Raw genomic sequence first — 115343 nt, 5'->3', positions numbered from 1 at the left:
TTGACCTTGCAGTGGGCGACCTATCGCGATGCCGCTGACCAGTGCAGCTTGTCGCGCATTTGGGGTGGTATTCACCCCCCCATGGATGACATGCCAGGGCGGCTGATGGGAGAGGTGATTGGGGTACGCGCGGTGGATGTTGCCGAGCGTTTTTTTGTGGGTAGTGCGGACTAAGCCTGATTTTGTAGCTTCCAAAAACAACAAACCCGCCAGCTGGCGGGTTTGTTGCAAAGGGCAAAACTGAATAATTAGTTCAGTGGGTTGCCAAAGCGTTTCAGGGTCAAACTATCCTCTTCTACGGTGACTGACAGCGTGTTGCCATCCAGTGAGGCAGTCACATCGCCATCCAGTGTGCAGGTTGTCTCCGGGAAGTCATCGGTAAAGTCCTGGGCTACGGTGGTGCTGAGCAGACCGGTTTCCGTATTCCAGGTGAAACTGCCGTTAGCCCAGCCGGTTTGACAGTTGGGATCGTCATTTTCAATTTTGGCATGGATAAAGGTGTTATCGCCGGTGAAGGTGAACCAGTCGCCTGCCTCACTCACCGCCCAAGCACCTGCCAGCGGCGCTGATTCAGAGGCGGTGATCTTGGTCAGTTCAAAAGTATCTTCACCTTCGGTCAGGGTCATGGTGGTGCCTGTAATAGTCAGGGTTTCAATTCCCGCCACACTACAGCTGTCTTGTGGATCAACGGCCGTAGTGTCCTCATCGATTTCGACAGAGAAAGCACCGCTGGTTGGGTTCCAGCTGTATTGGCCATAGGCAAAACCAACTTGGCAGTTAGGGTCTTCGTTACTGGTTTTCACTTGAGCGAAGGTGCCGTCCTTACGGAACATCACATAGTCGCCACCAATGACCCAGGCGCCGGCGATGGCGGGTTGGTAGTTAAATGCGGCCAACAGGTTGTCTTTGGCAACTCCATTGATCAGCAGTTCGCTGGTTTCCAGTACATCACCGGCGTTGGTTTTGTCGCCACGGCGGACAAAACCGTCATGTACTGCAAACAGTGCATAGCGTTCGTCCTCGTCAAAATCACCCTCAGCGCGCACGCTAGCGGGAATTTCAAAACCAATGGCATTGGCGGCATCGCCTTCCAGATTAGGTAGGGTCAACTGCGCCCAGGTGCCTGTGCCCAACAGGGTCTGGGTGTTATCGAACCAATTGTGCAAGTAGAACCTGGCGGTTTTGTTGGCATCATTCACTAATTGCACACCAATCACCTCGCCACTAGGCCAGTCGATGGCAATCAGTTTGGCGCCTGCGGTACCGGGAGCGAGGTCAGGTGAAGTAAGGCTGGCAATGGTTGTCAGTTCAGCACTGGATTGCGCAAATCCTTCCGCATTCCAGCCAATACTATTGACGGTTTCGCAGTTGCCGCCGTAGGCGGTGGGGGAATCATTCAGCTGGCCATCGCCATTTTTATCCCAGAGGCAAACAACACCGTTGCCAAAGTCATAGCCGGTGTTGTACCAAAGGCTATAGAGATCATTGATGCTCTGGATAGTGACGCGGTAACCCAGCGCCCCTTCAGCAAAGGTACTGGCTGGATTGATTTGCGAGACCAAGCCGCGAGTATCACCGTAGGCACCGAAGAAGGTCGATATAGTGCGGCCAGACAGGTCGATTACCTGGGTCGCCTTGGCGTTTGCACTGTTGGTGGGGGCATCGGCGGCACCGAAGTTGACTGAGCCGTCTTGGTTAAGGGCGGTGACCTGGAAAATGTCATCGGAGATGACCCAGCCAGTTGCGGTTAACACCACTTCACCGTCAAGTTCATATTCGGGTAGCGGTTGGAATTGATCGCCATCGTAATACCGCTCTTGTTCTGGTGTGTTGAGTGCGGAGAAACCGCCGTAATAAATCTCGCTGGGTTCGAAGGCTTCAAACCAGTAGACGCCGCCAGCTTGCATACCCGCTGCCAGGGTATTGGTTGCCGGATCTACCTGATCTTGAACATTGCTGGCTTCCACCTGAACAATATCGGTGACCTGTTGCTCTACTTGCGCAAGGGCTGCGGCAATGCTGGTTGCCCCTACAAAAACCTGGTCCTCCAATACATCGCTAATGGTTTGAATCAGGTTCTGCAGCACAGTCAACTGGGTGGGATCAGTCACGTCCAGGCCCAGGCTTTCAAAAGTGCCTTCACCGCCTAATGCATCCAGTTGTTCTACAAAGCTTTGATAAGCGGCGGTAGAGGCAAGGCTTACCTCCAGGTCTTCTCCAGTTGTCGGAGCAAACAATAGATCACTGTTAAATACATTGGCGCCTGGCTCAAATACGGTGATTGGACCATCGAGGTTGGCGATCACAATACAGTCCAGCTGCGGGTAGCCCGGTACTCTAATCGACCATGAGCCGTCGGGATTTTGGGTAGAGTTGGTTTCATCGAGCGGGATAGTGCGCACGACATTACCGGCCAGATCGACAACAACAACGGCCAGTTGGTTGAGGGGCAATGATTCTTCTTCGGCTTTATTAGCCGCAGCGGTACGGCCTGATTTAACCACGGTGCCGCCATCGAGCTGTGGCGGAGTGATGCGTACGGTAAAGGTGGTTTCCACCGCTGGAGCCGATGAGCTGCTATTCGAGGAGCTGGTGGCTACCAGGCTGCTTGTTGCGACGGAGCTAGCCTCGCTGGATGAGGCCGGGGTTGAACTGGGTGTTACGGAAGACGCTGGCGTAGAGCTGGCATCCATAGAGGAGCTGGTTTCGGTCGAGCTGGATGAGGACATAGCCACTGAGCTCGCGGCTACTGAACTGGGCGCCACGCTGCTGGCGGGAGCCGACGATTTATTACCGCCTCCACTTCCACCGCCACCGCAGGCAACGAGGCTGATAACCATGGCGGACAAAAGTCCTTGCTGAAAGCATTTATTCATAGATGCACCTTATCGTTAATTGAGAGGCATTTTTATACAGATTTATACAGATAATTTACGCGACACGATTCAGCAGAATAGCTCAAAAATACGGAGATTCAAGCGCCAGAACGACGCTGGCAAATGCAGATTTAGTGACCAGAAAGTGCTACCAACCCTCAAGTTGAGGGTTGGTAGAGGTGAGTTAGTGTTCGCTTGGCGGGAAAGGGGGGGAAGTAGCGCGATAGAAAGTGCAATGCGGTCAGTTACTTGCGTAAATCCTTCTGGAACAGGCGCTGTTTATCGCGCGCCCAGTCGCGCTCTTTTTCGGTTTCGCGTTTGTCGTGTTGTTGTTTGCCCTTGGCGATGGCAATTTCCAGTTTGATCAGATGGTCTTTCCAATAAAGTGCTGTAGGCACTACGGTATAGCCTTTTTGCTCCACGGCTTCCTGCAAACGGCTAATTTCGCGGCGATTGAGTAGCAGTTTACGGGTGCGGAAGGGGTCGGTCACAAAGTGGGTGGAGGCGGTTTGCAGGGGCTGGATTTGTGCCGCCAGCAGCCAGGCTTCGTCATTTTTGAAAATCACATAGCAGTCGGTAATGTTGCCTTTGCCGGCGCGCAGGCTTTTGACTTCCCAACCGGTGAGCGCGATACCCGCTTCAAAACGGTCGTGCAGTTCGTAGTCGAACTTGGCTTTTTTGTTGAGGGCAATGGTATTGCCTTGATTCTTTTGTGCTTTTTTGGCCATGACTGGACGCTACTTGAGTGAAGCAAAAACGGGCGGGCATTATGCCCTGCGGGGGAATCTGGGTACAATCACTTATCCGAGCGTTAATAATGACAATACTCCTGGGGGCGAGCCGGTGAAGCGACTCAAACAGCATGTGATTTGGGGCCAGCGCGGCAGTTTTATTCTGGCGGCGACCGGTTCGGCCGTGGGGTTGGGCAATATCTGGAAGTTCCCCTATATCACTGGCGAGAACGGTGGTGGCGCGTTTGTACTCATGTACCTCTGCTGTATTTTGCTGATTGGCGTGCCGATCATGATGGCGGAAATCCTCATGGGGCGCCGCGCTCGCGCCAACCCCATTCTCGCTACCGCCGAACTCTGCGAAACCGCCGGGGTGAGTAAGGGCTGGACGGTGATTGGTTGGATGGGCGCCCTGGCTGGCTTGGTAATCCTGTCGTTTTACACGGTAATTGCCGGTTGGACGCTGGAGTATTTAAGTCAGGCGCTCGATGGCCGCTTTGCCGGTTTAACGGGCGAGAGTTCCCAGCAGCTGTTTGACACTTTGCTCGCCAATAACGACCAGATGCTGTTGTGGCACACAGTGTTTACCGCCATGACGGTGGTGATTTTGGCGCTGGGGGTGTCGCGCGGGCTGGAATCCTCGGTGCGGCTGATGATGCCGCTGCTATTTGTATTGCTGCTGTGCCTGTTGGTCTACGCCATGAGGGAAGGTGAGTTTGCCACCTCGCTACGCTTTATGTTCAGTTTTAATCCGCAGGATATCTCCTGGGAGTCAGCCCTTATCGCCATGGGCCATTCGTTTTTTACCCTGAGTTTGGGCATGGGCGCGATAATGGCCTACGGCGCCTATATGCCCAGCAACCAATCCGTCGGCCAGACGGTGCTGGTGGTGGCACTGTTGGATACCCTGATCGCCCTGATTGCCGGGGTGGCCATTTTTGCGTTTGTATTTGCCACGCCGGGCATTTCGGCGGGCAGTGGGCCGGGGTTGATGTTTGTGACTCTGCCGGTGGCCTTCGGCAATATGAGTGCGGGGCTGGTGATAGGCTCGGTCTTTTTTGCGATGGTAATGCTCGCCGCCTGGACCTCCACTATCTCGCTATTGGAGCCGGGTGTGGCCTATCTGAATGAACGCTTTGGCCTGCATCGGGTGTTTGCCAGCTTGCTCCTGGGTTTCATTGCCTGGGCGCTGGGTTTGGGGTCGCTGTTGTCGTTTAACGATTGGGCCGACAAACCCTTCCTCTGGGGTAAAACCTGGTTCGACAGCATGGACTTTATCGCCACCAACATTATGCTGCCGCTCGGTGGTTTGCTGATCGCACTGTTTGTGGGCTGGAAACTGCGCGATGAACACCTGTTGCATGAATTGAAATACGAATCCAGCTGGCTATTGCGCTGGTGGCGGCCGATCTTGCGTTACATCTCGCCACTGGCAGTATTGATTGTGCTTATTAACGGCATCTTCCCGGTGCTGCGCGGCGTATTAGTGGAATAGGCTTTTTAGATGGGCAAGCATAAAAATAGGTAAACGCCGTGGTGCATAAAGTAGAGCGAAGCGCGCTGGTGAATTATTCGGCGCAACAGATGTTTGACCTGATCAACGATATCGAAGCCTATCCGCAGTTTATGGATGGCTGTGTGGGTGCCAAAATTCTCGCCCGCGGCGATGACTGGCTGGAGGCGCGGTTGGAGTTAAGCAAGGCTGGCGTCAGCCAGAGTTTTGTGACCCGCAACCAATTGCAGCCACCGCTGTGCATGACGCTCTCGCTGGTGGATGGCCCGTTTAAATTCCTCACCGGCGCCTGGCGCTTTACCCCCTTGGGGGATAAGGCTTGCAAGGTGTCGCTCAGTTTGGAGTTTGAGCTGGGCAACCGCTTGCTGGGGCTGGCGGCGGGCAAATTATTTGAGGCCGTGAGCAATAGACAGGTGGATTCCTTGTGTGCGCGCGCCAAACATATCTATCAATAAACCCATAGCAACAGTGGACTGAGTAACCATGGCCGATTTTGACCTTATCACTGTGGAAGTGGCTTACGCGCTGCCCCACAAACAGAAAATTATTGCCCTGCTGGTCGAGCCGGGCACCACCGCGCTGGAGGCCGTGCAGCGCTCTAAAATCATCGACCACTTTCCCGAGCTGGATCTCGCCAGTGCCAAACTGGGCATTTTTGGCCAGTCGCTCGGCACCAAGGGGCTGGATACTGCCGACAAGCACATATTGCATGCCGGCGACCGGGTGGAAATTTATCGCCCACTGGCGTCTGACCCGAAAGAGGCGCGCCGCAAACGTGCGGAAAAGACGGCAGCGGCGAGTGATGAAAGCGCCGCGGCGGTGGATGAATAAACCCCCCGCCAGCCCGCTCGGGCTGGCGTTATACAACCCTTCGCGTTAAACCTGCTTCACAAAAAATTTGCACTACACTGGGGTAATGCGCTGTCCGCACATTTTTATCCCAGAGACTCTTCATGCCCTTGATTCGCAAAGGTTGGTATTCATGGCTACCCTGGCTTGCTGCCTTGGGGTTGGCTTTGGCCTTTGGCGGATTTATGCGTGCCGACCTGCACCACCATGAACAGGTTTGGCAAGAGCGGATCCAGCTGTGGACCCAGCGCCATCAGGATCGGGTGGATAGCCATAGCCGCGACATGACCCAGCAGGCCATGCTGCTTGCCCAGCTTATTGTGCGCGACACCTCGGTGCTCAATTTACTGCGCGACGCCCAGCAACAGTTTGTCGCCGGACAAGGGCGTATGGCGGCGCCACAGACCCGCGCCGCGCAAGTTCGCTTGCGTCAACAGCTGGATGATTACTGGCAGGGTATGCGCGATTTGGGCGTGCAGCGACTATCCATCTATGTGGCGCCAGGCGCCGTCAGTTTTTTGCGTATGCATTTGCCCGAGCGCGCCGGCGACAGCGTCAGTGCGGTGCGCCCGCTTATCATCCAGGCGTTCAGCTCCGGCCTGCCGGTGTGGGGCACCGAAATTTCCCGCAGTGGCAGCGGCCCGAGTGCTGCCATTCCCATCATGGCCAACAGCGATCAAAGCGGCGAGGTGATTGCCGTGGTGGAAGTGGGTATGGCACCACTGGCGGCTGCCGACAATCGCCCCGGTGGCATCCAAATGGCCAGCTTCCTGCAAAAAGATGCGGTTGAACAACTGCTGTGGGATAGCGCCCGGCAGAGCCTGCACAAAACCAACCCGACGGCGGTGGACAACTGGCGGCTGGAAAGTACCAACAATGCCCAACTGCACGACTGGTGGAATCGCGGCAAGGTAGCGATTAATCGCCAGGGGCACTTGCTGCACAGCGATGACCAGGTGTACCTCACCTCCTGGATTGCACTGGGCCAACCCAACATCCTGCGCGAAAACGCGCCCATGGCGGTGCTGGTATGGCATGAAATTACCGGTGAGTACGCGGCTTATCAGGCCAGTGTGCGGCAGGTAGTGGCCAAGTGGGCGGCGGCACTGCTGTGCGCGCTGCTGCTGATGGTTGGTTTTATCCGCCTGCAGCGCAGTTACCTGTGCGAGGTTATTGCCGCCCACGCCGAGCAGTTGCAGGCGGAGCACCAACAGACCGAACAGGCGCGTCAGCGCTTGGCACTGGCGCTGCGCTCCAGCGACTCGGGCTTTTGGGAGTGGGACATAGTCAACGACCGCGCCCGCTTTTCCCCCGAGTGGCGCCAGCTCTGCGGTTTGGGGCCGGAAACGGCCAATTCGCTCGATCTGGATGAGTGGATGAGCCGGGTGCATCCAGCAGATAAGCGAGCCAGCTACAGCGATATCATCCGCCACATCAAGGGCGAAACGCCCATGTATGAAAACGAATACCGGCTCAAAATTCACGATGGCAGCTACAAGTGGATTCTCACCCGCGGCAAGGTGGTGGAGTGGCAACCCAACGGCAAGGCCGCGCTGGTAGTGGGTGTCTACACCGATATTACCGAGCGCAAAAATACCGAATTGATCAGCATTCGCCAGCAGGCGGCGCTGCACTCCCTCAATGAAATCGCCTCGCTCTCCGGGGTTGACCCGGATGCCCAGTTACAGCGCGCCCTCGCCTTGGGCGCCCGCTACCTAGGGCTCAGTTGCGCAGTGATCAGCGCCATTAACGGCAGCAGTTATCGCGTGCGGGTAGCCTTTACCGCGCAGAGCCAGCGCGACCCATTGCCCTTCAGCAATCGCTTGGCAGACCAGTATTGCAGCCTCACAGTGGCAAACCGCGATGTCGTGGCTGAGGACGATATGCCCACCAGTCAGTATCGCCAGCACGCGGCCTATCGCCTGACTCAGGTGGAGTCCTACATCGGCGCGCCGCTGTGGATCAATGGTGAAATCTGCGGCACTCTGGCGTTTAGCTCGCGCAAAACCCGCCATCACCAATACGACGGGCTGGATAAGGACTTTGTGCGCTTGCTCGCGCGCTGGATCAGCTCGGTGGTAGAGCGCTGGCAGCAGGACATAGACAAAAAAGTCATTATCGAACGCTTCCATAAACTGAGCGAACGCCTGCCCGGCTTTTTGTACCAGTACCAAATGCGCCCCGACGGCACCTCTTTTTTCCCCTATGCCAGCGCGGGCATCAAAAATCTTTTTAACATCGAGCCGGAGGATGTGTCGGCGTCGGCGGAGCGAATATTTCCGCTCATTCACCCGGAGGATGTGGGCTGGGTAGGCGAGACGATTTCCTTCTCGGCCAGCAAGTTGACGCCCTGGGTGTCCACGGTGCGCATCAACCACCCGACACGCGGCCTGATCTGGGCGCATTTTGAGTCCCTGCCGGAAAAGCTGGAGGACGGCGGGGTGCTGTGGAATGGTTATGTATCCGATGTCACCTCGCTTAAAGAGACCGAACTGCAGTTAAAAGAGACCAATGCCCTGCGCAAGGCGATCCTGGATGCGGCCAATATTGCGATTATTTCTACCGATACCCAGGGCTTTATCAAAACCTTCAACCTGGGTGCCGAGTTAATGCTCGGCTACCGCGCGGAAGAGGTAATCGACCAGCAGACCCCCGCGCTGTTTCATCTGGAGGCCGAAAATATCGCCTACGCCGCGCAACTGACGGCTGAGCTGGGGTACGCCGTGAAACCCGGTTTTGATGCCTTTGTCGCTAAGGCGCGCGAAGGCTTTGGCGATGAACGGGAGTGGACCTACGTGCGCAAAGACGGGGTTCGTTTTCCGGTGTTGTTGGCGGTCTCCGCACTGCGCGATGGCGAGGGCGATGTCACCGGTTTTTTGGGCATAGGGCGCGATATCAGTGAGATCAAACGTATCGACCAGATGAAAACCGAATTTATCTCCACCGTTAGCCATGAACTGCGCACGCCGCTGACCGCCATCAGTGGCGCCTTGGGAATCGTCGCTAACGGCCTGGCGGGCACAGTCCCGGAGCAGGCGCAGCGCATGATCCACATCGCCCACAGCAACTCCCACCGGCTGATTTATCTGGTTAACGACCTGCTGGATATGGAGAAACTGGTGGCGGGTAAAATGAACTTTGACATGCGCCCCCACAGCTTGCGCGCGCTAATCCTGCAAAGCATCGAAGAGAACACCGCCTTTGCCGAACAATATTCGGTCAGCTATGAACTGGTGGGGCGCGGCGATGCGCAGGTGACCGTGGATCAGCAGCGGTTATTGCAAGTGCTCGCCAATTACCTGTCCAACGCGGCCAAATTTTCCCCCGCCAAGGATGTAGTGACTATCCAGCTGGAGGCCAAGTTCGGACGGGTCAGGGTGAGAGTGAGCGACAAGGGGCCGGGTGTGAGCGAGGAGTTCCGCCCGCGCCTGTTCCAGAAGTTCTCCCAGGCTGACTCTTCCGATACCCGCCAAAAAGGCGGCACCGGTCTGGGGCTGGCCATTTGCAAAGAGATCATCGAGCGCATGGGGGGCAGCTTGGGGGTCGAGCCGGATGCAGGCCAAGGTGCCTGTTTTTATTTTGAACTACCCTGCGAGGACGCCACTCAAAAAGTACCTGCCTCGCGCGTCGAGCCGGTAAAAAACAAGCCGCATTTGTTGATCGTGGAGGATGATCAAGCCACCGCGGAAATCCTCAGTGCGCTCCTGCCCGGCGAGCATTACGACATAGATTGTGCGGCAACTGGCCAAGCGGCGCTGGAATTGCTGCAACTGCGCGACTATGACCTGATGACCCTGGATTTGAACCTGCCGGATATGGATGGCATCAACATAGTGCACCATGTGCGCGAGGCCGGGTTGCGGCAAGCGGAGAGCAACAAACCGCTGCCCATTATTATTGTCAGTGGCGATCTTGAACCAGCCAAGGCGCTGCTCAATGGCACGGGTGTGACGGAGGAGCTGTTCTGGCAGCCCAAACCCTTGTCGTACATTGAATTTGATACCTTGTTAAACCGGGTACTGGCGCGCGCCGACCAGAAAACTCCGGAGGACTCCCTATGAAAGCCGCCCTGCCAGGCAATGAATTAACCCGCCTCGCCCATTTGCATGCGCTCAATATTCTCGACACCGGTCGGGAGCAGAGCTTTGATGACCTTGCCCAGTTGGCCGCGATGATCTGCGAGGTGCCGATTGCACTGGTTAGCCTGATAGACCACGAGCGCCAATGGTTCAAAAGCTGTATTGGTCTGGATGTGACCGAAACCCCGCGCGATCTCGCCTTTTGCGCCCATGCCATTTTGCAGCCGGGCGACCTGTTGGTTGTGGAGGATGCAATCCGCGACCCGCGGTTTAGCGACAATCCGCTGGTCTTGGGCGAGCCGCATATCCGGTTTTATGCCGGCGCGCCGCTGGTATCGGAAGAGGGTTATGCCTTTGGCACCCTCTGTGTGATTGATACCACACCGCGCCGGTTCGGCTCCTCCCAGGCGATGGCCCTGAAACTGCTCGCCGGGCAAGTGATCCAGCTGCTGGAGCTGCGCGAGGCCAATCAGGCGCTGCAAGCATCGCAGCTGCAACTGCAGGAGCGCAGTGAACAACTCAATACCATCCTCAGTAACTTTCCCGGCGCGGTTTACCGCTGCCTCAACGATGCCCGCTGGACCATGCTCTACCTGAGCGACAAGGTGGAACAACTGACCGGCTATCCCTCAACGCGTTTTATGGGCGATGGTGCGTTAAGCATCTCCGACATCACCCATCCCGAGGATGTGCCTATGGTGTACCAGCAGGTACAGGAGGCGCTGAGGCAGCAGCAGGCCTTTCAGATTATCTACCGCCTGCGCGATGGCAATGGCGACTGGTGCTGGATCGAAGAGCTTGGCTGCGGTGTGTTTGATGCCAGTGGCGCGCTGAAATACATTGATGGTTTTATCTGGGACATCAGCGAACGCAAGCGTGCGGAACAGATCAAAAATGATTTTGTGTCCGCCGTGAGCCATGAGTTGCGCACCCCGCTGACCGCAATTTCCGGTTCACTCGGGTTAATTGTGGGCGGGATGTTGGGCGCGCCGCCGGAAAAAATGCAAAACATGCTGGTGATTGCGCACAAAAACGCGCTGCGCCTGACCCAGTTGATCAATGACCTGCTGGATATGGAAAAACTCATCGCCGGTAAAATGGGGTTCGATCTGGAGCGCCAGCCGCTGGTGCCCATCATTGAACAGTCACTGGAAACCAATAAAGCCTACGCCGACAGCTTTAATGTCAGCTTGCACCTGAGTGTCTGCGCCAATGAACAGGATGTGCCGCTAATGGTCTCGCTGGACGCCCACCGCCTGCAGCAGGTCATGGCCAATTTTATCTCCAACGCCGTCAAGTACTCTCCTCCCCAAGGGCGGGTGGAAATCCAGTTAATCCAGCTGCAAGGCGAGGTAAAAATTGCCGTAGTGGATCACGGCCCGGGTATTAGCGAGGAGTTTCGCGAGCGCTTGTTCCAGAAATTTACCCAAGCTGACTCTTCGGCCTCGCGCCAGCGCGGTGGCACCGGGTTGGGTTTGGCCATTAGCAAAACCTTTGTGGAGCGCATGCATGGCCGCATAGGCTTTGATTCCATACCGGGGCAGGGCGCTACCTTTTACGCTATCTTCCCGCTCGCCAACCGCGCTACCGATCTTGTACCCCATCACTAACCGTCAATCAGGTTCGATTTATGACACAGGAACTCAGCCGTATTTTGTATGTAGAGGATGACCCGGATATTCAAGCCATCGCGATGATGGTACTGGAGACAATTCATGGTTTTGTGATGGAAGCCTGCAGCTCCGGGGCGGAAGCCCTGCAAAAAGCGGTGGCCTTCAAGCCGGATTTGATTCTGCTGGATGTGATGATGCCGGGTATGGACGGCCCCGAAACCCTGAAGCACCTGCGTGCATTTCCGGAAATGGTGGCCGTACCGGTGGTGTTTATGACCGCCAAAGTGCAGCCGCAGGAGGTGCAGGGGTACCTGAATTTGGGCGCGCTGGGGGTGATCGCCAAACCCTTTGACCCCATGACTCTGGCGCAGCAGCTGGTCAGTATTTGGGAGAAGCGCTAGCGCTATTGGTGTGGGGGCTAGCCCAGGCCCGACCAGAGCATATCCAGATTTTTAAAGCCCCAGTCGTCGGGTGATTCGCGGCCGATGATTTTGTCTTTGCCCTTGAGGGCTGCCAGATCCAGGGTTTCCTGAATAATCGGCATTTTGGTTTTGGCGGAAAAAAACACTTTTACTGTGGGGTTGAGCAGCGAGTGCTCATTCTGTTCCACCACTACCGCCAGGCGGCCGCTTTCCAGTCGTACCAATGAACCCGTGGGGTAAATACCCACGGTTTTGACAAAGGCCTGAAACACCGCCTCATCAAAATGCCCCTTGCTCCACTCCGCCATTTTGCGAATCGAGTCTGCGGGTGCCCAGCCTTTTTTATAGGGGCGATTGGAGGTGATGGCATCATAGACATCGCAGACCGCACCCATCTTGGCAAACAGGCTGATGGTGTCGCCCTTCAGGCCGTGAGGGTAGCCGGTGCCGTCCATCTTTTCATGGTGATGCAGGCATACGTCCAGCACCATGGGGCTCACGTCGTAGTTTTCCATCAAAATACGTGCGCCCACTTCAGGGTGGGATTTGACCACCGAAAATTCGGCGTCGGTGAGTTTCCCTGGTTTATTGAGTACCTTCATGGGGATGCCCACTTTGCCCAAATCGTGCAACAGACCGGCAAAACCGGCTTCGCGCACCATCTCTTCGTCAATATTCAACTGGCGCGCCAGCGCAATCATCAACGCACAGACGGCTACCGAGTGCATGTAGGTGTATTCATCGGCATTTTTAAGGCGCGCGAGGCTGATCAGGGCGTGAGGTTGGCGCAGTACCGAGTTGGAAATTTCCTCCACCAGCGCACGCGCCTGTTCCACCTGAATGGCGCGGCCCATGCGCGCATCGCTGAACATTTCAATCACCGCTTCTTTGGCTTTGGCGCACAGTTTGGCGGCAGTCTGGATTTCCTCGTCGAGCGATAGCTTTTCGCCTACGGCGGCTTTATCTGCGCCCAGCAACAGCGCTTCTGCTTCCTGTGCTACTTCGGCTTCGGTCTTGGCTGCGGCGGCATCGCTGGCATCTATGCCCTGGCTGACATCAATCCACAGCTCCTTGATCCCGCTCGCCTGAATCGCGTGCAGGTCTTTTTCATCGTCCAGTAAAAAACGCGTTTTCCAAAAGGGATGCTCCATCCATGAACCGCAAAATTCACAGATAAACATACCGAGTTTGATGTCTTTTACGGCGATTCTTTTTAGCATGAAGCCCTGCAGTGGCTGGCAAAATGGATTATTAGTTGGTCGGAAGTGGGTGGCGCTAAGGCTAGTATAGACGCGCTTTGCTGTGATGCAGTTCCGGCTACCCAGATATTAAATTCAGCGCCGTAAATATCCCATTGGCGGACATTGGCTATTCGTGCGCAACACTTCTATTATTTGACAACTGGCGCCTGTCGTTGCGGGGCGTATCCCTTTTGCTGTTACAGAATCAGACACCAATGCAAACCATCGGGTACAGTTTTTCTATGGACAAAAAAACCGAAATCGCCGCGCGCCTTGAGGCTCTGCGCGCCGATTATGCGGCGCGGCTGCCCGCTGAAATCGCGCGCTTGCGCGAACTGGTAGCCCTGGCATTAGTGCCGGAAAGCCAAGCCGCCGCCCTGCAGGAATTGGGGCAAAAATTGCACAAATTGGCCGGCTCAGCGGGCAGTTTTGGCTTCCCTGACTTGGGTAAACAAGCCAAAAAACTGGAGCTACAGGTGTTGGACTGGGTAGCCGCGGGCACCGTAGACACTGGCATGCTGCGGGTATTTTCAGTGGCGGTGACAGCGCTGGGGGGCGAACTTCAAATAGCGCCTGCTAACAGTGTCGCGCTGCCACCACCGGCAACACCATCGGGGGCGGTCAGCTCGCTCATTTATGTACTGGAAGATGATCTGGATGTGGCCAATGAACTCTGCATCACCCTGCGCCATTTCGGCCATCAGGTAGAGCACTTTGGCACCATCGCAGCTGCCGAGGGCGAGATTTTGCGCCGCCCGCCGGATTTTATGATCTGCGATGTCATGTTCATTGATGAGGGGCGCGAAACCCCGGAGGCGATTGCCCGGTTACAGCACCAATTACCCGCCTCGGTGCCGGTGATTTTTGTCTCCAGTCGCACTGATTTTGACGCCTACCATGCCGCCGTGCGTGCCGGTGCGGTGGGTTATTTTGTGAAGCCACTGGATATCATCCGGCTGGTAGACTGCTTTGAAAATTATCTGGATCGCCACCGCAGTACCCCCTATCGCGTATTGATTATTGATGATGATCTCGCCCTCGCAGAGCACTATAAACTGGTGCTTGGCGGTGCCGATATTCGCGCCGAAGTGAGCAATAGCCCACGCGATATTTTTGCCTTGCTCAATGACTTTCACCCCGAACTGATTTTGCTCGATATCAATATGCCGGTTTGCAGCGGCATAGAACTGGCGCAGGTCATTCGCTTGAATCAGGATTGGCTGCGGGTTCCCATTACTTATTTATCCTCCGAGCAGGACGAACAAAAACGCGCGTTAGCCATGGGGCGCGCGGGCGACGATTTCCTCAGCAAACCGCTCAGCGATCTGGAATTGGTAACGGCAGTTTCCGTGCGCGCTGCGCGCAGCCGCCAGTTAAGCGATGCACTGGATCGCGACAGTTTGACCGGCTTACTGAAGCATTCGCGCATTAAAGAGCAGGTGGATATAGAGCTGAGCCGCGCCCAGCGCACCGGTGAAGCACTGAGCCTGGTGATGCTGGATTTGGATCATTTCAAACAAATCAACGACAGCTACGGTCATCCGGCAGGTGACAAAGTCATTAAAGCCATCGCCCATTTATTGCGCCAACGGCTGCGTAAAATGGATGCAGTGGGGCGTTACGGCGGTGAAGAATTTGTGGCGGTATTGCCGCGCTGCACCCGCGCTGAAGCGCATTTATTAATGGAAGATATCCGCAAACGTTTTCGCGACCTTACCTTTACGGTCGATCAAAAAATCTTTCACGTCACCCTGAGCGCGGGAGTGGCATCTTTTGAATCGGGTATAGAGCGCGCTGAGCAATTATTGCAAGAGGCCGATGCGGCGCTCTATCGCGCGAAAAGCGAGGGACGTAATCGCGTGTGCAGTTTGCGCGGGGCTGATGTGGCGCCGGTGTGAAGCGTAAATATTTACCAGAGCAAGCCAGTCCTGCAAAAACAACCCTCTAAAAACCACTACCCAAAAACAACAACGCCCGGAGATCCGGGCGTTAGTTTTTTAGGCGGTTGTTTTTGGGTAGTTATTTTTTGCCAGATACTTAAGTGTATTTATTCCAACTCTTCGGGATCGGGCAAATCTGGCGGTGTACTATCTTCTGTTGGCACCGGGACATCGCGCTGCATATCATCCAAATAACGCTTGGATTTTTCACCGCTCATGGGTGCTTTACCAGGCAGGAAATCGCCCTCGGTTTTTACCAGCTTATCGTTTTCAAAATAAACGGTGTAAAGGTATTGGGTAATTTCACCCTGTGAACCGCGACGTACACTGTAAGGGTAATCCCAGCGGTCATCGTTAAAGGTATTCGGCAGTAAAGTATTGCCGAGTACAAAGCGTACCTGGCGTTTGTTCATGCCCAGTTTTAATTGATCGACCATTTCCTGGGTAATGATGTGGCCCTGCTGAATGCCAACTTTATACACACCAGGAAAGCGGAAGCTGGAGCAGGCGGTGAGGCCCGCAATAAACACAAGGGCCAGAAATACACGGCTGGCTAATTTCATACTAGGGCTTCCACTAACGAAAATGAACGCGGATAATACCCGAACCACAGGAACACTGAGAAGGGTTTGGGGGAAATAATGGCAGACGGTAACCACGAACTGCGCAAAGCGGGTCTTAAAGTGACCTTGCCTCGTGTGAAAATTTTGCAAATGCTGGAGTCCTCTGAACAGCATCACATGAGCGCGGAAGATGTATATAAAGCGCTAATGGAGCAGGGCGACGATGTCGGTTTGGCAACTGTCTATCGGGTATTAACCCAATTTGAATCTGCCGGTTTGGTAGTGCGGCACAATTTCGATGGCGGCCACTCGGTATTTGAAGTGGCGCGCGGCGAACATCATGATCACATGGTGGATATAGATGCCGGCACCATCATTGAGTTCCATAATGATGAAATTGAGGCATTGCAAAAACGTATAGTGGCGGAATACGGCTACGAACTCACCGATCACAGTCTGGTGCTCTACGTGAGAAAAAAACGCCCATCCTGATAGTGAATGTTGTTAGTTGATTGGGTGGTTGAATAAAAGGGCGCAGTGCATAGCGCCCTTTTTTATTTGCTCACAGTTTGCTGATCGCTGGTTAATACCCTTAAAAACTCAGCATTTCACGAGCATGGGCGATGGATTGATCGGTAATTTTCAAGCCGCCCAGCATGCGTGCAATTTCCTCCACTTTGCTATCGCCCGCTAATTCCACCAGGGTGGATTCCGCGCTTTTTTTGCTCGCGGTTTTCACTACCTGCAAATGCTGGTGGCCCTTGCTTGCCACCTGCGCCAAGTGGGTTACACAAATCACTTGCCCGCGCTCACCCAGCTGACGCAATAGTTGGCCCACGACATCACCGGTGGCACCGCCGATGCCGACATCGACTTCATCGAATACCAGTGTGGGCGTCGCGGAGGTTTTGGCGGTAATCACCTGAATGGCGAGGCTGATGCGCGAGAGTTCCCCGCCCGAGGCAATTTTTGCCAGCGGGCGCGGCGCTTGGCCGGGGTTGGTGCTGATTAAAAACTCCACCTCTTCCAAACCATTGGGACCGGGTTTGTCGGTCAGTGGTAATAAGCTGATGGTGAGCTTGGCATTTTCCATCGCCAGTAATTTGAGTTGTTCATTAACCTGTTTGGCCAGTGTTGCGCCGGCTTTGGTGCGTTTGGCTGATAGCTGCTCGGCCAGTTGGCGATAGGCCTTTTCCGCCTGCTCCACTTGCTGCGCCAATTGATCCAGCTTGGCATCGCCGCCTTGCAGTTGTTCCAGTTCGGCGCTGAGTTTATCGATAAATGACGGTAGTGCTTCCGGCTGGATGCGGTGCTTGCGCGCTATGTCGTAAATTGCTGAGAGGCGGTCTTCCACCACCGTCAAACGCGCAGGATCGAGGTTGAAGGTATCGATATGGCGCTCAATTTCGTGCTGCGCTTCTTCCACTTGAATCTGCGCGCTGGTGAGTAACTCTTCGGCCGCCTGCAGTGCGGCGGATTTTTCCGGCAGGCTGCGCAAAATATGCAGTGCGCGATGCAGGTTTACGCTCAAACCCTGTTCGTCATCGCCACAAAACGCGGCGAGTTGCTGGCTGCCGCGCAAAATTTCTTCGGCGTTGGACAGGCTGCGCTGCTCCGCTTCGAGCTTGGCGAGTTCACCTTGCTGTAAACCCAGCTGTTCCAGTTCGTTAAATTGATAGCTAAGCAATTGGAAGCGTGCGCTCACATCGGCGGCGTTATCGCGCAGGTTAATAAAATGCTCTAACCGGCTGTGCCACTCGCGAAAGGCGAGGCGCACCTGTTTGGCTAATTCGGTTTGGCCGGCAAATTCATCCACCAGGCGGCGATGGGTATCTTTTACCAACAGCGATTGATGCTCATGTTGGCTGTGAATATCAATCAGCATTTCACCCAGCGCACGCAGTTGCTGCAGCGTCGCCGGTTGACCGTTGATATAGGCTTTGGATTTGCCATCGGCATTGATTACCCGGCGCAGCAAACACTCGTGCGGATTGTCGCTCTGCTGCAAATCGTGGCTTTGTAGCCACTCCTGTGCTGCGGGGATTTGGCTGGTATCAAAACTGGCGCAGATATCGGCGCGGCTGGCACCCGTGCGCACGCGCTCGCCATCGGCTTTATCACCCAGCGCCTGCCCGAGGGCATCGAGCATGATGGATTTACCCGCCCCCGTTTCGCCGGTAATCACGGTCATACCGGGTTTGATGTCCAGATCCAGTTGATCGACCAGCGTAAAGTTTTGGATATTCAGGTGAGTCAGCATCAGCGCCTCGCAAATCCGGCAGCGGCGATGAAGTGCGCCACTAAAAAAGCCAGACATTATGGTGAATAATTGTCTGGCTATATATACAGTATTTGCGCAGGCGGCGGCAAGTGGGGGGGCGATAAGTCGTTCCGGAATGCTAGAGGCGGAAACCTTCCAATTGGCGGCTCAGTTCGTCGGAGGCGTCGCGAATTTGTTGGGACGCCAGCAGCGTACCGCGCGCAGCATCTTTGGTGCCCAGCGATGACTGCTCGACCTGGCTTACATACTCCAGAATCAAACTGCTCGCCTGTACATGTTCGATGAGTGAGTTGCCAATGTGCGCGACCATCTTGGCGACTTCATCAGTCTCCTGCCGCACGCTCTCCACAATTTCACCGCCCTGACGGGTTTGGCCTATGCCATCTTTTAACTGCACCACCATGTCATCCATATTTTGTTTGGCGATGCGGCTGGAGTTCTGCACAGCGGTAATGGTCTCGCCAATTTCGCTGGTGGCTTGGGTGGTGCGCTGCGCGAGCTGGCGCACTTCGTCGGCCACTACCGCAAAACCGCGCCCTGTTCACCCGCGCGCGCCGCTTCAATCGCGGCGTTCAGTGCGAGCAAATTGGTTTGGTTGGCGACTTCGCTAATCACCGAAATCACTGCAGAAATGCTGTTAATCCGCGCCGCGAGGTCATCAATACTGGTTTGGGTTTGGGTCACGCTGTTGTCGATTTCAACAAAACTTTTTACCGCACTGGAAATCAATTTTTGCCCCTGGTTGGCGGTTTTGGAGGCGTGATCGGTTTGGGTAGTGGCAATTTTTGCCTGCTGCATGGCGTCCTTGGTTTGCAGATTAAATTCTTCTGCAGAAGACGCGATTTTAATGGTATTGGCGCTTTGGTCTTCAGCCATTGCGGTACTGGTTTCAGCTTTATGGACTATGTCATCGCTAATCGCGTGCAGGCGCGCGACCATGTGCGAAATGCTGCCGATCATCTCGCGCAAGGCATGGCGCATTTTCACTACCGAACCATAAATACTGTCCTCTGCTGCGCGACGTACATTGCGCTCGGTCAGGTCGCCGTTGGCAACGGCGCGCACCAGCGCCAGCACTTCTTTTAATTCCGCGCCCAAACCGTTATCAAGCTTGCGCGCAAACAGCACCACGGGAACCACAATAATCAGCATCACCAGTAAACAAATGGTCAGTTGCCATTTGGCGGTTTCCCAAAAGCGCGCGTTGACTTCGTTAAAACCAATGCCAGTGCCTACCACCCAATTCCAGCGCGGTGAAAGTTTGGCAATAGACAATTTATTTTCGATGGAGCCATCGGCCTGACGTTGGGTCCATTTATAGCGGGCTGTTTGACCGCGGGCTTTTTCCACCGCTTTTTGCAGGATCTCACCCACACTGCGGCCATTGCCATCCTTAAATTCATGGAAGCTGGTGCCGTGAATTTGCGGGTCGAGCGGTGCGGCGACAAAATTCAATTTTTCATCGGCGACATACACATACTCGGACTTGTGATAGATGTTGTTGCGCAGCAAATCCGTCGCGATTTTTTTGGCTTGCTCATCGCTTAGTTCGCCGCGCGCGGCCAGCTGTTCCATCTGGATCACCGTCGCATAGGTGCTATTCAGTAGCTGCTCCACACGCGCTTCATTATCCTGATTATTGGAATAGCGCAGGGTAAATAGCCCAATCAACATTATCCCCAGCAGGCCGAGCAGGATTTGGGCGGAGACAATCCAGATTTTGACGCGTAATGACATGGGGCCTCCGAAGGCGGCTAAGTTGTGATCAGATGGATTGACAGTAGCTGCATGAGACAACGTTGTCAATGGTGGTCGCAAGGTATTTTCAGGTGGCTGTGTTTTTTGGTGGGCCTTGGTTATTAAGGCGATGAAAAGGCGTCAAAAACCACATAAAAGTGGGGATATGCACAGAATCTGGGCGTAATAGACGATGATCAAAACAATGATTTGTGCGCCATGATGGTGCTTTAAGGGTGGCGTCAATTCTGGAAATCCGTAGTTAGGTTCAATTGCCGCCAGCAGGGGTGTGGCAAAAACTTCGCCGCACTTTGCTTGAATCTGCCCACCTCAGCCCCATATAGCCTGCACTGGACACCAACGCCTTTGCTGTGGCCATTATTGCGGAGCCTGCTCCATTGCCGAGAACTCCGCCCAACTGATCATTGGAGAACACTGTGTCAACTCAAGATTATTCCGATATTCAACAAGCAACCGAGCAGCAAGCGCAGGAAACTGCCGAGGCTCAAGGTCAACCCGAGGCCAATGCCGAGCTGAGTATTGAAACCCTGCAAGCGCAACTCGCCACTTTGGCTACGGCTTATGAGTCAGCCAAAGAGCAATCCCTGCGCGCGCAGGCGGATGCGCAAAATGCGCGTCGTCGCGCCGAGCAAGATGTGGAAAAAGCGCATAAGTTTGGTTTGGAAAAAATGGTCAACGACCTGCTGCCCGTAGTGGATAACCTGGAGCGTGCATTGGCGAGTATCGATCCGGCCAATGAAGCTTTTGCTGCGTTTATTGAAGGTATTCAGCTCACCCATAAATCCTTTGTGGATGCACTGCTCCGTCATCAAGTGGCGGTAGTGAACCCTGAAGGTGAACCTTTTGATCCAAATTTACATCAAGCGGTTTCTGCAGTTCCCAACCCTGACGTAGAGCCCAATACTGTGCTCAACTGCTTCCAAAAAGGTTACACCCTGCATGGTCGTTTAGTGCGTCCGGCGATGGTAGTCGTGTCCAAGGCACCTTGATTTTTTTTGGATATCCGCAGGAAGTGTAAGGATTTTTTTGGCGCTGCACTTGAATTCATCGCGTTGGCGCCAATATAGGAAACAACTACCGGCAAAAGCATAAATCCACGGCGATTGGTGCTGATCCAGCCAGTAAATAACCGACTTTTAAGTTAACAATTCGGCGCAGGTCACGCACATACCAGCCAGTGATCACGCGCCCGGCAACACATAGATTTTTAGGAGCAACACCATGGGCAAAATTATCGGCATCGACTTGGGTACTACCAACTCTTGCGTATCTGTACTCGAAGGCGGCAAACCAAAAGTGATCGAAAACGCCGAAGGCGATCGCACTACGCCGTCGATCATTGCGTTCACCAACGACGATGAAATTCTGGTGGGTCAATCTGCCAAGCGTCAATCAGTCACTAACCCGCACAATACCTTGTACGCGGTAAAGCGTTTGATCGGCCGTAAATTCAAAGACGATGTGGTGCAAAAAGACATCTCCATGGTGCCGTATAAAATTGTTGCAGCCGACAACGGCGATGCATGGGTAGAAGTGAAAGGCGATAAAAAAGCACCGCCACAAATTTCTGCTGAAGTGCTGAAGAAAATGAAAAAAACCGCTGAAGATTATCTCGGCGAAGCAGTGACCGAAGCGGTCATTACTGTTCCGGCTTACTTCAACGATTCACAGCGTCAAGCCACCAAAGATGCCGGTCGCATCGCGGGCCTGGATGTAAAACGTATTATCAACGAACCTACTGCTGCAGCACTGGCTTACGGTTTGGATAAAGGCGTGGGCGATCGCACCATCGCGGTATACGATCTGGGTGGCGGTACTTTTGATATTTCCATTATCGAAATTGCAGACGTAGATGGCGAACACCAATTCGAAGTGCTTTCAACCAACGGCGATACTTTCCTCGGCGGTGAAGACTTTGATATGCGCTTGATTGAATTCCTCGCGGAAACTTTCAAGAAAGATACCGGTATCGATTTGCACAACGATCCACTGGCGCTGCAACGCTTAAAAGAAGCAGCAGAGAAAGCCAAAATTGAATTGTCATCCAGTCAGCAAACTGAAGTGAACCTGCCTTACATCACTGCTGATGCAACCGGTCCAAAACACTTGGTGGTCAAACTGACTCGCGCCAAGTTGGAATCGCTGGTGGAAGATTTGGTCACTCGCTCCATGGAGCCAGTAAAACAAGCGATTAAAGATTCCGGTAAATCGCTGAGCGAAATTGATGACGTGATTTTGGTAGGCGGTCAAACCCGTATGCCATTGGTACAAAAAGCCGTTGCGGATTTCTTTGGCAAAGAAGCACGTAAAGATGTAAACCCGGATGAAGCGGTAGCCATCGGTGCGGCAATTCAAGGTTCAGTATTGTCAGGCGATACCACCAACGTATTGTTGTTGGACGTGACCCCATTGACGCTCGGTATTGAAACCATGGGTGGTGTTGCGACTCCGTTGATCGACAAAAACACCACGATTCCTACCAAGAAATCGCAAATTTTCTCGACTGCGGATGACAACCAAACGGCTGTGACTATTCACGTAGTACAAGGTGAGCGTAAACAAGCGTCGCAAAATAAATCACTGGGTCGTTTTGACCTCAGCGATATTCCACCAGCGCAACGCGGTATGCCACAAATTGAAGTGACTTTCGATATCGACGCCAACGGTATTTTGAATGTAAGCGCGAAAGACAAGGCCACTGGTAAAGAGCAATCCATCGTGATCAAAGCCTCTTCCGGTTTGAGCGACGATGAAATCCAGAAAATGATTAAAGACGCAGAAGCCAACGCTGATGCTGACCGCAAGTTTGCCGAAGTAGTTGCAGCGCGTAACACCTTGGAAGGTTTGATTCACGCTACAGAAAAAACCTTGAAGGATGCTGGTGACAAAGCGACTGCTGATGAAAAATCTGCTATCGAAGCAGCACTGACTGAAGGTCGCGATGCGGCTAAGTCGGAAGATCTGGCGAAAATCGAAGCGGCAACTACCAAGTTGACCGAGGCTTCAGGTTCACTCGCGCAAAAGCTTTACGCCGAGCAGCAAGCTGCAGGTGCTAACGCTGGTGCCGGTGCGCAACAAGCAGGCGGCAACAAAGCGGCAGATGACGGTGTCGTAGATGCTGAATTCGAAGAAGTGAAAGAAGACAATAAATAAGTTTTCGATCACTGATCAGGAAGTAACAAAAACAAATGCGGGCTTGCCCGCATTTGTCATGTAAGAAGCAAATGAATTATTAACTGAAATGCAAAAGACATTTCTACTATCGGTGTAACCATGGCAAAACGCGATTACTACGAAGTGCTCGGCGTCAAAAAAGATGTAGACGCAGCAGAATTGAAAAAAGCTTACCGTCGTGTGGCGATGAAATTTCACCCGGACAGAAATCCGGATGACCCCTCTGCGGAAGAAAAATTCAAAGAAGCCAATGAGGCCTACGAAGTACTTTCCGATGACAATAAGCGCGCAGCCTATGACCGGTTTGGTCACGCTGGTGTGGATGGTCAGTCAGGCATGGGCGGCGGTGGCGGTGCTGGCTTTAACAATTTCAGCGATATTTTTGGCGATGTGTTCGGCGATATTTTTGGTGGCGGCGGGCGTGGTGGTCGCGGCGGCCCGGCGCGCGGCTCCGATTTACGCTACAACCTTGAACTGAGTTTGGAAGAAGCGGTAAAAGGCACCAGCGTACAAATTAAAGTGCCCACGCTCGTTAGCTGTAAAGTGTGTGACGGCTCCGGTGCAAAACCCGGCAGCAAACCTGTTACCTGTTCCACTTGTGGCGGCCATGGCCAGGTGCGTATGCAGCAGGGCTTTTTCTCAGTGCAACAAACCTGCCCCACCTGTCGTGGTCGCGGCACTATTATTTCTGATCCATGCAAGCCTTGCCACGGTCAGGGTCGTGTAGAAGAAACCAAAACCTTGTCGGTAAAAGTACCGCCGGGTGTTGATACGGGTGATCGTATTCGTTTGTCCGGTGAAGGCGAAGCCGGTGCCGATGGTGGACCCAGTGGCGACCTGTACGTGCAGGTAAATGTACGCGAGCACAATATATTTAAACGCGACGGCGCCGACCTGTACTGCGAGGTCCCCATCGATTTTGTCGATGCTGCATTGGGTGGTGAATTAGAAGTTCCAACACTGGATGGTCGCGTAAAATTAAAAGTTCCACCTGAAACCCAAACCGGCAAACTTTTCAAATTGCGCGGTAAAGGTGTAACGCCAGTGCGCGGTGGTGGAGTGGGTGACTTGCTCTGCCGTGTTGTAGTAGAAACACCGGTGAATCTCACAAGCAAACAAAAAGATTTACTCAAAGAATTCCAAACGACCATGAAAGGCGGGAAATACTCGCCCAAACAGTCGAGTTGGTTCGATGGGGTTAAGAAGTTTTTTAATGAATAAATAGATTATTAAAATGAAAAGCCGATTCGAGAGAATCGGCTTTTTTATTGTGAGCAAGAAGAAAATTATCGTGAATAAAAAAGAATTGATAGCGGGTGTCCTGCTCGCGCTTGTTGTTGCAGTTTTGGTTATTGTGGGTTGGATGCCTTGGGTCAATATGATTGGCCTGGCAGGTGTTGTTTGCCTTGCCATGTTTTTTCGGAAAGAGGCGTTAAATCGCTGGATAAAAGTTGGCGTCTTTATATTGTTGGTGCCACTGGTGTTTTTTGTGGCGACCTATCGCCCGGAAGGGTTTTCTTATCCACTATTATTGTCGCTCGCACATGAAGCCGGTTCTGAACCACGCTTTGAGATGTTTGTAAATTTTTCCAAGCTATTGGTTGGTCTGTGTTTGTTGTTTTTACTTTGGCCCAGATTGCGTAACTGCGAATTTGTGGCTTCACCATTATGGCAATTTTTAATTGCACTGCTTGCGCCAGCGCTGATTGTGGCGATTGCTATCCCGGTCTTGGATTTGCGTTTTCAGCCAAAAGCAATAGAACACATGGTGTTATTTGCGCTGGTCAATTTGTTTGTTATCGCTTTGGCAGAAGAGGCATTTATGCGCCTGTTACTACAGCAGTCGTTGTGCAATGCTGTGGCCGGTATGACGACTAACCGCTGGGTACAAGAATTATTACCTTTGTTGCTGGTAACAGTAATTTTTGTAGCAATACATGTGGGTTTGAGTGGTGCTGCTATTTGGATTTATGCGCTAGCGGGATTTTTATATGGGTTGAGTTATACCTTGAGTAAAAATATCCTTTACCCGATTACTATTCATTTTCTGGTAAACCAAATCCATTTTTCGCTATTGACCTATCCGCTATAGATAGTGATGGTCGCACAGGCCCAAATAGTTAAATGCTAAGAATCGTTTTCTGGGTTCAACTGTTGTAAATAGAAAAGCGCAACCGGATAAAGGGGCGCTTTTTTATTTAGTAATTTTAATCCCTATCCTTAATGTGTAGCTAGCGCGGCCTTAATCACTTGCAGTGGCTTCTCACTGCCGTCAAATTCGGTAATGCGGGCGATTTCATTGCCGTCTTTCAACACAATCACTGTGGGATAACCTGTGGCTTTAAAGCGGCGGAATTGTTCGTTGTTTTTGTCCACGCTGACATTATAAGGAAGTGAGAATTTTTTACTGTAATCATTCACATCCGTCTGCTCTGTCCATAAATGAGTGACATAGGCAGATAGTTGTAGCTTTGGTGTTGAACGATAAAGTTTATCAATAATTTTCAGGGCATTGATGCAATTGCTGCTCAGTTCAGGATGTATGTCTTTCATGTACCAATCACACCAGGTTGCCGAAAAATACATTACCGCAGCACCTTTAGGTAAGGATGTTTTGGCAACAGAGCTGATTTCTACTGTTGCATCTGCAGGTGTTGCTGCCGTTTTGGAGTTGCTTGCGAGCTTGGCTAATTGATCGGCGAGTTGTTCGTCGTCTGTGTAGGTAGTGTAAACCACGTCTCCTTGGTTATTAATCAATACATGAAAAGGTGTTCCTTTAAATTCAAAGTTTCCTGCAATGGTGCCATTGTTATCCATTAATATTGGGATAGTGAGTTTATTTTTTTGTTGCAGCGAACGAATTGTTTCATCGGTTTCGTTGATATTTAAATTCACGGCAAAGATGGCAATTTTATCGTTGTATTGTTGATAGGTTCTCTCAAGGCTTGGTAGCTCGCGGCGGCAATCCAGGCACCAGGTTGCCCAGAATTTCAGATAGATCGGTTTTTTCCCGATTAATGCCTGCAGTGAAACGGGTTGCTTCTCAAATGTTTGATATTCCGTTTCAAAATTCAGTGGTTTGGCCTGTACCCAGGGAGCAATTAATACAAATATTGTAACTAGCAGTGAACGGAATAACTGATTTGGTTGCATGTGATAAGTTCCATAGGGGGGGTATCTTTACTATGACTGTTTCCAGGTTCAATGAATTGTATTTTTGCGACATTTGATGCAGTCGCCTGACCTCTGCCCGTGATTGTATGGCGAATAGATTGTACTAAGGGATACGTTGCTGTTTCACGCTAATAAAGCTGATATTAGTTTAAGCATATTACACCCGCATCAAATTTGTGATCTGTATTCACTGCGTGTTAAGCGCCCAGTATTAATCTTGCCTATTTTCTGTCATAGAGATACCTGTCAATATCACACTAAAAATTAACCAAGGAGTTGTTATGTTTTCTCGTACACTGTCGCTGTTATCACACCCTGTTGTGCTTTCTTTTGCACTAATAAGCTCACCGTTGTATGCGAGTTACGATCAAGATCATCCGCTGTTTGCGGCTTATCCCAATGCGGATCTTGAGCAGGCAAAAATGTATGACTATGAAAAATACACCTTCCCGATTTCTATAGTGGATGTCAGCAAAGAACCGTACTCCTTTACCCGGTTGGATGTGGTGGGCGATTTGTATTTGCACAATTATGAAATTGAAAATGTTTCATCGCTCAAGGTGTATGAAAATTACATTGTTGCTGCCAAACAGGCGGGCTTTAAACCGCTGTTTTCTTGTGCGCTAGAGGCTTGTGGCGATGAAGATCAGGCGGCGGCACTAGGTACCGCGATTGCGGTAAGGGGCAGTGTCTACAACAATTACCACAACCCCTATTATTGGATTGGTGAAAAAGAATCACCGAAAGGCAAAGTTATAGCTGCTTGGTTTTTTGGCGCTTATGAAGATATGGTCAGTGTGCAGCAGGTGATACTTGAGACCGAGCCACTGGAAACAGGTTTGGTAAAAGTAGACGCTGCTTACGCCGGGCAGGCGGCAGCGCCAACCAGTACCGAGCCTTTGTCGGCAGATGAAAAGGCGAAAGATAATGAGATGTTGCCGCGCTATCCCGGCGCAAAAATTTCACAACATAAAAAAATGGATACGGAAGTTGTAACAATTCCTTATGCAATCAATGCAACAGAAAAAACGCCACTGCAATTAACCGGCGATTTAACCCGTCACACTTACACTATCGAAAATGTTTCGACCTTAAAGGTCTATGAAAATTATAAAAATGCCTTAACCAGCGCTGGTTTTGCGTTTATTTCGCAGTGCGAATTAACGCAGTGCGGCAACGAAAAACAAAGTAGTCAGCTGGGTGAGGCATTGGCCATCTCTGGGAGTGTTTACAATTGGTATCGCAACTCCTATTACTTATTGGCTAAAAAATCCTTGCCGACCGGCAATGTGTATATCGCTTTATTTATTGGTGCTTATGAATCACAAGTGGGTGTACAGCAAGTGATTGTGCAAGAAAAAGCGGTAGAAACAGGTTTAGTGAATGTAAATGCCGATAGTTTGAAGCAACAGCTTGATGCTGAAGGTAAAGCGCTGATTTATGGTATTTATTTTGATACCGGCAAGGCAGATATTAAAGCGGAATCCAAGCCCACTCTGGATGCGATTGCAGAACTGTTAAAGCGCAATCCGGATTTGCTGCTCTACGTCGTTGGCCATACCGATGACACGGGCGATGGTGCCTCCAATGTCACGCTCTCCGGGCAGCGCGCTAATGAGGTGGTTGCCAGGCTGGTAAAAGATTATCAAGTCGCTGCCGCGCGCCTGCAGGCACAGGGTGTTGGCCCTTATGCGCCCGCCAGTAGCAATACCAGTGATGCGGGGAAGCAAAAAAATCGCCGCGTTGAATTGGTTAAACGCTTGCGCTGATCAGCCTGTGCTTTCAGTGGGGTGCTACTGCTTAACCGGCTAGTTATGCAAAAAGTATCTTTTAAAAATATTTTTTTATAACGGTCGGTTCAGTTTTGAGTGGTTTTGTTAACCGCTGGTCTCATGGCGACACCTAAAATCAGTTCTTGTAAAAAAGTTCACTGTTATCGGCAAAGGTTCCAGTTAATATGAAGAGCCATTGGGCAAGCGCGTTGCATCGGCTAAAAGAAGTGGGTTGCTGCAGCGCGCGGCAGTTCTGATCTTGCCGTTGGTTGAGGTTCGTTATCGAGGGATTTTGGGAGACGTTTATGCGATTCATAACAATAGTGGGTTTGATAGTTGCGCTGGCTGCACCTTCTGCCATGGCTGGCTTGGTACGTTTGGATATAGATAACCTCACTTTTTACGATTGGGATACCGGTGAACCGGAGCCTGGTGGCAGCATTAGTTTTTTTATTGATGAGTCAGTTGCTGACTCCAATGCACTCCCGGAGCGCGGCCGCTATAACGGTGCGATTGCGGGTGGCCAATTCAATAATTACCGCACGGGTGAAACCTATTTGTTTGACCTGGATACCCAAAATTATCTCGATGTAGAATCCGTCGCGGATATGTATACCGGCATAGCGCTGCGTGGTTCGTTTAAAAATCAGTTAGGCCACAGTTTTTTATTTGATTTATGGATGGAAGCCAGTTTTAAACCGGATGATCATTTGCATACGCTCAAGTCAGCAGTCGATGTGTGGGAAAACTCAGTGGTATTCAGTTTGCTTGAGCCCGTGAATTATTTTGAGGGTTATGGCTCAACCAAGGTCAGCTTTACGCCAATAAATAATGTACCGGAGCCAAGTCTATGGGCATTGTTGTTGAGTAGCCTGTTTATACTCGGTTGGCGACGTTTTAAGTCGCCGATTTAGTGTGCCGCTTTAGGTTCATGGAAGAACTACAACATTACGGAATGTCTTTTTATGTCATCGTCTCATACTGTTCTGGAACAGTCGTTTAAACTTAACTCCTTTCGTCCCGGTCAACAGCAAGTGATTAGCGCGCTACTCGCGGGGCGATCTGCACTTGCAGTATTCCCGACAGGCGGAGGTAAGAGTCTCTGCTATCAATTGCCTGCATTAATGCTCGACGGCTTAACGCTGGTTGTCTCGCCGCTTATCGCGTTGATGAAAGATCAAGTAGATGCATTGCAGGCGCTGGGTATTGCGGCCGCGCGTTTGGATTCTTCTCTGTCCAAAGATGAGGTGCAGGCCATCTACGATGGCATTTATCAGCAGCAGATAAAATTATTGTATGTCTCGCCCGAGCGTTTAAAGAACGAGCGTTTTGTGCAGCGGCTTGCGCGCTGCAAAATCAGTTTGTTGGCGATAGATGAAGCGCATTGTATTTCTGAATGGGGGCATAATTTCCGCCCGGATTATTTAACCCTGGCTGATCTTGCCAAAACGTTGCGCGCTGAGCGTGTATTGGCTTTAACGGCAACGGCAACACCAGCAGTGGCCGCCGATATTTGCAAACAATTTGCTATCGCCCAGGCGGACCATATTCAAACCAGTTTTGCGCGCCCGAATTTACAATTGCGTGTCACACCCTGTAGTGCAGAGGAGCGAATGAATTTACTTCTGTCGCGCTTGCAAAAACATCCGCGCAACGCTGCGACTATTGTGTATGTGACTTTGCAAAAGACCGCAGAGGAAGTGGCGGCGGCAATTAATGCCGCGGGGTTAATGGCGGTGCATTATCACGCCGGGTTGCCGGATGACGAGCGCGAGCAGGTGCAAAATCAATTTATGCGCGGCGAGGTGCCGATAGTTGTCGCTACTATCGCCTTTGGTATGGGCATAGACAAAAGTAATATTCGCGCGGTGTACCATTTTAATTTGCCCAAATCGTTTGAAAACTACGTGCAGGAAATTGGGCGCGCCGGGCGCGATCGCGAGCCTTCATTATGTGAAATGTTTGCGGTGGCCGATGATATTCGCGTATTGGAAAATTTTACCTATGGCGATACGCCCACAGCAGAAAGTTTGCGGGCATTGGTGCAGCACTTGCTCACTTTTGACGATGTATTTGATATATCGACTTATGAATTATCCAATCAGTTTGATTTACGTCCGCTGGTATTGAATACCGCGCTCACTTATTTAGAGCTGCGCGGTGTGATCAGTGCCCAGAGTCCGTTTTATACCGAATACAAAATACATTTTTTGCGGGACCATACATTTATCCTTGCGCAGTTTGATGCTGACCGCGCTGGTTTTTTACAGCGTTTATTTGCTGCCGGGCGTATGGGCAGAAAATGGTTGTCGCTGGATATGTTGACGGTACCGGAACAATTGCAGGAATCCAAAGAGCGTATCAGTAACGCGCTGGATTATTTGGCAGAGCAGGGGTGGATTGAATTAACCGTCGCCAATTTGCGTCAGGGCTATAAAAATAATAAAACCATGCATAACGCCGATCAGCTGGCCGAACTCCATCATTACCTGGAACAATTATTTGCCGAGCGGGAGGCGCGGGATATTCAGCGCATTCATGCGGTGCTTGCGTTTGCCAATAATCCCGCCTGTTTGAGCCAGCAGCTAATGTACTATTTTGGTGAAGAGGGCGCGCCGCCCTGTGGTATCTGCAATCACTGTCGCCATGCGCAGCCAGCGCTTATGTCTTTGCCTCCTGTATTACCGCTCACGCCCGCGCAGCAAACGCTTGTTGCAGGTGTGAAGCGTGAGGCGCATGTAGCACTGCAGCAGCCGCGACAATTGGCGCGGTTTTTATGTGGACTGCCCAGTCCGGCGACTAGCCGTTCGCGCCTTAAATCCCACCCTGCGTTTGGGGCGTTGGCCGGTGTTTCTTTTTCCTTATTAATCGAAGCCGCCGCTGGTGTGTGAGTTATGTCCGGCTGATGCCTCCGGGCGTTGCCGGAAGTGTAAATAACTGTTTGCTCTGTCGCGCGTTTTGGCGACTTGGAATAAAGTCTTGCCTCCGTATGGCTTATTGTTATGATTACTTTAAGTCATCTTGTATATATGTACCGGCAATTTAAATAATGAAGCGGCTCGTTGCGACAGCGCCGCCTTGGTTTACGCCCCTGTTCTGTTGGAGATTCCCCCATGAAAACGCTGAAAGGCCCCGCGATTTTTCTCGCACAATTTTTAGGTGATACCGCTCCGTTTAACAGCCTGGATAGCATCGCGGGTTGGGTGGCGAGTTTAGGTTTTAAAGGCGTGCAAATTCCCACATGGGACAAGCGCGTTTTTGACTTGGAAAAAGCAGCAACCAGCACAGAATACTGTGCTGAGTTTCAAGCAACACTGGCTAAACACGGTTTGGTGGCGACTGAGCTATCCACCCATTTGCAAGGGCAGTTAGTGGCGGTGCACCCGGCTTACGATGAAATGTTTGACGGCTTTGCGCCAGAGTCAGTGCGCGGTAACCCCGTTGCGCGTCAGGCTTGGGCGGTTGAGCAATTGATGTTGGCGGCACAGGCAAGTAAAAACCTCGGTTTAACCGCTCATGCGACCTTCTCCGGTGCGCTGCTCTGGCCCTATTTGTACCCTTGGCCACAGCGTCCTGCCGGTTTGGTGGAGCAGGGTTTTGCCGAATTGGCCAAACGCTGGATGCCCATTCTGGATGCCTTTGATAAAGCGGGTGTGGATGTGTGTTACGAAATCCATCCGGGCGAAGACCTACATGATGGCGCTACCTTTGAACGCTTCCTTGCAGCGGTAAACAATCACCCGCGTGCGAATATTTTGTTCGACCCATCCCACTTTGTATTGCAACAGCTCGATTACCTCGCGTTTATCGACCGCTATCACGCGCGCATCAAAATGTTCCATGTAAAAGATGCGGAATTTAACCCCAGCGCCCAACAGGGTGTATATGGCGGTTATGAAAGCTGGGTGGATCGCGCCGGTCGCTTCCGTTCATTGGGTGATGGTCAGGTAGATTTCAAACAAATTTTCTCCAAGTTTGCCGCTTATGATTATGACGGTTGGGCTGTGCTGGAATGGGAATGTGCCTTGAAACACCCGGAAGTGGGTGCGGAAGAGGGCGCTAAATTTATCCAGCAGCACATCATTAAAGTCACCGAGCGCGCGTTTGACGATTTTGCCAAGAGCGGCATCGACGAAGCCAAAAATCGTAAAATTCTCGGTCTGTAAAAATTCAGGAATTCAACAATGACAACTCCAAGAATTCGTTATGCAATGGTCGGTGGTGGTCGCGGTGCGTTTATCGGTGCGGTGCATCGTATTGCGGCGCGTATGGATGACCGGTTTGAACTGGTCGCGGGTGCGCTGTCTTCTAATCCCGAAAATGCCCAGGCGTCTGCAGCTGATTTACACATCGCTGCCGATCGCGCTTACACCTCCTATGAAGAAATGCTGCGGGCAGAGAAAACCCGCGCCGATGGTATTCAGGCAGTGGTTATCGTAACGCCTAACCATATGCACTTTCCGGTTGCCAAAGCCTGTTTGGAAGCCGGTGTGGATGTGATCTGCGATAAACCGGTGACCCGCACTTTGGAAGAGGCGCTGGAGCTGGAGCAGATCGTGAAAAAAAGCGGCTGCTTTTTTGCGCTTACCCACAACTACAGTGCTTATCCCTTGGTGCGTTATGCCCGTGAAATTATCGAGCAGGGTAAACTCGGCAAACTGCGTGTTGTACAAGTGGAGTATCCACAAGAGTGGCTGACCGAAGCGGCGGCAGACGACAACAAACAAGCTTCATGGCGCACTGATCCCGCGCGCTCTGGGTTGGCAGGTTGTTTGGGCGATATCGGCACTCACGCCTTCCAGCTTGCGCAATTTATTACCCAGCAAAAAGTGAAAACCGTCAGTGCGGATTTGACCAGTTTTGTTGATGGTCGCCCGGTAGATGACAACGTACATGCTCTGCTGCGTTTTGATGGCGGCGCCAAAGGGATGCTCTGGTCAAGCCAGGTTGCACCCGGGTGTGAAAATGGTTTGCGTATTCGTGTGTATGGCGAAAAAGCCGGCATTGAGTGGGCGCAGGAAAATCCTAACGAGCTGTGGTTCTGCGAGTTGAATAAACCGCGTCAACGTATTACCCGTCGCAGTGATATAGGTAGCGATATTGCAGCGCGTGGTATGCGCACACCGGGTGGTCACCCGGAGGGCTATCTGGAGGGTTTTGCCAACCTCTATAAAGACATCGCCGATATTTTGATTGCGCGTCAGCAGGGCGAGCCCCACTTTTTGCAAAATTGGGTGCCGAATATAGACACAGGTGTGGAGGGCATGCGCTTTATTCAGGCTGTGCTAACCTCATCGCAACAGGATGGCGTTTGGACGCCACTGGTGTAGTGTCAATAACTGCCGGGTTTTGTGCCCGGCAGTTTGGTTTTGTCAAACAACAACTCACAACAACAATCAATAACAAACCAAGTAACAATAAAACCCTATAAAAAGGTATAAATCCTATGACCAGCTCCTCAGCAACTATTAATCCGCAGCGACTATTTACCGCCTGCTGCGTCGCACTGATTGTGACCGCAATGACCTTTGCGATTCGCGCCGGTATCCTCACGCAACTGAGTGCAGACTTTAACTTCAGCAACACCCAGTTGGGGTGGATTAACGGCATGGCCTTCCTCGGTTTTCCGGTGGCGATGATGTTTGGTGGTTTGATTTATAACCATGTCGGTGCACGCACCTTGATGTATCTGGCTTTTGCCTGCCACTTGATTGGTTTGATTTTGACAATTACCGCCAATGGTTTTGTCACTCTGTTGTTATCGAGCTTTTTCATCGGCTTTGCTAACGGTTCGGTTGAAGCCGCCTGTAACCCCTTGATCGCCGATATCTACCACACTCGCAAAACTGCCATGCTCAACAAGTTCCATGTTTGGTTCCCCGGTGGCATTGTGATCGGTGCTTTGGTGTCAAGCCTGATGACCAAGTTGGGTCTGGATTGGCAGTGGCAAATTGCGATCATGATCATTCCTACCATTATTTATGGCGTAATGATCTTCGGTCAGCCATTCCCAACCATGGCGAATTCCGAGACTTCTACCAAAACCAATATCAAAGCGTTGTTCTCGCCGCTGTTTATTTTCATGTTCTTCTGCATGACTGTGACCGCCGCGTCTGAATTTGGCACCCAGCAATGGGTTGACCGTATTTTTGGTGCGTCAGGTGCTCACCCCATGTTGGTATTGGCCTTGGTAACTGGTCTGATGGCATTGGGCCGCTTCTTTGCTGGCCCGATTGTAGAGGCTCTTAACCCGGTGGGTGTGTTGTTGATGTCTGCCGTGGTGACCACCATTGGTATCTTCCTGTTGAGCAATGCATCCGGCGGCATGATTTACATTGCAGCGATGGTGTTTGCATTGGGTGTTACCTACTTCTGGCCGACGATGATCGGGTTTATCAGTGAATACCAGCCGAAAACGGGTGCGCTGGGGATGTCCCTGTTAGGTGGTGCCGGTATGTTCTCCATGAGTATGTGGAATCCGGTAATTGGCGGTTGGTTGGATGATGCAAAAGCCGAAGCGATTGCCAGTGGTGTTCCGGCGGAAGCGGTAGAGTTGACTGCAGGCCAAGCGACATTGCAAAACCTCGCACTGTTCCCGCTGTTCCTGATCTTTGCGTTTGGTTTCCTGTTCTTGATTCGCAAACGTTTTGCACACAAGTAATTGAGTTCGGTATTAACCCCTCATTAAAAAAGCGCCTAAGGGCGCTTTTTTAATGGCTGTAAAACAAGGTTGTAACCAGGCGAAATGTAATCCGCTGTAATAAGTTGTTACATTTGGCGACAAATATGGGAACTGCATCACATAAGAGACTAGCGCTGTTGGTTTTAAAAAAGTACAAGCTGTATAAAAGCGCGGCATGACCATGAAATGAGTGAGTGGTTTAGTGAGGCTCAAAAGGACTTGAGTTTCCATGCATCTCTCTTCTGTAACTTCTCCCTTCTCTCCCGCTTTGCTCTGCTTTTTACGCCTCCCTGTTGTGCTCATGGCTAAACCCTGACGCGAACCGATTGCGCTTTTTCATTTACTGGCTGGCGGCTACGTAAAAAAGGCGATGTATTGCTACATCGCCAAAGGGCTGTAAAGGATGTTGCCTGAAAACGCCTTACTGCGAATTACAGGTGCTTTGGGAGATGCAACTACGGTTGTTTTCCCAGCCCCAGCCAGAACTGACGCTGGTGCAAATCGGGTAGCTGGTGCCATACCAGTTGCAGCTACTGCTAGTGGTACGCACCACACAGCTTTGATTGTTCTCCCAACCCCAACCATTACCGGTGGCTGAGCTGGCACTGCAGCAATAGGGGTAGCCATTGGGCGCGGTACCGCAGCTATTGCCACTGGAGCTGCTGCTGGATGATGCGCTACCACCAAAAATGCTGGCTAGTCTGGAAGTCGCTTTAATGCCATTGCTGCCATTGATGAGGGTATTGCCCCAGGTGGTTAGTGTGTTGGCGTTGAAGTTTTGGGCGATATCCAGCGAGGCCAAGCCAGAACCATTACCTGACCATGACCAACCAAAATAGCCATAGTTGTATTGTTTGGCGTAGCTCATGATCGAGCCTTCATCGACATTGCTACCAAAATGATCTGCCGCGAACTCGCCCACCACCAAAGCTAACCCATTGTTTTTAAAGCTGGCCATGTAGCTGTTGATACTGCTGGCACTGCCATAAACTTCATACATATGCACACTGAAAATCACGTTCTTTTGCGGATCGCTGGCCAATACGCTGGCGGCGTTGTCGCGCATGATGTTTTGCCAGTCCTGGCCCCAGTTAGCGGCATCGACCATCAGTGCGTGTTTGAAACCGGCGGCGCGCAGGCGGCTGATGGCATTTTTGTGGCCGTCGGTCCAGGCGCTGGCGGATTGGCCATTGCCAAAGGGCTCGTTGCCAATATTGATAATGACGTAGTCCTCTTGGCCGATCAGTGAGTTTTTAATGTTGATCCAGTAGTCCACCGCCTCATTAAGGGTGGCCGCCGTTTGTTCGCCGTAACCGGTGGTGTCGTGCACCTCCAGCACGGTAATCAGTTTGTTGGCTTTGGCCTGACTGATGATGCTAACCACTTGCGATTCCGGGGTGCGGCTCCAGAGTTTGCCGCTGGCGAGCACCACACGCACGCTGTTGGCGCCGGTTTTAGCTATATCGCTCAGGGAGTTGGCGGTTTTGTCGTTGTACCAGGCGTGGGCGACATTGACGCCGCGCATCACAAAGGGCGAACTGTTTTCATAGACGGTACTGCCGGACACATAAATGCCGGCGCTGCTGCTGATGGCGCTGAGCGCCAGCACTAGGGCGGCGAAGGGTTTGATAAGTTTTGTTACTTTCATGGGGTTGAACCTCGTTATGATTATTCTTGCGGGCGCCTCGTCCAAGGCGATGAACAACTCACTGTCAAAACGCTCTTCCTGACATCCAATCCTTGTTGTAAATGCGGGCGGCTTGTTATTTGCGTCCTTCTGTTAACCAATTGTTTGTAACCGGTTACTTGTTTTTTGTTAATAAAAGATAAAACCCCCTATTGTATCGGTAGGCAAACAAATGCTGGTTTTTGTGTATATCTTTGAATTAAAACAAAATTATTATTCTGTGGTGTCGAACAGCCGGAAGTTAATGGATAACTCTACTGCAATTATTTTGTAACCGATTACAAAGCTAGCCGAGAAAAAGGGGCTTGGCAAGCCCCTTTTTTATGCGCAAATAAGGGTGTTGGCGGGTGTTTAGTGGTGAGCACCCGTTGGATAAAGGTATTTGGCGTGATACTGCAGGTGATCGTCGATAAAGCTGGCAATAAAAAAGTAGCCATGGTCATAGCCGCTGCGGGTGCGATAAAGCAGCGGTTGGCCCGCTTTGGCGCAGGCGGCTTGCAGGGCGTCTGCGCCCAGTTGCGGTGCTAGAAACTCATCCGCATCACCCTGATCCACCAGCAGCTCTTGGCTTGATACACCGCTCCCAATCAATGCGCAGGCGTCGTACTGCTGCCAGGTGTTGCGATCTTCGCCCAAATAGCCGCTAAACGCTTTTTGACCCCAAGGGCAGTTACCAGGGTTGGCGATAGGTGCAAAGGCCGATACCGAGGCGTAGCGGCCCGGTTGGCGCAGCGCCAGCACCAGCGCACCATGGCCGCCCATGGAGTGACCGCTGATCGATTCGCGACCATTCACCGGAAAGTGCGCTTTGATCAGTTCCGGCAGCTCAAGGGTCAAATAGTCGTACATGCGGTAGTGTTTATCCCACGGCGCTTGGGTGGCATTCAGGTAGAAGCCCGCGCCGGAGCCGAAATCATAGGTGTCGTGCTCGCCGGGCAGGCTCAGGCCGCGCGGACTGGTGTCCGGGCAGATAATGGCAATACCCAGCTCTGCCGCCATGCGCTGGGCGCCGGCTTTTTGCATAAAGTTTTCATCGGTACAGGTCAGCCCCGACAGCCACCACAAGACTGGCACCGTATGGGTTTCGGCCTGCGGCGGTAAATAAATCGCAAACACCATGTCGCAGTTGAGGCTGGTGGAATGGTGTTTGTAACGCTTTATCCAGCCGCCAAAACTTTTGCTGCTGGCGATGTTGGTCAAAATACTGGTCATGTCGGTGCCCCTGTAGCGCTTAGAAGTGCAAAACGGTGCGGATACTTTTGCCTTCGTGCAGCAAGTCAAAGGCGTGGTTGATTTGGTCGAACGGCATATCGTGGGTGATAAATTCGTCGATTTTGATCTCGCCGCGCATATAGCGCTCCACATATCCAGGCAACTGGCTGCGGCCTTTAACCCCGCCAAACGCCGAACCTTTCCATACGCGACCGGTCACCAGTTGGAAGGGGCGGGTACTGATTTCCTGCCCGGCGCCAGCCACGCCGATAATGATCGATTCCCCCCAACCTTTATGGCAGCACTCCAGTGCCGAGCGCATCACGTTCACGTTGCCGATACATTCAAAGGAGTAGTCCACGCCGCCGTCGGTCATATCCACAATCACTTGTTGGATGGGCGCGCTGTGGTCTTTGGGGTTTACAAAATCGGTCGCGCCAAATTGGCGGGCGAGTTCAAATTTGTCGGGGTTTACGTCGATGGCGATGATGCGGCTGGCATTCATCATCTGCGCACCTTGAATTACCGCGAGGCCGATAGCGCCCAGGCCAAATACTGCGACGGTTGAGCCGGGGGTGACTTTGGCAGTATTGATGACGGCGCCGATACCGGTGGTGACGCCGCAGCCGAGTAGGCAGATTTTATCCAGCGGTGCATCTTTGGAAACCTTGGCGAGGGAAACCTCCGGCAATACGGTGTACTCGGAGAAAGTCGAGGTGCCCATATAGTGGAATAGGGGTTTACCTTCAAAGGAGAAGCGGGTGGTGCCGTCGGGCATTAGCCCCTTGCCTTGGGTGGCGCGCACTGAGCCGCACAGGTTGGTTTTGCCGGACAAGCAGAATTTGCATTTACCGCACTCGGCGGTGTAGAGCGGAATCACATGGTCGCCCACTTTCAGGCTGGTTACGCCTTCGCCTACCGCCTCCACAATGCCCGCGCCTTCATGGCCCAAGACTGCCGGAAATACCCCTTCGGGATCGCTGCCGGACAGGGTATAGGCATCGGTGTGGCAGACGCTGGTGGCTACAATGCGCACCAACACTTCGCCGGTGCGTGGGCCTTCAACATCGATCTCTACCAGTTCCAGTGGTTTGCCAGCGGCAAAAGCGACAGCGGCGCGTGATTTCATGGGTGACTCCTCAGCGTTAAAATTTCCGGGTGCAAAGTGTAGACTAGTGACTCAGTGGCAATAAGCTAGCTGAAAATCACTTAATTATTGCCGTGGAGCAACAATGCAACATTGGGAGCGGGTAGAGGCGTTTATCGCGGTAGTTCGATTTGGCAGCTTTGCCGCCGCAGCGCGGGAGCTGCAAGTATCTAACTCCCATGTGAGTCGGCTGGTGAGCCAGTTGGAGCAGCAGTTGGGCACGCAATTGCTCTATCGCACCACGCGCCAGATCCGCCTTACCGATGCGGGGCAACTCTATTACGACAGCTGTCGCCATTTGTTTGATGGGCTGCGCGAGGCGGAATCGCTGCTGCAGCATCATCAAGGCCAGCCTACGGGATTGCTGAAAATTACCGCAGCGACCACCTTTGGTGACCGTTATATCGCGCCCTTGGTGAACGACTTTCAGCTGCTTTACCCGCAACTCAAGGTACAGATGTACTTCAGCAACCGGCAGGTGGAGTTAATTGAAGAGGGGTTTGATCTGGCGATTCGCATGGGGGTCATGCGCGAATCCACCCTGATCGCCAAACGCCTGTGTGACCGACGAGAGTACATAGTCGGTTCGCCCACCTATTTGGCGCGCGTGTCGGCGCCACAAACCCTGACCGATTTGGAGCGCCACAACTGCCTGGTTGGCACGCGCGGTTATTGGCTATTAAGTGACGGCGGCCAGTGTAAGGATCTACAGGTGCGCGGTAACTGGCAGGCCAACTCCGGCCCGGCCCTGCTGGATGCAGCGCTGAAAGGTTTGGGGCTGGCGCAGTTGCCGGATTATTACGTGGATGAATTTCTTGCCGATGGCCGCTTGGTGAAGGTATTGGACGACTACCGTTTTAACGACGCCGGGGTCTGGGTGGTCTACCCCCAGCAGCGCCATTTGGCGCCCAAGGTACGGTTGTTTATCGATTTTCTGGCGGAGCGATTTGCGGGTGGGGTGGCGTCATTGGTTTGATTGGGCGCTAGTTAGCGAACTTTTTTGGTGGCGCCACGCAACATTGCATCGATTAATTCACGCGCGTCGAATTTGGTGAGCGCTTCGTCGGCACCGACCTGGCGGGCTTGGCTGACGCTGATGCTGCTGGACAGTGAGGTGTGCAGGATGATGTAGGCGCTGGCGAGTTGTTTGTTGTCGCGCACGGCAAAGGCCAGTTCGTAGCCATCCAATCCGGGCATTTCGATATCGCTGACCAGAATGTCGATGGGCTGCCCTTGATTGGCTGCTGCGCGCATGATCTCCAGCGCCTTTTGGCCGTCATCGGTCACCTGATAGCGCACATTGATGGCATCGAGGGAGTCGCTCAACTGTTTGCGCGCGGTGCGCGAGTCATCCACCAATAAAATACGCATGGGGCGCAGCTGCTCGCGTTCTACATCGGTAATGGTGGCGGTGGCTTTGGAGGCGTCGAGCGGGAAGAGGCGTGCCATGATCACTTCCACATCCAGCAGTTGTACCAGCTGGTTGTCGACCCGGGTGACGCCGGTGATGTAAATGCTATTGCCCAAAAATTTATCGGGCGCGCTGATATCGCGCCAGTTGGTATCGGCAATACGCTCGATCTGGCGCACCAGAAAACCCACTTTTTGGCGCTGTACATCGGTGACAATAATAAAACTACTGGCCAGTGCATCTTGCGGGGTGGCGCCTTTGCCCACCGCTGCCGCGAGGTCGACTATGGGCATGGTCTGGCCGCGAATGTTAAGCGCACCCAGAATACCCGGGTGCTGGTTGACCATGGGGGTCACGGCTTGATAAGGAACCAATTCCTGGATTTTAAGTGTGCCCAGGCCAAATATCTGTTGGTTGTGCAGGCGAAACAACAGCAGGCCTTGGGAGTGATCAGCTTTAGAGGATGACAAGGTGGCGCTCTCCTCGCGGGTTAATCAGGTTGACAGTCAGGCTGCTATGTAATGCTTGGCAGCCTCACTATCGAGTTTAGTGTGCTATGGATCTGGCGTCGCTTGTTGTTGCCTTCAGGCGCAAACTAATACGCTCGGCGATGGATTTGGCGTCCAGCCCCTGGCTTGCCAGCTGCTGTTTCTGGCTGGCGTGTTCAACAAATTCATCGCCAAAACCGAGCTGTAAGGTCGGGCAAATCAGGCCGATATGATTTAAATGTTCGGTCACGGCACTGCCTGCACCGCCAGCAATCGTATTCTCTTCCAGGGTCACCAGCAATTGATGTGAGCCCGCCAGCTGCTCCACTAATTGTGCATCCAGCGGTTTCACAAAACGCATATCCACCAGGGTGTAATTGTGCTGCTCGGCGACTTGTTGGGCGGTAGCCAGTAGCGGCCCAAAACAGAGCAGGGCGACTTGTTTACCCTCGCGTTTGATAACCCCTTTGCCGATGGGCAGGGCGGTCATGGTTTTTTCTATCGCTGTGCCCGGGCCTGTTCCGCGCGGGTAGCGCACAGCGGCGGGGCCTTGGTATTGGTAGGCGGTGTAAAGCAGCTGGCGGCACTCATTTTCGTCGCTCGGTGCGGCAATCACCATATTGGGAATACAGCGCAGGAAGCTGATATCAAAACTGCCGGCGTGGGTGGGGCCGTCTTCGCCGACCAAACCCGCGCGGTCGATGGCAAAGGTGACGTCCAGATTCTGCAGGGCGACGTCGTGTACCAACTGGTCGTAGGCGCGCTGCAAAAAGGTGGAGTAGATCGCCACTACCGGCTTCTGGCCTTCACAGGCCATGCCTGCTGCCAGTGTCACCGCGTGTTGCTCGGCGATGGCCACATCGTAAAAGCGCTCTGGGAAGTGGGCGGCAAATTCCACCATTCCCGACCCTTCACACATGGCGGGGGTGATGCCAATTAGCTTGTCATCCTGCGCCGCCATATCGCACAGCCAGCGGCCAAATACGTCCTGATATTTCACTTTTTTGGGTGCATCCACCGCGCCAAGTTCGGCTTTTTTGGGCTCGATTTTGTTGAGCGCGTGATAGCCCACCGGGTCCAGCTCCGCTGGCTCAAAACCTTTGCCTTTCTGGGTGATGATGTGCAGCAGTTTTGGGCCTTTGATCTCGCGCAGGTTGCTCAGGCAGCGCACTAAATCGCCCAGATCGTGGCCGTTGATGGGGCCGACATAGTTAAAACCCATCTCCTCAAATAGGGTGCCGGGCGACATAAAACCCTTGAAGTGCTCCTCGGTGCGGCGCGCAAACTCCCAGGCGGGTGGGATCTTGCCCAGCACCTGTTTGCTGCCTTCGCGCAATGAGTTGTAAAACTTGCTCGCCCAGATTTTGGACAGGTAAGTGGAAAAGCCGCCCACATTGGGGGAGATGGACATGTTGTTGTCATTGAGGACCACTAACATATCGGTCTCAGTGTGCGCGGCGTGGTTCAGCGCTTCAAATGCCATACCGGCGGTCATGGCGCCATCGCCGATAATCGCTGCCACTTTGCGTTCAATGCCTGCCATTTTGGCGCCAATCGCCATGCCTTGGGCGGCGCTGATGGAGGTGCTGGAGTGGCCGACCCCAAAGGTATCGAACTCGCTCTCTTCGCGCTTGGGGAAGCCGGACAGGCCGCTGCCCTGGCGAATAGTGCCCATTCGCTCGCGGCGCGAGGTCAGGATTTTGTGTGGATAGGTCTGGTGGCCCACATCCCACACTAGGCGGTCGTTCGGGGTTTGATAGACGTAATGCAGGGCGATAGTGAGTTCTACCACACCGAGGCCAGCGCCAAAGTGACCGCCGGTCTGGCCGACGCTGTAGAGCAAAAAGGCGCGCAGTTCTTCTGCCAATTGCGGCAGCTGCTTTTCGCTCAGGGCGCGCAGCTCAGTGGGGCTGTCGATGCTATCGAGCAGTGGCGTGAGCGGGCGGGAGGTGGGTATCTCGTTATGCATTCGCGGTCATCAGTCTGGTTATCAGGTGGCAGTCGGCCATTGTAGGCAGCTTGGCAGAGGCTTGGCTAGTTCGACCTTTCTACTATATAGCGCGCCAGTTGGCGCAAATGGACGGCGCTGTCACCAAAATCCAGCAGTGCGGCCTGCGCCTGCTGATGTAATTCAGCAGCTTTGGCTTTGGCACTATCCAATCCCAGTAGTGATACGTAAGTCGGCTTGTTGCGAGCTATATCGGCCCCTTGCTGTTTGCCCAGGGTGGCGGTGTCGGCAGTGACATCGAGAATATCGTCTTGCACCTGAAAGGCCAGGCCGATAGCGGCGGCGTAGTTATCGAGTGCGGCCAATTGTGCCGCGCTGGCGCCGGCGCTGAGTGCGCCCATCGCAACGGCGGCGCGGATCAGTGCGCCGGTTTTGTGATTGTGCATGGTTTCCAGCTGCGCGAGGCTGAGCTGGTGATCTACGGCGGCTAAATCAATCGCTTGGCCCAGCACCATGCCCTCAGCGCCCGAGCCTGCGGCCAGTTGGCGCACCAGCTGGATCTGGGTGTTAGCTGGTAACTCGGTTTGGGTGAGCAGGTCAAAAGCCAAGGTCTGCAGGCCGTCGCCCGCGAGAATGGCGCTGGCCTCGGTAAAGGCGATATGGCAGGTGGGTTTGCCGCGGCGCAGATCGTCATCGTCCATGGCGGGCAGGTCGTCGTGCACCAGGCTGTAGGAGTGCAGGCACTCCAGGGCACAGGCGACGGGATCGATCAGGGTCAGCTCGATACTGGGGTTGATCGCCAGTGCTGAGGCGTAGGCAAGGATCGGGCGCACCCGCTTGCCGCCATTAAACAGGCTGTAGCGCATGGCAGCGCGCAGTTGGGTTGGGTCGCTACCGGCAGGGAAATATTGGTCAAGGGCGCTATCAACCCGCAGGCGACAGGCGCTGGCAAAGCTATTGAAATCGGTGTCCATCAGGCCTCGCCTTCATCGCTATCAAAGGCTTCCAGGCGGATATTGCCCTGTTGTTCAATCAGTAAGGTGACCTGTTGTTCAGCGGCGGCGAGGCGGGTTTGGCACTCGCGGGTCAGGGCTATGCCGGTTTCAAACGCCTGCAGCGATTCTTCCAGCGTCATATCGCCCTGCTCCATACGCGCCACCAGGCTTTCGAGCGTGGCGAGCGATTGCTCAAAGTCGATGCTTTTTTTCTTGGGCGGCATGTGTGTCTCTCGCAGGTTATTGGCTGGCGGCGGCGGATTATAAACCTGCTGTCACAAAACTGCAGGCGTTTTGACTGGCAGGCGTGTGCGATATCTCTTACAAAACTTGCAGAGCTTAGCCACTATAAACTGACGCCTCATTCATCAATAATGACAGTCATTGGAGTTTGTCGCAGGATGCGACAGTCGCAAGGAGTTGAATGGAATAGAGCATCCCGTATTGCCAAGGTATGGCCTTCATCCTGTAAAAGCCCTGATTGCCCCCTTAAGCAGTCGGGGTTTTTCGTTTTCACCCTTCATTTTTGTGCCCTGTGTCGCATATTCTCGCTCGCCTGCAACTTCCTTTGTGATTCATTATCCAATTAAGGCCAAAAAGGCTTATCGCGCCATGTTTTACGGGCTTGTAGGACTATTTCGCTTTTGTAATATGGATGGAGTAGAATCCCGTGGCTTTGATAATCATAACGCACTAAGCTTTTGATACGACTGACAATTGCCATTCCCAACTCATTCCTGTCGTCAGCCAGCGTGAAGGACTCAGTCATACCCATGCAAGATAGATTGCAATCGAACAGAGCTGTTTTTGAGCAGCGCACTGCCCAGTTGGAAGTTCAGCTGCGCCGTTTCTTTGCGCTTTTAAACCGCATCCCCCTGCAGCGCTGGCAATGGCTGGTTATGCTGTTATTAGTCATTTGGTTAAGCCACAGCCTTGCGCGCTTGCTGTGGCTGGTAGTGCCAGCACCCGAAATTCCTCCTGCCAGTGTGTCCCTGCTTGCGATCCAGGCGGATTCAGGTTCTACGACCACCGAGGCAGTCAATATTACCCAATTAAAATCCCTTGCCCCTTTCGGTGATGTAGCCGCTGCACCGCCCGTAGAACAGGCGCCAGCAGTGGTGAGCGACATAGAAGCCAGCAGCGATACCCAGCTTAATCTGGTGTTGCGCGGGGTGATTGGCAGCAGTACCGAATCGGCGGCGCGTGCGATTATTGTGGCGGGCGATAAAGCCGATGTTTACGCCGTAGGTGATACCTTGCCCGTGGGTAACAAGGTCACCCTCGCCAAGGTGTTGGATGTGCGCGTGATTATCAACAACAACGGCAGCTTTGAATCGCTGTGGATGTTCAAAGATGATCCCAATGCCCCTAAATTAACCAGCAGTTATTCTGCGCCACCAGCGCAAGATAACAGTGCAGCCAACTTCCAGCCGCCGTCACTTACTGGTGATAAAAGCCCGGTATACGATTCGCCGTCGGCAGCGGCTGAGCCTTCAATGGCGCAGGTGACCAAAACCCTGGCGGATGTGGTGGCGATGAGTATTTACCGCGAGGGCGGTCAGGTGGTGGGTTATAAAATTCGCCCCGGACGCAATGCGGAGCTCTTTGATGCCTTGGGCTTGCAGGCTGACGATATAGTGACGGCTGTCAATGGGGTGCCGCTCAGCGCGCCCGGCAAGGTTATGGAAATATATAAAAGTATGGGTAGTGCCACCTCAGCGAATCTCGAAATCAGACGCGGTGGCAGTACAGTTAACCTAGACGTAATGCTCAAGTGAGGTTTTTGTGATCCGGTTTCATGGTCGTGACAATAACAAGATCATCTTTCGCAAAGCAGTGGGGCGCCTGCTGCTTGCGGCGTTGATCAGCGTGAGTGGCACCTCACTAGCCCAGGTACAGGCAGTTGAGGGTCAGGGTGAAATGCGCTGGTCGGTCAACTTTAACGATACCGATATTCAGGATGTGATCAAATCCATCGCGGGCTTGACCGGTAAAACCATCATCATTGACCCCAAGGTACGCGGTCCAATCAAGGTGATAAATACCCGTCCACTGAATGCCAAAGAGTTGTATGAGCTCTTCCTTGCCTCATTGGATGTGCATGGTTTTACCGCGGTGGAGAGTGGCAATATTGTGCGTGTCGTAATGAACCGCGATGCTCGCCAGTTTGCTATACCCACCGAAAATAGTATTAAAGATCGCGATGACCTGTATATCACCCAGGTGATTCCGCTGAAAAATACCAGCGCCGCCAAAATTCTCGCCGCATTGCGCCCGCTGGTGCCGCAATACGGTCACCTCACCACCTATGAACCGAGCAACGCGCTGATCATTACCGATACCCGTGCCAATGCGGCGCGGATCAGCGAGTTGGTTGTACAGCTCGATAAAATCGGCATTACCCACACTGATGTCATTCCGCTGCGCTACGCCAATGCGGCTGATGTGGTGGCGATGCTCACCCAGCTGGAAAAACCCGATCCCAACCGCGGTATGACTACCGCACCACCGGTAATTGTTGCCGATAAGCGCACCAATGCCGTTGTTGTGAGTGGTGATGACCTAACCCGTCAGCGCCTCAAGTTTTTGATCGATGATCTGGATCGTCCGCAATCTAAAAACAGTAATGTACGCGTTGTTTATTTGAAGTATGCAAAAGCTATGGAGGTCTCGAATGTGCTTTCGAGTCTGCTGCAAAGTATAGGGCCGGGTAAGCAAACTGAAGGTGTGCCTGCCAATGCTGCCCAACCTGCAGTTCAGGCCGATGAGGCAACCAATTCTGTATTGATCACGGCTGATGTCGACACAATGGACACTTTATTGTCCATTGTGGACAGCTTGGATATCCGCCGTGCCCAAGTATTAGTGGAGGCAATTATTGTCGAAATTACGGGTAGTAACGCTAAAGAAATTGGCGTTGAATGGATGTATCAGTCTGATGACTCTGGCTTTGGTGGATCCACCTCTGGTGGCGCGCTTGGCACAGTTGCAGCTCCTGCATTAAATATGCTTGAGAACCCTGATGATAATGCAGCACTCGCGGCTCTAGCGGGTGGCATAAACTCAGTGGGTGCTCCAGTATTTGGAATAGGGCGCTTGGGTGAAAATGTCAGTTTTCTCAGCGTGTTGAAGTTACTCCAAACGACAGAATCTACCAATATTCTTTCGACGCCCAGCTTGCTGACTACCGATAACAGTGAAGCATCTATTCTGGTTGGGCAGCAGGTTCCTTTTGTTACTGGTTCCTATACGAGTGCCAACACAGGAGGCAATAACGGCGTCAATTCTTTTTCCAGTCCATTCAATACGGTCAATCGTGAAGATGTAGGTATCAAGCTGAAAGTCACTCCGCATATCAATGAGGGGGACAGCATGGTGTTGGATATAGAGCAGGAGATATCCTCTGTAATTGGTAATACCCAGAACTCACCAAATGGGCCAACCACCAGTAAACGTGAAATTAAAACCCAAATTCTTGCTGGTGATGGTCAAACAGTTGTTTTAGGTGGGTTGATTGAGGATCAGATCAATAAGGGTGATCAACGTGTTCCTGTTTTGGGTAGCATTCCTGTGCTCGGGCATTTGTTTCGCTCTCAGAGTGCCACTAAACGAAAAACAAATCTTTTAATTTTCCTTAAATCTACGATTATTCGTGATGACCGTGTTTTGAGTGGCGCAACAGCAGAAAAATATCAGACAATTCGTGAGCAGCAAGTCGAAACGCGTCGCACAAAAGGAATATTGTTAAATAACAGCGACATTCCAGTCTTGCCCGAATGGGAAGAACAGATTGAACGCTATCGCCAATCACTACCTGCAGAAGCCGATTCCACTGAGGCTACAGGGGAGTGATGGTGAACGAGCACTTAGAACAAGCGCTGCCGCTGGATGAGCAGGCCATAGTTCCTGAGCCTGCCGTTTATGAGCGCCTACCTTTCGGTTATGCGTCTGCCCACGGCGTCATGCTTGATGAGACTGAGGCCGATGGTCTGCCGCGAGTCCTGCACAAACCGGGCTTGACCCTGGAAGTATTGCTGGAGCTGCAGCGCATTTTGGGGCCAGCCCTGCAATTTGAAGAATTGCCCGCCGAAGATTTCCAAAAGCGTTTGACCCGCGAATACCAAAGCGGAGATGGCGCCGCCCAGCGCGCCGCCGAGGACCTGGGTAATGAGTTTGATTTGTCATCCATGGCCGACGACTTGGCCGACCGCACTGACTTGCTCGCAGGCGATGATGACGCGCCAATTATCCGTCTAATCAACGCCATCCTCTCGCAAGCGGTGCGTGAAGGCGCTTCCGATATCCACCTTGAACCCTTTGAAGACCGGGTATCTGTGCGCTTTCGTATCGATGGGGTATTGACCGAAGTGCTCTCACCCAAAGCCGAATTGGCACCGGTGCTGGTCTCGCGTTTGAAGGTAATGGCGCGCCTCGATATCGCCGAAAAACGTCTGCCGCAGGATGGTCGTATCACCGTGCGCCTCGCCGGTCACGCGGTGGATATCCGGGTATCGACAATCCCTTCCGCTTTTGGTGAGCGCATCGTATTGCGTCTGCTCGATCAGGCCGCTGGCCAGTTGCGCCTGGAGCAGCTGCAAATGCCGCAACTGGTCTATGAGCGCCTCACCAAAAACCTGCTCAAGCCACACGGTATTATTTTGGTAACCGGCCCTACCGGTTCGGGGAAAACCACTACGCTCTATGCGGGCTTGAGCCACATCAATACCCGCAGTCGCAACATTTTGACGATTGAAGATCCGGTCGAATACCTGCTGCCCGGCATAGGTCAAACCCAGGTAAATACCAAAGTCGATATGACCTTTGCCCGCGGTCTGCGCGCTATATTGCGACAAGACCCGGACGTGGTGATGGTGGGTGAGATCCGCGACGGCGAAACCGCTGAAATTGCGATTCAAGCATCCTTAACCGGTCACTTGGTACTTTCGACGTTGCACACCAATACTGCCATTGGCGCGGTGTTGCGTTTAAAAGACATGGGCGTTGAGCCCTTCTTGCTCGCGTCGAGTCTGGAAGTGGTGATGGCGCAGCGTTTGGTGCGTGTGCTTTGCTCACACTGTAAAGAAACCTACCTACCGAGTGATGCGGAGCGCGATATGCTCAAGCTGCCGGCGGATACCTCTATTTGGCGTCCGGCGCCGAGTGGTTGTAAGCATTGCAATCATCAGGGGTATCGTGGACGGAAAGGTATTTATGAGCTGATTGAAATCAGCGAGCGCCTACGTCACCTGATTCACGAACAAGCTGGCGAGCAGGAACTATTGGCGGAGGCGCGTAAACACAGTCCATCCATGAGCGACGATGGCCGGCAATGTGTCCTTAATGGCATCACCAGCATTGAAGAAGTGCTGCGTGTGACGACACAACTGTAAGGACGCAAACATGGGTGCCTACAGTTACAAAGCGCTGAACGATGAGGGTAAAACCGTTAAGGGAATTCTCGAAGGGGATTCCGAACGGCATATCCGCACGCAATTGCGCGCTAAAAAGCTCAAACCCTTGGAAGTGCTCAGTGCGGGCAATGAGGCCCAAGCCACTGCCGGTGAGGGATTGGATGTTGCGGCCTGGTCGCGCCGTCGCGCCAGTCGCTTGAGTACACGCGAATTAAGTCTTATCACCCGCCAGTTGGCCTCATTGGTTAAGTCTGGTCTGCCGCTCGATGAAGCCCTGCATGCCACCGCCAAACAATCGCAAAAAGCCAATGTAAAACGGGTAGTGTTGCAGGTACGCACCAAAGTGTTGGAGGGGTTTAGCTTGGCGCAGGCTCTGGGCGATAACCCGGTGGCATTTAACGATATGTATCGCGCACTGGTGCGTGCCGGTGAAGGCTCAGGCTATTTAAGCCCGGTATTGGAGCGGTTGGCGGATTACACCCAAACCAGCCAGCAGCTGCAGCAGCGGATCAAAATGGCAATGATCTACCCGATTGTGATGCTGGTGGTCAGCCTCGCCGTGATCATCGCGCTGATGGTGCTGGTAGTACCCAAGCTGGTTAAAATTTTTGAGCAGGGCAAACGCGAGTTACCCGCCTTGACTGAGGGCCTTATCGCCACCAGTGAGTTTTTGCTGAACTACGGCGTTTATTTATTTGTCGCTTTGATCGGGCTCTATTTTTTCATTAAACACCTGATGCGCGACCCTAAACGCTTGCGTGCCTGGCACGTGGTGCAATTGAAGTTGCCGGTAATTGGTGAGTTGGTGAAGCAGATAAACTCGGCGCGTTTTGCCGCCACTTTGAGTTTGTTATCGGCCAGTGGCGTGCCGCTGTTGCAGGCACTCAATATTTCCGGCCAGGTGATGACCAATAAAATTCTGCAAGAGGCCTGTGACCAAGTTGCCGCCGCGGTGCGCGAGGGCATGAGTTTAAGCCGTGCACTGGAAAATACGGGCCATTTTCCACCCTTGCTGGTGCAGTTAGTGGCCAGTGGCGAAACCAACGGCACCTTACCGCAACAGCTGGACAACGCCTCCAAAGATCAGGAGCGCGAGCTGGAAATGATGCTGGGGGTCGCCATGGGCTTATTGGAACCGGCCACGATTATTTTTATGGGTGGGGCTGTGTGCGTCATTGTATTAGCGATCCTCACCCCGATTTTTGAAATGACCAAGCTGGGTTAATACCCGGTGATACTAACAACAAGCGATATTCCAGGAGTGTTATATGAATAAAGTAATGCAACCAATGGCCATGAAAAGTCGGATGCGCCAAGCGGGTTTTACGCTGGTGGAAATCATGGTGGTGGTAATTATTATCGGCTTGCTAGCCGGTATTGTGGTACCCAACGTGATGGACAACCTGGATAAGGCCAACGTACAGAAAGCCCGCGCCGATTTTAGTTCGCTGCAGACCGCGCTCAAGCTCTACCGCATCGACAACTTTAACTTCCCGACCACCGAGCAAGGGTTGGAAGCGCTGGTGACCAAGACGTCTATCGCCCCGGTGCCGCGCAACTTTAAGTCCAGTGGATATATCGATTCGCTGTCAAAAGACCCTTGGGGCAATGACTACCAATACATGAGTCCGGCAGATGGTCGCGAATACGACATTTATAGTTTGGGCGCAGACGGCGTGACGGGCGGTGAAGGCCAGAATGCCGACATTAGTGTATGGGATGAGCAGTAACCACCGCGCGCCCCGGACCTGACAGTTGTGAGCCGCCACGAGCAGGGTTTTACCCTTATCGAAATTATTTTTGTCGTCTTTATTATCGGCATGGCGGTAAGTGTGATTTCTATATCCGTGGGCGGAAATGCGCTGGCCGAGCGCAGTAAAAAAGAGGCGGAAACGTTTTTGCTGCAGGCCGGTTATGTCGCTGAGCAATCAGTGCTCAAAGGCGAAACACACGGCCTGTTTGTAGAGCTGCGTCCCCCACAGGATATTGATGCCCTGGCGCAGTGGTGTTATCAGTGGCAGCGGGTGCGCGATAGTCAGTGGCAGGCCGTACCCGAGTTGCCCCAGCACTGTCTTGATGAAGGTTTGGTGCTTGAGTTTTATATCGATGAAGAGCTGTGGGAATACGACCCCGAGCTTGAATATCAGGAACCGGTACTGGGTTTTTTTCCCAGTGGCGACGCCTCTGGTGTGGTTGAAATCAGTTTGTTTGTCGATCAACTGCAAGGCGATGGCGACGAAGAAACCCAGCGTTTTGAACTGGATATCAGCGGTGAATTGCGCTGGATCAATGAAGAAAAACGCCTGGAAGAGGAGTCTCGTGGGCGATGAAATCTTCTGTTGCGCGTATTTTTCGCACTCGTCAGGAGCGCGGGTTTACCCTGCTGGAGGCGATGATTGCGCTGATGATTGTGGCTATGGCGCTGCCGGCATTAATCACGCTGGTGATGACCCAGTTGGATGGCTCCGCCGCGATCCGCGATAAAACCTATGCCTATTGGGTGGCAGAAAATGAACTTGCCCGCGTGCGCCTGCTGCAACAGCAAAAAGCGAAAAAGGCACTAGCGAGTTACCAATTGCCCGAAAAAGATTCCGGTGTGGTTGATTTGGCTGGCCTGCGCTGGCAATGGCAGTTAACCACCCTCGCGCTGGATACCTTGCCCGTGCAGGGCTTTAAACGGGTTGAAATTGCGGTGCGTTTGATGGGGCCTGCCGATGGTGTTTCGCTCGGTTCTGCCATGGTGGATCAGGATCAACCAGCGCTGGCACGCTTGACGGGGTATATCAGTGATCCTGAAATTGTGCAGTAAACATCGCCCTTTGGCGCAGCGCGGTTTTACCCTGCTCGAAGTGATGATCGCACTGGTTATTTCGGCGCTGATTGCGGTAATGGCGTTTCAGTCGCTGGATGCGGCGGATAAAGGTGCCCAGCGCACCAATGAAGTATTGGATGAAATTAATCGTCTCGATCGCGCTTGGCAGATTATTGCTGCCGATTTGCGCCATGTGCAAATGCCGCTGGCCAATGATCAAAATGCGCTGTTTCAAGGCGAGAGTCTGCGCTCCTCCGGTGAAAATGCCGATCAGCCTGTGCTGTTTTTCAAGCGGCGCGGTTGGGTCAATTTTGCCAACTTGCCGCGCAGCGATTTACAGCTAATCAGTTACCGTGTGGTGGAGGGCAAGTTGTGGCGCGATTTTATGCCCGAATACAACCGCGCATTGGCAGATATCGAGATGGAAGACGATGCCTTTCATCAGTTGTTGCTGAATGACGTCGATGATCTGCAGCTGCGTTTTTTGCATCAGGGGATCATCACCTCCAAGGGCAAAAGTGCGCTCGAAGGGCGCGAATATGCGGACGATTGGCTACAGCAGTGGCCGGATAGCAGTTTACAAGGTGCCGGCGGCTTGCCGTTGGCGGTAGAAATTACTATCGATATCAAAGGAGTAGGGCCCAGTGTGCGTCTCTTTGCCCTGCCAGAACAATAATCGCGCCGCGTTGCACACGTTGATTGGTATGCGGCGCACTCTTGTTGATGGGCAGCGCGGCACCGTGTTGGTGCTGGTATTGTTGATTGTGGCGCTGGTGGCGGCGCTGAGTGTGAAATTTGCTGCCCAATACCAACTGGGTTTGGCGCGTGCCGAATCGCGTTGGCATGGTGCCCAGGCGCGGGCCTTTTTGGAGGGGACGGAAGAGGTCGCCAAGCTGATGTTCAGTGTCGCCGATAACGACCCCAATATTGATTTTCTCGGCGAAGACTGGAACGCTCAAGTACCGATTGAAGACGATGAGGTGAGTGGGGTTGCGCAGCTGGTGGATGCGAGCGCACAGTTCAATTTAAATGATTTGCTGACGCCGCTGGTGGCGGACAAACCCATCAGCGATGCCGAGCGCTACTCGGAACCACAGCGCCGTTTTATCCGCTTGCTGCAGACTTTTCCCGATCTGCCACTCAATCAGAATGAAGCCGAGTACCTGCTCGAAGCGGTGCTGGATTGGATTGATGGCGACGACATCGAAGCGGGCATGGGTGGTGCCGAGTCCAATTATTATCAAGGGTTGAAAAACGGTTATCTGCCTGCCAATGCACCCTTTAAGTCGGTCGATGAGTTGCGGCTGGTGCGCGGTTTTAACGAACTGCCGCAGCTGGTTATGCGTTTGCAGCCGTTTATCACCGCCCTGCCGGGTGACAAGGTGGGCATGAATGTGAACACCATCGAGGCGATCAGCCCGTTTGGGGATGGCATCAACAACTTGTTGTTGACGCTTAATGACGCCAATAATTTGGAGCCATTGAGCCCCTCAGAGGCGGAGCAATTTATTGCTGATCGCCCCGAAACCGGTTTTGCCGAGCCTGGGGTTATCAGTGAAAGCTGGAACAAGTTGTTTTCCGGTCGAAACTTGGTACTGGATGGGCTGACGGTAAAAACCGATTACTTTTGGCTCAATGCAACGGTGCAGTTGGTGGATCAGCGCCGCAGTATGCGCACCCTCATGCAGCGCGGTGAAAATAATAGCCTTAAGGCCATCCAGCGCGATGATGTGTTTGAGTTGCCCAGCTCGGTGCGCAATGAGCGGGACAAAAACAGTGACAAGACCGAGTTGGTCGATTAAGTCGCAATCCATAATCCGTTTTTGAATGCAGAGTTAGAGCAAATTATGTCCATGCAATTGGTGCTCTCCGTAAATACTTCCGACGACGGCAAAAGCCTCGCGGATAGCTTTCGTTGGTGTTGGCTTGAGGCCGACGGTACGCCAGCGAATGATTCTGTGGCCAGTGGCGATCGCGAGGCGCTGCGTGCAGCGGTTAGCAGTCAGGTAGTAAGCCCGCTCAGTACCTGGGTGATATTGCCCGGTAGTCGCGTCAATACCCGCCAACTTGAATACAGCGATAAAGAAAAGAAACATCTGCGCAACCTCCTACCGTTCCAACTGGAGGATTCGGTGGTGGGCGATGTGGAAGACTTGCACTTTGCGCTGGGCACACCTGCCGATGGCAAAGTGGTTGTCGCCTATGCCGATAAAACCTGGCTGCAAGCGGCCTTTGCCGAACTGGCGGCGCTGGGGATTGAGGTTACCCGTTGCTGGAGTGCACCGCTAACCCAACCGCTGGCATTAGATGCAATCACCCAGCCCGGCAATCATTGGACTCTGGGGTTGTTTGAAGGCCAACTGCATTTACGCTACCTGCCGACCATGGGGTTTAGTGTCGCCTATGCTCAGGGCCGCCTTGCATTACAGATGTTGCTTGCCGATCAGGTGCGCGGTGAGCAATTACCTGCGCTGCACTTGCGCGCGGCCAGTGAGCAGGATCTGGCCGCATTGGTGGAGATGATTCCCGCCGGTTTGCATGAGCAAATTGCCAGCCAAAGCCTTGCGGACCCCTGGGCATTGGATTTTAGTAATAGCTCTATCGACCTCTGCCAAGGGGATTTCTCCCAGCGTTTGCCCATTGAGCGCTGGTGGAAGTTGTGGCGCTCTATCGCTATTTTTGCCGGTGTTTGTGTGGCGGTTTACTTGGGCACCCTGCTGTATGAAATCCATAAATTGGGCGCCGAGAATTTGAAAATTCGTCAGCAAATCGAAGCTGCCGCGCGCATCGCTATTCCGCAAGGGCGGGTAGTGGATGCAGAAAAACAGTTGGCGACTATTTTGCGTCAAAGCCAGCCAGTGGGGCAGTCAACCAGTGTGATGGCGCTACTTGCGGTGGCTCTGCCGCAAATCGCCGAGGCTCCCACCGTCACTATCAAAGGGATTTCCTATGCGGGTGATACGGGTGAATTGAACATCAATATTCAGGCCGATACTTTTGGTGCCTTTGAAACCTTGAGCCAAAAAATTCGCGACCAAGGGCTTAATGCCGAAGTATTGAGTGCCAATGCCCAAGGCAATGTGCAATCGGCACGCCTCAAAGTCAGTAAAAATCCCTAGGGGCTTGTGATGAACCAGATATTTACCCTGCTCAATAAATACAACCGCCGCGAGCAAATGATGCTGCTGGCCTGTGCGTTGGCGGTAGCTGTCTATCTGCTGTGGCTGGTAGTGCTGACACCCATCCAGAACAAGCGCGATCAACTGCTGGCGGCTAATACAGCCTCTACCCAGGCCTTGGGTAAGGTGCAAATCATGGCGGCGCAAATCCAGCAAATGCGCAGTCAGGGCAATACTGCCAGCTCGGCCAATATCAGTGGGGTGATAGATTCATCGCTGCGCGCCAACGGCCTGAGCATGAGCGGTTTCAACCCTGGTGCCAATGGTGAAGTGCGGGTGCGGCTGGAGCGTGCACCCTATGACGCGCTGATGCAATGGCTGTATGAAATGGAGTTTAAGCAGGGGATTAGCGTGAGTGAACTATCTATTGCCGCAACTAATGATGTCGGTCAGGTCACTGTCAATCTGCGCCTGCAAAAACTTTGAGCCCTGCAGCGCTGCGCTTGATGCCAGCGCTAGTTGCCTGCCACCTACTTAAAAGATAATTATGAGCCGTATAACTGCACTACTGCTGTCGCGTAAAAAACTGTGGATTCCCCTGGGGGTTACGCTTTTTCTGGTCTTTGCGATTGCCAATATTCCGGCCATCTGGGGTGGCTATTTCCTCACCCGTGGCACCGGTTTGGCGCTCAGTGGTGTGACGGGCACCCTGTGGGATGGGCGCGCCAGCCTCGCCAGCCTGCGCACACCTACAAGGGAGTATTCGCTTGGCCAGTTGAGCTGGAAATTACAGCCCCTGTCGCTGTCGCTGTTATCTCCCTGCGCCAAGGTGACTACCCGCTTGCCGCAACAAGAGTTTGATGGCGAAATTTGTGCGACCGCGAGCGGTACTTTGCAGCTGCGCAATGCGGACGTCTTGGTGCCAGCGGCACTGGTACAAACCTACTTGCCCATTCCGATCCAGGGTCAGTTTTCTTCCCATATCGATCAACTGCAATTGCGCGGCAACGTACTGCAAGCACTCAAGGGCAAGCTGACCTGGAATGGCGCCCGGGTGAATACCGGCTCCAATTGGTTGGATATTGGGAGTTACGCGGCTGAGTTGTCCGACAATGGCAACAACGGTATCAAAGCCCAATTTTTCCAACTGGCCGGGCCAATGGATGTGAATTTGGCTGTCGAGCTAACAGCGCCCAGTGGTGGGCGGGTCAGTGGTGAAGTGGCCGCGCCCAAGGCCTTTTTTGAGTCGGCCAATGCAATCGATATGCTCGCCATGTTTGCACAGGAAGACCGGGTCGATGAACAGGGTAAAACCCACTATCGCGTTGACCTGAACCTTTAATACAAAATTGATACAGTGTTAGATTGTGTATTTGGTGGAGGCCTCATGTAGATTCAACGTCGATATGAGGTCGAGTATGCTTAATTAAATAATTAGTGGGCTATCGTTGTACAGCTTGATTTATTGCAAATAACAGAATAAAAATTTTTAAAAGTGAAGTTTGGGTGCGCTGTGAAATATTTTTCTGAATTTGTGAGTGATATTTTTCTTTTTTTTGGTAGAGTAAGCACACACCAAACTTTGAGTTACTCTTAAAAAATGGTGTATGGATCTTCATATATAAATTTCTATTAAGGATGTTTTTATGATTTATAAAAGAGTTTTGTTCTTACTGCTTTTGGCCGGATGTGGCATATCTAATTCTGCATTCGCGCAAGCCTACTGTTTTCAAGGAACTCATCCCTCTAATGTTGTAGCTGTTTCGTTAGTTGCAGACCAGAGGTGCGCAAGTAAATATGCATACAACGTTTCTAGCCCAAGTGAATATCTTCGAATTTGTGATATATCGAGGAGTCGTGCTAGAAGTATGGGGTGGGTAACTGTTGCTCAATCTAGTCATAGCGGTTTGTCTGGCTGTTCAATTCAAGGTACAGGTTTTAAACATACAATTAGACGACCAAAAAATGGTATGTGGATCTGCGACTCTACTGCACCGTCTGGCTTTAGAATACAAAGTAGTGTTTACGATACCAAGTGCAGCGTTAATAGTCTAAACAAGTCATTTAGTTATTACATTGTTTCTAATTGATACATAGCTGACATGACAACTAGCTTGGAAATGCTACATGTGTTCTGTAATAAAATAATTGGGGCGTAAGTCCCAATTATTTTATGGAAATTAGATGAAGTTAATTATTTTCTATGTAATATTTTTTAGTGGCTCAGCTTTAGCAAAATGGCACAGCGATGCACAGGATGTCATGGGTACCCGTGTCAGCCTCACATTCTGGCTGGAGGATGACGCCAAAGCCGCAATTGCGTTGGCGGCGGTAATGGCGGAAATGCACCGCATCGACCAGCATTTTAGCCCCTACATAACATCGAGCGAGTTATCGCGCGCCAATCAACAGGCGGTACTGGCCACAGCGGATAAACCCTTGGTAATTTCGCCAGAGCTGACCCGTCTGATTGATAAATCCCTGTATTACAGCCGTCTCACCGACGGCGCGTTTGATATCACCTTCGCCTCCCTGGCGCGCTATTACGATTACCGCAAAAGGCTTACGCCGAGCGAGGCACAACGTGCTGCACTCTTACCGGCAATTAACTATCGCTTGATTCATCTGGATAAACAGCAGCGCACGCTGTGGTTTGAACATCCGCAGTTGTACATAGACTTGGGCGGCATCGCCAAAGGTTATGCGGTGGATCGTGGAATCGCTATTTTGCGCAGTTATGGGGTTATGCACGCCAGTCTCAGCGCTGGTGGCGACAGCCGGGTACTGGGCGACAAACGTGGTCGCCCCTGGTTGGTTGGCATTAAAAATCCGCGCGCCGATGCTGTTGCGATCAGCCTGCCGCTCGACAATGTGGCGGTGTCCACCTCGGGCGATTACGAGCGCTACTTTATTGCCGACAGCGGCGAGCGCGTCCATCACATTATTAACCCGCGCACCGGTAAATCCACCTCGGGCGTCAACAGCGTGACCATTATCGGCCCGCAGGGGTTTGATACCGATCCGCTCTCCACCAGTGTGTTTGTGATGGGGCCGGAAAAAGGCTTGGCATTGATCAATAAATTGCCCGGTTTTGATGCGGTAATTATCACCAGTCAGGGCAAAGTGCTGTACAGCCAAGGGCTGGAAAATCCCCAATAAAATTGCACCAGCAAGCACTTAGCATTCTGGCAAAAACGCTCTAGGCTTTCAGGTGGCGAGTTGTTGTACAACCTGCGCGCAAATTGTTAGTTGGCGACATAAAACGTAACTCGTGGATTAAAAAAAGAAACACGTGCAACCCAAAAAGAAATTGAGGCGCCAGATCAACTGTGCTCGGTGTCACATTCAAAAAGTGAACGGGCTTCTAGAATGTGGCGCATTTACCGGTGTTGAATCAGTTGGTCTACAAAATGCTAAGGGCTTTCTGATTGCCGGGTGACGCCTCAGCGGCCATCCATCCATTCTTCGGAGATAGACCATGTTTCACCTCTTGCGCCACAGGCTTGCTATGGCTGGGTTATTTTTATTGATGGCAATTTGGGGGCAGTTAGTCGCGGGTAATGCCTGGGCGCAATCAGCAGCGCCAGCAACGGCAGGGCAGGTTGAATCGCTGAAAGAATCGGTGCTGACGCTAAACCGCGATTTACTTATTCTCGAAGAGGAATTGCTCTACCCGGCCAGCACCCAAATTGCGGTGTATGTTTCCATGGATCTGGGCCAGTATTTCGCCTTGGATGCCATCAAACTTGAAATCAACAATCAGTTAGTGGCAAGTGAGCTCTACACCGACAAACAAACCAACGCGCTGTTTCGCGGCGGGGTGCAGCGGTTGTATATCGGTAATTTAAAAAGCGGCGAACACGAAATCAGCGCGTTTTTTACCGGCCGTGGCCCGCAGCAGGATTACAAACGCGGCGCCAAGATCACGATCAATAAAAATCAGGAGCCGGTGGTGTTGGAATTAAAAATTGTCGACTCCACTGCACAGTTGCAACCTGAATTTTCAATCAAACAATGGCAGATGTAATGCGTCTGCTCCGCTGTCGATTACTGGCTCTGTTGGTGTCGCCGTTGCTTGCAACGGCGTTTTCCGTAGCGGCCGAGGAAAAGCCTAAAACTGCCGTAGCCGATTTGCGCTACGGCGTCGCACTTTTTCACTACTACCAACAGGATTACGTCAATGCCATCGCCGAATTAATGGTGGCAGATGCGCGCAACGGTATTCAGGGGCACAGCGATAATCCGGAGTTAATTGCCGGCGGCATCAGTCTCGCCTTCGGTATGCAAAATCACGCTGAATCGGTTTTCAGTCAAATCCTGCAGGACGAACGCCGCCCCCAATCAGTGCGCGATGCCGCTTGGTTTTATCTCGGCAAACTCTATTACACACGCGGCGATTGGGCCGCTGCCGAGCAAAGTTTTAATCGTGTCAGTGCCGATTTCAAACCAGCATTGCGCGCCCAACTGCAAGCTTTGCAAATCAATATTCGCATCCGTGACAAGCGCTACGCTGAACTCACGCCCAAAACCGTTGAGCAGAGTGAACTGCGTGGCTGGAATCCTTACGCACTGTATAACCTGGGTGCAGCGCATGCGCGCGAAGGTAATTTTACCCAGGCACAACTATTTTTTAATGCGCTGGCGGATATTGATATAGCCAAAGACCCGCGCACCCGCGCGACCCAGTGGGCACTGCAAGACAAATCCTCCACAGCGCTTGGTTATTCTTATCTCGCGGAAAAAAAATACGCGGCGGCGATTCGTGAATTTACCAAAGTGCGGCTCGATGGCATTTATGCCAATCAAGCGCTGCTGGGTTATGGCTGGGCCGCCGTGGCGCAAGAAGAGTACACCACCGCATTACAGCCCTGGCAATTATTGCGTTCGCGCAGTTTGATTTATCCCGCGGTGCAGGAATCGCTGCTCGCTTTACCTTTTGCCTACGAAAAATTAAATGCGCAGGGCGAAGCCGTCGCTGCTTATGAACTGGCGGAAGAATTATTAGCGCGTGAAATTCAATTAATTCGCGATATGCGCGCAACGCTAACAGAAGGTGAATTGCTCACTTTAATCGATGCCAAACCCATGGCCGCGGAAGAGGCGCGCAAGGCGTTGCAAAACGATGAGGAAGGGCAAGGACTCTCGGCAGTAATTGCTGATGATGGGCAAAACTGGTTGAAGCTCGATGGCACCAGCATTATCAAAACCCGCTCCGCGTACATGAGCGAATTATTTGCACAAACCCGTTTTCAAACGGCGGTTTTGGAGTTGCGCGATTTATTGCGTTTACAGCGCTTGTTGCAAAACTGGCAGCCAAAACTGATTGCTTATCGTGAACTGTTGTTGGAAAAACAAGCGCTACGCGGTCGCCAAGAGCAACAGCTAACCCAATCTGCTTTTGCGCTGCAGGCGCAACAGTTACAGCAGCGCCGCGATCAATTTGCCACACGTTTGCAGCAAATTATTGCAGCGGATGACTATCTCGCGTTGGCCGACGCCGATACCCGTGCACTGCAGGAGCGTGTTACCCGCGCCGGACAAACCATCGCGCGCATGCAAGCGGCAGGGCAACAAACCGATGAGCTGGCGCAGCGCCAAAAAATGTTTGCCGGAATTTTGTTGTGGCGAGCCGCGCAGCATTATCCTATCGCCCTGGCGGAGCAGCAGCGGGAACTTGCACAAATAGATAGCGCACTGGCGAGCGTGATCAAAACCCAAATCCATATCGATGAGATCACCGCCACCAGTTTGGATATCCAACCGGTATTGGCGCGCCTGCAAACGTTGCAGCAGGAAACAGCAACCCAGTTGCACGCCACCGAACAATTAATCGCGCAGCAAACCCGCGTATTGCGCGAGCAGGTGGATCAACAATTGGCGAGCCATGAAAAACGTTTGAAAAATTATTTGTCGCAAGCGCATCTTGCGGTCGCGCGTTTGTATGACGCGGAATTGCGGAGACAACCGGAATGAAGCGACTGCTTGGATTAATAATTATCGCTGGCATGCAACTGCAGGGTTGTAGCTACGTTGGCTTGGGCGATGATGGGCGCGGTAAAACCCTGGCCGATTTACCGGAAGCAAAATTGCCTGATAGCAAAGCAAAAGTTGCAGTATTGGATGTGGCGCGTATTGAACAAAGTTATCAGCGCGCGCTGTCAGTTGCCGATGACCCCAAACTGCGACAGCAAATTTTGGTGCGCCTGGCTGATTTGGAAATGGCGCGCAGTGAAAAGGCTCAGCTCGATGCTACCGACATGCGCCGCTTTTACGACAAGCCGGTCGCTATGTACAGCGAGCTACTTAAATTGCAAAGTGAAGGCGCGCAACCGGTTAATGGTATTGCCGCTGATCAATTGCGTTACAAGCTTGCCAAAGCCTTATCGTTGGATGGTCGTAATGACGAAGCGGCGCAAGTGCTTGATCAACTGGCTAATAACAATCCCGATTCCGGTTTTATGGCAGAAACTCAATTTCGGCGCGCGGAAAAATCGTTTGCCGATGGCGACTATGCCGCGGCTGAACGCAATTATGCGGCGGTGGTGAATGGTAGCAACCCCGAGCTAAAACAAAATGCACTTTATATGCGCGGTTGGGCGCAATTTAAACGCAGCGATTACGATCTGGCGCTCTTGTCATTTGCGCAGGTATTGGATCAACTATTGGGCAGCGCTGCCAACCCGGAACAAGTGGACGCAGTGCTTGGGGACATTGGTGCTTCCAAAGCGAATTTGGTGAAAGATACTTTACGCGTGATGGGGTTATCGCTGTCGTATCTTGAAGGTGCAAAATCCATCGTTAGTTTGCAAACTGAATTAGGTGGTCGCCGTCCCTATGAATATTTGTTGTACCAACAATTAGGTCAGTTATATCTCGAACAAAAACGTTTTACCGACAGTGCCGAAACCTATCAGCATTTTGTGCAACACAATCCCGATTCCGATTTTGCCCCCAGCTTTAGTATTAAAGTGATTGATGTTTATCAGGAAGGCGATTTCCCCAGTTTAATCCTGCCCGCAAAACAGGATTTTGTAGAACGGTATGGCATCAGCAGTTTTTATTGGACTAGCCGCAAAGGTGTGATAGGCAATAATTCACTTGCCTATTTGCATCAATCATTACAGGAATTGGCGCAGTTTGAACACGCGCAAGCACAAGCCTTAAAACCCAAAAATAATAGCGAAGCCATGCGCGCGTTTGCGCGTGCGGCAAAATGGTATCGCGAGTTTGTGCAAACCTTTGCCAAGGATGCACAAGTAGCAGAGATGACGTTTTTACTCGCCGAATGTTTAAATGAAGCGGGCGATTTGCCGGCGGCAATGGAAGCCTATGAGCAGGTTGCCTACGGTTATATGGATAAGCTGCGTGGCGCCGATGCCGGTTATGCAGCGATTTTATTGCCGCAACAATTAATTCAATCGGCGCGCAGTTTGCCGGATAACCGTCAGGAAGAATGGCAGCGTCGCAAAATTCAAAATGCATTAAATTTTGCCGATGTGTACAAAACTGATCCGCGCGCAGTCGTCGTCTTGGCGGAAGCCGCCAATGATTTGTTGCAACAGAATAGTTATGAAGACGCCAAACTGATTGCCGAGCGCGTAATCCAGTGGCAGCCGGCAGCTGAGGGTTCGCTGCTGTTTTCAAGCTGGCTGATTCTCGGCCACAGCCGTTTTGAAACCAAAGAATATGCCGCCGCTGAACAGGCCTACATGCAAGTGTTAAACCTCTTGCCTGCCTACGGTAAAAAACCGGGCGCACCCAGTGTGCAACAAGTGCAAGAGCGCATTGCCGCAAGTATTTATCAGCAAGCTGAAGCCAGCTTGACCTTTGGCGATAAAGATTCTGCCATCGCACAATTAATGCGCATCACCCAGCTCACACCCAATACCGAGATTGCAGCCAAAGCGCAGTACGATGCTGGTGTGTATTTAATTGAGCAGGAAAAATGGGCGCAGGCTGAAAATGTTTATTTGGGTTTTCGCAAAAAATATCCCAGTCATGCGCTAACCGCTACCTTGCCTGCCAAGATGGTGCTGATATATCAAAACCAAAATAAATGGCAACAAGCAGCGGATGAATTGGTGGTCATGGAGCGCACCAGCACCGATCCTGATGTTAAACGCCAGTCGCTCTATATGGGGGCCGAGCTGTATGAAAAATCCGGCAAGCGCGCGCAGGCGATTGAACAGTACCGTCGTTATGCAACCGAATACCCGCGCCCCTTGGCGAACAATTTAGAAGCGCAATTTAAATTGACCGAGTTGTATCGCGCCTCGGGTGAACGCGATAAACGTAATTATTGGCTGCAAAATATTATTAATAGCCATCAGCGTGCCGGCAGTGCCAAAACCGATCGCTCCACGTATCTGGCGGCCAGTGCACAAGCAGAATTAGCGCAGCCAGCTTACGATGAATTCTCGCGTATCCAACTCACCTTGCCACTTAAAAACAGTTTGCAGCGCAAACGCGCGGCCTTGGAAAAAGCACTCAAAGCGCAGGAACAAGTGCTGGGTTATGGCGTGGCTGAATTCACTACTGAGGCCAGTTTTAAAATCGGTGAAATTTATGCGCAGCTCAGCCGCGATTTAATGGCCTCACAGCGCCCCAAAGAATTGGATGAATTGGCCTTGGAGCAATACGAAATTTTGCTGGAAGAGCAGGCTTATCCCTTCGAAGAGAAAGCGATTGAAATTCATCAAGCCAATGCGCAGCGCAGTTGGAAAGGCACTTATGACAATGGTGTTAAACGCAGTTTTGATGCGCTCGCTAAACTGTTGCCCGCACGCTACAACAAAAGTGAAACCCGCGTGGAGGTGAGTAATGATATTCACTAAATACGCAGGCACATGGTTATTAATCGCCGTGGCAAGTTTATTGGTGGCCTGCTCTAACACTGCACCAAAAAAATCCAGCGGTGGAAAAAGTAAATCTGCTGCAGAGGAGTCTATCGCCGCGCCTGGTGCGAGTATTTTGCCGGCGGGTCCCGCTACGCCGAATCCCTATTTACAAAACAAACCCTCGGTGAGTCGCGAACTCAACCAGCAATTTGTGGATGCCACTCGCGCCATGCGCAACAAACAGTGGGCACAGGCGGAGGGCTTACTGCAAAAAATTATCACCGCTAACCCAAAGCTGTCGGGCGCGCATTTGAATTTGGGGTTGGTGTATCGCGCGCAACAGGAAAACAAACGTGCAGCTCAGGCATTCAGCGATGCAATCGCCGCTAACCATACAAACCTGGATGCCTACAATCAGTTGGCAATCCTGCAGCGCGAGTCAGGGGATTTTGCGGCAGCAGAGAGCAATTACAAAAAAGCACTGAGCGTTTGGCCTTATCACGCCGAGAGCCATAAAAATATCGCCATACTTTACGATTTGTACCTGGGTAAAAGCGCGGAAGCACTACCGCACTATGAGGCCTATTTAGAATTGATCGGCGGTGAGGATAAACAAGCCAAAAGTTGGATTGCTGATTTGCAGCGTCGCCTGGGTATTACCGCTAAACCGAAAGCTGCGGTGGAGGCTGCTCCGGCAGCGGTTGAGGGTGAGAGCAATGAATAAATTATTTCTCGCGTTAGTGATGTGTTGGTCTTTTGCGACAATCGCGCAAGAGGCTGTTCAAGAGCCAATTGATCAGGAGCAAGCAGTTCCAGAACAAACGTCGCCGCAACAGCCAACAGAAAATACGGCGCCGAGAAATTCTGCAGCTATCGGTGAGGCGAATATTAATTTGCGCACCACCGTCACCGGCAATCAGGAACAGCCGCGAGTGATGTATATTCTGCCCTGGCAATCACCGCTCAGCCCCGAATTGGAAATGGAAATGTTGGGTAGCGAAGCAGATTCAGTGTTTGGACATTTGGAACGCGATGAATTACAGCGTCATTTGGAAGCAGCGGGCGAGTTTGACGCTGCGCAATAATCAATTCATTTTTTAATTACATTCTCTGGTGAGGTTAATAGACGTTATGGATACTTTGATTCGTTTTTTTCAGGATGGCGGCGCCTTTATGTATCCTATTGCCATTGTATTGGTAGTGGGCATTGCTATTGCATTGGAGCGTTGGTTGGTATTGTCGTCTGCCAAGTCGTCTAACCGCCAGGCGTTTGACCGTATTTTGCCGCTGCTGCAAAAAAAGGATTACAACGGCGTGGTCAATTTAGGCAAGACCAGCAGCGCACCTATTGCGCGCATTATTGCAGCGGGTATTACTCGCATGGCGCAATCACCGCGTCGCGATGATATTGAGTTGGCGATGGAAGAAGGTGTAATGGAAGCCATGCCGCGCCTGGAAAAACGCACTGCTTATTTGGCAACATTGGCAAATATCGCCACCTTGCTGGGCTTGCTTGGTACCATTATCGGTTTGATTCAAGCGTTTACCGCCGTAGCCAGCGCTGACCCCGCTGAAAAAGCTGCGCTCCTGTCATCGTCTATTGCCGTGGCGATGAACACCACCGCCTTTGGTTTGATTGCTGCTATTCCTCTCTTGCTGATTCACTCCATGATTCAAAGTAAAACTACCGAAATTATCGATAGCCTGGAAATGGCGGGTGTGAAGTGCCTGAATATTATCGCTCATTCCAGTGAAGTGAGTGTGCGTACGCGCGCGCCGGAATCGGCCGCTAAACCACAGCAAGCCGCTCAATAAACTTACTGCCCGTTGCAGTTATTGCGCAATCAGCAGTTGTATTTATTGGGGAAAATCTTATGCGTATAAAACGCCGTTTTAAAGAGGATCCAGATCTCGATATCACCTCCTTTATGAATCTGATGATCATATTGGTGCCGGTATTGTTGATGAGCATGGTGCTCGCGCGCACCACCGTACTGGATCTCAAATTGCCGGACATGGCGGATTCAAGCACGCCGCAAACCGAAGAGCCACCGCAGCAATTGGAGTTGATTATTCGCGCCGATAAATTTGAAGTGAATTATCCGGCGGGCATCAAATTAAAGTGGGTGGAAAAAACCGCTGACGGGCAATATGACTTCGCATTATTGGCGACGGTGCTACAGGAAACCAAACGCTTGTTGGAAGATAAAGGTATCCAGAAAAAAGATATTTATATCCTCTCCGAAAAAGATACCGACTATCAAACCCTGGTTAGCACTATGGATACCGTACGTTCATTCAAAGCGGTAGTTGCCGCCAGCATGGTCGATGCGGAATTGTTTCCGGAGATTTCATTGGGCGATGCGCCACCCGCAGGTGGTCAAACCTCCGCCGTGAGTGGCAATGCACAGGGAGCGACACCATGAAGCAATCCCTACGCGCTAAACGCATGGCAAAACATCATCGCCGGTTAAAACAAGGTTCCAAGTTAAACCTGGTTTCACTCATGGATATTTTTACCATTCTGGTATTTTTCCTGTTGGTGAATTCGGGTGATGTGGAAGTTTTGCAAACGGATAAAAGTATCAAGTTACCCGCGTCGGTGTCTGATCAGGTTCCGGAAGAAAATTTGTTGGTATTGATCAGTGCAACCGACGTGGTTGTGGCTGGCAGGGCAGTGGGCTCGGTGGCGGATTTATTGGCCGCTGAAGGTGATCAGTTTGCACCGCTCACCCAGGAATTGAAATATCACGCCGAAAAAGCCGGGCCATTGACGGAAAAAAATCAACTGACCGGGCGCCCTGTTACGGTGATGGCTGACCAAAAGGTGCCTTATCAATTACTGAAGAAAGTGATGGCGACTTGTGCGGCGGCGGAGTATCGCGATATTTCGCTGGCAGTAACCAAAAAAGAATTACCCGCTAACAATGGGGAGGGTTGAGATGGCCAACCCCCTGTTGAATTTACAGTTGCCCTGGAGCTCCTCGATTGAGGACGATCAGCGATTTACCAAAATACTGGTTGTGAGTTTTGTGGTGTTGCTGGTGCTCAGCATTCTGGTGACACTCAGCAAAGTGCCTGAGATTACCCGTGCGGAAAAAGAAAAGCTGCCACCGCAATTGGCGCGGGTGGTGTTGGAAAAGAAAGAGCTGCCGCCCCCGAAACCTATCGAGCCACCCAAGGTAGAGGAAAAAAAGCCCGAGCCTAAAGTGGAAGAAAAAAAGCCTGAGCCGGTCGTTAAACCGCCGGAGCCGGTGAAAAAACCTGTTGCTCCACCTAAAGCGGCACTGGAAAAAGCGCGCGAGCAGGCGGCCAATACTGGTGTAATGCAGTTTAAAGACGATCTGGCTGAAATGCGTGAAATGATGCAGACCTCGGCGGTGGAAACGGCAGCGACTACAGTAACCAATAGTACGGGTGAAGCTGCGCAGTTGGATCGCGCCATGATTACCAGCGGCGCCAAAACCGCCAGTGGTGGCATTAATACCGCAGCATTGAGCCGCGATACCGGCGGTACAGCACTTTCGGGGCGTGAGACTACCAAAGTGAAAAGCGGCTTGGTCGAAGCGGGCAAAAAATCGACCCAGGCTACTGCTGGCAACAGCAATGGTGCGGGCGGTGCAGCGCGCAGCGAAGAAGAAATCCGCAAGATCATGGAACAGCATAAAGGTGCGATCTATTCGATCTACAACCGCGCCCTGCGCCAAAACGCGGCGCTGGAAGGCAAGATGGTGGTGAAGATTGTGATCGACCCCAGCGGTAAAATCGTTGAGGCAACATTGGTATCCAGCGAACTGGGCGATAGTGATCTGGAGGGGAAAATCCTGCAGCGCATTCGCTTGATCAGTTTTCCTGCCTCCAATGTGGCGCGCACTACCATCAATCAAACCTTCGACTTTTTACCGCAGTAACCGTTTGACGCTCCTTGTAAAACCCCGGCTTGCCGGGGTTTTTTTATGCCTGTCAGTCAGATGGATGGCGAATCGTAATCCCGTGATGATTTTCATGACAAAATACTTGTAACCGATTACATTTTTATCCATAATAAGCCCCGCTAAGGCCATTTTATTCATGGTTATTTGTTAGTAATCGATTACAGTTATGGTGGTTTTATCCATTGTTTTCTGTGGTCGTTGCTGACAGTTGTTAGTGATTAATTGTTAAGCCATAGCCCGCTGTTGTGTTTTTTGCCCCGGTTTTCCGGGGCTTTTTATTTGCGCCCTGTTAAAGGCTCCGCGCAAAATGCCGACTCAATCAGCCATAATCCCCATTCGCCACTTAACTCACAGCAACCGCATCTGGCGGTAAATGGATTCTTTATGTCTCAAGCATTGCGTGCGGCGGCCAGTCGCCTTGAACACTGGATCAAACAAGATGCCCTGCCTCTCTGGTTAGCGCGTGGTATAGAGCCTACAACCGGCGCTAACTACGAGCGCCTGACTCCCGCGGGTGTGCCTGACCTGGAGTCCAGCACCCGGGTGCGGGTACAGGCTCGCCAAGCCTTCTTTTTTGCCGCGGCCTACCATCGCGGCTGGTGCCCGGAGGGTAAGGATATTGCCAAAAAGTTATTGGCGTTTGTGCATGGAGCAGCGGCACACCCTACCGCAGGCGCGGGATATACCCACTTATTGAACAAAGATTTTGTGGTGGTAGATACCAAACAGGATCTCTATGACCACGCGTTTTTCCTGCTCGCCAATGCCTGGTGTTATCGCGCATTTAACGAGGCGGCTTATCTGCAGGAGGCCGATAAATTAATCGCCCATTTGGATGCCGCTTTTGGTTCTGTAGTAGGTGGTTGGATCGAGGGTGATTACGACTATGCCTGTCGCCGCCAAAATCCGCACATGCATTTATTTGAAGCCTTTCTTGCGCTCTACGATGCTACCGGTGATGCAAAATATTTGGCGCGGGTGGGCGAATTATTTGCGCTATTCCAAACCCACTTTTTTGATGAGCAACACGGTGTCTTGTTTGAATTTTTTGACGATAGCTGGACGCGTTTGCCCAATGCCAAAGGCGATACGGTTGAACCTGGTCATATGATGGAGTGGGTCTGGCTGCTCGATTGGTATCACCGCCGTACCGGCCGCCCGGTTTCCCGTTATACCAACGCGCTGTACGCGCGCGGTTTGGAAATTGGTATGGATAAGTCCGGCCTGTTATTTGATGCGGTGAGTTACACCGGCGAGATCATTGACCCCAACAAACGGTGCTGGGGAATCACTGAATTAATTAAAGCGAGTCTGGTGCAGATCCGTGAGGGAAATTCGGATGCTGAAGCGATTGCGATTAAAGGCGTGGATGACTTATTTAGCTATTATCTCTGCGCATCAACACCGGGTTCCTATGTTGATCAACGCGGTGCTAATGATGAAGTGGTCGTAGATGTCGCGCCCGCCAGTACGCTGTACCATTTAATTGTGGCGGCAATGGAATTGCTTGATCATTTTGAGTTAGCGGCAAAAAAATAATATTTTCCCAGAAACGAAAAAGCGCGCAGTAAAAAATTACTGCGCGCTTTTTTATTGATAAAAAATGGTTCTCTGTTGGCTTTGTAAAATTGTTTTTTCTAATGAAAAGAAACTTGCGCGCCAAAAAAATCTAAATTAGGTTTTGTGCTTGCGGTTTTATTTGTCGTCTAGTATGCATGTTGTTCTGGGGTGTTAATAACAACAGGTGCTACGGATGGGTAATTTTAAATTTGTCAGCATAATCGCTATAACTGCCACCTTGACGTTTTATATAACGTTTACTGTGACAAAAAATCATTACATCGCACCCAACCTTTCGGTCAATACTTGCGCGGATGATGTTATCCCGCTTGCCGTATTTCCTCCTGCATCTGCGCCGCTCTCTCCTGATCAATCAGTGGTTGTTGAAAATAAAACAGCATCGACCAATGAAATTTCCCCAGCTGTGCAGTTAATACACCAAACAGCAGATATAGAGGCGCTGGTAAAAGCCCGTGATGCACAACAGCAACAGATTAATATCCTCAGGCAGTTCGCAAGTGAAAAAAATAGCAAATCCTTAATTGAAGAATCCAATCTTCGCTACGAGGCCGAGCTTGTCGATTACCAATGGGCGGCTACAGAAGAAAATAAATTACTGTCAATCTTTGCTGATACCGCTGCGCTCGGCTCTTATATTCCCACGCACATGAGTTGCCGGTCAGTGACGTGCAAAATAACTATCCCTTCTCAGGATGATGCCAGTGCCGATAAGGCTTATCGTGCACTGTGGCAGGTGTTAGCTAGTAACAATCCAGATTCAAATTATTCCATCACTTATTTTCCCAATCCGGAAAAAGGTGAGTTTGTTGTGTATATCTCGTCGCAGGGCAATTCCATTTTTCAATAAAAGTGGTGCGGTAAAAAGTTCCGGTAGGAAGGGAGTTGGATCGCGATAAATAACGGCCAAATTTATCACTCACCCGAGAGCGAAGCATGAGGCAAGGCCGATAATAGTTAACACAAGGAGTTAATATGAAGTTTAAATTTATGGCGGCTATTGTAGTGGCATTAGGTCTTTCTGCTGTTGCGCATGCAGATCAAAAAGTAGCAGAGTATGGTGACCCTGTCCTCGGTAATTCTTATGGAGGTTGTACCTTTACGCAGGTATATAGCACTGGTGGAGGATATTATCTTTATCAAGAGTACAGCATTGCATGTACATCGGGCACTTATGTTGTTGGTGTTTATACCAATTACAGCAATGGGTGGAATAACCGCACTTGTACCTTTTATCCCGGCAGTTCCGCATATTATGCTAACGGATCTTGCTCCAACTGGAATGTATACTTAAAACCCTGACAGTTTTTCGTATCAATAAATAAGGCCAAGGAAGTTAATGCTCCCTTGGCCTTATTTATTTACTTGTATCGATATAAATTTTTATTGCAGATGACAATATTTAAATGCTGTATTGTTTGATGATATAAAAATATAGCCTTACTTTTTGGTTAACAATGGTCCGGTACTTTTGCGAATAATAAATTCTGTCGGCAATACACATTCGCGCTGGCTGAGTGGTTCGCCTTCAATCACTTTCAGCAACATATCCATCGCCATTTTGCCCATTTCTTCCGCGGGTTGCGAAATAGTGGTCAGGCTCGGGTCGGAATATTTGGCGTAGGCGATATCGTCAAAGCCGGTGACCGACATATCTTCCGGAATACGAATACCCTGGTTTTTTAAGGTCTGCATGGCGCCAATTGCCATTTCGTCGTTCATCGAGAACACCGCGGTGGGGCGCACTTTCATATTGCAGAACTGAAAGGCAGCGTTCAGGCCGGACCACATGGTGAAGTCACCTTCGGCAATCAGGTCTTTCTCAAAAGGAATACCTGCTTCGGCCAATGCCTCTTTATAACCTTCCAGGCGATCAATGGCGTGGGGGTTGTCTTTCAAGCCGGAGATAACGCCGATGCGTTTGTGTCCGAGCGAAATCAAATAGTTCACCATGGTTTTGGCGGCGGCACGGTTGTCGATACGAATGGCCGGGCCGGTGGTGTATTCGCAGCCACAGGCATTCACGCAGGGAATATCGGGCGGAATGTTGTTCTGGCTTTTTTCCGAGCTGGGGCGCAGCTGCACTATGCCATCGGCCAGGCGGGTTTCTACGCGGCGGATGTACTCCATTTCGCGCTCGGGGGTGCCGCGGGTATCGCCCAGCAGCACGGCATAACCTTTTTGCTGGGCGCGGTCTTCCAGGGCGCGAATAAAAAGCGAGTAGAAGGGGTTGGCTATATCGGGCACCAGCACGACTACCGCGTAGGCGCGCGCTGAGCGGAAGTTGCGCGCCAGCATGTTGGGGCGGTAGCCCACTTGGGCGATAGCCTTGTGAACCTTTTCCAGGCTCTCATCAGAAACTTTTTCGGGGTTGCTCAGGGCACGTGAAACGGTTGCAACGGATACGCCAGCCAAGCGTGCAACATCGCGAATATTGGACATAAAAAACGACCTTAGGGTGCCGGTGATAGGCGGGTGGGTATGGATTTGTCCGAAAAACTGCTTATTTGACTGAAAATTTACTACAGCTCACCACAAGAGACTAGAAAAATAAAATGTAAACGGTTACATTAGCTTGCTGTTAAGGTGCTTATGGTCAGTTGCGCTATATCTTTTTCAAAGGTTTGCTCCCTGCTGTTACCTAGGCGGTTTTTCCTGAGCCTGCCCGCTAGGGGTTGTATGGCGATGCACGGAAGTAACAATCAGATAAGAAAAACGACCCGTGTCGATCCACATAATAAATTTGGAATCTGTTAATGAATCTTCCTCTGTTGGATATAGCGATTATTCTCGCTTACGTTATTGCCACTCTGGTGGTTGGTTTTTGGATTTCCAGTCGCGCCTCCAAAGATATAAAAAGTTACTTCCTCGGCGGCAATAAACTGTCCTGGTGGCAACTGGGCTTATCGAATGCGTCGGGCATGTTCGATATTTCCGGCACTATGTGGCTGGTGTATTTGCTGTTTGTGTATGGTCTCACCAGTGTATTTATTCCCTGGTTGTGGCCGGTGTTTAACCAGATCTTTTTGATGGTTTTCCTCTCTGCCTGGTTGCGTCGCTCAGGCGTAATGACCGGTGCGGAATGGATTACCTTTCGCTTTGGCGAAGGTAAGGGCGCACGCCTCTCACATTTAATTGTGGTGCTGTTTGCGCTGGTGAATGTGATTGGTTTTATTGCTTACGGGTTTATCGGTATTGGTAAATTTGCAGCGGTATTTATGCCCTGGCAATTGGCTGCAGACCCACATATGAACGATGTGTGTTACGGGCTGATTATCACCGCCATCACCACACTTTACGTGGTGAAAGGCGGTATGTTCAGTGTAGTGTTTACCGAGGTGCTGCAATTTTTCATTATGACTGTTGCCTGCATCGCGGTGGGAGTAATTGCCATGCAGCGCATTTCACCGGAAATGTTAAATGCGGCGATTCCCGAAGGCTGGACCAGTATTTTATTCAGCTGGGAATTACATTTGGATTGGTCAGAAAAACTCGCCGCCGCACAACAAAAAATTGATGCCGATGGTTATGAATTATTTGCCATCTTTTTTATGCTGATGTTGTTTAAAGGCATGTTGCAAAGCATGGCCGGCCCACAACCCACTTACGACATGCAGCGTGTGCTCTCCGCTAAAACCCCGAAAGAAGCCGCCAAAATGAGTGGTGTTGTTACCGTCGTATTGATGTTTCCGCGCTACATGCTTATCACCGGGTTAACGGTGCTTGCGCTGGGTTTATTTATGGGCGATTTAAATGCGATGGGTGAGAATGTCGATTTTGAACAAATTCTTCCCATGGTATTGGCCGGTGAAATTTTGCCGAGCGGTTTGTTGGGGTTGTTAATCGCTGGTTTGCTCGCGGCCTTTATGTCCACCTTTGCCGCAACAGTCAATGCTGCACCGGCTTATGTGGTTAACGATTTATACAAACGCTACATCAATGCCGATGCCGAACCAAAAACCTACGTAAAAATGAGTTACCTCATTTCCGTCTTGTTTGTCATTCTCGGTGTGGCGATTGGCTTTTTCATTCCCACCCTCAATCAGGTTATTCAATGGTTGGTGAGTGCACTTTACGGTGGTTACACCGCCTCCAACGTATTGAAGTGGTACTGGTGGCGGTTTAATGGCTACGGTTATTTCTGGGGCATGGTGACTGGTTTCGCTATCGCCTTCCCGCTGATTTTTACCGATATAGCACCCATCAATGCTTTCCCCTTTATGTTCCTCGCCTGTATTGCTGCCTGTGTGATTGGTTCGCTGTTGACCAAGCCGGACGATATGGAAGTGCTGAAAAAGTTTTACACCAAAGTGCGTCCTTGGGGTTTTTGGGCACCGGTATTGGCGGAAGTGCAAAAAGATTATCCGCAGGTGGGCGCCAACAAAAACTTTGCCCGTGATGCAGTCAATGTACTGGTGGGGATTGTGTGGCAAACCTCGCTGGTCGCCGCGCCGATTTTTATGGTTATCAAACATTGGCCAGAGTTTATCGCGGCAATGGTTGTGGCAGCGATCACCAGCATTTTCCTCTGGTTTAACTGGTACCAAAAACTGGAAGATTATCCGGCGGATATTCCTGCCTCTGCACTGCAGGGTACTAACGACGAGCATTTATTAAGCAAGCCCTGATAGCGATTTTGTGCTGCGGTTTTTCTGCAGCACAAAAAATTTTAACTACGGGTGTAAACGATTACGTTATAAGTTCGATGTGTGATGAAACACTCATCAGAATGACACACTGGAAAAACTCATTGGAGTATTTGAAACATGAGTAGTTTTAAAGAAAAAGCAAAAGCCTTACTGCAGCAACATGAAACGCTAATCACGAAAAAAAATGCTGTAAAACGCGATGGCAACGGTATTTATGATTGTTACGAAAACCCGATTCTCACCGCCGAACATGCTCCGGTTTTTTGGCGTTACGATTTAAATGAAAAAACCAATCCACATTTAATGGAGCGCCAGGGCATTAATGCCGCGTTTAATTCCGGTGCAATGTATTGGAACGGTAAATACATTTTAGCGGTGCGTGTAGAAGGTGTGGATCGCAAATCCTTTTTTGCGATTGCGGAAAGCCCAAATGGTATCGACAACTTCCGCTTTTGGGATTACCCCATCACCATGCCGGAAACAGATCGCCCCGATACCAACGTGTACGACATGCGTTTAACCAATCACGAGGATGGTTACATCTACGGTTTGTTTTGTACCGAGCGCAAAGATTTAAATCACCCGAACGATACCTCTGCGGCGGAAGCGCAATGTGGTATTGCACGCACCAAAGATTTAATTACCTGGGAGCGCCTGCCCGATTTGGTGACCTACTCCGGTCAGCAGCGCAATGTGGTATTGCACCCGGAATTTATCGACGGCAAGTACGGTTTGTTTACCCGCCCACAAGACGGTTTTATCAGCGTGGGCGCCGGTGGTGGTATTGGTTGGGGTCTGGTGGACGACATGACTCGCGCCGAAGTGAAATCCGAAGTGATTGTGGATGGCAAGGTTTACCACACCATTAAAGAAGTTAAAAATGGCCAAGGCCCTGCGCCGATTAAAACTGCCGAAGGCTGGTTGAACCTCGCCCACGGTGTGCGTAATACCGCCGCCGGTTTACGTTATGTGCTCTACATGTTCATGACCGAATTGGAGCGCCCCTGGGTAGTAACCCATCGCCCTGCCGGACATTTTATTGCACCGCACGGTGCTGAACGGGTGGGTGATGTGTCCAATGTCGCTTTCTCGAACGGGTGGATTGCGAACGAAAAAAATGAAGTGTTTATTTATTACGCCTCATCGGATACACGCATGCACGTGGCAACGTCTACCGTGGAAAAACTGATCGACTATTGCAAAAATACCCCGGAAGATGGCCTGCGTTCAGCGGCATCGGTTGCGGTGCGCAATGAATTAATCAGTGCGAATTTGCAAGTAATGAAGGATTTGGTTTAAACCATGAACGCCGCCATGCTTCCTTCATCTGCCATTGTGTTGCAACAAGAATTTCGCGCAGAACTTAGCGCTATTGCTGATTGGTGGGCTACCCATACTATCGATCAGCAACAGGGTGGTTTTTACGGTGAAGTGGGTGCAGACAATCTGCCTGTTCCCTCTGCCAGTAAAGGCATTATTCTGAATGCGCGTATTCTTTGGTTTTTTAGTGAAACCGCGCAGCAAATCAATAACCCGGTTTATCGCGATTGTGCTGAGCGCGCATACCATTATTTGTGTGCGAATTTTTTTGATGATGTGCACGGCGGTGTGTATTGGGAGCTGGATGCGGCGGGCGCGCCGATCAATACCAAAAAACAAGTTTACGCCCAGGCATTTACTATTTACGCGCTCTGCGCTTACTACCAGCTCACGGGCGATGCGCAGGCACTCGCGCGCGCGCTGGAATGTTTTCAGTTAGTTGAGCAGCACGCTATTGATCACACCCATCACGGCTACCTTGAAGCCTTTACCCGCGACTGGGGCGTGATTGAGGACTTACGCCTCAGCGACAAAGATTTGAATTATCCCAAATCGCAAAATACCCATCTGCATATTCTTGAAGCTTATACCACCTTGTATCAGGCGCAGCCGAGTGCAGAAATTCGCGCGGCACTGCAATACAACATCGAAATGTTTGATCGCTACATTATCGACAGAAGCACGCACCATCTGCGCATGTTTATGGATCTGCAGTGGAAGGATTTTTCACCCGGTTATACCTATGGGCACGATATCGAGGCCAGCTGGTTAATTGCCAAAGCATTGGAATCGCTGGGTGACGAAGCCTATACGCGCGCGCTTACACCGACATTAATTCGTATCGCCGAAGTGACGCTGCAAGAAGGCATTGGCGAGTTGGGGCAGGTGGTGGACTCTTACGATTTTGCCAGTGCCACCGTGAATAACGACACCGTGTGGTGGGTACAAGCAGAAGCGTTAGTGGGTTTTCTTTATGCTTACAGTGTCAGTGGCGAACAAAAATATTTTGCGGCGGCGGAAGCGGTGTGGGCCTTTATTAAAAAATATCAAATTGATAATGAGTCGGGTGAGTGGTTGTGGTTGTCGCGGCTGCACGCGCCCAGCGCCACACCCTATTACAAAGTGGGTTTTTGGAAATGCCCCTACCATAATGGCCGCGCCATGATGGAAGCGATCCGTTATTTACAGGGCGATGCTTCTGTACACACAACTTAATCTGGAAAAATAATGAAGAATATTATTGCTGTTATTGTCGGATTTGTATCCATATTGTTGTTAGCTGCCTGCGATAAAAAAACACCCGTTGCAGAAAGTAACTCAGCAGTTGTACCTGCGGCCAATGTTGCAACATCGCCTGCCCACGAACATTTTGTGCGCGCCAACGGTGGGCACTTTGAGCTGCAGGGTAAACCCTATGTGATTACCGGCGTAAATATGTGGTACGCGGCTTATCTTGGTGCGCCCAACGAAGTCGGCGATCGCGATCGCCTGGCGAAAGAGCTAGATAATTTGAAAGCCATCGGCGTAAATAATTTGCGTGTATTAGCTGTATCCGAAAAAAGTGAAATTAATTCAGCGGTAAAACCGGCAGTGACCAATGGTTTTGGCAACTACGATGAAACCTTTTTGCAAGGTTTGGATTATTTATTAGTTGAACTCGCTAAACGCGATATGACCGTGGTGCTGTATTTTAATAATTTCTGGCAATGGTCGGGCGGTATGACTCAATACATGGCCTGGATTGAAGGCGAGCCAGTGCAAGACCCGAACGTGACTAACGAATGGGAAGCCTTTATGGCCAAGTCAGCGAGTTTCTACCGCAGCGAAAAAGCGCAGCAGGAATATCGAAAAACGCTGGAAAAAATTATTACCCGCGTGAACAGCATTAACGGCAAAGCCTATGTGGATGACGCGACGATTATGTCCTGGCAATTGGCTAACGAGCCGCGCCCCGGTAATTCACAAACGACGGCGGAAGAAAAACAAATTTATATCGATTGGGTTCACGCTGCTGCGGCTTATATCAAAACTTTGGATGCACATCATTTAGTGAGCAGTGGTAGTGAAGGTGAAATGGGATCAGTGAATGACATGCAAGTATTTATTGATGCGCACGCCACGCCGGATATCGATTACCTCACCTACCACATGTGGATTCGCAACTGGAGCTGGTTTGATAAAACCAAACCCGCAGAAACCTGGCCATCGGCGTGGGAAAAAGCACAGAACTATATGCGTGCACACATTGATGTTGCCAAACAATTAAACAAACCCTTGGTGTTGGAAGAGTTTGGTTTGGATCGCGATATGGGTTCCTACGCGATGGATTCCACCACCGAATATCGCGATAACTATTTTCGCGGTGTATTTGAATTGATGCTGGCGAGCCTTGAACAAGGTGAACCGAGTGCGGGTTACAACATTTGGGCCTGGAATGGTTATGGCCGCACCACACGCGCGAACTACTGGTGGCAAGAGGGCGACGATTTTATGGGTGACCCGCCACAAGAAGAGCAGGGCATGTACGGTGTGTTTGATACCGATACATCTACTATTGCCATTATGAAAGAGTTTAATGCGCGTTTTCAGCCGAAATAATTTGCACGCTGCGTCAGTAAAAAACTGCAATAAAAATTGCAGTTTTTTTTAACGCCGTATTAAATTATCAGATTATTAATATAATGATGTATTCGACGATATCCTCACGACAAAAAAGGTCAACACCATGATAAAAAAACTATTGATAAACACTGGTCTGTTCGGATTTGCATTGGCTGCCAGCATGAGCGTCAGTGCGCAAAAATTTGAGCATCTCGCCAAAACCCCGCAGCTTGGTTGGAATAGCTGGAATACTTTTGCTTGCGATGTAAATGAAAAAATGATTCGCGAAATGGCTGACGCTATGGTGGCATCGGGCATGAAAGACGCGGGTTATGAATATATTAATATCGACGACTGCTGGCACGGCGAGCGCGACAAACAAGGTTTTATCCAGGTCGATAAAAAGAGTTTTCCGTCGGGCATGAAAGCGCTGGCAGATTATGTTCACAGCAAAGGATTAAAACTCGGCATTTATTCTGACGCGGGCAATACCACCTGCGCCGGTCGCCCAGGCAGTCGCGGCCACGAATATCAGGATGCGGTGACCTATGCGAGTTGGGGCATTGATTACGTGAAATACGATTGGTGCGATACCAAAGACATCAACCCCAAAGCTGCTTACGCCACCATGCGCGATGCCATTCATAAAGCGGGCCGCCCTATGTTATTCAGCATTTGCGAATGGGGCGATAACAAACCTTGGGAGTGGGCAACGGACGTTGGTCATTCATGGCGCACCACGGGTGACATTTACCCCTGCTGGAATTGCGAGCACAACCACGGTTCCTGGTCGTCCTGGGGCGTATTACCCATTCTGGATAAACAAGCCGGTTTGCGTAAATACGCGGGCCCCGGCCATTGGAATGACATGGACATGATGGAAGTCGGCAACGGCATGAATGAAGACGAAGACCGCGCACATTTTTCCCTGTGGGCGATGATGGCCTCACCGCTGATCGCCGGTAATGATTTACGCAAGATGAGCGAGGCCACCAAAAAAATTCTCACCAACAAGGACATGCTCGCCATTAATCAGGACAAACTGGGCATTCAGGCGATGAAATGGATTGATGAAGGCGATATCGAAATTTATGTCAAACCCTTGGAGAAAGGCGATTACGCCGTACTCTTTTTGAATCGCGCGGATACCACAGTGAATTACAGTCTGGATTGGGGCTTTCACTACATGAAAGACGATATCAGCAAACATGAGATTTTCTTTGATAAGAAAAAATTCAACTGGCGCGATATCTGGAATGGCGGCAAGGGCTCCACTGCAGAAAAATTAAACCTGACCATGGCTGCCCATAGCGTGGTGGTGTTACGTTTAATGCCGCAGTAAGTTTTTGAGCTGTATGTCATTTAACAAAGCCGGCACTTGCCGGCTTTGTTGCATTTTGCCTGGCTCAAATTCGGGTATATAGTGCTGCCTTGCCATATCTGCAGGGAGAAATCAGGTGCAGCTGTTTGCGTACAATCAAGTGGGGCGCCCGGATGAATTATTAATCTGGGTCGGCATGTTGGCGGTTTACCCTCCGCCGTCAGTGATTTTTGAAATTGCCGGTCAGCCGGTGGCCGCACAATTATTGCCGCCGGGTTTTGAAGCGCTGGGTGATGAAGTCTGCGATGCGCGCGGTAAAGCGATTAACTATCGCGGGATTTTTAAATTGGCGTGGCCGGATACCGCTGAGCGTTTCACGGTCACGGTTAGCGCTAATGGCTGTGTGACCACACTCAGTAGCCGCCGACCACCACAACAATTGCCGCTAAAAAATGCGGCCAGTTTTAACCTGCTGCTCTCCTCCTGTTATTACCAACCCAATGATAAAAGTCGCGCATTGGCGGATGTGATAAAACACATTAAGCCCGCGCCGGATTTCACGGTGCTTGCGGGTGATCAGGTGTATCTGGATCTGCCCTCGCAACAAGATTTACCCTGCAACAAAACGGCGTTGGCAAAAACGCTGGGGAAAAAATATCAACTCAATTGGTTTTCCAACAGCGCGCAACAGCCGGGGTTGGCCAATATTTTGCGCCAAGGCCCAGTGCTTTGTGTGCCGGACGATCACGAATTCTGGAATAACTTTCCGCTCTTCCAAGCCCAGTTGGACAATACCCACTGCGAACAGGATCGTGCCAATTGGGCTGAGTTAGCCAATCGTTTATATGAGCGCTACCAGCGTTCCCCGGCGCAAGCAGCGGGTTTTTTCCGGCAGGATATTGCGCCGCTAAGCATGTTGTTTTTGGATGGGCGCACCCAGCGCGATGACGACGGCGTGCAGATGTTTAATGCCGCAACTCATGCGGCGATTGGGCAATGGAAAAACGATTTGCTCCAGCGCAAACAACAAGGGCACGCCGCTGTGGGTTTGCTCAGTTCGGGGCAGGCCCTATTAATTGAAACCCCCGGCCCCTGGGCGTGCAAAATTGCCGATATGGAAATGCCCAACTACGCCGATTTTGCGCTGATCACCACGGCGCTCGCCGAATTATTTGCCGCTGAAATTCCGGTGATTTATATCACCGGTGATGTGCACTGGGGGCGCATAGTCGAGGGTAAAAATGTGCGCGGCAATACCCTCTTTTATGAAGTGATCGCCTCGCCGTCGCGTTTGATCGATACCAACTGTGTGGATGAATACAAGCTCGTTAGAAATAATTGGCGCAGCTTGTTTGGTAAGGGCGAGGACTTCCCCTGCCATCCGATTGCGGCCGAAGTGAATGAACTGAAGTTCTCCAATTTGCGGCTCAGTGTCAAACATCGTCAGCGCGGTGACCATGTGGCACTGCTGCGCTTTCATGCGACGCCCGCCGGTATTGAATTCAGCGTAGATTATGTGTGTACCGATGCGGATGAAAAATTGCGTCGCGCTTACAGCAAGAGCTGCGGCCCGTTTAAATTAAATAGTTTTTAATAATGTGATTTTTTTGAGGAAAGGAACATGATCAAACAAACCCTCGCAACCCAAAGCCAAGTGCACACCGACGTATACCCGCTAGCGCGCACCAATCGCGAAAGCAATTTGCAATGGCTGCCACGCGCCTATGAGAGTTTTGCGCTGGCGGATGCAAGCCAATGGAGTTTTGTGGTGTTGGCCGGAGGTAAGGATGTAGCCTCCTTTCGCTTGCGTGTCGCGCAATCCCATTTGCGCGGTGACATGCTGCCTTCCTACTGGTCGGACTGCGCGCTGTTAAAAGTCGAGCAGGGTGATTTTACCCAAGCGCGCTTTTTTAATTTGCCGCTATTCCAACCCGCTAACGCCAGCTATGCACCCGCCCGCAATGGATTAATCGAGTTGCCCTTAAAGTATTTGCCCAGCCAAAAAGATTTTCCCAATCTGGCGCTGCTCGCCATTCCTGTGCCGCAGGAAAAAATTCTTGCATCGCTAGCGGATTATCAAAAAGCACGGGTGAGTTACGACGCAGTAGAAAATATTCTGCCCTGGCTGGCATTTGTATGGGGCGCTGGCAATGCCGCCAATCCACTTATGCAGCAAATTGGTTTCCCCTCGGCGATGATGCTCAACCAACTCTATAACGCCAACGGCTTCGATCTCGCCCCCGGCGTAAACGCCAACCTCTCCGCCCCCGAAACGTTTTGGAGTGGCGTTAAACACTGGCAAGCTTACTACAGCAATACGCAAGAAAACGGCTTGCTGCCAAAAGCGCGCTTTGTGATTAGTCATTTTTACGATATTGATGAGAGCTAATTAATGGGCTGTGTTTGGCGTGGGGACTTAGGGGTTGGCCCCGTTGTTTCATCCCCCTTTTCGCTCATCTCCTCTTGCTATATCGCTCCATTCAATTATCCTAATAACCACTAAAAACTAGTAATAACCGACAAATTGAGGTCGTATGGTGCTCGGCGTCCCAAATGATCAGGTGCTAACGCTTGAAGAGCTGGCTGCTTACCTGAAAATCCCCAAATCTACCTTGTATAAGCTTGTGCAGGAAGGTCGAATTCCTGGGCAGAAGCTAGGTAAGCAATGGCGTTTTGCAAAAAAGGCGATAGATCAATGGCTTGAGCAACAGCACTCAGGGTTGAAGGGGTAAGCACGTGTTCACTCATTATCAAAGTCTTTATTTTGCGCATTGGCTGACCCTTGCCGGGCGTATCGAATCGCAAATTTCCCGTGCCATCGCATCGGCACGTGTTGATATGAACCCGCACCAAGTGGAAGCGGCTTGTTTTGCACTTAAATCTCCTCTTGCGCGTGGGGTATTACTCGCCGATGAGGTTGGCCTTGGTAAGACGATTGAAGCCAGTTTGGTCATGGCGCAAAAGTGGGCGGAGAAAAAACGCCATATCCTATTAGTTGCCCCTGCCTCTCTGCGCAAGCAATGGAGCCAGGAGCTTGCAGATAAGTTTGAATTGCCTTCCATTATTCTGGATGCAAATGTTGCGCGTGAGCAGAAAAAGCGAGGCAAACCAAATCCATTTTCTCAGGAGGAGCAAATAGTCATTTGCTCCTATGAATTCGTCGCCAGGCAAAAAGCACTGGTTGGTGATGTGCGTTGGAACCTGGTTGTATTTGATGAAGCCCATAAGCTGCGCAACGTATACAAATCCGCAGGTAAACGAGCTAAAGATGTGGTTGAGGCGACCAAGCATGCGGAGTCAAAGGTACTGCTGTCTGCGACGCCTTTGCAAAACAATTTGATGGAGCTTTATGGGCTTTCACAAGTTATCGACGAACATTTTTTTGGTGACGAGAAAACCTTCCGCATTCTTTACGGTTCTGCCGATAAAAAACGGTTAGTTGACTTAAAGGAACGCATTAAGCCCCTGTGTCATAGAACCCTGCGCAAACAGGTGCAGCAAGAAGGCGGCATTAAGTTCACCAATCGCTACTCACTAACGCAAGACTTTACTCCAACAGAAGAAGAATGGGACTTATACCAAAAACTTTCAGATTATCTGGCGCAGCCGAATAATCAGGCTTTCAATCACAAAGCGAAAGATTTGGTCGCGGTAGGCATTCGAAAGATTCTTGCATCGTCCAGTTTTGCGGTAGCTGATACCTTGGGCGGAATGATTAAGCGGCTCGAAGAGAAAAAGTTACTGGAAGAGGATGTATTAACGGATCTAGAAGAAGTGGATGATTGGGCAGACTCCTTTAAGGAGGAAGATGGTGATGATGCACAATGTGTGGTGGATAGCTCAGCCTTGGCACTAGAGATTGGTGATTTGAAGGAATACCAATTGCTAGCCAAAAAAATCACAAAAAATGCAAAAGGTGAAGCGCTCGTTCGTGTTCTGGAAAAAGCATTTGCTATGACAGAGGCACTGGGCGGAAAGCGTAAGGCAGTAATATTTACGGAATCCTGTCGTACTCAGCAATATATTAAAAATCTGTTAGAGGAAAGCGCCTATAAGGGACGAATTGTTCTTCTTAATGGTTCCAACAATGATTCTGATTCGGTTGCTACTTACAATGCATGGCGAGTTGCCAATGCGGGAACTGCTCGTATTAGCGGGTCAAAAGCGGCAGATATGAAAGCGGCGTTGGTGAGTAAATTTAAAAGCGATGAAGCGGACATTTTAATTTCTACTGAAGCAGGTGGTGAGGGTATTAACTTGCAGTTCTGCTCGCTACTCATTAATTATGATTTGCCTTGGAACCCACAAAAGGTCGAGCAGCGTATCGGTCGTGTTCATCGTTATGGGCAGATGCATGATGTGGTAGTCGTGAATTTTGTTAACCGAAAAAATCCTGCCGACTACCGCGTATTTGAACTACTGAATGAAAAACTAAAACTCTTTGAAGGCGTATTTGGCGCATCTGATGAAATATTGGGTGCAATTGAAAGCAATATCGATATAGAAAAACGTATTTACGATATATATAAAAAATGCCGAACCGATGAAGAAATTGAATATGCTTTTAATCAATTGCAGCAAGATATGGATGGTGTCTTGGCTGTAAGGGAGGAAAATGCCCGGCAAACGCTGCTGAATAATTTTGATAGAGACGTTGTAGCCAGCTTAAAATCCCGCCGTGATAATTCGCAAGATTTTCTTGATGAATACCAGCATGTGCTACTGGATTTGGCAAAAGCAGAATTGTCTGGCGCCAGCTTCAATCGCAACCATTTTGAATGGGAAGGCAATCGTTATGATTTAAGTTGGGATCAGGCTGAAAAAAATGCATCAGATTTTTTTCGCTTGCAATCGACGGAGCATTTTCTTGCGTGGGATTTGGTGCACAAGGCAAAAGCTCGCCAGCCACTACCAAAAGCGCAACTTGAATTTAGTTATGAGCAATTAGAAGGACACTACACTGCACTGAAACCTTATATCGGCCAGTCGGGAGTTTTGCAGTTAGTTAAGTTAACTTTTAAGTTTGCTGGTACATTGGAGGAGCACCTATTGGTGCTGGCGATTACTGACGCTGGAGCCGTATTGGCGCAAGATGATGCCTCACATTTATTGCGTATTCCGGCACAAGTGAAAGCACAAAATATCACAATAGATGATGCTCCCTTGCAGCCAGTGTTTGTAGCTGCACTGGATAAGGCTCAAACACAAACGACTGAACAATTAACTGTCTATTTTGAGCAAGAAAGTACGAAGTTAGAGCGATGGGCAGAAGACCGTCGCCAAGCGTTAAAAATGACATTGGATTCGCTGGAAGAAGAAATAAAAGCATTAAAGAAAGCTGCACGTCAATTGGAATCCCTAACCGATAAACTTGCAGCAAAAAAACAGCTCAAACAAAAAGAGCGCGAGCGAGATGAAGCCTTTGTTGAATACAACCAATCCAAACAGCGTATAGAGCAGCAAGAAGACGAACTGCTCGATGAAATCTACGCAAAGCTTGAAACCACACACGAATCTGAAGTGTTGTTTACGATTCGCTGGACTCTTAATGATTAATCCGGCTTGGGTAATGACTAGTTCGAATACAGCAAGTTCTGGCAGGAATATTTATGGATCGTGAAAAGTTAACCCGCGATTTACTTTTTTACATTCGGCTGGGTGAGGATTCCAGTATTGAATTCAAATCCGTGCGTATGGAGGGTAATTCTGTACTTGATCCAAACAAAGATAAAATGGCACATGAGATTGCTGCCTTTGCTAATGGGCAGGGTGGCGCTTTACTGATTGGCGTAGACGATAAAAGCCGCAATGTAGAGGGGCTTCCAGATGACAAGGTTACGAATGTTGAAGAATGGCTGGTAAATATCAGTCAGCAATCCATTCATCCTCCAGTCAATATCCATACCTATTTATTGCAGCTTCCGAATAGTGAAGGTGACTTGAAAACGGTTATTTATGTAGAAGTTCCGCGCAGTATTATGGTTCACAGTAGTGCAGGGCGTTACTACCAGCGTGTGGGTTCAACCAAACAAGAAATGAAGCCCGATGTGCTCGCACGCCTATTTCAGCAGCGTAGCCAATCGCGCCTGATTCGTTTTGATGAAGTAGCCGTGCCGCGTACCAGTCTCACTGATATTGATACAAGCCTTAAGCAGCGATTTTTGAAAGCCGAAACGCCGGAGCGTGATCAACTTTATAAATTACATTTAACCGCTAATGGCGATGATGGCGAGGTTAACCTTTCTGTTACAGGTGTATTGCTATTAACTGCAGATCCCAGCCAATGGTTGCGCAGTGCGTACATTCAGTGTGTGGCTTACCGTGGTAATGAGCGTTACGCCGAACATCAATTAGATGCAGCAGATTACACCGGCCCACTGGATCAGCAAATCAATGGTGCATTTGACTTTGTACGCAAAAATATGCGTATTGAAGCAGTCAAGCGCCCCGGTCGTATCGATATTCCGCAATACCACTTGGGTGCTATTTACGAAGCCATAGTGAATGCTGTGGCTCATCGGGACTATTCCATTACCGGCAGCAAAATTCGTGTGCATATGTTTGCCGATAGAATAGAAATTTTTACACCCGGTGCTTTACCGAATAGTTTAACTATCGACGGTTTAATGGAAAACACCGTCACTCGCAATGAAACGATTGTGAATTTATTAAGCCGCTACTACCAAGCAAACCCTGCTGCAGGTAAGCAAGCATTAATTGAACGGCGTGGCGAAGGTGTACCCACTATTATTGGCGAGAGCCAAAAACTCAGTTTGCAATTGCCTGAGTATCGTATGTCGAGCGATCAAGAATTGTTGCTCACCATTTATGCTGCCAGTAAAGAAAAAAACGGCTTGATTGATCTGTAGTTTGCATTCAGTGCAAAACAATTAAGCCGCAATCCCTTATTTTGAAAAACGGATCTCTTCATGACTGACCTGAATACCCAAATGAGCGGTGAATCGCTCGCTATTGCCGAACAGCGTAAACAAGAATTAAAGCAGCTTTTCCCCGGCGTATTTACCGAAATAAAAAATGATAAAGGTGAAATTGTTGAGGCGATTGATTACGAACGCCTGAAGGCTGAACTGGGTAATTTTTCAGAAATATACGATAACCGCCGTGAGCGCTATGGCATGGACTGGCCGGGCAAACGCGATTGTTTGCGCTTGATTCAAGAGCCAAGCCGCGCCACCTTAAAGCCCTGCCGCGATGAATCAGTCGAATTTGATAAGACTGAAAATCTGTTTATTGAAGGCGATAATTTAGAAGTTCTGAAGCTCCTGCAAAAAGCCTATTACGGCAAAGTCAAAATGATTTACATAGACCCGCCCTATAACACTGGTAAAGAGTTTATTTACCCGGATAACTTTAGCGAGTCGCTGGAAACCTATTTGTCCTATGCAGGTTTAAGCGGTGACGATGGCAAAAAGTTTTCCACCAACAGCGCCAACGAAGGCCGCTTCCATACCAAATGGCTCAATATGATGTTCCCGCGCCTTTATCTTGCTCGCAACTTGCTGCGCGAAGATGGCGTGATCTTTATTTCTATTGATGACAATGAAGTAGAAAATTTGCGCAGGATGTGTGATGAGATTTTTGGTGAGGAGAACTTTTTAGGTAATATTTCTGTGGTAAGCAATCTGAAAGGAAGGAGCGATGACAAGCATTTTGCTAACGCTCACAATTATTTATTGGCCTATTCAAAAAACGATTTTAAAACATATGGCGTTCCTTTGCCCGATGATTATCTTGAGGAATATCCAGAGATAGATGAAGAAGGGCGAAGATATCGTTTGCAGGGTTTAAGAAAAAGAGGAGCAAATGCGAGAAGGGAAGATCGTCCTAATATGTATTATCCTTTTTATGTTAATCCAACTAATAAAAAAATTAGTCTTAACAAGGATTCTGATTTTTCTATAGAAGTTTATCCCCTCCTATCAGATGATTCCGATGGTCGCTGGCGGTGGGGTGCACCAACAGCTTTTGATAGAGTAGATGAATTAATCGCTGGGCAAGTAGGTAGTGAAAAGCGTTGGGATATTTTTCAGGTTGACTTTTCCGATGTTGATGGAGAAGTGAAAAGAATAAAGCCCAAATCTATTTGGCTGGGGCCAGAGTTTTCTAATGAATCTGGAACCAGAGAGGTTAAAGAGGTATTAGGCAAGGGGATATTTGACACTCCTAAGCCAAAGGGTTTAATTAAGTATATCTTGGAACAGTCAGTTAGTGATGACGATATAGTGCTGGATTTTTTCTCTGGCTCTTCATCAACGGCTGACGCTTGTATGGCTTTTCGCATGGACAAGGGTGTACGAATAAAGTACATCCAAGTTCAAATTCCTGAGCGATTGGACGAAAAATCTAATGCCTTTTCTACGGGGTTTGTAAGTGTTGCCGATATTGGTAAAGAACGTATTCGCCGCGCAGGTCAAAAAATTCGCGATGAAATATCCGGCCAATTAGATTTTGAAGGCAAGGGTAATCTTGATCTTGGGTTCAAGGTTCTAAAGTTGGGTCGCTCTAACTTCAAACACTGGCAAGCGCCCGCAAAAGATATTGCTGTTGATGAACTGGCCAAGCAGTTTGAATTGCATATTGACCATATAGACCCCAACGCCAGTCAGGAAGATATTCTGTATGAACTGCTGATAAAAGCCGGTGTTATGCCTACCGAGAAAATCGAACTCATTGAGCTGGCAAACCATGCCGTATTTTCGGTTGGTGAGGGCGGTTGGTTAATTTGTTTGCAAGATACTATCGAGCAAAATTTGATTGATGCCGTATTGGCAAAAGAACCGGTGCAGTTTATTTGTTTGGATCGCGCCTTTCATGGCAATGACCAACTCAAAGCCAATGCCATTGCTACCTTCGCTGATTTTAACCAAGGCCGCGACAAAGCCGATCAAATTGAATTCCGCACGGTATAAGGCTGGTTATGAAATTAAAATTTAATTCCGAGCTGGCCTATCAGCAAGACGCCCTCGACTCCGTGGTTAATTTGTTTAACGGTATGCCCCGTGAAGCAGGCACTTATACCGAACTGGGTATTGCCAATGCATCCAACTTTATGGTGCAGGCGCAAACCAATGGTGCCTTGCTGGAAAATTTACACCAGATCCAAACGCGCAACCACATTGAACTCTCGCCCCAATTAATCGCAACCGATGATGGTTACACCTTTCCCAACTTCTCGGTTGAAATGGAAACGGGCACCGGCAAAACCTACGTTTACTTGCGCAGTATTTTTGAGTTGCATAAACATTACGGCCTGCGGAAATTTATTATTGTCGTGCCCTCGGTTGCGATTCGTGAAGGTGTGCTCGCCTCTATTGAGGCAATGCGCGAACACTTTCGCAGTCTGTATGACAATGTACCCTTTGATCATTATGTGTATAAATCCACTGACCTTTCCAAGGTACGGCAGTTTGCAACCGCCAATACGGTTCAAATATTAATTATCAATATCCAAGCCTTCCAAAAGGATGCTGGCGATATTGAAGACTACGCTCAGCTAACTGATGAGCAACGTAAAAAGCTGAACGTGATTCACCAGGATCAAGATCGCATGTCTGGCCGTCGCCCCATTGAGTTTATTCAAACGGTGCGCCCGGTATTAATTATTGATGAACCGCAAAGTGTGGATAACACGGTAAAAGCCAAGCGCGCCATTAGTAATTTAAAACCCTTGTGCGCTCTGCGTTATTCCGCCACCCATAAAAACCCCTACAACCTGGTGTATGAGTTAGGGCCAATAAAAGCCTACGATGCCAAACTGGTAAAACAAATCGCGGTTTCATCGATTGAGGCGGAACAAAATATCAATCAGGCGTTTTTGCGGTTGGATCAGGTAGGTTACGAGGGCAAAGCAAAAACGCCCAGCGCCAAAGTCACTATTTTTGAAGACACACCCAATGGCACCAAAGAAAAAACCGTAAAGCTAAAACAGGGCACAGATTTAGCAGATAACACCAACCGCAGCGGCTATCAAGGTTATGTGGTTGATGAAATTTATGCAGAACCGGGCGCGGAATATGTTCGCTTTGCCAACAACAAGGTGTTTGAGCCAAAACAAGAACAGGGTGGATTGAGTGAAGATGTGATGAAACTGCAAATCCGCCTAACGGTGGAGGAGCACTTTAAAAAAGAGCGCAACCTGCAAAAAGCCGGAAAAGCGGTTAAGGTGCTCTCGCTATTTTTTATCGACAAGGTCGATAACTACCGCTATTACGACGAACAGGGTAATCCCCACAAAGGTAAGCTCGCGCTCTGGTTTGAAGAAGCCTATCGGCAGATTGCTGCATTACCGCAATTCAGTAGCTTGCCCAAGCGTGATGTAGAAGCCGTTCATGATGGCTATTTTTCTGCCGATAAAAAACGCGGCAAAGTTGTCGGCCTGAAAGACACATCAGGCACTACCAGCGCGGACGATGAAACCTACGCCCTGATTATGAAAGACAAAGAGCGATTGTTGTCTGACGAGGTGCCCTTACGTTTTATATTCAGCCACTCGGCATTACGTGAAGGTTGGGATAACCCCAATATTTTTCAAATATGTTCATTGCGTGAATTTGGTAGTGAACGCGAACGCCGCCAAACATTGGGGCGCGGTTTGCGCTTAGCAGTTGATGCCAACGGTGAGCGAATTTACGATTCCTCAATAAATCGCTTAACCGTAGTGGCGAACGAATCCTTTGAGCATTATGCACGCAACTTGCAAACTGAAATTGAAAAAGATGTGGGTGGTGACTTCAAGTTTGGGCGCGTGAAGCCCATTGCGTTTGCTGGCTTACAAATCGCTGAAGGTGAACCGCTTGGCCAGGAGCAGTCACAAATACTTTGGTCTGCGTTGCAAGCGAAAGGTTATTTGGATTCGCAAGGTGATATCACCCAACAATTTACTCCTGAACAACCGGGCTTTGTATTGGATGTACCAGAAAATTTCTTTCCTATTCGACCCGCCATCACTGATAAATTAAAAAGCTTTTTGTTTAAAGGGCGCGTGGTGAATAACCGTGATCGACAGGCGGTGAAATACAATAAGCGCGTTGAGTTAAATCCGGATTTTCAAGCGCTGTGGGAGAAAATCAAACACAAAACCCGCTATCGGATTCAATTCAGTACGGAGGCATTAATCGCAGAATCCTTGGCACAGATAAACCTCATGCCCAAAATTGCGCCAGTGACCTTGTTGTCATCCCACACCTTGGCTGCTATTACCGAGGCGGGCGTAGTGGCGGAGCGCCAACTGCAGACGCCCAAAGCAAACTATGTGAATTCTCACGATGCCCTGCCAGATATATTGGAATTCTTGCAGCGTGAAACAGGGCTAACGCGCGGAACGCTCGTAGCAATATTGAAGGATTGTGGGCGGTTGGCAGAATTTAAACTTAATCCACAAGCATTTATGACGCAGGTTGCACGTCAAATTCAAAAAGCGCGTAACAAATTATTAACGGAAGACATTAAATACGAAAAGCTGGATGGGCAGTATTACGATGTTAAGCAATTCCAGCATGATGAATTGGAAACCTACCTTGATAATCTCTATAAAGTCACGCGTTTGAACTCGGATGGCGGTGACCTTGGTCGCACACCGGATGACTATATTGTTTTTCAATCCACCATCGAACAGGAAACCGCAAAATTGTTGGATGAGGCAGAGAACGTATTATTTTTCTGCAAGTTGCCCGGTTGGTTCAGGGTGACTACGCCGGTGGGTGACTATAACCCCGATTGGGCAGTAGTTCTGGAGGATGATAAAAAGCTGTATTTAATCCGAGAAACAAAATCAACGCTCGATAACGAAAAACTGCGTGAGATAGAAAAAATGAAATTACGTTGTGGCTTAGCGCACTTCGATGCGCTAGGTGTTGATTATACGGCGGTAGATACTCCTGAAGGTGTGGTAATGGCGAGTATTTAACTCGCCATTTTTTCTTCTAGTTAGTGTCCTCCACTAGCACCAATTCAATGCGATTATTTTTTTGCGCGATAGCATTCCATTCGCCGGCAAAAAAAGTGGGCAGGCGTTCAGGGTAGAGCTCGGTGCCTTCCAGCGCGTGAATATCCAGAGTGAGTGTGCTGTTAATGCTACCGGTTAAATTGCGCAAAATCATTTCGGTTTCGCGTACATAGTCGGCCATCAAACGATCCATGCCGTAGAGTTCACTGGAGAGCAGGCAATTGCTCAGGCTGGTTTCATCGGCAGCGAGTTGATCCATACCGTTTTTGTCCTTGCCGATACAAAAATCCCCCACATAAATAGTAATCACCGCCATGCCTTTAAAGCCGCGGCTGGCGAGGCGATGCAATAATTCATGCAGGCGCAAGACAGTGCTGGTGTCGATGGTGTATTGGCGAAAGGCGAGTGCACCTTGCTGATTAAATGTCCAGGCCAGATCGTCCAAATAATTAATCGAATCGTTTGCTGTTGTTCCGTTTGCCGCCAGTGTGGGAGTGTGATTAACAGCCGCCGTTTGTGCTGTGATGTTTGCTGGTTGAGCTTGTGTTTGTTGACCGGATGTTTGTTGAAAGGGTGCTTGCTGCATAAATTCTTGCAGCTGCTCGGTTAATAAATCTTGCTGCTGAGTGTTTTGTTCAAGTTGCGTTTTGATTTGTAGCAGGAAATACACGCTGGCAATTATCCCCGCGACTAAAAGCAAACCTATACCCCAGCGACTATTACTGGCCGGTGCCGTTGGTTCTGTTGTGTCGGGCGCGGCGGGCGGAATTTGTTGCTGGGTAATATTGCTAAATTCCTGACGCAAGGTTTGCCGCAGCCCCTGCAATTCGCGCGACACGCGCGAGGTAATAAAGCGGCGGTTATCTTCCAGGCTGTGTTCCATATGGCTGAGGCGCAGTTCGATATTGCGCGCCTGTTCCATCGCCGCCTGATTGGGCGCACGGCGCTCCAGTTCCGAACCGCTGACCACGCTCACTTTATTGGCCGCTGCAATTAATTCCGGGCTTTCCACGTCGGTGTTGCTGTGAGTTTGGCTTTTGGGCAGGGGATAAATATGAATGGTCTCCATCACCCGCGATAAATCCGTGGCGTTAATACGATCTTTGCTGACCACATCCAAGGCGCCCAGTGCACGCGCTTGGCCGGTGTACACATCGCCACTTTTGGAGGTGTACATAATCACCGGGATCATCGCGGTTTCGGGGTGGGATTTAATAATTTGCAGCGCGCGAAAACCATCCATGCCCGGCATCAGGTGATCCATAAAAATCACGTCGGGTGAGTGGTGCGCCAGGTAGCGCAGTGCGGCTTCACCCGAGTCGACAATATCGATATCGAGCGGGTAGGCACGGAGCATTTTTTTCAAGCGGTATTGGGCGGTGGTGGAGTCATCCACAATCAGTGCACGTTTACTGGCCATGACAAACATCCCTCTGCGGTGTCGCTAGTATTCTTGGTGGCTATCGTTATTGGTTTTTGGGTGTTATGACGGGTGATCGAGACAGGGCGAGAGCCTAACAGAAATTGGCCGCCGTGCGCGGCCAAATTAGTCACAGCCTGAGTGCCCATGAGGCGAGATAGGGTGTGATGGGATGTAAACGTGGCGCGAGATGTTAGCGCGGGAAGATAAATGCCAGCAGCGCCGCCAACCAGCCGCAAATGGCCAATACTTTCCACACCCGCTCCGGGTGGGTTTCCAGTAGCGGCTGCGAGCGCGGTACCAGCCAATCGGGGTTGGGGCGTTTTAAATCCTGCAGCCATTCCGACAGCGCTTGGTAGCGGTGATTGGGGTTGATACTGAGGGCTTTTTCCAGCGCGCGATCCAGCCAGTAGGGCACCAGCGGATTAAATTTCATCGCCGAAATATATTTCAGTTTCTGGAAACTTTTTAAGTCCATGGCTTTGCTGTAGGTGCTGCCGTAGGGCTGTTTGCCGGTGAGCATTTCGTAGAGCAACACCGCGAGCGAGAACTGATCCGAGGCTTCGCTGGTGCTGCCGCCGTAGCGATATTCCGGCGCGGAATAATCCAGGGTGCCCAGCACCTGGTCGCGTTCAATGGGTGCACCTGCTTCTTGTACGCCAGCGACCCAGCAGGAACCGAAATCCACAATCACCGGGCCTTTGCCGCTAATCACTATGTTGTCCGGTTTTAGATCCTGATGCAGTGTCTCTTTGCGGTGAAAGGCGCGAATGCCGCGAATTAAACTTTCGGTCAGTTCTACCGCGTCGAGAATCGCTAAAACGCCGCGCTCTTTTAATAATTGGGTGAGTGTCGGGCCGGGGATATATTCGGTGAGATAGTACAAACAGGAGCGCGCTTCCGACGCGGGAATGACCCGCACGACACCGGTGCTTTGAATGCGTGCACCAATCCAGGATTCCATCACAAAACGTTCGATATAAGCTTTATCGTCCTGATAGAGTTCGGACGGCGTTTTCATCACCAGTAAATTCTTTTTTTCATCCTCCACCAAATACACCTGGCTTCTTGTTGATTCGTGCAGGATTTTTTTAATCGTCAAACCATCAATACTTTGACCGGGTGAAAACACCGGCGGAAAGGGCAGGCGCGACAATACTTGCACCGCGTCGTTTTGCCCGGCGGTGCCGAGGTTGTCGATGCGCAGCGCTTGAATACTCAGGTTGTCTTCACTCTGGTGTTGCAGCGCAAGTGGTAGTGCCTGATTTACCAGACTGTCCAAATTGTGTTGCTCGGCCAAAATCAGCGCTTTTAATTCGGCGGGCGGAATATGTTCGTGAATACCGTCACTGGATAAAATAAAAATATCGCCGCGCTGCAATTCCAGGCTGTGCATATCCACTTCTAAATAAGGGTCGGCGCCCATGGCGCGGCTTAAATGGGTGGTGTGTTTGTCGATGCGCTGGGTGTGGTCGCGGGTGAGTAATTCCAGATTGTTCTCGCGCAGGCGATAAACGCGGGTATCACCCACATGAAAAATAAAACCGCTATCACCTTTTAAAATCAGCGCGGAAAAAGTGGTTAGATAGCCTTCACCGTAAATCGAATTTTGGCTGCGGCCCCACAGGCTGGAATTTAAACTTTGAATCACGCGCATGGCGGATTGCTGGGTACGCCAGGTGTCGGGTGTGGCGTAGTAGTCGCTGAGAAAACCGGCAATCGCTGTTTGACTCGCTTCGCGCGCGGCCATACTGCTGCTCACACCATCGGCAATCGCAATTGCTATGCCTTTGGTGGTGAGTAAATTGCCCTCGGGAATGCGTGCGCCGACCGTATCCTGATTTTCCGGTTTACGCCCCGCCTCACTTTTTTGCGCGAAGGAAATTTGCAGCACTGATTGCAGGTGATCCATAAAATTTCAGTTCTATAAAAAGAAAAAATTCTCGCAAGAGAATTTTTTGGAAATGACGTGGCACATTTCTGCAGGAGAAGTGCAGCACTATCAGTTGAGACAATCGGAGACATGGATGTCGACGATTAGCCCCCATGGATGGGTTTACGGCGTGTCTCAACTGGTAGTGGTGCACTTCGAGCTATGAGAATTAACTCACTTCAATTTTATGCAGTGAACCATCTTCATTCACTTCAACCACATGACCTTTTGGCTCTTTCAGGAATTGCACAAATACCAGACCTATAGCAGCAGTACCGGCAAGCATCCAGAAGAATGTTTGAATATCGATAAAGGTATTCATGGTCAAAAAGAACAACGCGCCCACGTTGCCATAAGCACCGGCAAGGCCAGCGATTTGGCCGGTCATGCGGCGTTTGATTAAGGGTACAACTGCAAACACGGCACCACAACCGGCCTGCACAAACAGCGAGCAGATAAATACCGCAGAGAATGCCAGGTATAACGGCCAGCTAGCGTTAATTTGCGCAAGCAGCATATAACCACAGGCAACGCCGGCCAGAATTATACTCATGCTGAAACGGCGACCGAATTTATCACTCACCCAACCGCCGCCAGGGCGTGCCACTAAATTCATAAACGCAAAGGAGCCACCGAGCATTGCCGCTTGGGTCACACTCAAACCGGTAAAGGTAGTCATGAAAAACGCGGGCAATACGGATACCACTGCGATCTCTGAACCAAAGGTTGCAAGGTAAGCCCAGCTTAAAATAGCCACTTGTTTAAATTCGTACTTGTCGTGCTCGGCCACGCTGCCTTTTTGCAGCATGTCTTTATTCACGCGATAAATTTGTGAAAACTGAAATACAAACAGGGCAAACAACACCACATACAAAATGTAAGTCGTCGCTGTGCTTAACAAGCCCAAATTGGTGGGGGACATTTTCCACGCGAGTACCGCGAGAATTAAATACATAGGCACGTTCATAATCACGTAGAAGATAAAATCTTTGCGATTACTCACTTCCAAACCGCCGGATTTTTTCGGTTTGAAATAGGTAGAGCCTTTGGGTGTATTGCGCACGCTAGCATAAAAGGCCACACCGTATACCATCGCAATCACCGCCGCAGTGCCCATGGCATAACGCCAACCGTCTTCACCGCCAAATACATGGATCGCCAAATAGGGCAGGGTGAAACCCGCCGCTGCCGCACCAAAGTTACCCCAGCCACCGTAAATCCCTTCCGCCAAACCAACCTGGCGCGCCGGGAACCATTCACTCACCAAGCGAATACCAATCACAAAACCGGCGCCGACAAATCCGAGTAAAAAGCGGAAGAGTGCCAGCTGTTCAAAGGATTGTGCGCAAGCAAAAGCAATTAATAAGGCGCCGGAAAAAATCAGCAAGCCGGAGTAAATCGCACGCGGGCCAAATTTATCCACCAAGCTACCCACCACAATTCGCGCAGGAATGGTGAGTGCTACGTTGAGCGTGAGTAGCGCAGCCCACTGTTGCGGTGTCATCGCAAAGGAGGCGGTGATCAGCGGTTTAAGTGGTGGCAAGCTAAACCACATCACAAAGGTGAGGAAAAAGGCGAACCAGGTGAAGTGCAGGGTCGCAACAGATTTATTGGAAAAATCCAACAGGGGGAAACGGTAAGTGCTCATGGCGTTTTTTCCGGCAGACAATTATTCAAGGTCGGCAGAGGGCCGTGCACCTTAATGAAGCCGGTGATCGCTCTGCATCCTGAAGTGATGAAACTTCTATGAGGGTTTTGCAACGGCTATGCCAAATCATAAATAGTGCACATAAAAAGCGGTTTTTATTGATATGGGTGTATTTGAGGGCACGCTTGAGAATAAATAGTGCGCCAAATAAACGCTCTAAATTGTGTAATTGATTCTGAATGGTGCATTTGCAGGTTTGTAATCTGTTTTGCACCTTTTTTAACAAGGTGCTACCCATCAAGGCACTTGCGGTCATAGGTTGTGCCTGTTGATGAAGCAGAGCGATCGGGTAGTGGTGGGACGTCTTTCGCAAAATCAGGTGTTTCCGCCGGATTTTATTGCTCTATAGCGCTAAAACTGTGCGAAATGGATTTGTGGTTTTGCACCGAAAGCGGATAAAGAGTGGGTGCACAGTGATCAATAATTGTGCCTTTTCGTGCTTTTTAGTTGGATGTTTTAGTCTGGTGCATAAGCTATTTGCAAAAAAATAACACAACACTGTGTTGTGGCTTGGTTATTGCTGTTTGCGCCTCATAAGTAAACCTTGAGGCTTGGGGCATGAGTGAAAATAGTGCAAAAATGAATCTGTTGTCGTTTGCGGGGAAAACCAAAATCCTGCATCTGACCTGGCTGGCTTTTTTTATTACTTTTTTGGTGTGGTTTAACCACGCACCGCTGTTGCTGGCCATTCAAGCCAGTTTTGGGTTGAGCGACCAGCAGGTAAAAACCCTGTTGATCCTCAATGTGGCGCTGACCATTCCGGCGCGGATTGTGATTGGCATGTTGGTGGATTCTTTTGGGCCACGCGCTATTTATTCCCTGTTATTAATCATCACCGGTTTTCTCTGTTTATTTTTTTCGCTGGCCACCAGTTTTGAAATGCTCGCGCTGGCGCGTTTTTTACTCGGGTTTGTCGGCGCCGGTTTTGTGATTGGTATTCGCATGATCAGCGAGTGGTTCCCCGCGCGGCAGATGGGCTTGGCGGAAGGAATTTATAAGGGGCTGGGCAATATAGGTTCGGCGGTGGCAGCGCTTAGTTTGCCCACCATTGCATTGCTGGTGGGAGGCGATGACGGCTGGCGCTATGCCACTGGCATCACCGGATTGATCGCCTTTCTCTATGCGTTTATTTATTATTTTTCCGTGCGCGATACGCCCGCGGGCTCTACTTATTTCAAGCCGAATAAATCCGGTGGTTTGGAAGTCACCAGCAAAAAAGATTTTGTGCTCTATTTGCTGGTGAATATTCCTATGTATGGCGCCATGGCGTTATTGGCCTGGAAAGTAAATAGCCTGGGCTTGATTGCTGCGACCACGCTCTATGCAATCTATGCGCTACTGTTGGCGATTTTTTTACTGCAATGCCGCAAGATCTACAGTTTAAATCTGCACGTTTTTTCCGCCCCGGTCGACAAGCTCCAGCAGTACAAGTTTAAGCAGGTGGCCATTTTGAGCCTCGCCTACGCCGTGACCTTTGGTTCGGAGCTGGCGGTGGTGTCTATGCTGCCGCTATTTTTCCAACATACCTTTGCGGTGCCGGTAGCACTGGCCGGAGTATTTGGTGCTTGTTTTGCAGCGGTGGATATTGGCTCTTGCCCCTCGGGCGGTTGGATCAGCGATAAATTCGGGCGCAAAAAATCCCTGGTGATTTTGTTGATCGGCGCCGCACTGGGCTTTTTTGTTATGTCGATGATTAACAGCGACTGGCCGATTGCGTTAGCGGTCGCCGCGATGATGTGCTGCTCCTTCTTTTTAGGTTCGGCGGCCGGTTGTGTGTTTGCCGTGGTGCCCCTTATTCGCCGCAGCCTTACCGGCCAGATTGCCGGCATAGTGGGAGCCTACGGCAATATTGGTGCTGTGGTGTTCCTCACCATTTTTTCCTTTGTCAGTACCCCGGTATTTTTCCTCACTATCGCGGCCGCTATTGCAATCACTGCACTCGCCGCGATGTTTCTGGAAGAACCGCAGAGCACCATGTTTGAAGTGCTGCCCGATGGCCGGGTGCAATTGGTGGAAATGCATTAATGGACCAGTGGCATCTTGGCAGCAAATTGGCATTTACCCTTGGGCAAGCATCAACCGCAGGCATTAAGGCTCAAAATGAAGATGCCATAGGAATGCGTATTCCCGAGGGCATGCTGCTGGATACCAAGGGCGCGGTGGCGATTATTGCCGATGGGGTGAGTGCCGCCGAAGCTGGTAAAGAGGCGAGTGAAACCTGTGTGCGCAATTTTCTCGCTGATTATTTCTCCACGCCCGATACCTGGACCGTGAAAAAATCCACCACTCAAGTGTTGGTGGCGCTCAATCGCTGGCTCTTTTCCCGTGGCCAACATTTTCGCGACGCGCAAAAAGGTTTTGTCAGCACGCTCAGCTGCATTATTTTTAAATCCCACAGCGCGCATATTTTTCATGTGGGCGACTCGCGCATCTATCGTTTTCGCGCCGGTGTGTTGGAGCAATTGACACGCGACCATCGCACCGTCATTAACGCCGAGCAGTCTTATTTGGTGCGCGCCATGGGGTTGGATGTATCGCTCGATGTGGATTGCAAAACCATCGACCTGGAAGAGAAGGATATTTTTTTATTGAGCACCGATGGCCTGCACGATTTTGTCAGTGATGAACAGCTCTGTCATTTTTTACAGGCGGGCGGTGATGATTACGAACTGCTCAGTCAGCAATTGTTGGCGTTGGCGGCGGCTAATCAGAGCGACGACAACATCAGCTGCCAGTTGCTGCGTATCGATTCCCTGCCCGCACAAAATATTAACGACGCCTGTCAAAAACTCGGTGCTCTGCCATTCCCGCCACATTTAACCTCCGGCATGGAAATCGACGGCTATCGCGTTGAAAAAGAATTGCATGCAAGCAGCCGCAGCCAGGTGTATCTGGTGCGCGACCTGGAATCCAACCAGCTGCTGTGTATGAAAACCCCGTCGATTAATTTTTGCGACGACCCCGCCTATATAGAACGATTTATTTTGGAGGCCTGGATTGGCAGCCGCATTCACAATGCCCATGTGGTGAAAGTGATTGCGCCCAACAAACCTAAAAGCTGTCTCTATTATTTGATGGAATATATTGATGGTGAGACCTTAAATCACTGGATTAAAAAAAATCCGCTGCCATCCGTGCAAACGGTTATCTATATGGTGGAGCAAATTTGCAAAGGGCTGCGCGCTTTTCATCGCCGTGAAACCCTGCACCAGGATTTGCGCCCGGCCAATATCATGGTGGATCGCCACGGCGAAATTAAAATTATTGATTTTGGCTCTTGTTTGGTAAAAGGCATTGCGGAAATCAGCTCGCCTATTGCGCGTGAAAATATTTTGGGCACCGCCGAATATTCTGCGCCGGAAACCATTTTGGCGGGCAAGAGCGATGAAAAATCCGATGTGTTTTCACTGGCGGTAATTGTGTTTGAAATGCTCACCGGCAGCGCGCCCTTTGATGGCAAACTCGCCAACTGCCGGACCGAGCGCGCCTATTTAAATACTCGCTACACCTCCACCTATGAACTCAACCCGCTGGTACCTTTTTGGGTGGACGGTGCGATTCGCAAAGGCCTGCGCTACGATTTGGAGCGGCGCCACGCCGATGTCTCGGAATTTTTGCACGAGCTGCAACACCCCAACCCCAAATATAAACAGCACTACCGCGCGCTGCTGTTGGAAAAAAATCCGCTGCGTTTTTGGCAGGGTTTATCGGCCATTTTGTTTGTTGCGCTCTGTGTCTCCTTTTATTTTTAAATCGCTGGTGAGTTTTAATCCCCCGTTGGCGCATTTGCGCTGGCGGTGATTATTCGCTATAAATCCCCGCTGGTAATTAACACCATAAAAAGTAAAAAACCGATAAGCGCAATGATATGCGCAGTTTTATACCCTACCTACCGCTCTGGCCTTTAGTACACGCAACCCTAATTGCAGCTGTTTTTAATTGCAGCTGTTTTTAATTGCAGCTGTTTTTAATTGCAGCTGTTTTTAATTGCACTTATTCCCAATGGCATTTGTCCCTAGAGTGAGGTCGAGATGTATCGTTTATCTTTCAGCATTTTTCCGCTTCGAATTGCCCCGGCCAGCGTTTTGTTCGTGAGCCTGTTGGCGCCCTGGGCCTGCGCCCAAACTGAAGATTATGTCGGCGATGGTATATTCACCCAAGGCATTGAAGGCCCAGCGGTGGACGCCAAGGGCAATCTCTATGCGGTAAGTTTTGCGCGCGACGCCGATGCAAGCCAAGGCGGCACCATAGGTATTGTTTATAAACCCCAAGTCGATAAACCCCAGAGCGCGCAATTATTCCTCACCCTACCCACCGGCAGCACCGGCAACGGTATTCGTTTTGATCGCGATGGTTTTATGTATGTGGCGGATTACACCGGGCACAATATTTTAAAAATCGACCCGCGCAGCAAAGCAGTTTCGGTGCATGCCCATAGCGATAAGATGAATCAACCCAACGATATTGCTATCGCCAAATCCGGGGTCATTTACGCCAGTGACCCCAAGTGGGCGGACAATACTGGAAACCTGTGGATGATCGCCCGCGACGGTGTGGTCACATTGCTCGAAGACAATATGGGCACCACCAACGGCGTGGAAGTGAGTGCGGATGAACAGCATCTGTACGTCAATGAAAGTGTGCAGCGCAGGGTGTGGAAGTACGACATCGATAAAGCCACCGGCGCCGTAAAAAACAAACGCTTGTTGATTGAATTTCCCGATCACGGTTTGGATGGCATGCGCAGCGATGTGCGCGGCAACCTCTATATCGCCCGTTACGGTGCTGGTGAAGTCACCCTGGTCTCGCCGCATGGCACAGTGCTACAGCGTATAAAACTCAAGGGCGAAAAACCCACTAATGTCGCTTTTGGCGGTGCCGATGGAAAAACCGTGTATGTGACTCTGCAGGAGCGCGGCGCGATAGAAACCTTCCGCAGTGAACATGCCGGGCGCGAGTGGCAGTTGCTGCAGGCTAAATAATGGTTTGGGTGGTTTCGGCGTCGTAGCTGTTTTTCTCCGGGCGCACGCCGCGCCCCATTTGGATTTCCAACAGTACCAGGGTGTAAACCTCCTCATCGAACGGGTCTTCATCCGGCCGCTCATAGCGGGTACTGCGGCAGCCGAGCAGACCACAGTGGTGCTGGGTGATGGCCTCGCGGCGGGCGGGAAACGCGGGTTCATCCTTCAACCGGCGCTGGGTCTTTTTAATTACCACAAACCAGTCGTAACCCTGCTGCAATGTCAGTTCAGCGGCGCGCCGCAGTGCATAGCGCTCGGCGGCCGCGCGCTGTTGGCCGCGCAACTTGAACTGCACGCGGTAGTGGGTTTCGCTCAGCGCCAGTTCCTTGTAGCCGGTGCCATCGCCCTTGGCGGGGTGATAGTGGCGGTGCGGTTGATTTTGTTGGCCCTGTTGATTTTTGGGGTTGACGCAGCCAGTGAGAAATACCAGCAAACACAACGCAATCAGTGTTTTCATTCTTGCCAATCTCCTGTGCTTGGCGAGCGGAGCGCCGGTGGTTATGGATTGCGGCGCCAGTGGTTATTGATCGCTGCCGCTTCGGCCGCTGCATCAAAGGCATCGCCCTGCATCATGTTATCCAGTGCGTTTTCAATCAGCGCATTGTCACTGCCACTGGCGGTTTGGTAATCATCCGCCGATGGCCTGGCCTGGCTGTGCACGCTCAGGGTTAATTGCCATTGGTTATCCCGGCGGCAGGCGATGTTTTCCGCGCTGCTATTGCCTGTGTTTACTTGGAACTGGCGGCAGTAGTTGCCCTCGCCGTTGATAAAACTCAAGCGCGGTTTAATCTCGCTGCCGTCGGCCAGTGCCCGCTGTTCACCACTGCGGGTGCTATCCAGCGCCTCGGCGATGGCGTTCCAGTTGTCGCTGCTACCGGCATTGCCCGGCAATAATTGCGCGGCGCCAAAACCAATCACCAGCGCTACCGATGCAGCCATGGCCGCATGCTGTTGCAAACCCTGCTGGATTCTCCGCCACAGCGGGAAGGCAATGATGTTATTGGCTGGTTGCTCGTCGCTTAACAGGCGGGTGATAGCCTCCGGCATGGGTTGTTCATCAATGCGACGATAATGGCTGGCCACCCGTGTATCCACCATGGCGAGTTCTGCCAGGCGGTTGGCGAGGTTTTCGTTGCGGCTAATCTGCTCGCGCACAGCCTCCATTTCCGCGGCGGGCAGCTCGGCATCCAAAAAGGCGGACAGTTGTTCATCGGACACTTCATAGGGTGGCGCTTGATCGGATGGCGATTGGTTCGAAAGACTCATGGCGGATTCCTCACGCGCCTTCAGCGGCGGGCGGTTGTTCGGGATTTAAAAATCGGCTCAGGGCGATGCGCGCCCGCGCCAGCCGGCTCATTACCGTGCCGGTGGGAATGCTCAGGGTATCGGCCACTTCCTTGTAGGACATGCCCTCCAGTGCCACCAGTGAAATAATTGTGCGCTGGTCGTCGGGCAATTGCTGCATCGCGGCATCTACCTCCGTCAGGGCGATCTGGTCTTCAATCGCTTGTGCGCCATCGGCCACCGGCTCCTCGCTCTCCTCAATGGCGTAGTTAAGGTGCTGGCGAACCTTGCGCGCGCGGTACTCATCAATCCAAATATTACGGCACACGCGAAAGGCCCATTTGGCCAACTCAATATCCTCGGGCACACCACGGCTCAGCAATCGCTCAAGGGTATTTTGCAATAAGTCGTCGGCATCGGCGGCGGAGCCGGTGAGCGAGTAGGCAAAACGCCGTAAGGCGGGCGCGAGTTGGGTTAATTCCTGTTTCATGGCGATACTGGTGTCGGTCTTCATGGGCGCTGATTTCAGGTCTGGATTGAGGGATAGTTTCTGGTGCTCTTATCCAGTAAACGGCCCGCTGTTGGTTTTATTCCCATCCCAGTGATTATTTTTGGAATTTTTATTCCCCGCAAACGTTAACCAGGTAATGAACCCAGCCATTTTTTGTGGTTAATTTACCCTATTACACGCCATGGTGACCCAATGAAACCTTTTTACCGTCGTCATTTACGTCTTGGTTGTTTGCGTATTGCCTGCAGCAGTCTTGTGCTCGCCTGCCTGTGCCAGCCGGTTGCTGCCCAATTGTTGGAGCGCCTGCCGGTGGATACCACACTGGACGGCGTAACGCGGGAGCTGGATGACACAGTTCGCCAGGTGCAGGAATCGGTACAGAAGGATTTACTGGCGGAGTCAGTATTGCGCGACGCCTTGATACAACCGGTCGATGCCGCCCTCGCCAAAACAACCGCACTGGTGCCCGACTTACTAACGGCGGTGCTGCCGATTGTTGATCGCCGTGGTGCCACGGTGTTGGTGGATGTCAAAGTGGAAGATGGCTGGCGCGCCGTGGAGCGCGAATGGCTGTTATTGCTCGACCCAACTGCGTTGGCGGAGCTGGCCAAGCTTGATGTTGAAATCATTGAGCAGACCCAATTTGCCGGGTTGGGGCTGCAACTGGTGCGCTTTCGTGTGCCCGCCGCTCTGGATTCCCGCGCCGCGCTGCGCCAGCGCTTGCCCGCCAGTTTGCATCCGCAGCTGGATCGCAATCATATCTACTCGCCCCAAACTGCTGCCCCCCAGTCCTCGCAACCCGCTTCATCACCCATATCATCCACATTGCCACCTCAGGCTCCAGCCTGTGTTGATGACTTGTCCATCGGCATGATCGATACCGCGATTAATAGCACGCATCCCGCGTTTGCCGGGGTAAAAATCCGGCAGCAGGATTTTATCGGGGCCGATATCGAATCGCCCAAAGCCCACGGCACAGCGGTGGCGGGGCTGTTGGTTGGAACAGGGACAGGAGGCAAAGGCGATGAGCTGCAACCGCTTCTGCCGGGTGCAACACTCTATGCGGCCTCGGTATTTTACCCGCGCAATGATTACACCCAGGGCGCCACCATGATGAATCTGGTGCGTGCCTTGAATTGGCTGATAGAACAAAAAGTGCCGGTGATTAATATGAGCCTGACCGGCCCGGACAACAGCATTCTGGCGCAGGTAATTGAGCGAGTTATTGAATCTGGCAGTCTGGTGGTGGCGGCAGTGGGTAACGAGGGGCCAGCCGCGCCACCCTTGTATCCGGCCGCCTATCAGGGAGTGATTGCAGTGACCGCGGTGGATCAACAACAGCGCCCTTATCGCTGGGCCAATCGGGGGGAACATATCGCCTTTGCCGCGCTGGGGGTGTCGGTGATCACCGCGCGCAGTGCTGGCGGTTATGGCCGTGAGAGTGGAACCTCTATGGCGGCGCCGTTGGTCTCGGCATTGCTTGCTTGCGAGCTGGCAACTACTCCTGCTCAGGCGGTGATGGCGCAATTAATCAAGCGTGCGCAGGATTTGGGCGTACCGGGCCGCGACCCGATTTTTGGTCACGGCCAATTGCAGCGCCCTTAAAAACTGGCTTTTAACGTGAGTGAGGCGCGGGTTTCAGTGTAATCCGCCGCGCGCAGGTTGGATTGATAATCGCCGCGCTCCACTTTACTCACCAGCGCCAACCAATCATGGGTATTGATCTGCCATTCCAGATTTACCACCTGCCGGGTATCGTCGCGCTTGGCTTCCAACGCCGGGGTGATGGTCGAATAATCGCGCTGCTCATAGCGCCAGCCCAGTTGCAACTTGGTCTTTTTGCCCCAGGCGGGGAACTGGTGATTAATGCTGGTTTTTACGCTGGTGGCGGTCAAATCAAACGGATCGCTTCTGGCATTCTCCCGCTCGTGATTCAAGCCAAACGCCACAAAGGTGGTGCCTTGGTTAAAAAACACAAACACATCGCCCGCCATACCCAGGTTGTGCGCATTGCGCTCGGCACTGGTGGGAAAATCCTTGTCCTGATAATTCACCGCCCCGCGCACAAAGGTGCGCTGATTGAACAGGCGCGACAGGTAAACACTGTGCTGGCGCAGGGTTAAAAAATCGGTGCCGTCCAGCGCGGCGTCGGCCTGGTGATAGCTCAGGCCCAGCTTGAACAGCGGCAGTTCATAACTGGCATCGGCAAACAATTGCTGGATGCCCAGGTCAAACGCGCTCATGTCTTGATAGGTTTTGCTGTTGTAGCTGGCACCGGCTTTAAATATCGCCTTGGGTGTCGCCTGCCACTGGGCATTTACGCGCGCATTGGCCAGCAGTGCCCAGTCGCCAGCGCTGGAGTATTGGTCAAGCTCAACTACCGCCAAATTGGAATCGTATTCGGCGCCGCTTTCCAGCTCCACATCCAGCTTATTGGCCCCGTGGGCGGCAATGCTACAGAGGGCGATGACTAAAGGGCTGATAACCCAACGGCCAAGGCTAATAATCAGTTGTTTATTACTGCGTGGGTTCATGATGGTTGCTCCGCAAAAGGCAAAAAAAATCGGCGCCGGAGCGCCGATCTCTTATTACAAACCGAGGTTCAAGCTGTCAGTTAAGGCCGCGCTGATATTGTTATTCACGGTGCTATCCACAGTGTCCTGAATGCTCGCAGCGATGCTGTTGTTGATGGCGCCTTCTACCGCTGTGTTTACCGAACTGCCAATGGCTTGCTCGACTGAGCCGCTGACGGACTGTTGAACCGAGCCAGTTACCAATTGTTCTACAGAACCACTTATCGCCCCATCTACCAAGCCGTTCACTGAGCCAGTGACCGAGCCATTTACCAGGCTATCTAACGTGCTATCTACCGAACCGCTAACCAGCTGTTCTGCCGAACCTTGCAGGTTGCTATCGGCAACCAACGGCTGGGTTGAGTTCAACTGTTGGCTAATCGCGCCGTTGGCGGCGGTGCTGGTGGCATTCACAGTGGCGGAGAGATTGGCCGAGAGGTTTTCCTGTGCCGCCGCCCCGCGCTCCAACAATTGGTTTGCCTGTTGGCTGATGGGGGTGAGCACTGCCTGTGCATCCACTGCTGCATTGCCGGTCGCTGCTGCAGAAATTGCGCCGGCGGTTTCTGTTCCGGCATTGGCTTGGTCGGTGTTGTTTTGCTCTGCTTCTGCGCCGCTGTCAGTTGCGTCGCTGTTGGCATTAGTGCTGGTCGCTGCGCTGGCATTTTGTTGCAACCCAAAAGCGGCACTCAATGTGCCTTCCTGGGCAGAGAGGCGAGCATCCGCTGCAGTCTGGGTGTTGGCGCTTGTATCTACGGCCAATGACGCGTCTTGTGCCCAGCAAACGCTGGAGGCCAGGGTGCAAGCAGCAATCAATAAAGTGTGTTTGTTCATGGTGATGTCCTCATTCGTTTCAGGGTTTGAAAGCGGGTTGCGCTGCAGCCCGTTTTCGTCGACTTGCAACCTGTTAACGCGGGGGGAGTTATTTTTATTCCCGAACCTGGAAAAAATATTTGATGCGGGAAGTAAACGAGGGGAGGGAGGGGGCTAAACAAGGAGGGCTGGCGGACAAAACCCTGAAAGAAGTTTTCAGGCAAAAACGTCTTTTTGTAAATAATTTTCTTAACATGGCGCATTTTTGCTGGTAGCCTTGTAAAAACGCTCGATTTTTCTGCTATTGGCAAAAAAATAATATGACTAAAGAAAATAATTTACAGTCAAACCTGAAAATCAGACCGCTTAGCCCTGTGGGCAAGGGTTTAGGTATTGCGGCTGGGGATTCGCTGACACAGCCTTTGGTGGGCGAGATTGCCGCGCAGGGTTGGAACCTGCTGCGCGAGGATGTAAGCCTGCCAGTCGCGGTGCTGAGTGAAAGCCGCTTGCAACACAATCTGCAGTGGATGAAAGACTTTATCGCCAGCTACGGGTTGAAACTCGCGCCCCACGGCAAAACCACCATGAGCCCCGCGCTGTTCCAGCGCCAGTTGGATAATGGCGCCTGGGGTATCACCCTCGCCACCGCGCCCCAAGTTCAGGCGGCTTACCACTTCGGTGTACGCCGGGTCATTCTGGCGAATCAATTGGTGGGCCGCGCCAACATGGCGATTATCAGCCGCCTGCTGCAAGACCCGGATTTTGAGTGTTATGTCATTGTGGACTCAGCTGCCAATGTTGAGCAGTTGGGGCAGTTTTTCCGTGAATCAGGCCAGTGTTTACCCCTGTTATTAGAGTTGGGGGTGGATGGCGGCCGCACTGGTGTGCGCGACGCTGAAAGCCGCGCCGCCGTACTGGAGGCTATCAACCGTTTCCCGACTTCTCTCGCCCTGCGCGGTATAGAAGTCTATGAAGGGGTGCTTAAAACCGAGGCGGAGATCCGTGATTTCCTGCGCCTTGCGCTCCGTGAACTCATGGCATTGGAAGCCCATGGCCAGTTAGCGGCAGGGGCGGCAATACTGACTGGCGCTGGCTCCGCCTGGTTTGACCTGGTGGCGGAGGAATGGGCCGGTGCCTCGTTGGGCAATGCCCGCGTGCTGGATATCATCCTGCGCCCCGGTTGTTACCTCACCCATGATGTCGGCATTTACAAAGCCTCCGAAGCTCGTATCCAAGCTTGCAACCCCATCGCCCGGGCTATGCACAGCAGCTTGCTGCCCGCGCTACAACTCTGGGCTTATGTGCAATCCATTCCCGAACCCGGTCTGGTGATTCTCGGGCTGGGTAAACGCGATGCGGCGTTTGATGCCGGTCTGCCCATTCCCGCTTTGCACTTTCGTCCTCACAACAAAGGTCGCCCCGGTGATGAAAAACCCGCGCCTGCTCCAGCGGACTGGCAGCTGACCAAAATGATGGATCAACACGCCTTTATGCAGGTGTCTGCCGGTGCTGATTTGCAGGTGGGCGATATGCTCGCGCTGGATATTTCCCACCCCTGCCTGACCTTTGATAAGTGGCGCCAGCTATTGGTGGTTGACGATAACTACACGGTGATCGATGCCGTGGAAACGTTTTTTTAAGGCGCGCAGCGATGGATTTTTTTTCTAATGCATTAACCTCAGGCCAGTGGCTCTTGGTGTACGCGGCGCTCAGCATTATCGCGCTGATTTTATTAATCGCCCGCTATCGTTTGAATCCGTTTATTACGCTGACGCTGGTGTCGCTCGGTCTGGGTTTAATGGCCGGTATTCCCGCAAAAGATGTGGTGTTTGTGTATGAAGCCGGTGTGGGTAAAACGCTGGGGCACATCGCACTCGTTGTGGCACTGGGCACCATGCTCGGAAAAATGATGGCGGAATCGGGCGGCGCGGAACAAATCGCGCGCACCATGATTCGCTGGTTCGGTGAAAAAAATGTGCACTGGGCGATGGTGTTTATCGCTTTCCTCGTGGGCTTCCCGATTTTTTTCGAAGTCGGTTTTGTATTGTTAATTCCCATCGCCTTTAACGTGGCGCGCCGCACCGGCACTTCCATGTTATTAGTGGGTTTGCCCATGGTCGCGGGTTTGTCGGTAGTGCATGGTTTGGTGCCACCGCATCCGGCCGCGATGATTGCGGTGGGCGAATATCAAGCCAACGTTGGCCGCACCATTTTTTATGCGCTTATTGTTGGCATTCCCACTGCGATAATAGCGGGGCCAATTTTTGCCAAATGGATTTCGCCTAAAATCCAGTTGCCTGCGCACAACCCGCTGGAAGAGCAATTTATTCACGCCGATAGCGAACGCCAGTTGCCCGGTTTTGGCATCACACTCGCGACTATTTTATTGCCCGTAGTGTTAATGCTACTTGGCGGCTGGGCCGATTTAATTGCTGAGCGCGGCACAGGTCTGAATGACTTTTTATTATTTATCGGCAATTCCGTTGTTGCGCTCTTGATTGCAACGCTCGTGAGTTTTTACACCCTCGGAATTGCGCGCGGTTTTAATCGCGATTCGATTTTAAAATTCAGTCACGATTGTTTGGCACCCACCGCTGGTATCACCTTATTGGTCGGCGCTGGTGGTGGGTTAAATCGCATTTTGGTGGAAGCGGGCATTGCCAAAGAAATTGTCAATTTCTCTTCCGACATGGCCTTAACGCCATTACTAATGGGCTGGTTTGTGGCCGCGCTGATGCGCATCGCCACTGGTTCCGCCACCGTTGCCATGAGTACTGCGGCAGGCATTGTTGCGCCAATTGCACTCGCTGCCGGTTACCCTCACCCTGAGTTATTAGTCATTGCCACCGGCGCGGGTTCATTAATTTTGTCCCACGTGAATGACGGCGGTTTTTGGTTAATCAAAGAATATTTCAATATGACTGTCACCCAGACCTTAAAAACCTGGACGGCATTGGAAACCATTATTTCCTTTGTGGCGCTGGGTTTTGCGCTGCTATTGGCCTCGATAATTTAAGAGCACCGAAATGACTGCACTGTTCGATATTGTTTATCACATTCGCTCCAATCGCGACCGGCTCTCGGCGACTGAGCAAAAAGTGGCGGATATTATTCTGGAAGATATTGCCTTTGCCGCTTCGGCAAGTATTGATCAGTTAGCGCTAAAAACGAATGTCAGCATCGCCACCATTTCGCGCTTTGCCAAATCGGTCGGCTGCGATGATATTCGCGATTTGAAATTAAAACTGGCGCAGGCGAGTGCGGTGGGAACACGCTTTTTATCCGAAGTGCCAGCCTTGGAAGAGAGCGCTTTTTATTCGCAAATTTGCAGCGAAGTAGAATCCACCTTACGCGCTAATCTCGCGCGTTTTGTCGAGGCCGATTTCCGCAGTGCGGCAGCATTATTAAATAACGCGCGGCTGATTTATATCGGCGGCATGGGCGGCGCCTCCACCATGCTGGCGGACGAGGTGCAATTCCGCATCGCGCGCTTAGGCATTGCGGTAACGGCTTATCACGATCCTGTCTTGCTGCGTATGTTTGCGGCGACGCTCACTGAAAAAGACGTACTGGTATTGCTCTCGATTACTGGGGTCACGCCCGAATTATTGGAAGTGGCCGATATCGCGCGCGAGTACGGTGCGCAAATTATTGTGCTCTCCGCGCCCGATTCTCCACTCGCGCAAAAAGCCAGTTTATTTATTCCAATCGTCACCGAAGAGACGGATTTTATTTACAAACCTTCAGCTTCGCGCTACGGCATGTTACTCGCGATAGATTTGTTGGCGACTGAGTTGGCCTTGGTGCGCAAAACCGAGAGCAAGGAATTATTGCGCCGGGTGAAGTTTGCGCTGGATGAATATCGCGGCGGCGACAACCGTTTGCCGCTGGGCGACTAAACCAAGGGAAGCGAATAATGCAGGCGGTGAAATTCGATTGTGTCATTTACAACGCGCTTATTCTGGATGGCTCAGGCGCTAGCGCGGTGCGCGGTGATTTGGCAATTCACAATGGAAAAATCGCCGCGCTCGGTGACCTTGCCAATGCCGAATCTCATCAGCGTTTTGATGCTCAGGGTTGGGTATTGGCACCGGGTTTTATCGATGTGCACACCCACGACGATATTCAAGTGATTCGCACGCCCAATATGTTGCCCAAAATTTCCCAGGGCATTACCACCGTGATAGTGGGCAACTGCGGCATTAGTGCCAGCCCGGTCACCTTAAAAAATAATTTGCCCGACCCAATGAATTTGCTCGGCAGCAAAGAAGATTTTTGTTTTCCTGATCTCGCAACCTATAAACAAGCGGTTAATAAAATTGTGCCTGCCGTCAATGTGGCAGCGTTAATCGGTCACACCGCACTGCGCAATAATCATATGGATCGTTTGGATCGCAGCGCGACAAACGAAGAAATCACCGCGATGCGTGAACAATTGCGTGAAGCGCTACAGGAAGGCGCTCTGGGTTTGTCTTCTGGTTTGGCTTACGCTTCGGCGTTTTCCAGCAGCACTGAGGAAGTAAAACAACTGGCGCAGGAATTAAACGCGGCGGGCGCTATTTACACCACACATTTGCGCACCGAGTTTGACGAAATAATCGCCGCGCTCGAGGAAGCCTTTGACATTGGCGAGCACGCGCAGGCACCGGTTATTGTGTCCCATTTGAAATGTGCGGGTGCCGGTAATTGGGGGCGCAGCGGTGAGGTGCTACAAAAAATTACACAGGCGGCTACCACACACCCCATTGGTTGTGACTGTTATCCCTACAGTGCCAGTTCATCCACTTTGGATTTACAACAAGTCACCAGCGACTTTGACATAGTCATCACCTGGAGCAAACCGCACCCCGAACAGGGCGGAAAAAAATTAGCGGATATCGCACAGCAATGGCAACTGGATTTAGTGAGCGCGGCGAAAAAATTACAGCCCGCTGGTGCAGTTTATTACGGCATGAGTGAGCAGGATGTACAAAAAATTCTCGCCCATCCACTCACCATGATCGGCTCCGATGGTTTGCCGGTAGACCCATTGCCGCACCCCCGTTTATGGGGCGCATTTCCCCGCGTGCTCGGGCATTACAGTCGCGATTTACAATTATTCGAGTTGGCTGAAGCTGTACGCAAAATGACACGTATGTCGGCAGATCGTTTTGGTTTGGATGATCGCGGTCGCATTGAAATTGGCGCCGCCGCCGATCTGGTTATTTTCAATCCCACCACCGTAAAAGACGCCGCCACTTTCGAGCAGCCACAACAATTAGCCGAAGGCATAGAAGCAGTGTGGGTCAATGGAGTGTTGACCTACAGCAATAAAAAAATTACTGGAAAACGCGCAGGAAAGTTCTTGGAAAAGCAGCGGGATTTACGGATTGGGTTTTATTGATGCGTGATTCCGGGGTGCTCCGATATTCCTTTCAGGACACGCCGTGAATACATCCATGTAGGCTTGTCGTCGACATCCATGTCTCCGACAGTCCTGAAAGAAATATCGAAGCAGCCTTGAAAGTTCAGATTACAAAAGGTGAAAAATGTCAGCAATAAAACGTTACGGTGTTGAAGGTGGTAAAGGAACTGGTGGGCAGCATTTGCCGTTTGCACGTGCAGTGCAAGCCGATGGCTGGCTCTACGTTTCCGGACAAGTGCCCATGGTCAACGGCGAAATCATCGAGGGTGGCATTGTGGCGCAATCCCATCAAGCCATTAACAATGTGCTCGCGATTTTAGCTGAAGCCGGTTATGGCCCTGAAGATGTTGTGCGCTGTGGTGTGTGGCTGGATGACCCGCGCGACTTTATGTCCTTCAATCGCGTGTTTATGGAATATTTTGGCGCAAACCCACCGGCGCGCGCCTGCGTGGTGTCCAGCATGGTGGTGGATTGCAAAGTAGAAGTAGATTGCGTTGCCTATAAAAAGTCCTCTACATAATAAGAGTTAATAATTTATGTTCCGTGTGCTGTTATTTGTTGTTGGTTTTATGCTATCGACGATGGCATCGTTAGCGGCGGTAGCCAATGCGCCGTCGCTGCCGCTTATGCCTTATCCGCAACAATTGATACCAGCGGCAGGTGAACCGCAGTTGCAGCTTGGCAGTGACTGGTTGATCGCCATCGACGGAAAATCTACAGCTGAATTAAACAACGCACTGAAGCGTTTTGCACAGCGTAGCTATCAACAAACCGGCATTAAGCTGCGCTGGAAAAAAAGCATTGCTGCCAAAGCAACATTGGTTATCACGATTAAAGACGCGCGCACTATGTCCTCACGCATGAGTGAATGGGACGAGTCCTACCAGTTGGTGGTCGATAATAAAAAAATCTACCTCAGTGCCAATCAAAATCTGGGTGTGCTGCGCGGTTTGGAAACCCTGTTGCAGTTAATGGGTGTAAGCGAAAAAACGATTCAAATTCCACAGGTCAGCATTAACGATTTTCCACGTTTTAAATGGCGCGGGTTGTTGCTCGATACTTCACGTCATTTTTTCTCGATAGAGACGATCAAACGACAAATCGATGCGATGGCTGCGGCCAAATACAATATTTTTCACTGGCATTTAACCGATGACCAAGGCTGGCGCTTTGAATCCAAACGCTATCCAAAATTACACCAGCTCGCGTCGGACGGTCAGTTTTATACGCGTAAACAAATGCGTGAGGTCGTCGCCTATGCACAAGCGCGCGGTATTCAGGTATTGCCGGAAATTGATGTGCCGGGGCACGCCAGCGCTATTGCCGTTGCCTACCCGGAATTAATGTCCGCACCCGGCCCCTATACGATGGAATATCGTTGGGGGGTGCATAAACCCACGCTCAATCCGGCCAATGAAAAGGTGTATGAATTTGTCGCCGCACTTGTGGCAGAAGCCAAAGCCATATTTCCATTTGAATACCTGCATATTGGCGGCGATGAGGTAGATCCGGAACATTGGAATAACAACGCCGACATTCAAGCCTTTATGCAGGCCAACAATTTAAAAAATAGCTATGCGCTGCAGGCCTATTTTAATCAGCGGGTACAAACCATTTTGCACAAACACCAGCGCAAAATGATTGGCTGGGATGAAATACAACACAAAAATTTACCCAAGGACATAGTGATTCAATCCTGGCGCGGACCGGATGCGGTAAGCGAATCCGTGGCGGCAGGTTTTCAGGCGATTTTATCCACCGGTTATTATCTGGATCAGCCGCAATCCGCGGCTTATCACTATCGCAATGATCCTTTGCCTCCGCTGCCTTATACCAATAAAAATCTTGCGCTGATCGAAAACAACAGTGAGCGCGAAGAAATTGCCAGCTGGTCATTTTCCTTGCCACGCAAACGCGGCAATCCGGTTACTGGTAGTTTCACACTGCTTAATGAGCGCGAGGGTTTTATCGATTTTTCCGGTAAGTCGCGTCGTACAGTGAAGATTCAGAAATTGACAAAAAGTGCCGCCGTGTTTTCGCTGGATACCTGGATGGGGCCAGTAGAGTTTCGCGTGCGATTTAATGGCGATGAATTGCAGGGCAGGGCAATAGTAGGCAACGCACCTTACCCGGTGAGCGGTAAAAAAATTGCACCACAATTGATAACCGCATTGCAAAAAATGACTCCGCTCGGTGCACAGGAGCATAAATTAATTCTGGGTGGCGAAGCGGCATTGTGGGCAGAAATTGTGGATGAGCAGTCAATCGACCTGCGGCTCTGGCCGCGCGCATTTGTTGTGGCCGAACGCCTCTGGTCGGCGCAGGAATTGCAATATGAAAATGCAATGTATGTGCGTATGAATAGTGTCGCCCACTGGGCAGAAAAATCCACAGGCTTGTTGCATCGAAAGCAAACCGAACAAGCACTGCAGCGATTGTTTGGAACCGAGGCAATTACACCCGCGCTGACATTTATTGAACTGTTGCAGCCGGCTTATTACTACCACCGGCAACATGAAAAATCGGCCAATGAAAGCTATTCCAAGGCAGATCCACTGAATCGTCTGGTGGATGCATTACCGGTTGAAAACGAATCTCTGCGGCAATTTAATATGCGCCTGACACGCTGGTTGATGAACCCGGTAGCGGGTGAGGATTATGCGTTGCTACAAGCGCAATTACAGCGTTGGTCAGTGAATCGCGCGCGACTTATGCCGCTATTAAAACAGCATCCGGAACTGATGCTGTTTGCGGAAAAAACCTATGGGTTGGTGGATCTTACTGCTGCACTGTTGGAGCAGCGTTTAACCAGTAAAACATTGGCAGCGGGCGAGCAACAAAAATTGCAAAAACAGTTGTTAGCCGCATCGCAGATAGAACAGGAAATGATAATCGCATTGGTTTTTTCCGCTGAAAAAATTCTTGATTCCCTGTTAATTCCCTAGCGCAAGATAATTCAGAGGGAATAATTGTAAATTTGTTTGACAACGTTGTCCTTTCGCGGTTAAGTTCACCATGCCGGAGGCAGTGAATATCGCGCAGGAGACAAAGAATAATTAACGGAGTGCGCCCGAGTGGGCGATAGATATGACAATACCCATCGTCATAACTCCAATGCGTCACGACTCAATGTGCCTATGGGTAGACTGATATGGTTGAAGTAGCACTCCTGGCAATAAAAGATCTGTCGCTGCTAATGAGCAGTGCACTGGTATTGATATTGGTGTGTTTGTTAATAGCGCGCCCACAGCAAAGCGCATTGCGCCACGTGTATCTGTTCTGCCTGGTATTGTTTTTTTTGGTTGGCCTTGTGCGCATGCTTGCGTCGCTATTGCATTGGGATATAGCAATAGATGCCGCTTTGCTGCTGGTGGTGAACAATATTTTATTTATGGTCGGCTGTGTTTTTTTTCTGTTTGGGCCGCGCCTGCTGGGGCGGCATAAAAAAATGGCAATCAATCATGATGATCGAGTTCGCGCCGATTTTTTTTCACCATTCAGAGCTAATGCGCGACCATTTTTTATCCATGACAACCCTGCGCAACAGCAGTCTGAACAATTGGGGCAAGTGCAGG

91 protein-coding genes and 1 pseudogene (2 of these 92 only partly in view) are annotated in these 115343 nt (G+C 51.1%); 68 read left to right on the top strand and 24 right to left on the bottom strand.

Translation table 11 applies throughout. The features are described 5' to 3' along the window. Window positions 1-174, top strand: the final stretch of a protein-coding gene (locus NNX04_RS13070) for a vanadium-dependent haloperoxidase (RefSeq protein ID WP_261946049.1). Its footprint begins 1833 nt before the window's first position; the window shows 174 of its 2007 coding nt (coding positions 1834-2007); its start codon lies off the left edge, out of view; the stop codon is at window positions 172-174. A 74-nt stretch (window positions 175-248) separates the two neighbouring features. Here the strand turns inward: NNX04_RS13070 and NNX04_RS13065 are convergent, their stop codons facing one another. After that, window positions 249-2876 carry a hypothetical protein gene (locus NNX04_RS13065; RefSeq protein ID WP_261946048.1) on the bottom strand — a complete coding sequence of 876 codons (2628 nt, stop codon included), beginning with the start codon at window positions 2874-2876 and terminating at the stop codon, window positions 249-251. Between the two features lie 245 nt (window positions 2877-3121). Continuing rightward, window positions 3122-3604, bottom strand: a complete 483-nt coding sequence (gene smpB / locus NNX04_RS13060) for an SsrA-binding protein SmpB (protein ID WP_007639599.1) — start codon at window positions 3602-3604, stop codon at window positions 3122-3124. Between smpB and NNX04_RS13055 the strand changes: the two genes are divergently transcribed. From NNX04_RS13055 to NNX04_RS13025, 6 genes are all read left to right on the top strand, one after another. Further along, complete coding sequence (locus NNX04_RS13055; protein ID WP_261946047.1) at window positions 3603-5102, top strand: sodium-dependent transporter; 1500 nt, start codon at window positions 3603-3605, stop codon at window positions 5100-5102. The two genes, smpB and NNX04_RS13055, sit on opposite strands and share 2 nt — an antisense overlap. A 38-nt stretch (window positions 5103-5140) precedes the next feature. Next, window positions 5141-5575 carry a type II toxin-antitoxin system RatA family toxin gene (locus NNX04_RS13050; protein WP_261946046.1) on the top strand — a complete coding sequence of 145 codons (435 nt, stop codon included), beginning with the start codon at window positions 5141-5143 and terminating at the stop codon, window positions 5573-5575. 28 nt (window positions 5576-5603) lie between these two features. Then, entirely contained in the window at window positions 5604-5951 is a 348-nt protein-coding gene (locus NNX04_RS13045) for an RnfH family protein (RefSeq protein WP_261946045.1), read from the top strand. A gap of 122 nt (window positions 5952-6073) precedes the next feature. Beyond that, window positions 6074-10030, top strand: a complete 3957-nt coding sequence (locus NNX04_RS13040) for a PAS domain S-box protein (protein WP_261946044.1) — start codon at window positions 6074-6076, stop codon at window positions 10028-10030. Further along, window positions 10027-11658 carry a GAF domain-containing sensor histidine kinase gene (locus NNX04_RS13030; RefSeq protein WP_151054799.1) on the top strand — a complete coding sequence of 544 codons (1632 nt, stop codon included), beginning with the start codon at window positions 10027-10029 and terminating at the stop codon, window positions 11656-11658. Before NNX04_RS13040 ends, NNX04_RS13030 begins: the two co-directional genes overlap by 4 nt. 20 nt (window positions 11659-11678) lie before the next feature. Then, a complete protein-coding gene (locus NNX04_RS13025; protein WP_007639606.1) occupies window positions 11679-12062 on the top strand; it encodes a response regulator in 384 nt (127 codons plus the stop codon). 17 nt (window positions 12063-12079) lie between these two features. On the opposite strand, the gene NNX04_RS13020 is transcribed toward NNX04_RS13025, so the two are convergent. After that, on the bottom strand, window positions 12080-13303 hold the full coding sequence (locus NNX04_RS13020) for an HD-GYP domain-containing protein (protein ID WP_261946043.1): 1224 nt from the start codon (window positions 13301-13303) through the stop codon (window positions 12080-12082). 263 nt (window positions 13304-13566) lie between these two features. Between NNX04_RS13020 and NNX04_RS13015 the strand changes: the two genes are divergently transcribed. Continuing rightward, a complete protein-coding gene (locus tag NNX04_RS13015; RefSeq protein WP_261946042.1) occupies window positions 13567-15222 on the top strand; it encodes a diguanylate cyclase in 1656 nt (551 codons plus the stop codon). Window positions 15223-15371: 149 nt separating this feature from the next. Here the strand turns inward: NNX04_RS13015 and bamE are convergent, their stop codons facing one another. Beyond that, a complete protein-coding gene (bamE, locus tag NNX04_RS13010; RefSeq protein WP_007639610.1) occupies window positions 15372-15827 on the bottom strand; it encodes an outer membrane protein assembly factor BamE in 456 nt (151 codons plus the stop codon). Window positions 15828-15905: 78 nt separating this feature from the next. On the opposite strand from bamE, the gene fur reads away from it, so the two are divergent. Continuing rightward, window positions 15906-16319 carry a ferric iron uptake transcriptional regulator gene (gene fur, locus NNX04_RS13005; RefSeq protein WP_007639611.1) on the top strand — a complete coding sequence of 138 codons (414 nt, stop codon included), beginning with the start codon at window positions 15906-15908 and terminating at the stop codon, window positions 16317-16319. Window positions 16320-16419: 100 nt separating this feature from the next. Here the strand turns inward: fur and recN are convergent, their stop codons facing one another. Together recN and NNX04_RS12995 are read right to left on the bottom strand one after the other, a co-directional pair. Further along, a complete protein-coding gene (gene recN, locus NNX04_RS13000) occupies window positions 16420-18087 on the bottom strand; it encodes a DNA repair protein RecN (protein WP_151054793.1) in 1668 nt (555 codons plus the stop codon). A gap of 139 nt (window positions 18088-18226) precedes the next feature. Continuing rightward, a pseudogene (locus NNX04_RS12995) lies at window positions 18227-19782 on the bottom strand (methyl-accepting chemotaxis protein). Between the two features lie 500 nt (window positions 19783-20282). Between NNX04_RS12995 and grpE the strand changes: the two are divergent. The 4 genes from grpE (at window position 20283) to NNX04_RS12975 (ending at window position 25132) form a co-directional block, all read left to right on the top strand. After that, on the top strand, window positions 20283-20855 hold the full coding sequence (grpE, locus tag NNX04_RS12990) for a nucleotide exchange factor GrpE (RefSeq protein ID WP_007639614.1): 573 nt from the start codon (window positions 20283-20285) through the stop codon (window positions 20853-20855). A 232-nt stretch (window positions 20856-21087) separates the two neighbouring features. Next, window positions 21088-23019, top strand: coding sequence for a molecular chaperone DnaK (gene dnaK, locus NNX04_RS12985; RefSeq protein WP_151054789.1), 1932 nt, complete (start codon window positions 21088-21090; stop codon window positions 23017-23019). 120 nt (window positions 23020-23139) lie between these two features. Further along, window positions 23140-24261: a molecular chaperone DnaJ gene (dnaJ, locus tag NNX04_RS12980; protein ID WP_151054787.1), complete on the top strand. Its 1122-nt coding sequence runs from the start codon at window positions 23140-23142 to the stop codon at window positions 24259-24261. Window positions 24262-24310: 49 nt separating this feature from the next. After that, on the top strand, window positions 24311-25132 hold the full coding sequence (locus NNX04_RS12975) for a CPBP family intramembrane glutamic endopeptidase (RefSeq protein WP_261946041.1): 822 nt from the start codon (window positions 24311-24313) through the stop codon (window positions 25130-25132). Between the two features lie 128 nt (window positions 25133-25260). Here NNX04_RS12975 and NNX04_RS12970 read toward each other — a convergent pair whose 3' ends face one another. After that, complete coding sequence (locus NNX04_RS12970) at window positions 25261-26193, bottom strand: TlpA family protein disulfide reductase (protein ID WP_261946040.1); 933 nt, start codon at window positions 26191-26193, stop codon at window positions 25261-25263. 302 nt (window positions 26194-26495) lie between these two features. Here NNX04_RS12970 and NNX04_RS12965 point away from each other — a divergent pair, with 302 nt between their 5' ends. From NNX04_RS12965 to NNX04_RS12940, 6 genes are all read left to right on the top strand, one after another. Continuing rightward, entirely contained in the window at window positions 26496-27983 is a 1488-nt protein-coding gene (locus NNX04_RS12965) for an OmpA family protein (RefSeq protein ID WP_261946039.1), read from the top strand. Window positions 27984-28291: 308 nt separating this feature from the next. Beyond that, window positions 28292-28900, top strand: a complete 609-nt coding sequence (locus tag NNX04_RS12960; RefSeq protein ID WP_151054781.1) for a PEP-CTERM sorting domain-containing protein — start codon at window positions 28292-28294, stop codon at window positions 28898-28900. Window positions 28901-28951: 51 nt separating this feature from the next. After that, window positions 28952-30877 carry a RecQ family ATP-dependent DNA helicase gene (locus tag NNX04_RS12955; protein ID WP_261946038.1) on the top strand — a complete coding sequence of 642 codons (1926 nt, stop codon included), beginning with the start codon at window positions 28952-28954 and terminating at the stop codon, window positions 30875-30877. A 222-nt stretch (window positions 30878-31099) separates the two neighbouring features. Beyond that, the gene (locus tag NNX04_RS12950) at window positions 31100-32152 is read left to right on the top strand and encodes a sugar phosphate isomerase/epimerase family protein (RefSeq protein ID WP_261946037.1); all 1053 of its coding nucleotides are present in this window, start codon (window positions 31100-31102) and stop codon (window positions 32150-32152) included. A gap of 18 nt (window positions 32153-32170) precedes the next feature. Further along, on the top strand, window positions 32171-33316 hold the full coding sequence (locus NNX04_RS12945) for a Gfo/Idh/MocA family protein (protein WP_261946036.1): 1146 nt from the start codon (window positions 32171-32173) through the stop codon (window positions 33314-33316). Between the two features lie 116 nt (window positions 33317-33432). After that, the gene (locus NNX04_RS12940) at window positions 33433-34647 is read left to right on the top strand and encodes an MFS transporter (protein ID WP_151054773.1); all 1215 of its coding nucleotides are present in this window, start codon (window positions 33433-33435) and stop codon (window positions 34645-34647) included. 12 nt (window positions 34648-34659) lie between these two features. On the opposite strand, the gene NNX04_RS12935 is transcribed toward NNX04_RS12940, so the two are convergent. From NNX04_RS12935 to NNX04_RS12920, 4 genes are all read right to left on the bottom strand, one after another. After that, on the bottom strand, window positions 34660-34971 hold the full coding sequence (locus tag NNX04_RS12935) for a hypothetical protein (RefSeq protein WP_261946035.1): 312 nt from the start codon (window positions 34969-34971) through the stop codon (window positions 34660-34662). A gap of 118 nt (window positions 34972-35089) precedes the next feature. Next, complete coding sequence (locus NNX04_RS12930; protein WP_261946034.1) at window positions 35090-36316, bottom strand: cellulase family glycosylhydrolase; 1227 nt, start codon at window positions 36314-36316, stop codon at window positions 35090-35092. A 390-nt stretch (window positions 36317-36706) separates the two neighbouring features. Next, window positions 36707-37567, bottom strand: coding sequence for an S-formylglutathione hydrolase (fghA, locus tag NNX04_RS12925; protein WP_261946033.1), 861 nt, complete (start codon window positions 37565-37567; stop codon window positions 36707-36709). 19 nt (window positions 37568-37586) lie between these two features. Beyond that, complete coding sequence (locus NNX04_RS12920) at window positions 37587-38696, bottom strand: S-(hydroxymethyl)glutathione dehydrogenase/class III alcohol dehydrogenase (RefSeq protein WP_007639640.1); 1110 nt, start codon at window positions 38694-38696, stop codon at window positions 37587-37589. Window positions 38697-38799: 103 nt separating this feature from the next. Between NNX04_RS12920 and NNX04_RS12915 the strand changes: the two genes are divergently transcribed. Beyond that, window positions 38800-39690 (top strand): LysR family transcriptional regulator, encoded by an 891-nt coding sequence (locus NNX04_RS12915; protein WP_261946032.1) that lies wholly within the window; start codon window positions 38800-38802, stop codon window positions 39688-39690. Between the two features lie 11 nt (window positions 39691-39701). On the opposite strand, the gene NNX04_RS12910 is transcribed toward NNX04_RS12915, so the two are convergent. From NNX04_RS12910 to NNX04_RS12895, 4 genes are all read right to left on the bottom strand, one after another. After that, window positions 39702-40595, bottom strand: a complete 894-nt coding sequence (locus tag NNX04_RS12910) for a chemotaxis protein (protein ID WP_261946031.1) — start codon at window positions 40593-40595, stop codon at window positions 39702-39704. 76 nt (window positions 40596-40671) lie between these two features. After that, window positions 40672-42582, bottom strand: coding sequence for a 1-deoxy-D-xylulose-5-phosphate synthase (gene dxs, locus NNX04_RS12905; RefSeq protein WP_261946030.1), 1911 nt, complete (start codon window positions 42580-42582; stop codon window positions 40672-40674). A gap of 65 nt (window positions 42583-42647) precedes the next feature. Continuing rightward, window positions 42648-43535 carry a polyprenyl synthetase family protein gene (locus tag NNX04_RS12900; protein ID WP_261946029.1) on the bottom strand — a complete coding sequence of 296 codons (888 nt, stop codon included), beginning with the start codon at window positions 43533-43535 and terminating at the stop codon, window positions 42648-42650. Continuing rightward, entirely contained in the window at window positions 43535-43780 is a 246-nt protein-coding gene (locus tag NNX04_RS12895) for an exodeoxyribonuclease VII small subunit (protein ID WP_007639645.1), read from the bottom strand. The genes NNX04_RS12900 and NNX04_RS12895 overlap by 1 nt, the downstream gene beginning before the upstream one ends. A gap of 549 nt (window positions 43781-44329) precedes the next feature. Here NNX04_RS12895 and gspC point away from each other — a divergent pair. The 25 genes from gspC (at window position 44330) to NNX04_RS12770 (ending at window position 70550) form a co-directional block, all read left to right on the top strand. Further along, window positions 44330-45334 carry a type II secretion system protein GspC gene (gene gspC / locus NNX04_RS12890; RefSeq protein ID WP_007639646.1) on the top strand — a complete coding sequence of 335 codons (1005 nt, stop codon included), beginning with the start codon at window positions 44330-44332 and terminating at the stop codon, window positions 45332-45334. A gap of 7 nt (window positions 45335-45341) precedes the next feature. Then, entirely contained in the window at window positions 45342-47408 is a 2067-nt protein-coding gene (gspD, locus tag NNX04_RS12885) for a type II secretion system secretin GspD (protein WP_261946028.1), read from the top strand. After that, window positions 47408-48946 carry a type II secretion system ATPase GspE gene (gspE, locus tag NNX04_RS12880; protein WP_151054750.1) on the top strand — a complete coding sequence of 513 codons (1539 nt, stop codon included), beginning with the start codon at window positions 47408-47410 and terminating at the stop codon, window positions 48944-48946. Before gspD ends, gspE begins: the two co-directional genes overlap by 1 nt. A gap of 10 nt (window positions 48947-48956) precedes the next feature. Beyond that, entirely contained in the window at window positions 48957-50192 is a 1236-nt protein-coding gene (gene gspF, locus NNX04_RS12875; RefSeq protein WP_261946027.1) for a type II secretion system inner membrane protein GspF, read from the top strand. Window positions 50193-50235: 43 nt separating this feature from the next. Then, window positions 50236-50697, top strand: coding sequence for a type II secretion system major pseudopilin GspG (gene gspG, locus NNX04_RS12870; RefSeq protein ID WP_007639658.1), 462 nt, complete (start codon window positions 50236-50238; stop codon window positions 50695-50697). 27 nt (window positions 50698-50724) lie between these two features. Then, window positions 50725-51297 (top strand): prepilin-type N-terminal cleavage/methylation domain-containing protein, encoded by a 573-nt coding sequence (locus NNX04_RS12865; protein WP_261946026.1) that lies wholly within the window; start codon window positions 50725-50727, stop codon window positions 51295-51297. Further along, entirely contained in the window at window positions 51294-51776 is a 483-nt protein-coding gene (gene gspI / locus NNX04_RS12860) for a type II secretion system minor pseudopilin GspI (RefSeq protein ID WP_007639661.1), read from the top strand. The genes NNX04_RS12865 and gspI overlap by 4 nt, the downstream gene beginning before the upstream one ends. Then, window positions 51754-52455: a type II secretion system minor pseudopilin GspJ gene (gspJ, locus tag NNX04_RS12855; RefSeq protein WP_261946025.1), complete on the top strand. Its 702-nt coding sequence runs from the start codon at window positions 51754-51756 to the stop codon at window positions 52453-52455. The genes gspI and gspJ overlap by 23 nt, the downstream gene beginning before the upstream one ends. After that, window positions 52424-53581: a type II secretion system minor pseudopilin GspK gene (gene gspK / locus NNX04_RS12850; protein ID WP_261946024.1), complete on the top strand. Its 1158-nt coding sequence runs from the start codon at window positions 52424-52426 to the stop codon at window positions 53579-53581. Before gspJ ends, gspK begins: the two co-directional genes overlap by 32 nt. Before the next feature lie 45 nt (window positions 53582-53626). Beyond that, window positions 53627-54898 (top strand): type II secretion system protein GspL, encoded by a 1272-nt coding sequence (gene gspL / locus NNX04_RS12845; RefSeq protein WP_261946023.1) that lies wholly within the window; start codon window positions 53627-53629, stop codon window positions 54896-54898. A gap of 9 nt (window positions 54899-54907) precedes the next feature. Further along, window positions 54908-55384, top strand: coding sequence for a type II secretion system protein GspM (gspM, locus tag NNX04_RS12840; RefSeq protein ID WP_007639665.1), 477 nt, complete (start codon window positions 54908-54910; stop codon window positions 55382-55384). Between the two features lie 61 nt (window positions 55385-55445). Further along, complete coding sequence (locus NNX04_RS12835; protein WP_261946022.1) at window positions 55446-56240, top strand: type II secretion system protein N; 795 nt, start codon at window positions 55446-55448, stop codon at window positions 56238-56240. Between the two features lie 842 nt (window positions 56241-57082). After that, window positions 57083-58057, top strand: coding sequence for an FAD:protein FMN transferase (locus NNX04_RS12830; protein WP_261946021.1), 975 nt, complete (start codon window positions 57083-57085; stop codon window positions 58055-58057). Between the two features lie 319 nt (window positions 58058-58376). After that, on the top strand, window positions 58377-58925 hold the full coding sequence (locus tag NNX04_RS12825) for an AraC family transcriptional regulator (protein WP_225318500.1): 549 nt from the start codon (window positions 58377-58379) through the stop codon (window positions 58923-58925). Continuing rightward, window positions 58925-60871, top strand: coding sequence for a hypothetical protein (locus NNX04_RS12820; RefSeq protein ID WP_261946020.1), 1947 nt, complete (start codon window positions 58925-58927; stop codon window positions 60869-60871). The genes NNX04_RS12825 and NNX04_RS12820 overlap by 1 nt, the downstream gene beginning before the upstream one ends. Continuing rightward, the gene (locus NNX04_RS12815; RefSeq protein WP_261946019.1) at window positions 60868-63732 is read left to right on the top strand and encodes a tetratricopeptide repeat protein; all 2865 of its coding nucleotides are present in this window, start codon (window positions 60868-60870) and stop codon (window positions 63730-63732) included. The genes NNX04_RS12820 and NNX04_RS12815 overlap by 4 nt, the downstream gene beginning before the upstream one ends. After that, window positions 63719-64459, top strand: a complete 741-nt coding sequence (locus NNX04_RS12810) for a tetratricopeptide repeat protein (protein WP_261946018.1) — start codon at window positions 63719-63721, stop codon at window positions 64457-64459. Before NNX04_RS12815 ends, NNX04_RS12810 begins: the two co-directional genes overlap by 14 nt. After that, the gene (locus NNX04_RS12805) at window positions 64452-64820 is read left to right on the top strand and encodes a hypothetical protein (protein WP_007639689.1); all 369 of its coding nucleotides are present in this window, start codon (window positions 64452-64454) and stop codon (window positions 64818-64820) included. The genes NNX04_RS12810 and NNX04_RS12805 overlap by 8 nt, the downstream gene beginning before the upstream one ends. A gap of 46 nt (window positions 64821-64866) precedes the next feature. Continuing rightward, window positions 64867-65550 (top strand): MotA/TolQ/ExbB proton channel family protein, encoded by a 684-nt coding sequence (locus NNX04_RS12800; RefSeq protein ID WP_007639690.1) that lies wholly within the window; start codon window positions 64867-64869, stop codon window positions 65548-65550. A gap of 59 nt (window positions 65551-65609) precedes the next feature. Next, window positions 65610-66161: an ExbD/TolR family protein gene (locus tag NNX04_RS12795; protein WP_007639691.1), complete on the top strand. Its 552-nt coding sequence runs from the start codon at window positions 65610-65612 to the stop codon at window positions 66159-66161. Continuing rightward, window positions 66158-66676, top strand: a complete 519-nt coding sequence (locus NNX04_RS12790; protein WP_007639692.1) for an ExbD/TolR family protein — start codon at window positions 66158-66160, stop codon at window positions 66674-66676. Before NNX04_RS12795 ends, NNX04_RS12790 begins: the two co-directional genes overlap by 4 nt. A 1-nt stretch (window position 66677) precedes the next feature. Then, window positions 66678-67646, top strand: coding sequence for an AgmX/PglI C-terminal domain-containing protein (locus tag NNX04_RS12785; RefSeq protein ID WP_261946017.1), 969 nt, complete (start codon window positions 66678-66680; stop codon window positions 67644-67646). A 408-nt stretch (window positions 67647-68054) separates the two neighbouring features. Next, window positions 68055-69209: an AGE family epimerase/isomerase gene (locus tag NNX04_RS12780; RefSeq protein ID WP_261946016.1), complete on the top strand. Its 1155-nt coding sequence runs from the start codon at window positions 68055-68057 to the stop codon at window positions 69207-69209. A 214-nt stretch (window positions 69210-69423) separates the two neighbouring features. Further along, complete coding sequence (locus NNX04_RS12775; protein WP_261946015.1) at window positions 69424-70098, top strand: hypothetical protein; 675 nt, start codon at window positions 69424-69426, stop codon at window positions 70096-70098. Window positions 70099-70223: 125 nt separating this feature from the next. Beyond that, window positions 70224-70550, top strand: a complete 327-nt coding sequence (locus tag NNX04_RS12770) for a hypothetical protein (protein WP_151054726.1) — start codon at window positions 70224-70226, stop codon at window positions 70548-70550. Window positions 70551-70688: 138 nt separating this feature from the next. Here the strand turns inward: NNX04_RS12770 and NNX04_RS12765 are convergent, their stop codons facing one another. Next, window positions 70689-71690 (bottom strand): LacI family DNA-binding transcriptional regulator, encoded by a 1002-nt coding sequence (locus NNX04_RS12765; RefSeq protein ID WP_261946014.1) that lies wholly within the window; start codon window positions 71688-71690, stop codon window positions 70689-70691. 314 nt (window positions 71691-72004) lie between these two features. On the opposite strand from NNX04_RS12765, the gene NNX04_RS12760 reads away from it, so the two are divergent. From NNX04_RS12760 to NNX04_RS12705, 12 genes are all read left to right on the top strand, one after another. Next, window positions 72005-73876, top strand: coding sequence for a sodium:solute symporter family protein (locus tag NNX04_RS12760; protein ID WP_007639702.1), 1872 nt, complete (start codon window positions 72005-72007; stop codon window positions 73874-73876). 138 nt (window positions 73877-74014) lie between these two features. Beyond that, window positions 74015-75196: a 4-O-beta-d-mannosyl-d-glucose phosphorylase Mgp130 gene (mgp130, locus tag NNX04_RS12755; protein WP_261946013.1), complete on the top strand. Its 1182-nt coding sequence runs from the start codon at window positions 74015-74017 to the stop codon at window positions 75194-75196. Between the two features lie 3 nt (window positions 75197-75199). After that, window positions 75200-76432 (top strand): cellobiose 2-epimerase EpiA, encoded by a 1233-nt coding sequence (gene epiA, locus NNX04_RS12750; RefSeq protein ID WP_261946012.1) that lies wholly within the window; start codon window positions 75200-75202, stop codon window positions 76430-76432. 12 nt (window positions 76433-76444) lie between these two features. Further along, window positions 76445-77815, top strand: coding sequence for a glycoside hydrolase 5 family protein (locus NNX04_RS12745; RefSeq protein ID WP_261946011.1), 1371 nt, complete (start codon window positions 76445-76447; stop codon window positions 77813-77815). Window positions 77816-77942: 127 nt separating this feature from the next. Further along, entirely contained in the window at window positions 77943-79160 is a 1218-nt protein-coding gene (gene aga27, locus NNX04_RS12740; protein ID WP_261946010.1) for an alpha-galactosidase Aga27, read from the top strand. A gap of 115 nt (window positions 79161-79275) precedes the next feature. Continuing rightward, entirely contained in the window at window positions 79276-80733 is a 1458-nt protein-coding gene (locus NNX04_RS12735; protein WP_261946009.1) for an alkaline phosphatase D family protein, read from the top strand. Between the two features lie 27 nt (window positions 80734-80760). Next, complete coding sequence (locus NNX04_RS12730) at window positions 80761-81528, top strand: hypothetical protein (protein WP_007639717.1); 768 nt, start codon at window positions 80761-80763, stop codon at window positions 81526-81528. A gap of 145 nt (window positions 81529-81673) precedes the next feature. Continuing rightward, on the top strand, window positions 81674-81871 hold the full coding sequence (locus NNX04_RS12725) for a helix-turn-helix domain-containing protein (protein ID WP_261946008.1): 198 nt from the start codon (window positions 81674-81676) through the stop codon (window positions 81869-81871). Window positions 81872-81992: 121 nt separating this feature from the next. After that, complete coding sequence (locus NNX04_RS12720) at window positions 81993-84695, top strand: SNF2-related protein (RefSeq protein WP_261946007.1); 2703 nt, start codon at window positions 81993-81995, stop codon at window positions 84693-84695. A gap of 53 nt (window positions 84696-84748) precedes the next feature. Continuing rightward, a complete protein-coding gene (locus NNX04_RS12715) occupies window positions 84749-86008 on the top strand; it encodes an RNA-binding domain-containing protein (RefSeq protein WP_261946006.1) in 1260 nt (419 codons plus the stop codon). A 60-nt stretch (window positions 86009-86068) separates the two neighbouring features. Then, window positions 86069-88069, top strand: coding sequence for a site-specific DNA-methyltransferase (locus tag NNX04_RS12710; protein ID WP_261946005.1), 2001 nt, complete (start codon window positions 86069-86071; stop codon window positions 88067-88069). An 8-nt stretch (window positions 88070-88077) separates the two neighbouring features. After that, a complete protein-coding gene (locus NNX04_RS12705; RefSeq protein WP_261946004.1) occupies window positions 88078-91065 on the top strand; it encodes a restriction endonuclease in 2988 nt (995 codons plus the stop codon). Window positions 91066-91081: 16 nt separating this feature from the next. Here NNX04_RS12705 and NNX04_RS12700 read toward each other — a convergent pair whose 3' ends face one another. From NNX04_RS12700 to NNX04_RS12690, 3 genes are all read right to left on the bottom strand, one after another. Further along, window positions 91082-92524 carry a response regulator gene (locus NNX04_RS12700; RefSeq protein WP_261946003.1) on the bottom strand — a complete coding sequence of 481 codons (1443 nt, stop codon included), beginning with the start codon at window positions 92522-92524 and terminating at the stop codon, window positions 91082-91084. A gap of 193 nt (window positions 92525-92717) precedes the next feature. Continuing rightward, window positions 92718-94436 carry a bifunctional protein-serine/threonine kinase/phosphatase gene (locus NNX04_RS12695; RefSeq protein ID WP_261946002.1) on the bottom strand — a complete coding sequence of 573 codons (1719 nt, stop codon included), beginning with the start codon at window positions 94434-94436 and terminating at the stop codon, window positions 92718-92720. A 190-nt stretch (window positions 94437-94626) separates the two neighbouring features. Further along, a complete protein-coding gene (locus NNX04_RS12690; protein WP_261946001.1) occupies window positions 94627-96105 on the bottom strand; it encodes an MFS transporter in 1479 nt (492 codons plus the stop codon). Window positions 96106-96723: 618 nt separating this feature from the next. On the opposite strand from NNX04_RS12690, the gene NNX04_RS12685 reads away from it, so the two are divergent. From NNX04_RS12685 to NNX04_RS12675, 3 genes are all read left to right on the top strand, one after another. Continuing rightward, a complete protein-coding gene (locus NNX04_RS12685) occupies window positions 96724-98190 on the top strand; it encodes an MFS transporter (protein WP_007639727.1) in 1467 nt (488 codons plus the stop codon). Then, entirely contained in the window at window positions 98190-99917 is a 1728-nt protein-coding gene (locus tag NNX04_RS12680; protein WP_261946000.1) for a bifunctional protein-serine/threonine kinase/phosphatase, read from the top strand. The genes NNX04_RS12685 and NNX04_RS12680 overlap by 1 nt, the downstream gene beginning before the upstream one ends. Window positions 99918-100196: 279 nt before the next feature. Then, window positions 100197-101147, top strand: coding sequence for an SMP-30/gluconolactonase/LRE family protein (locus NNX04_RS12675; RefSeq protein ID WP_261945999.1), 951 nt, complete (start codon window positions 100197-100199; stop codon window positions 101145-101147). On the opposite strand, the gene NNX04_RS12670 is transcribed toward NNX04_RS12675, so the two are convergent. The 3 genes from NNX04_RS12670 to NNX04_RS12660 are packed head-to-tail and all read right to left on the bottom strand — an operon-like array spanning window position 101140 to window position 102984. Continuing rightward, the gene (locus NNX04_RS12670) at window positions 101140-101643 is read right to left on the bottom strand and encodes a CC0125/CC1285 family lipoprotein (protein WP_261945998.1); all 504 of its coding nucleotides are present in this window, start codon (window positions 101641-101643) and stop codon (window positions 101140-101142) included. The two genes, NNX04_RS12675 and NNX04_RS12670, sit on opposite strands and share 8 nt — an antisense overlap. Window positions 101644-101684: 41 nt before the next feature. After that, window positions 101685-102452, bottom strand: a complete 768-nt coding sequence (locus NNX04_RS12665) for an anti-sigma factor family protein (protein ID WP_261945997.1) — start codon at window positions 102450-102452, stop codon at window positions 101685-101687. A 10-nt stretch (window positions 102453-102462) separates the two neighbouring features. Then, window positions 102463-102984 (bottom strand): RNA polymerase sigma factor, encoded by a 522-nt coding sequence (locus NNX04_RS12660; protein WP_261945996.1) that lies wholly within the window; start codon window positions 102982-102984, stop codon window positions 102463-102465. A 189-nt stretch (window positions 102985-103173) separates the two neighbouring features. Here NNX04_RS12660 and NNX04_RS12655 point away from each other — a divergent pair, with 189 nt between their 5' ends. After that, on the top strand, window positions 103174-104586 hold the full coding sequence (locus tag NNX04_RS12655; RefSeq protein ID WP_261945995.1) for a S8 family serine peptidase: 1413 nt from the start codon (window positions 103174-103176) through the stop codon (window positions 104584-104586). Here the strand turns inward: NNX04_RS12655 and NNX04_RS12650 are convergent. Both NNX04_RS12650 and NNX04_RS12645 read right to left on the bottom strand, forming a co-directional pair. Further along, window positions 104583-105515 (bottom strand): hypothetical protein, encoded by a 933-nt coding sequence (locus tag NNX04_RS12650; RefSeq protein ID WP_261945994.1) that lies wholly within the window; start codon window positions 105513-105515, stop codon window positions 104583-104585. The genes NNX04_RS12655 and NNX04_RS12650 overlap by 4 nt on opposite strands. Before the next feature lie 54 nt (window positions 105516-105569). Continuing rightward, on the bottom strand, window positions 105570-106385 hold the full coding sequence (locus NNX04_RS12645; RefSeq protein WP_261945993.1) for a hypothetical protein: 816 nt from the start codon (window positions 106383-106385) through the stop codon (window positions 105570-105572). A gap of 299 nt (window positions 106386-106684) precedes the next feature. On the opposite strand from NNX04_RS12645, the gene NNX04_RS12640 reads away from it, so the two are divergent. The 7 genes from NNX04_RS12640 to NNX04_RS12610 form a co-directional block, all read left to right on the top strand. After that, window positions 106685-108004 (top strand): amino acid deaminase, encoded by a 1320-nt coding sequence (locus NNX04_RS12640; protein WP_261945992.1) that lies wholly within the window; start codon window positions 106685-106687, stop codon window positions 108002-108004. Window positions 108005-108015: 11 nt separating this feature from the next. Next, complete coding sequence (locus NNX04_RS12635) at window positions 108016-109380, top strand: GntP family permease (RefSeq protein ID WP_261945991.1); 1365 nt, start codon at window positions 108016-108018, stop codon at window positions 109378-109380. Window positions 109381-109390: 10 nt separating this feature from the next. Further along, window positions 109391-110263, top strand: coding sequence for a MurR/RpiR family transcriptional regulator (locus tag NNX04_RS12630; protein WP_261945990.1), 873 nt, complete (start codon window positions 109391-109393; stop codon window positions 110261-110263). A 17-nt stretch (window positions 110264-110280) separates the two neighbouring features. Beyond that, on the top strand, window positions 110281-111747 hold the full coding sequence (locus NNX04_RS12625) for an N-acyl-D-amino-acid deacylase family protein (RefSeq protein WP_261945989.1): 1467 nt from the start codon (window positions 110281-110283) through the stop codon (window positions 111745-111747). 145 nt (window positions 111748-111892) lie between these two features. Beyond that, window positions 111893-112288, top strand: a complete 396-nt coding sequence (locus NNX04_RS12620) for a RidA family protein (protein ID WP_007639751.1) — start codon at window positions 111893-111895, stop codon at window positions 112286-112288. Between the two features lie 16 nt (window positions 112289-112304). Then, the gene (locus NNX04_RS12615) at window positions 112305-114713 is read left to right on the top strand and encodes a beta-N-acetylhexosaminidase (protein ID WP_261945988.1); all 2409 of its coding nucleotides are present in this window, start codon (window positions 112305-112307) and stop codon (window positions 114711-114713) included. 206 nt (window positions 114714-114919) lie between these two features. Then, window positions 114920-115343, top strand: partial view of a helix-turn-helix domain-containing protein gene (locus tag NNX04_RS12610; protein ID WP_007639755.1) — the 5' portion only. The gene runs 380 nt beyond the window's last position; only the first 424 of its 804 coding nucleotides appear in the window; its start codon is at window positions 114920-114922; its stop codon lies beyond the right edge, outside the window.

This window comes from Cellvibrio sp. QJXJ (genome assembly GCF_024452345.1).
Taxonomy (GTDB): domain Bacteria; phylum Pseudomonadota; class Gammaproteobacteria; order Pseudomonadales; family Cellvibrionaceae; genus Cellvibrio.
Note: the sequence above shows the minus strand (reverse complement) of the source record. Positions and strands in the feature narration are given on the sequence as shown.

Coding starts and splice junctions, on each gene's coding strand:
- NNX04_RS12970 (WP_261946040.1), bottom strand. CDS start 26,193: ATGCAACCAAATCAGTTATTCCGTTCACTGCTAGTTACAATATTTGTA.
- NNX04_RS12685 (WP_007639727.1), top strand. CDS start 96,724: ATGAGTGAAAATAGTGCAAAAATGAATCTGTTGTCGTTTGCGGGGAAA.
- NNX04_RS12795 (WP_007639691.1), top strand. CDS start 65,610: ATGCGTATAAAACGCCGTTTTAAAGAGGATCCAGATCTCGATATCACC.
- NNX04_RS12775 (WP_261946015.1), top strand. CDS start 69,424: ATGGGTAATTTTAAATTTGTCAGCATAATCGCTATAACTGCCACCTTG.
- NNX04_RS12665 (WP_261945997.1), bottom strand. CDS start 102,452: ATGAGTCTTTCGAACCAATCGCCATCCGATCAAGCGCCACCCTATGAA.
- NNX04_RS12645 (WP_261945993.1), bottom strand. CDS start 106,385: ATGAACAAACACACTTTATTGATTGCTGCTTGCACCCTGGCCTCCAGC.
- NNX04_RS12765 (WP_261946014.1), bottom strand. CDS start 71,690: ATGTCCAATATTCGCGATGTTGCACGCTTGGCTGGCGTATCCGTTGCA.
- NNX04_RS13015 (WP_261946042.1), top strand. CDS start 13,567: ATGGACAAAAAAACCGAAATCGCCGCGCGCCTTGAGGCTCTGCGCGCC.
- NNX04_RS12920 (WP_007639640.1), bottom strand. CDS start 38,696: ATGAAATCACGCGCCGCTGTCGCTTTTGCCGCTGGCAAACCACTGGAA.
- NNX04_RS12935 (WP_261946035.1), bottom strand. CDS start 34,971: ATGAGCACAACAGGGAGGCGTAAAAAGCAGAGCAAAGCGGGAGAGAAG.
- NNX04_RS13055 (WP_261946047.1), top strand. CDS start 3,603: ATGACTGGACGCTACTTGAGTGAAGCAAAAACGGGCGGGCATTATGCC.
- NNX04_RS13040 (WP_261946044.1), top strand. CDS start 6,074: ATGCCCTTGATTCGCAAAGGTTGGTATTCATGGCTACCCTGGCTTGCT.
- dxs (WP_261946030.1), bottom strand. CDS start 42,582: ATGCATAACGAGATACCCACCTCCCGCCCGCTCACGCCACTGCTCGAT.
- NNX04_RS12830 (WP_261946021.1), top strand. CDS start 57,083: ATGAAGTTAATTATTTTCTATGTAATATTTTTTAGTGGCTCAGCTTTA.
- NNX04_RS12945 (WP_261946036.1), top strand. CDS start 32,171: ATGACAACTCCAAGAATTCGTTATGCAATGGTCGGTGGTGGTCGCGGT.
- NNX04_RS12705 (WP_261946004.1), top strand. CDS start 88,078: ATGAAATTAAAATTTAATTCCGAGCTGGCCTATCAGCAAGACGCCCTC.
- NNX04_RS12680 (WP_261946000.1), top strand. CDS start 98,190: ATGGACCAGTGGCATCTTGGCAGCAAATTGGCATTTACCCTTGGGCAA.
- NNX04_RS12620 (WP_007639751.1), top strand. CDS start 111,893: ATGTCAGCAATAAAACGTTACGGTGTTGAAGGTGGTAAAGGAACTGGT.
- NNX04_RS12915 (WP_261946032.1), top strand. CDS start 38,800: ATGCAACATTGGGAGCGGGTAGAGGCGTTTATCGCGGTAGTTCGATTT.
- NNX04_RS12790 (WP_007639692.1), top strand. CDS start 66,158: ATGAAGCAATCCCTACGCGCTAAACGCATGGCAAAACATCATCGCCGG.
- NNX04_RS12810 (WP_261946018.1), top strand. CDS start 63,719: ATGATATTCACTAAATACGCAGGCACATGGTTATTAATCGCCGTGGCA.
- NNX04_RS12930 (WP_261946034.1), bottom strand. CDS start 36,316: ATGAAAGTAACAAAACTTATCAAACCCTTCGCCGCCCTAGTGCTGGCG.
- smpB (WP_007639599.1), bottom strand. CDS start 3,604: ATGGCCAAAAAAGCACAAAAGAATCAAGGCAATACCATTGCCCTCAAC.
- NNX04_RS12815 (WP_261946019.1), top strand. CDS start 60,868: ATGAAGCGACTGCTTGGATTAATAATTATCGCTGGCATGCAACTGCAG.
- NNX04_RS12955 (WP_261946038.1), top strand. CDS start 28,952: ATGTCATCGTCTCATACTGTTCTGGAACAGTCGTTTAAACTTAACTCC.
- NNX04_RS12835 (WP_261946022.1), top strand. CDS start 55,446: ATGAGCCGTATAACTGCACTACTGCTGTCGCGTAAAAAACTGTGGATT.
- NNX04_RS12770 (WP_151054726.1), top strand. CDS start 70,224: ATGAAGTTTAAATTTATGGCGGCTATTGTAGTGGCATTAGGTCTTTCT.
- NNX04_RS12940 (WP_151054773.1), top strand. CDS start 33,433: ATGACCAGCTCCTCAGCAACTATTAATCCGCAGCGACTATTTACCGCC.
- NNX04_RS12825 (WP_225318500.1), top strand. CDS start 58,377: ATGTTTCACCTCTTGCGCCACAGGCTTGCTATGGCTGGGTTATTTTTA.
- NNX04_RS12745 (WP_261946011.1), top strand. CDS start 76,445: ATGAAGAATATTATTGCTGTTATTGTCGGATTTGTATCCATATTGTTG.
- NNX04_RS12900 (WP_261946029.1), bottom strand. CDS start 43,535: ATGGACACCGATTTCAATAGCTTTGCCAGCGCCTGTCGCCTGCGGGTT.
- gspL (WP_261946023.1), top strand. CDS start 53,627: ATGTCCATGCAATTGGTGCTCTCCGTAAATACTTCCGACGACGGCAAA.
- NNX04_RS12965 (WP_261946039.1), top strand. CDS start 26,496: ATGTTTTCTCGTACACTGTCGCTGTTATCACACCCTGTTGTGCTTTCT.
- NNX04_RS12895 (WP_007639645.1), bottom strand. CDS start 43,780: ATGCCGCCCAAGAAAAAAAGCATCGACTTTGAGCAATCGCTCGCCACG.
- NNX04_RS12820 (WP_261946020.1), top strand. CDS start 58,925: ATGCGTCTGCTCCGCTGTCGATTACTGGCTCTGTTGGTGTCGCCGTTG.
- NNX04_RS12710 (WP_261946005.1), top strand. CDS start 86,069: ATGACTGACCTGAATACCCAAATGAGCGGTGAATCGCTCGCTATTGCC.
- NNX04_RS12700 (WP_261946003.1), bottom strand. CDS start 92,524: ATGGCCAGTAAACGTGCACTGATTGTGGATGACTCCACCACCGCCCAA.
- NNX04_RS12660 (WP_261945996.1), bottom strand. CDS start 102,984: ATGAAGACCGACACCAGTATCGCCATGAAACAGGAATTAACCCAACTC.
- NNX04_RS13025 (WP_007639606.1), top strand. CDS start 11,679: ATGACACAGGAACTCAGCCGTATTTTGTATGTAGAGGATGACCCGGAT.
- NNX04_RS12640 (WP_261945992.1), top strand. CDS start 106,685: ATGACTAAAGAAAATAATTTACAGTCAAACCTGAAAATCAGACCGCTT.
- recN (WP_151054793.1), bottom strand. CDS start 18,087: ATGCTGACTCACCTGAATATCCAAAACTTTACGCTGGTCGATCAACTG.
- dnaJ (WP_151054787.1), top strand. CDS start 23,140: ATGGCAAAACGCGATTACTACGAAGTGCTCGGCGTCAAAAAAGATGTA.
- NNX04_RS12960 (WP_151054781.1), top strand. CDS start 28,292: ATGCGATTCATAACAATAGTGGGTTTGATAGTTGCGCTGGCTGCACCT.
- NNX04_RS12800 (WP_007639690.1), top strand. CDS start 64,867: ATGGATACTTTGATTCGTTTTTTTCAGGATGGCGGCGCCTTTATGTAT.
- NNX04_RS13020 (WP_261946043.1), bottom strand. CDS start 13,303: ATGCTAAAAAGAATCGCCGTAAAAGACATCAAACTCGGTATGTTTATC.
- NNX04_RS12655 (WP_261945995.1), top strand. CDS start 103,174: ATGAAACCTTTTTACCGTCGTCATTTACGTCTTGGTTGTTTGCGTATT.
- dnaK (WP_151054789.1), top strand. CDS start 21,088: ATGGGCAAAATTATCGGCATCGACTTGGGTACTACCAACTCTTGCGTA.
- gspM (WP_007639665.1), top strand. CDS start 54,908: ATGAACCAGATATTTACCCTGCTCAATAAATACAACCGCCGCGAGCAA.
- NNX04_RS13030 (WP_151054799.1), top strand. CDS start 10,027: ATGAAAGCCGCCCTGCCAGGCAATGAATTAACCCGCCTCGCCCATTTG.
- NNX04_RS12780 (WP_261946016.1), top strand. CDS start 68,055: ATGTCTCAAGCATTGCGTGCGGCGGCCAGTCGCCTTGAACACTGGATC.
- aga27 (WP_261946010.1), top strand. CDS start 77,943: ATGATAAAAAAACTATTGATAAACACTGGTCTGTTCGGATTTGCATTG.
- NNX04_RS12715 (WP_261946006.1), top strand. CDS start 84,749: ATGGATCGTGAAAAGTTAACCCGCGATTTACTTTTTTACATTCGGCTG.
- NNX04_RS12630 (WP_261945990.1), top strand. CDS start 109,391: ATGACTGCACTGTTCGATATTGTTTATCACATTCGCTCCAATCGCGAC.
- mgp130 (WP_261946013.1), top strand. CDS start 74,015: ATGAGTAGTTTTAAAGAAAAAGCAAAAGCCTTACTGCAGCAACATGAA.
- NNX04_RS12690 (WP_261946001.1), bottom strand. CDS start 96,105: ATGAGCACTTACCGTTTCCCCCTGTTGGATTTTTCCAATAAATCTGTT.
- NNX04_RS12730 (WP_007639717.1), top strand. CDS start 80,761: ATGATCAAACAAACCCTCGCAACCCAAAGCCAAGTGCACACCGACGTA.
- epiA (WP_261946012.1), top strand. CDS start 75,200: ATGAACGCCGCCATGCTTCCTTCATCTGCCATTGTGTTGCAACAAGAA.
- fghA (WP_261946033.1), bottom strand. CDS start 37,567: ATGACCAGTATTTTGACCAACATCGCCAGCAGCAAAAGTTTTGGCGGC.
- NNX04_RS12805 (WP_007639689.1), top strand. CDS start 64,452: ATGAATAAATTATTTCTCGCGTTAGTGATGTGTTGGTCTTTTGCGACA.
- bamE (WP_007639610.1), bottom strand. CDS start 15,827: ATGAAATTAGCCAGCCGTGTATTTCTGGCCCTTGTGTTTATTGCGGGC.
- gspF (WP_261946027.1), top strand. CDS start 48,957: ATGGGTGCCTACAGTTACAAAGCGCTGAACGATGAGGGTAAAACCGTT.
- NNX04_RS12695 (WP_261946002.1), bottom strand. CDS start 94,436: ATGGATCACCTGCAATCAGTGCTGCAAATTTCCTTCGCGCAAAAAAGT.
- NNX04_RS12760 (WP_007639702.1), top strand. CDS start 72,005: ATGAATCTTCCTCTGTTGGATATAGCGATTATTCTCGCTTACGTTATT.
- gspC (WP_007639646.1), top strand. CDS start 44,330: ATGCAAGATAGATTGCAATCGAACAGAGCTGTTTTTGAGCAGCGCACT.
- gspI (WP_007639661.1), top strand. CDS start 51,294: ATGAAATCTTCTGTTGCGCGTATTTTTCGCACTCGTCAGGAGCGCGGG.
- gspE (WP_151054750.1), top strand. CDS start 47,408: ATGGTGAACGAGCACTTAGAACAAGCGCTGCCGCTGGATGAGCAGGCC.
- NNX04_RS12670 (WP_261945998.1), bottom strand. CDS start 101,643: ATGAAAACACTGATTGCGTTGTGTTTGCTGGTATTTCTCACTGGCTGC.
- NNX04_RS12785 (WP_261946017.1), top strand. CDS start 66,678: ATGGCCAACCCCCTGTTGAATTTACAGTTGCCCTGGAGCTCCTCGATT.
- NNX04_RS12625 (WP_261945989.1), top strand. CDS start 110,281: ATGCAGGCGGTGAAATTCGATTGTGTCATTTACAACGCGCTTATTCTG.
- NNX04_RS12635 (WP_261945991.1), top strand. CDS start 108,016: ATGGATTTTTTTTCTAATGCATTAACCTCAGGCCAGTGGCTCTTGGTG.
- NNX04_RS12675 (WP_261945999.1), top strand. CDS start 100,197: ATGTATCGTTTATCTTTCAGCATTTTTCCGCTTCGAATTGCCCCGGCC.
- NNX04_RS12615 (WP_261945988.1), top strand. CDS start 112,305: ATGTTCCGTGTGCTGTTATTTGTTGTTGGTTTTATGCTATCGACGATG.
- gspG (WP_007639658.1), top strand. CDS start 50,236: ATGAATAAAGTAATGCAACCAATGGCCATGAAAAGTCGGATGCGCCAA.
- NNX04_RS13045 (WP_261946045.1), top strand. CDS start 5,604: ATGGCCGATTTTGACCTTATCACTGTGGAAGTGGCTTACGCGCTGCCC.
- NNX04_RS12725 (WP_261946008.1), top strand. CDS start 81,674: ATGGTGCTCGGCGTCCCAAATGATCAGGTGCTAACGCTTGAAGAGCTG.
- NNX04_RS12650 (WP_261945994.1), bottom strand. CDS start 105,515: ATGAACCCACGCAGTAATAAACAACTGATTATTAGCCTTGGCCGTTGG.
- NNX04_RS13065 (WP_261946048.1), bottom strand. CDS start 2,876: ATGAATAAATGCTTTCAGCAAGGACTTTTGTCCGCCATGGTTATCAGC.
- fur (WP_007639611.1), top strand. CDS start 15,906: ATGGCAGACGGTAACCACGAACTGCGCAAAGCGGGTCTTAAAGTGACC.
- NNX04_RS12950 (WP_261946037.1), top strand. CDS start 31,100: ATGAAAACGCTGAAAGGCCCCGCGATTTTTCTCGCACAATTTTTAGGT.